Origin of the sequence: Paenibacillus sp. FSL K6-0108 (genome assembly GCF_045040695.1) — a bacterium.
GTDB lineage: Bacteria > Bacillota > Bacilli > Paenibacillales > Paenibacillaceae > Paenibacillus > Paenibacillus pabuli_B.
In genome coordinates this window covers 5,305,588-5,420,930 of record NZ_CP150288.1, presented here as the reverse complement: position 1 = coordinate 5,420,930, position 115,343 = coordinate 5,305,588, and the positions used below count along the sequence as shown (strand labels likewise).

The window sequence follows — 115,343 nt, the reverse complement described above, 5'->3', positions numbered from 1 at the left end:
TATACGCCTTATTCTCATTTTGGTGTAGGTGCAGCTTTGCTTGACAGTGAGGGACATGTGCATCATGGTTGTAATATTGAGAATGCTGCTTATACACCCGGCAACTGTGCCGAGCGTACAGCCATGTTCAGTGCAATTGCAGGAGGGAAGCAACCACGCAGCTTTAAGGCGATGGCGATTGTGGGAGATACGGAAGGTCCAATTGCTCCATGCGGTGTATGTCGTCAAGTGATGTACGAACTGTGTGATCCGGATATGAAGGTCATTCTGGGTAACATGAAAGGTGATCTACAGGAGACTACAGTTGCCGAACTGTTGCCATGGGCTTTTGGTCCGTCTGATCTGAACTCTGCTAAAAAGTAAAAACTAATACATTCCAGGCCTAGGCGCCTGAGGAGGAACATATGAAAAAACAAGCATTTAAATCCGGTTTTGTAGCTATTATTGGACGTCCCAATGTAGGTAAATCCACGCTGATGAACCAAGTCATTGGACAGAAAATTGCGATCATGTCAGACAAGCCACAAACGACGCGTAATAAGATCCATGGTGTATACACATCAGAACAACAACAAATCGTTTTCCTGGATACACCGGGGATTCACAAACGTCAATCCAAGCTCGGCGATTACATGAACCAGACCGCTTTGAACACGCTTGGAGAAGTCGAAGCTGCTCTGTTTCTGATCGATGCTTCGGAAGGCATGGGCGGTGGTGACCGCTACATTGCAGAACAATTGAAAAATGTGCGGACGCCGGTCATTCTTGTCATGAACAAAATTGACAAAATTGAGCCGGAAGCGCTGCTTCCATTAATCGAGGAATATCGCAAGCTGCATAATTTCGCTGAGATTGTTCCTGTTTCAGCCATGCTTGGCAGCAATGTAAGCACCTTGCTCGAGCAGCTCGGCAAATATTTGCCGGAAGGGCCACAGTATTATCCGGATGACCAGGTTACAGACCATCCCGAGCAGTTCGTTTGTGCGGAGTTGATTCGTGAGAAAATTTTGCAAATGACGCGTGAAGAAGTGCCTCACTCCATTGCGGTAACGATTGAGGATATGAAAGTACAGGATAACGGCGTTGTTTATATTTCAGCCGTCATCTTTGTGGAGCGTGATTCGCAAAAAGGGATCATTATCGGTAAACAGGGTGCTTTGCTCAAGGAAGTGGGGAAACGTGCTCGCCAGGATATTCAAAATCTGCTGGGTTCCAAAATCTTCATGGACCTGTGGGTTAAAGTGAAAAAAGACTGGAGAAACCAGGAACGCGTACTGCGTGACCTTGGCTTCGGTCGTGAATAAATCAATTCAGTAAGTATCCAGTAATTGCAACACATAGTTTACCTTGCAAGACTCCATCCTATCTGGTAGAAGCAGACGTCGTTTTCGAAGAGAGGATGAAATTCCGATGCGAGATTTTTCGTGGAAGGTTTTTACGATGACGGGAGATGTGGAGTCTTATTTGTTGTATACCGAGGCATGTGGCTCATTGGGACAGGAATCGGAACCTGCAAGGGAAGTGATCGAAGATGAAGAAGCCGAAGGATAATTGGCTAATTCGGGAATGGTTAGGTGACGAGGCATGCTATACAGGGTGGAAGGGATTGTCATCCGCAGCATGGATTACGGCGAAGGAAACAAAATCATTACGCTTTGCACCGAAAGCGGCGGGAAAGTAGGAGTGCTCGTCCGAGGTGCCAAAAAGCCCAAAAGCCGACATGCTGCATTGGTGCAGCCATTTACGTACGGCCAGTATGTATATTTTCGCAACACGGGTCTGGGAACACTAAACGCAGGTGAGATCATCGAGTCTCATCATGAGCTGCGTGAAGATCTGGTTAAGGCTTCCTATGCATCTTATGCTTGTGAACTGCTGGATCGTGTGCTGCAGGATGAGGAGACAGGTACATTCTGGTTCAAACAGTTAAAAGCCTGTCTCCAAGCGCTAAAGGAAGAGAAGGATCCGGTCGTCATTACAAGCCTGTATGAAATGAAAATATTACAGGCAGCAGGGTATGGACCTCAGCTTGATGATTGCATTTCTTGTGGCCACGAGCGTCCAGATGAGCAATTATTTGTTAGTCCAAGGCTTGGAGGCGTTCTGTGCCGTGCTTGTAAACACTTTGATCCTCCGGCGATGTCCGTCAGTCCGAGGGCGTTAAAACTATTACGTTTGTTTGCCCAGCTGGATCTGCAAAGGCTTGGTAATATATCGGTGAGCGAAGGTACCCGTGATGAGATCAAAAAGATCATGCGGGGCTTTATGGATCATCAACTTGGCTTGAATCTAAAATCCCGTTCTTTTCTTGATCAAATGGAAAAGTATGGGATTTGAGTTTGCCTTGATATGGAATAAGGAATATATCTTGACTTCGTACTTATTTTTATATATTATGGACTATAATTTCTCTTTTTGGAGACATGCATTGAACGAGAAAGTAGGAGACTTGATTTAGTACATGCAGGAGCAGATAAGGTCGGTTGACCTTACTAGTTCTGTGTGAGCGAGCCGGGGATGGTGGGAGCCCGGTTGAATCGGTCTTTGAAATGGCACTCGGGAGCATGAAAGGACACGGAAAAGTGGGCTTGATTGAACGGGGACTCCTGTTTATATCCAAGCCAAGTAGGGTGGAACCGCGGGAGTAGCTCTCGTCCCTATGTCTGTATAACAGGCGTAGGACGGGGGCTTTTTATTGTCTGCACCGTTCTAGGCTTGTTCATCACAAACCATCGAAAAGGAGCATGATTATGAATTTTCAGCAGATGATTCTCACGCTGCAGCAATTCTGGGCCGAGCACAACTGTATTATTGTCCAGCCATATGATACGGAAAAAGGGGCAGGTACGATGAACCCAATGACCTTTTTGCGTTCGCTTGGACCCGAGCCTTGGAAAGTAGCTTATGTAGAGCCTTCCCGCCGTCCTTCGGATGGTCGTTATGGAGAAAATCCAAACCGTCTCTATCAGCACCATCAATTCCAGGTTATTATCAAGCCTTCTCCGGACAATATTCAGGAGATTTACCTGGAAAGCCTGAAACAGTTGGGCATTGATCCGCTCAAACACGATATTCGGTTTGTTGAAGACAACTGGGAGAACCCTTCCCTCGGCTGTGCTGGTCTTGGTTGGGAAGTATGGCTTGACGGTATGGAAATTACCCAATTTACGTATTTCCAACAAGTTGGCGGGATCGAGACGAATCCGGTAGCGGTTGAAATTACGTATGGAATGGAGCGTCTTGCTTCATACATTCAGGAAAAAGAAAATGTGTTTGAACTGGAATGGGTAGACGGTATTACATATGGTGATGTGTTCCGTCAGCCTGAATTCGAACACTCCAAATATACGTTTGAAGTATCGGACGTTAAAATGCTGTTTACTCTCTTCAATATGCATGAAGAAGAAGCGAACAAGGCTATGGCACAGCATTTGGTTTTTCCGGCTTACGACTATGTGTTGAAATGTTCACATACGTTCAACCTGCTGGATGCGCGCGGGGCAATCAGTGTAACGGAGCGTACTGGGTACATTACTCGTGTCCGTAACCTGGCTCGTCAAGTGGCTGCAACATATGTGGAAGAGCGTGAGAAGCTCGGCTTCCCGCTGATCAAGAAAGGGGGAGCTGAGCATGTCTAAGGATCTGCTGTTTGAAATTGGTCTGGAAGAAGTCCCTGCACGCTTCATGCGAGCAGCTATTGAACAGCTGCAGGATCGTGTCGTGAAGTGGCTGGATGCATCCCGCATTGCTTATGGTGAAGTGAATGCCTATGCCACACCACGTCGGCTGGCTGTTTTAATCAAGGATGTTGCCGATAAACAAGAGGACGTGGAAGAGGAAGTTAAAGGCCCTTCCCGTAAAATAGCATTGGACGACAGTGGTAACTGGAGTAAAGCTGCACTCGGATTTGCTCGCAGTCAGGGTGTTGAACCAGATCAGTTCACATTCAAGGAATTGAGCGGAGTTGAATATATCTACGCAACCAAGAGCAGCAAAGGTGTGGAAACAGCCTCTGTAATTGGGGAAGGTTTGCTGGCTGTATTGCATGCCATGACGTTCCCAAAATTCATGCGTTGGGCTTCCTATGATTTCAAATTTGTACGTCCAATTCGCTGGATTGTGGCTCTGCTGGGCAGCGATGTTATTGAGTTGGAAGTTGCAGGCGTAAAGTCTGGCAATGTAACACGTGGGCATCGTTTCCTTGGGAAAGAGGCAGTCATTTCGGACCCCGCTACGTATGTGGAAGTGCTTCGTTCCGAGCACGTTATTGCGGATATCAAAGAACGTGAGCAGATGATTGTATCCCAGATCCAGGCACTGGCTGCCGAGAAAAAATGGGATATTGCGATTAAGGAAGATTTGCTGGAAGAAGTCCTGTTCCTGGTGGAGACACCAACGGTGCTGTTCGGAACGTTCGAATCTTCATTTTTGAATATTCCACAAGAGGTATTGATTACTTCGATGCGCGAGCATCAACGTTATTTTCCGGTGCTTGATCATGCTGGCCAATTGTTACCATACTTTGTTACGGTTCGTAATGGTGGCAGTGATTCACTGGATGTTATTGCAAAAGGAAACGAAAAGGTACTTCGTGCACGTCTGTCTGATGCCAAGTTCTTCTACGAAGAAGACCAGAAGCTGGAGATTAAGGATGCATTATCGAAACTGGAAAGTATCGTCTTCCAGGAAGAGCTGGGCACGGTTGGTGATAAAGTTCGCCGTATTCGCAAAATTGCGGATGGTCTGGCTAGCAAGCTGCAAGTACCAGCTGATGTAGCCGAAGCGGTGAATCGTTCTGCGGATATCTGCAAATTCGACCTTGTTACACTTATGGTGGGAGAATTCCCTGAACTGCAAGGTGTGATGGGTGAAGATTATGCCCGTAAAGCTGGTGAAAAAGAAGATGTAGCCAAAGCGGTATTTGAGCACTATCAGCCACGCTTCGCCGGAGATCAATCTCCTGCTTCGCTTGTTGGTGCCATTGTGAGTGTTGCGGATAAAATGGATACGATTGTAGGTTGTTTCTCGATCAATATCATTCCTACAGGATCTCAAGATCCATACGCACTGCGCCGTCAGGCAGCAGGCATCGTTCAAATTCTGCTGGATCACAATCTTCCGCTGACATTGTCCGACGTATTCGGCGTTGCACTTCAAGTGCATGCTCAGATGAACCTGTTGAAACGTGCGGATGAAGAAGTTCGTAAAGATTTGCAGGACTTCTTCGGCCTTCGTGTGAAGAAATTATTGTCGGAATCGGTTCGTTATGATGTTGTGGATGCAGTCATTTCTTCCGGATTTGATGACATCAGCGCGGTAGTTCCAAAAGGTGAGGCACTTATGGCAGCTGTCCAAACGGGAGATGCCTTCAAAACAACTGTCGAATCCTTCAACCGTGTCGGTAATCTGGCTGCCAAAGCTTCCAATGCTTCGGTTCATGCAGAACTCTTTACAGAAGAAGGAGAGCGTCAGCTGCATGAAGCATGGAGCAAGACCAATGAAGAATATCGTCAGGTATTGTCTCAGCATGCTGCAGCTGAAGCGCTCGCGATTGCATCGGCTTGGAAGGAAGCTATCACCGTATTCTTCGATTCGGTTATGGTTATGGCTGAAGATGAAGCTGTGCGGGCAAATCGTCTAGCACTGCTTGCAGCCATTGATCGGGATCTGAAATCTTTCGCTGATTTCTCCAAACTGGTCTGGTAGTCGGGTGCCGTTTATGCTCCAGAGGACAGATCTGAGGCAAAGCATAAATTCAGTATTAAAGAAGGATATATGAGGGTATAAATATACGGAACGGATTGTGAGAAATTTATATTTACAGCCGTTCCGTATTTTAGCCTTTGATTTCCATAGACAGGTCAGAAGGATTTTGACTGGCTGGGGTCGTATATTACAGTATGCAGCTATTTTATGAAACCGGGTGGTCTGGTTTGAGTGAGTTGAATGTACGCCATATTGTTGTTGATGGTGATGCTTGCCCGGTTAAGTCGGAGATCGCAGAAACAGCTCTCCGATTCAAAGTTCCTGTATTAATGGTCTCTTCATTTGATCATTTTCTTCAGGGCGGAGAAGGAGTTCGCACTGTTCAAGTAGATCGAAGTGATCAGAGTGCAGACCTGTACATTGCCAATCACATCAAGCCATACGATGTGGTCATTACACAGGATTATGGACTGGCGGCGCTCGCACTTGGCAAACGTTGTTATGTTTTATCATTTCGTGGTCGTGAGTTTAATGATCGTGACATTGATTTCATGCTGGATTCCCGTCATACTGCGGCCAAAGCACGAAAAAGAGGCCAGTATGGAAAAGGGCCAAAAGCTTTCACAGAGCAGGATCGGGAAATTTTTCAACATAAACTGACAAAACTTTTGAAAGATTTGCAGGAGAATGTGTAAGTTTATCGAATAATATTTACGTGTTAAAGAGATGAAGGTGGACCAAGATGAGTACCGGACAAGGCGGTATACCCGAAAGCATTATTGAATCGGTGTTACAGCAGCATGATATCGTCGATACGGTGAGCCGATTTGTACATCTGACCAAACAGGGGAAATATATGAAAGGCCTCTGTCCTTTTCATTCTGAGAAGACGCCTTCGTTTACAGTTACGCCTGAGAAACAAATTTTCTATTGCTACGGTTGCGGCACGGGTGGAAATGCCATCAAATTCAGGATGGAAATCGAAGGGTTATCCTTTCCCGAGGCTGTCAAAACGATGGCAGAAGAAAGCCACATTTCAATGGGGGACTGGCAAGGGCGTGAATCGGCTCATGTTAATCCAGAGACCGAACGTTTATTGGAGGCATATGAGCTTACCGCGAAACTGTATCATTTCTTATTGAAAAATACAGAGCACGGCAAAGTGGCTATGGAATATTTACGGTCACGTGGGTTTAGCGATAAACTCATTGATCAATTCCAGATTGGCTATGCACCTAATCGCTGGGACACCTTGGTACAATTTCTGGAGAAACGCGAATTTCCGCTTGAAGAGATGGAGAAGGGTGGTTTACTGTCACCGCGAAACGAAGGTCAGGGTTATGTGGACCGTTTCCGAGACAGGGTCATGTTTCCGATTAATGGCAGGAGCGGAAAGCCGATTGCATTTGCAGGCCGCATTTTGGGAGACGGGCAACCAAAGTATCTAAATTCACCGGAAACCCGGTTGTTTAACAAAAGCCGTGTTCTCTACAATCTGCATCATGCCAAAAATGCAATTCGCAAACAAAGACAGGCCATATTGTTCGAAGGATATGGTGATGTTATCTCCGCCTGGGATCAGGATATCCAGAATGGTGTCGCAGCAATGGGTACTGCGCTTACTGAGAATCAGGCACTGATGCTTAAAGGCATGTGTGACGAAGTCATTGTATGTTATGACGGTGATCGAGCTGGACAGGCTGCAGCACTCAAAAACTTCCCTATACTTGAGGAAGCCGGATTGCGAGTCAAAATTGCTCTAATACCGGATGGGTTAGACCCGGATGATTTCATCCGCAAGCATGGTGGCGAGCGGTTCCGTAACCAGATTGTGGACGGGGCCGTAACGACTACAAAATTTAAGCTTATAAACCTGAAAAAAAACCATATACTGCTAGAAGGCGGCGGACAAATTGCTTATTCCAAGGAAGCGGTGAAGCTTATTGCTCCTTTGTCTTCTCCTACAGAACGGGAAGTATATCTTCGGGAACTGGCTGCGGAAGTGGACGTATCATTTGAAACACTGAAGCAGGAGTGTAACGAAGAACGGGAAGCCATGAAAAATAACCTCCAGTTTGGGGATAATAACCCGAAAAGGTGGAATAATGGTAGGCAACAAAATAGGCAGGTGCCTACACCCAATCTGTTGCCGGCTTATCACGCTGCTGAACGCAAACTGCTCGCCTGGATGCTTCAGGATGATGAGGCTGCCCAGTACGTAAATGAGCATCTCGGTGAAGCTTTTAACTTGGATGATCATGCAGCTATTGCTGCTTATCTATATGCCTATTATGCGCAAGGCAAACCGTCGGATACAAGCCGTTTTATGTCTTCACTGCATGACGATCGACTGGAAAAGACAGTCAGTTCAATCTCGATGATGGATGGTCCAGGTGAATGGAGTGTTCAGGTGCTCGACGATTGCATCAGGGAAGTGCTGAAATATCCGCGTAAGAAAGAGTACGATCTGAAAAAAGAAGAAATGATTGCTGCAGAGCGGGCAGGTGATTCTGTACGCGCGGCACAAATTGCAATTGAAATGATTGCCCTAGAGAGACAGTGAACGTCTGAATGTTGGATGTTTCTAGGGAGGAGGGAGTCTAGTTATGGCGAATGATCAGCATACTGAACTAGAAACAGAATTGACGCTGGATCAGGTTAAGGACCAATTGATTGAATCAGGTAAGAAAAGAGCTTCGTTGAACTACAAGGAAATTATAGAAAAACTTTCTCCATTTGAGCAAGACGCAGAACAGATGGATGAGTTCTACGAACAACTAAGCGACCTGGGTATTGATGTCGTGAACGAAAATGATGAAGAGGTAACCCTTCGCCCTAGTGAAGATTCCGAGAACAACAACAGAGAGGGAGACGATGAATTCCACTTTGATGATGATCTGAGCCTTCCACCAGGAATCAAAATCAACGACCCTGTACGGATGTATCTCAAAGAAATTGGTCGTGTACCTTTGTTGTCTGCAGATGACGAAGTAGAACTGGCTAAACGGATTGAGAACGGGGATGAAGAAGCGAAACGTCGTTTGGCTGAAGCAAACCTTCGTCTCGTAGTCAGTATCGCCAAGCGTTATGTCGGACGCGGAATGTTGTTCCTGGATTTGATTCAGGAAGGTAACATGGGTCTGATCAAAGCCGTTGAGAAGTTCGACCACAAAAAGGGCTATAAATTCAGTACTTATGCAACATGGTGGATTCGCCAAGCGATCACTCGTGCGATTGCGGACCAAGCGCGTACCATTCGTATCCCTGTGCATATGGTGGAGACGATTAATAAGCTGATCCGGGTATCCCGTCAGCTGTTGCAGGAACTTGGGCGTGAACCGACACCAGAAGAAATCGCTGCCGAGATGGATCTGAGTGTGGAAAAAGTTCGTGAGATTACGAAGATTGCTCAGGAACCGGTTTCCCTGGAAACACCAATTGGCGAGGAAGATGATTCCCATTTGGGCGATTTCATCGAGGATCAGGAAGCATTGGCTCCGGCGGATGCTGCTGCCTATGAGTTGCTGAAAGAACAGCTCGAGGATGTCCTGGATACATTGACTGAGCGTGAAGAGAACGTGCTTCGTTTGCGTTTTGGTCTGGACGATGGACGTACAAGAACGCTGGAAGAAGTGGGCAAGGTATTTGGTGTTACGCGTGAGCGTATTCGTCAAATTGAAGCCAAGGCTCTTCGTAAATTGCGTCACCCTAGCCGCAGTAAACGGCTTAAGGATTTCCTCGAATAACATCACTACTGGGAGACTTTCCGCAAGACGCTTAAGCGGCGGCGGGGTCTCCTTTATTTTTAAATTGAACAACTAAATTTCTTGGTTTTGGTAATTCATCCTTGAAATGTTTTATTGGATTTCATTTTATCGCTTTTTGTTGTTCAATGCAAATCAATAAATTAAATGAATAGTGCGGGTGCTTCATGAAACTTTCGAATCGATTACAGCAAATACATGATCAAATTCCCGAAGGCAGCCGATTGGGTGACATTGGTTCAGACCACGCTTTGCTTCCGGTAGCGGCAGTACGCAGCGGGAAAGCAGCAAGTGCAGTAGCCGGAGAAGTCAACCCCGGCCCTTATGAAGCTGCACGCAAACAAGTCAGCGATGCGGGTCTGAAGGAACAAATTACAGTACGTCGTGGAGATGGTTTGGATGTCATCTCTGCTGGAGAAGTGGATGTTATCACCATTGCCGGTATGGGAGGGGCACTCATTGCCTCCATTCTGGATCGAGGCCTCTCCAAATTGGATGAGGTTAAGCTTCTTATTTTGCAGCCGAATGTTGGTGAAGATATTCTCAGACGCTGGTTGCTCAAGCATCACTGGGTGGTGGTTGCAGAACAGCTGCTTGAGGAAGACGGCAAAGTGTACGAGATTATTACAGCTATGCCGCAAAACCTCAGTCCAATCGCCAATGAGGAAGTATATCGCGCACGTCCGCTGGAAGGCGGAGTGGAATTGACATCGGATTTGCTGCTACGCATGGGACCTTATTTGACAGACCGTCCTACGGATGTGTTTTTTGCCAAATGGGAGAGTGAAATCGTCAAGCTGCAAAGTGTTCAGCAGTCGATCTCCAAATCCGATCAGGAGTCTTCGCGGGACAAGGCAGCTGAGGTGGAGCGTCTTATCGTAAACTTGAAGGAGGTACTCTCATGTTTGCCAAAGGTCAAACGGTAATTCAATGGATGGAGCAGCTTGCTCCCAAACATCTGGCTGTGCCGGACGATCGGATTGGTCTTCAGCTGGGCAGTCTGCAAAAGGAAATTACACACGTTCTTATCGCACTTGATGTGACAAACGAAGTTGTAGATGAGGCCATTCGAATTGGAGCCAATCTGATTATTGCCCATCATGCCATCATTTTCCGTCCGGTCAAATCATTGAATACGGACACACCAATGGGGAAACTGTACGAGAAGCTGATCAAGCATGATATTGCGGTGTACATTAGTCATACCAATCTGGATGTGGCTGAAGGTGGAATGAATGACTGGATGGCCGAGGCCATCGGAATGGAGAGCAAAGAGTCACTTGAGGATGTACATACAGATCATTTGTTCAAACTGGCTGTATTTGTACCCCGCACCCATCATGAGCAGGTGCTCCAGGCGATCCTCGAAGCGGGCGCTGGCAGTATCGGTCAATACAACAAGTGCAGCTTCAATACGGAAGGCACAGGTACTTTTGTACCGGGAGAAGGGACGCAGCCTTTTATCGGTACACAGGGACAGATGGAGCGTGTAGAGGAAATACGCATTGAGACCATCGTACCGCAAAGTCTGCGCAGCAAGGTTGTACAAGCGATGCTGAAGGCTCATCCGTATGAGGAAGTGGCCTATGACCTGTATGCAATGGATTTAAAAGGCCGTACGCTCGGTCTGGGGCGCTTGGGACCGCTCAAACAACCAAAGACTCTTGGTGAGCTGGTGGACGTCGTGAAGGCCCAACTGGATGTGCCATACGTTCGAGTGGTAGGCGATCTCAATCGTCAAATCAAAAAAGCAGCAGTGCTTGGCGGCTCAGGCAGCCGTTATACCCTTCCTGCACGATTCAAAGGTGCAGATGTCATTGTAACAGGAGACATTGATTATCATACGGCTCATGATGCGCTGATGGCGGGTATGTGCATCATCGACTGCGGGCATAATGCCGAAAAAATCATGAAACCGAAAACTGCGGACTGGCTGCGTTCACGTTTGGAAGAAAAACGTTATGAGACGCAAGTAACCGCATCCGAGGTAAACACGGAAGTATTCCAGTTTATCTAAAAGCATTCGGATACATCATTTCCAGTAAGATTAAGCTTGTTTGTATACTCAAATGCCTGTATACTATTAATGTTGTTCGGAAAGCTTGACAGACAATCGCTGGTGGCCTTTGTTGCCACGAGAGGAAAGTCCGGGCTCCACAGGGCAGGATGCTGGATAACGTCCAGTCAGCGCGAGTTGAAGGATAGTGCCACAGAAATGGACCGCCGATGGCCGGATTTTCCGGCACAGGCAAGGATGGAACCGAGGTGTAAGAGACCCCGAGGAACGCTGGTGACTTCGTTCCTGGTAAACCCCATCTGGAGCAAGACCTAATGGGACACAGTCGACTCTTCGGAGAAGGCAGCCTTAGCCCGAGGTGTGTCTAGGTTGGTCGCTTGAGCTGTGCAGCAATGTATGGCCTAGATAGATGATTGTCGCTTGTGGTGGGAGGGTAGTTCCCGTCTGAACCACGAAGAGCACAGAACCCGGCTTACGGTAAGCTTTCCTAACTACAACACAACAGTAGCAAGTATGGTCCACGATCAGTCAAGGGCAAACAGAACGATTGTACCTGATGTGCCTGACTGATTAGAAGGACGCAATTAAACTTCAAAAGAATTCCTGGACTTTCAGGTAAATATAAATAAGGCGTCAGACTTGAAGCTTTCTCGGGTCTGACGCCTTATTTTTGTTGTTATTCGTTGTAGATGTAGAAAGAGAAATTTGTTCCTAATAATACAGTGGATGACAGTTCCTTATAACGTAACTACACTATCCGACTGTAATGATGCGTGCCAGCGTTGAATGGCACGGTCCATACGCTCTACAGCCTCGGGAAGCAGATCTGGATCGGTGTGGGTAAAGTTGATCCGCATACGGTTTAGTTCCGGCGTGCCCGCGTAGAAGGAATCCCCTGGTACAATGCATACTTTCTCCTGTATTCCATAAGTAAACAGATTGCTGGCCAGCATGCCTTCAGGCAGCTGCAACCATAAGAACATCCCGCCTTGTGGAGAATTCCAGGAGATACCTTCCCATGATTTTGCAGCCATAAGAGAGGTCATTTTAATCATCCGTTGTTCATAGTCCTGTGAAATATTACGAATATGCCCGTCCAGATCGAATGACTCCAATAGCGCATGAAGTGCTCTTTGGTCGATGCTGCTGGAATGCAAGTCCGCACCCTGTTTGGCGCGGGCAGCTATTTTGACCACATCCGGAGCAGCCAATATCCAGCCAGTGCGGAGGCCGGGAGCTACTGTTTTGGAGAATGTGCTGGTGTAGATGACATTGGAAGGACCCTCATAGGATGCTGCATCCAGTTGCGCCAGTGAAGGGGCGTCCAGTTGTTCAGGTTTAAATCGGATTTCACCATAGGGATCGTCTTCCAGGATTAATACTCCATATTTTCGACACAGATCCACGGCTTGTTGCCGTCTGGAACGACTCCATACTTTGCCCGACGGGTTGGAGAAAGTAGGGTTAATATAGACGAGCTTTGGACGATGCTGTTGGAGCTGTTCCTCCAGTGATTCAGGCAACATTCCGTCATCGTCACAGGTAACACCCTGTGCCTCAGCCTGATAGGAGTGTATTACCTGAAGGGCAGCCAGATAGGTTGGTGATTCAACCAGAACGCTGTCGCCTGGATCGAGCAAAATTCGGCACACCAGGTCAATGGATTGCTGTGATCCGGTGGTCAGAAGCATGTGATCAGGTGAAGCGGGAATGCCCTTGGATTCAAGACGTTCGGCAATTTTGGCGCGTAGTGGTCGGAAACCTTCTGTCTCTGCATATTGAAGAGCCGCTGAGCCGCCCATAAATACCTTTTCGTAAGCTTCACGGATAGCTTCAAGCGGGAAGGATGACTGAGCAGGCAGACCTCCGGCAAGAGAAATCATTCCAGGTGCCTGGGCAGCCTGTAACATGTCGCGAACGACAGAGGACGGGGTGTTTTGTGCCATTTTGGACCAAGGGATATTCATATTATTCTCATCTCCTGTTATTCACTGTTATACTGATATTATAAACTATAATAGACGGAATGCAGTATAACAGTAAAATGCTAATCATAACAGTTGGGAGGGCATACGTATGCACATTGAATTGAAGCGAGGAAGCAGCACCAAGTTGTATGTTCAGATTGCCCTTACACTTGCAGACCGAATAAGGTCTGGACTAATAGAGCCTGGGACTCGTCTGCCGTCTGTACGTAAAATGACCACAGATCTGGGCGTCAGCCTGGTTACCGTGTCCAAAGCCTATGCCGAGCTCGAAGCGATACAACTGATTACCTGTTCTCAGGGGAAGGGATGTTATGTAAGGGGGGCACAAGAGCTGGAGATAACGGAGGATATGGAGAGGACTGACCGTACCCAAGCAAAGAATGAATCCAGCACGCCATGGAATTGGCAGATGGCTCTTGTGGATTATTTACCCCGAGCTCAGCTCTGGCGACATTTTGATGCATCTCCTCAAGTCAAATTTGAACTGCATATGTCAGCCATTCAGCCGGAATTGTTGCCAACACGAGAGATAATTGACAGTGCATATCGGCTTTCCTCGGATCATCCAGAGCGCATGGCGGCCTATGGCTCTTTTCAAGGTGATCGTGAGCTGCGTCAGACATTTTCCGCGCATTTTGCCGAAAGAGGGCTGCGGGTAATGCCTGAACGGATGCTGATTACGAGCGGTACCCAACAGGGAATTGATCTTGTAGCGCGTACATTTGTTGGGCCTGGAGACGTTGTTTACATGGAAGCACCAAGCTATACCGGAGCAATTGATGTGTTTACAAGCCGAGGAGCGAAGATCATTACAGTTCCAATGGATGACGATGGTATGCGAATTGATCTGTTAACCCGGTTATGTGATACATACCCGCCCAAGTTGATTTATACCATTCCTACGTTTCACAATCCTACAGGCATTACGATGAGTGCCAAACGGCGTGCGCAGCTGCTTAATCTTGCTCAGAGTTACCATTGTCTCATTTTGGAGGATGATCCGTTCGCCGATCTGTATTTTCGTGATCCGCCCCCTGCCTCCATTAAATCCATGGATGGGACGGGGCATGTGATATATATCAAAAGCTTCAGCAAGGTACTGTCTCCCGGCTGTCGTGTGGCGTGTGCGGTTGCAGATGGGAGTGTGCTTACCCGACTTGTTGCTGCTAAATCTACTGCGGATCTTGGGAGTCCGCTTCTTACACAAAAAGCATTGCAATCATTCATACAGCATCAATACAGTTCGTATGCGGCGCGATTGAGGGATGAATTGTATTCCCGTCTGCTTGCTGCATCGACGGTATTAGAGGAACATGGTTCTCCGGGGATGTACTGGACTTTGCCTGATGGGGGACTAAACTTGTGGCTGCAATTGCCCGATGGCGTGGATATGCGTGAACTGCATCGCCAGTCGCTTATCGCAGGGGTTTCCTTTTTGCCTGGATCAGCCTGTTATGTGGGGGAAACGGATACAGCGAGTTTACGGATCTGCTTTACTGTTACGGATCAGGAACGATTATGTGAAGGGCTGCGGGTTTTATGCAGGGTGATAGAGGCCGTTAGACCTCAACAGGGAGGGACAACGGCGGACAGGCTCCCGCTTATATAATTTTCACCAATATGGACATACATCCAATCCTCAACGGACCATGTGCAATACGTTATAGTATCACTTGAAAGGGAGTTGGTTTGTAATGAGTCATTTCTGTCCACCACTTTGTCCGATTGTATGTGATCCAGTCCAGGTTGTTGAAGATTACTATATCCCGCAAATCGTACCTGTAATCCACCCGATCGAAGTCATTAAAAAGCATCATTGTGTGCCAATTCATCATCATATGTACCCTGTCGTGGTCAAAGAAGAAGATCCTTGTTATGTTTCAAGCCACAACGTTAAGAAAAAATCCGTGAAAAAATCAGGTAAATCCCGCACAACTTCTCGCAAACGCTAGTCGCAGCGGATGCCCCGGGGGAATAGGTTAACCATACCAAAGAGCAGCGTACGCCCCGGGGCGCAGCTGCTTTTGTTTTTTTATGCCAGTGTACGGTTATTGTTTGATATATTTTTTCATTGTATTGTCCAATTGCTGCCTCACATGCTGTGGCCAAAATTGAAGTGGGGCACTGCTGCCGGAAGCTGCCTCCAATGCTTTAAATACATCGATTTGACCATAACCAAAATACTTGTCATGACCTGGATCACCGAGATCTATGACGCTTTGACGCATAAGATCCATTACCTCTGTGTTGGTCAGATCAGGATTTAACGAGCGAATCAATCCTGCAAGAGCGGCTACATGGGGGCTTGCCATGGACGTTCCGGACAAGGCTGCATATTGGTTGTTCGGATACGTACTTGCAATGCTGGAACCTGGTGCCGTCACATCGACATAATCCCCGTAGTTGGAATAGGAAGCTTTGTTCATGTCTGCATCCGTAGCAGAAACCGCAAATACTTCAGGATAGGCAGCAGGGTATCCCGGACGCTCGGTATTGTCGTTGCCCGTCGCTGCAATTAACACGATGTCACGATCAAAGGCATATTTGATAGCATCATGAAGGAATTGGGCGTCGGCGTAATTGCCCAGACTCATATTAATGACCTTGGCTCCATGATCGGCCGCCCAGATGATCCCCTCAGCCACAGCATAGGTTGTGCCAGAACCTGAATTGTCCAGCACTTTAACAGGAAGTACCTTGTTATACCAGCTCATGCCTGCCACACCTTCTTTGTTATTCACTACTGCACCGATGATACCTGCTACATGTGTTCCATGGCCTACGTCGTCAAGCGGTTTGCTCGCTGGATCGACAACGTTATAACCGTTCAACAGTTTGCCCTTCAAATCGGGATGTGTCAAATCAACACCGGTATCCACCACGGCAACGATAACATCCTTGTTTCCCTTCGTAATATTCCATCCCCGGTTAGTCTCAATGGCGGGCAGGTTCCACTGATAGTCGGTGAACAAAATATCATTGGGTACCGTAACATTTTTTTGTTCAGGAACGGTTTCATTGGTTAAATACATGTAGTGGGGTTCCATATACAGCGGATTCCATTTACGTTCGAAATAAGCATGTAATTGCTCATAATTCATATGTTCTGACCGAAAGACATACGTGTATCCCAACTTTCGTACTGACTGAGTCTGCAGGTCGGATTTAATGATGCGCATATCCCGTTCCCCTGGATCTTGTCGGAATCGGATGACAATTTCATTTTCGAAAAAATGACTGGCATTGGCGTTATCATGCCCTGTTTTTACCGTGATTTCTTTAAGGGTATCCGGGTGCACAGACTCGATTTTAAATTTGCCTTCACGCGGATACGGGATCATCCGCAAATTTTTGCGCTGATGCTGTTCCACAGCATTCAGAATATTCTGGCTAAACAGAGCGATAACAGCTCGTTCTCCATCCTTGGAGGGCTGCGCCATGACAAAAAACTTTTCCTTGCCCAGAGGAAAGGACGAAGATTCAAAGCTTTGACGTTTGCTTACGGCTTTCTTCGCCAAGGCAAGAGAATGTTCCAGCTTTTGCTGTTCCATTTTGCTTCCTTTTACTGCTGTTTTGTCATAGTGCCGACTGTGTGATCCATTGGTATTCATTACGTCAATAGACCGGATATGATCATGGGTTCGTTGTAATTCTTTAACGTATTGGCTTATCTGCACATCATTCATTTTGGAGGTCTTCTCAAGCATGATGCTAAGGTGCTGTTTGGCATCCGCGCGGGTAAGCAGATCGGTTGATTTTACATCTTGGATTTTGAGACGTTGTTTGCTGGCATGTTCCTCATGTGGAGAGTCGGGCATGGCACTTGGAGCAGGAACAGGGCGATTGGACGTTGGGAGCAAAAGAGTCAAGGCAAGTGCGCCCGCACCCGCTGCAATGGCCCAGTTAACCCATTTCGGTCTGGACATAGGGGATGGAACCTCCTCGTTTATTTTGACAATCATTTAACAGTGCTCTGATTTCATCGTTGTCACTGGATGTATCTATCGTTAGGAAAAGTGGTTATTTTTATGCAGGTGGACATCGGGTGAAGTGTATGTAATGGGCATGCTCAGGGACCAGAAAGGAAAGCCTGATTAAGGGATACCGCTCGTCATCTTTTTATGGTAGGATAGTAGCTGAGAATTCAAGGTCAGGGGAGAACCTCCGTTGACCAACCTATATGTAAGGACTTATTTAAGGGGGAGCTACCTTTATGTCAGCAGCCAATGTACAGAAAACATGTGAGTCAACTAGGGAAAAGTTAAAACCGGCTATCGATCGGATCGAACAATTTTTGAATGAAAATGCCTTGCCTGAACTGGATCAGAATCAGACGGAGGAGTCATCTGCCTTCTACAAAGGATTTCTTTCGGATCTCCGGCATCTACTTGTTTTTTCTGAAGTTTCTTACGAAAAACTTGGCGTTGTGCTGCGTCGTGCCAATTTTGATGTCGATTTTGCCGAAAAGGCTCTCTATAACACTTACCATCAAAGCATCAACAGCTTTTTTTATCCTAAAAATGAATGTTACTCCGAAGATGGAAGATATGCTTACACTGGTCAGGATGCAATCCGTTTCCGTGATAAACCCATTCGTGCAGTACGGGATGTCATTCTGGAGATATCAAAAACGTACGAGGAATTGCGCGATGATCTGGCCTTTTATGAAAGTGACTACCTAACACAGCGTCGGATGCAAAACCAACGCAATCACGCGTAATCTTTTTCAACTCATATGTGAATTGGACAAAACCGCCCTTGTGGCGGTTTTTTTGCGTTTTTTTAATGGAATTGGTATGAAGGAGCATGTCATCATCTGGAATTTCGTTGGAGAATAGCCGATTTACGGTGCGGAGACAATAGATGTCGAGGTGATAAAAAATGAGCCAAGAGAAGCCGATCGTCAAATGCAGTGTCTCGAACTGCAACTTTTGGGGAGAAAACAATTTCTGTCAGGCTGATGCCATTATGATTGACATTGACCAACATGCCACCCGTCGCTTACATGAGGAATTTGCCGGAGAGACCTTTGATTCAGATCATCAAGACTATGCACGTACATCTTCTGCGACATGCTGTCACACATTCAAACCGAAATGAGCAGTCATTCCCATTTATATGGAGGTGCTTTGAATTGAATAATGACCATAGAGATGATTACCCGTTCCATCGTCCAAAAACAACTCCTTTAGATGAAAAACAACGTAAGCGTGTAGATTATCCAAGACGAAGCCACAAGGAAGAGTATGGCGCAGAGGTAGCGCCACCAACAGGTTCTATTCGGACAGAACATACCGAAAGAACAGATCATACACCTGTGAAACATGAAGATAACGATGTTATGAATTCTACTGGCCGAATCTCCGGATATATGGGCTTGGCCTTTGGGATCGCCTCTTTATTTATGTGGTCGATTGTTCTTGGTCCAGCAGCAGCGGTACTTGGCTATTATGCCTATGTTAATGGCCGGAAAACGGCGGGTGCATGGTCCATTGGCCTTGGGGCAGTGGCAACACTCAGCTATTTCTTCATGATTCCATTCGCGCGTTAACAAGCAAAACATGATGTGACAAGCAAGACACGAGAGCATGACCGATTGGAATATGACTTGGTTATTATGCAGCCTTCTGCTTCACCCTATGTAAGGGTGACTGCAGAAGGTTTCTTCGCATTTGCGAATAATGTTGTATAATTGGGCTATTTTTTTGAAAACAATGGAACGTTCCTGTAAAATAATGTAGAATAAAGTCATAATCTACGTTTACATTATACGGGAGTGAATATAACTCATGCAGATTGATCCGCGCGCGTCGCGGCAGTTGCTGGAACTGCAATTGTCCAATAGTCTCAATGAAACAAATGCATCGGATGGAAATTCCGGTTCAACGGTTGATTTTGCCAGTATGATGGACGGGTTACTTGGGACGAATCCAACTTCTTCGAACAATAACGCAGGAGAAAACGAGAACTCTGCTGCGATCTCCAAACGATCCAGTGACGGTCTGTTGTGGCTGCAACTGGGCAGCATGTATAATCCGGATGCAAGTTCTGTTTCCTCCTCAAACAGTAATACGGTTTCTTTATCTTCTTTGTTAAATACTGGAGCAGTGGATTCTGGTGCATCTGTACCTACGGATTTTGAATCGTTGATTGCTTCCGCGAGCGCCAAATATGGAGTTCCTGAATCTTTAATCAAAGCAGTCATTGATACAGAATCGGGCTTTAATCCGAATGTGGTGTCTTCCGCAGGTGCCAAAGGACTTATGCAGTTGATGGATGGCACGGCAGCTGGGCTGGGGGTAAGCAATGCTTATGATCCCGCTCAAAATATAGATGGTGGAACCAAATATCTGTCTCTCCAGCTCCAGCGTTTTGGTGGCGAGGTGAAGATGGCACTTGCAGCATATAATGCTGGCCCGGGACGGGTTTCGAGTCTGGGTGTATCAAGTGATGCTGAACTGATGAGTGTACTTAACCGCCTCCCTTCAGAAACACAGGCTTATATATCCAAAGTGGAGAAAGCGCAGACGAAATATATAGTCTAAGTTCTATAGATCAGAGAAATGGCAACACTCAGAAGAGATCAACGCGGGAACAGCAGCCTTAAATGTGCTTGGTTCCCGTTTGGTCTTTTTGTGTTGAGCGGGGATCGTGATACAATGCTCACTGTAGATCCCACAACGAAGAGACAAGGAGGGGAACCTCATTTGAAATATTTTGATTATGCGGCAACGACGCCTCCTCATCCGGATGTCGTTCGTACAATGGCCGAGATTATGGATGCCCAATATGGGAATCCGTCTTCAATACATGGATATGGTGAGCGAGCCCATCAACTATTACGCCGAGCGCGATCTGGTTGTGCCGCCGCTATTGATGTGAAACCGGAAGAAATCGTATTTACCTCAGGCGCAACCGAGAGCAACAATCTTGCTATTAAAGGGGCGGCTTTACAGTATCAGTCTCGGGGCAAACATATTATTACAACGGCAACAGAACATGCTTCGGTATACGAGAGTTTTGTGCAGCTACAGCAGTGGGGATGGGAGGTCACCTGGCTTCCTGTGGATTCCGACGGTCTGGTTAGCGCTCAGCAGGTAATGGATGCCATAAGAGCAGATACGGTGCTTGTGAGCCTGATGCATGTGAACAATGAAACAGGAGCAATACATCCCGTTGCCGAAATCGGAGCCCGGCTGAAAAAAGAAGCGCCAAAGGTCCTTTTCCATGTGGATGGTGTGCAAGGTTTTGGGAAAATGGAGGCTAAACCTGCGGCATGGGGCGCGGATCTGTACAGCTTGTCTGCTCACAAAATTCGTGGTCCCAAAGGAACTGGACTTCTCTATGTAAGAAGTGGAGTAGAACTTACGCCTCTACTGTCAGGAGGTTCTCAAGAGCAGGGACGGAGAGCGGGAACTGAAAACGTACCTTTAATTGTTGGTATGGCGAAGGCGATGCGCATAGCGGCAGAACGTCAGGCGGAATTTGCACGGCGTACAACGATTTTGCGAGATCGTATTATGGAAGTCATAGAGACGATTCCCGGACTTGTATTAAATAGTCGTAAAGAGGGTGCGCCGCACATTGTTCATTTTTCCTATCCTGGAATGAAGGCAGAAGTGGCGCTGCATACCCTGGAACAATTTGGGGTCACCGTATCTACACAATCTGCCTGCTCCTCCAGGTCAGCTGAACCGAGCAGGGTATTGCTTGCCATGGGCAGGGATAATGCTTGTGCAAATGGTGGATTGCGTATTAGTCTTGGAGATGAACATACAGAAGAAGATGTAGATCTGCTGGAGCAGGCTTTACATCAGATGGTGGCGCAGCTGCGCCCGTTGGAAAGGCGGATGTGATTTTAGATGAAATATGATATGCTGCTTCTCCGTTTCGGAGAATTTATGTTAAAAGGAAAAAACCGTGCCCGGTTCGAAAAAACAATCATCACCCAGGTACGTTCCTTGCTCAAACCTTATCCAGGCGCAAGTCTGCGCAAAGAATTTGGACGATTATATGTCGATCTGGGTGGGGAATCTCATACAGAGCTGATTGCAGTGCTGAAACGAGTGTTCGGTGTGATGTCCATCAGTCCAGTTAAAGTGACCCCATCCGAATCAGCCCAAATCGTGGAGACAGCCATAGCTTTTATGGATGAGCGAGAGACTGAATTCAACGAAGGTACGACATTCAAAGTTAATGTGCGGCGTGTATGGAAAGAGTTCCCGCATTCCTCGCATGAAATGAACCATCTGGTGGGATCTCCGATTCTTCGGAAATTTCAGCAGTTAAGCGTAGACGTGCGTCAACCTGATATTGAACTGCGTGTGGAAATCAGGGATCAGGGCACTTACATCTTCAATGAGGTGATTCCGGCCGTAGGTGGGTTTCCTCTGGGTACAAATGGAAAAGCCTTGCTGTTATTATCGGGTGGCATAGACAGCCCAGTGGCTGCGTGGTCCTCGATGCGTAGAGGATTGGAAGTGGAATGCGTCCACTTTTACAGTTATCCGTTCACAAGCCAGCGTGCCAAAGAAAAGGTCATTGATTTGGCACGTGCTCTCGCAGACCATGCAGGGTCAATTAAGCTGCATCTGGTTCCTTTTACGGAGATTCAAACTGCGTTTACCCAACTGGGACAGGATAATTTGATTATTACACTAATGCGGCGCTCCATGTTACGTATTGCAACCAAGCTGGCCGAACGTGAACGTGCGCTTGCACTGATTACCGGAGATAGTCTGGGACAGGTAGCAAGCCAGACCCTACCAAGCATGAATGTCATTGGCCGTGCGACGGATCTGCCCTTGCTGCGACCTCTTGTCATGATGGATAAACAGGAAATTATAACGCTATCCAAACAGATCGGAACTTACGATATATCGATTCTGCCATATGAGGATTGTTGTACTCTTTTTGTGCCGAAATCCCCAACAACGAACCCGAATCTTCGCATTGTGGACAAGATTGAAGCGACCATGAGTAAACTACCGGAATGGGTGGAGCAGGCGGTGGAGAAGACAGAAACTATTACACTGCATGCAGGTGAAAACTTTATGATAACCAATCAACAGGATGAAGTTAATGAAATGAAAGAAGAGTGGTTCTGAAGAACCGTATTCTGGATTGAATAACATAATAAGGACTATGTTATCTTCATGAGGAAAAAGGACTGACCGATGTATTGTCGGTCAGTCCTTTATTACGATTGTTGATGGAAGTATCATTTATTAAAGGCTTAGGAGTAGGAGTGCTGTCTCTCTTCACCTGATTTATTGCCGCCTGCACGTTTGCGATATCCGGCAAACACGACACCAGCGGTAACAAGAGCGATAAACAGTATTCTCAGTGCAGGATGCTCCGTGAAGAAAGGCATGAGACGTTGTTCCTCTGTAATCATGTTAGAGGCCGTATAACCCAGCACAATGGCTCCGAGATAAATGATCCAAGGGAAGCGGTTAATTAATTTGATAAACAACGTACTGCCCCAAACGATTATAGGTACACTGATCAGCAGTCCGAGTATCACAAGTACCAAGTGCTGCTGTGCTGCACCAGCAACAGCGATCACGTTATCCAGTCCCATGGCAGCGTCTGCAATGATAATTGTGCGCACTGCTGCCCAGAGAGAACTGCCAGCCTTGATATCCGAATGATCTTCCCCTTGATCTGCCAATAGCTTGTACGCAATCCAGATCAGAAGTAATCCCCCAACAAGGAGCAGCCAAGGCACTTTGAGCAGCCAGAGCACAATCACGGTGGCTACAATGCGAATCAAAAGTGCGCCACCTGTTCCGTAAAGAATCGCCCTTTTCTGCACTGAAGGGTGCAAATTTCGAGCCGCGAGACCAATCACGATGGCATTGTCGCCAGCCAGAATTAGATCAATAAATACAACGTTCAACAACGCTAGCCAAAAAGCGGGGCTAAACAACTCCATACGATGTCACTCCTTCTATATATCCATACCTCAGAAAGCTTGTTCAACGTTTAAGAATAGCATGGACAACTTTGACATACAAGTTATAGTGGGGGGATGAGAAGCATGGATACTCTGTGGCTGTTGACCGAGATATTAATGATCAATCTGGTTCTGAGTGGAGATAATGCGGTTGTTATTGCACTCGCAAGCAAGGATCTACCGGCGAAACAGCGAAAGCAGGCGGTTTGGTGGGGGGCTTTCGGTGCTGTCGTTTTGCGTTGTTTGTTAACCTTTGCAGCCGTGCTGCTGTTAGGAATTCCTTTTATTCAGACTGCTGGTGGTCTGCTGTTGCTCTGGATTGCTGTAAAGCTGCTGTTACAGAATGAAGATGAAGTACATATTCGTAATGCGTCCACGACGTGGAAAGCGATCCAAACGATTTTGATTGCTGACTTTGTCATGAGTCTGGATAACGTTCTTGCGATTGCTGCCCTGGCGGATGGAGACCTCGCGCTTACTGTCATCGGGATTGCTATAAGTATTCCGATTGTGGTGTGGGGAAGCGGATTAATTGTCGGCTTGTTGAAACGATTTCCGATTCTGGTATTTGCCGGCTCAGGAATTCTGGCCTTCACCGCAGGTGAGATGGTGATGAATGATCCGAAGCTGGGGCAGTGGCTTAAGCTTGATGGCTTGGCAGCTGAGGCTCATACACTACTACCTGTAGCTATGGCTTGTCTTGTAATCGCGATTGGAGGAGCTCACAAGTTCGTTCGTCGAAACGTGTAAGTTGATTTTGAACTAAGGAAATGAAAATCCTTCTGAAAAACTGCTCTTTTTAGGGCGGTTTTTTGCTGCAAAGGACGACATAAAGTGTAGTTTTTTGCATAAACATCGGCTACACTAGAAGAAGACTGGAACAGTCAGTCATCATGGAATGCTTATAGTTTAGCTTACGCGTACATAGCCAAATGTTATAAGAGGTGATTGTAGATGAGGATGAGAAATGAAAAAGCAATCGGAATATTTATTGTAGTCGCTGGTTTAATTATTTTACTTGGCAAAATTGGTGTGTTTGGCTTTATTGGACGGCACTTCTGGCCCTTGCTTATCTTGTTGCCTGGTATTGCTCTTCATGCACTATATTATGCAAGGCTCACGCCATCATGGTCTCTCGTTCCAGCAGGTACGTTAACCGTCTATGGACTGCTGTTCGGAATTACCAATACATGGGGCAGCGGATTGATGAGCAACCTGTGGCCTGCTTTTTTGCTTGGAATTGCCGTTGGTTTGCTTGAATATGCACTAGCTGATCATCGAAGACCTGCAATGGTACTTCCGGTTGCATTGGGCGTGGGAATCCTTTCAATTATTTTGTTCGGATTTACATTGCTTCACACCGGTATTATCTATGTTCTGGCGGTAATTTTGATTGTAGGCGGGATATGGTTGCTGTTTGGCCGAAGACGTCAAGGGAGAGGCTGGTAACATTCCCATTGGTCTTTCAAGCAAAATATCTTGATTTTTACCTATGATCAACTATAATATAAGGGATATAGGATGCGTCGGGATATCACCGACGCTTATTTTGGGTGAGTAACCTGCGAATTTGCGGGAAGTTTAGTAGATAAGAATTGAAATTGGAAAGGATATGGATACAAACCATGCATTCAAGAGAACACATTCGCAATATTGCGATTATTGCCCACGTCGACCACGGGAAAACAACGCTCGTCGACAAGTTGCTCCAGCAATCCGGTACTTTCCGTGATCACGAAACGGTACAGGAGCGCGCAATGGACTCCAACGATTTGGAGCGTGAACGCGGTATTACGATTCTGGCCAAAAACACAGCTATTACCTATAAAGATTACCTGATTAACATTGTGGATACACCAGGACACGCCGACTTCGGTGGTGAAGTGGAACGTATCATGAAAATGGTTGACGGCGTATTGCTCGTTGTTGATGCTTATGAAGGCTGTATGCCACAAACGAAATTCGTACTTCGTAAAGCACTGGAGCACAACCTGACACCAATCGTTGTGGTAAACAAAATTGACCGTCCAGCGGCTCGTCCGACTGAGGTTATTGATGAAGTACTGGACCTGTTCATTGAACTGGGTGCCAACGATGAACAACTTGAATTCCCTGTTGTATATGCTTCCGCATTGAACGGAACATCCAGCATGGAAAGTGATCCTTCTAAACAGGATGACAACATGATGGCGATCTACGATACGATCGTTAGTCATATCCCTCACCCAACAGAGAATGTTGAAGAGCCACTTCAATTCCTCGTTACTTTGATGGACTACAATGAATACCTTGGCCGTATTGCCATTGGTCGTGTTAACCGCGGTGTGATCCGTCAAGGACAATCGGTAACGGTTATTATGCGTGATGGTAAGAGCAAAACTGCACGTATCGAGAAACTGTTCGGTTTCCAGGGGCTCAAACGTATTGAGACAGAAGAAGCAGGAGCAGGCGACATCGTTGCCATTGCAGGGATCAAGGACATCAACATTGGTGAAACCATTGCCGACCCTAACAATCCAGAAGCACTTCCAGTTTTGAAAATTGACGAGCCTACCCTGCAAATGACGTTCCTCGTGAACAACAGTCCATTCGCAGGTCGTGAAGGTAAATGGGTAACTTCCCGTAAACTTCGTGAGCGTTTGTTAAAAGAATTGGAAACAGACGTTTCCCTTCGTGTTGACGAAACGGAAAGCCCGGATGCATTTGTCGTTTCCGGACGTGGTGAGCTTCACTTGGGTATCCTGATTGAGAATATGCGTCGTGAAGGATATGAGCTTCAAGTATCCAAACCGGAAGTTATCGTTAAAGAAGTTGACGGTAAGAAAATGGAACCTCTTGAGCGCTTGTTGATTGATATCCCTGAAGAAAGCATGGGTTCCGTAATGGAGAGCCTGGGCGCACGTAAAGCAGAGATGGTTAACATGGTCAACACAGGTAGTGGTCAAGTTCGTCTGGAGTTCCTGATTCCAGCACGTGGTTTGATCGGATATAGCACAAACTTCCTGACATTGACTCGTGGTTACGGCGTAATGAACCATGCATTTGACAGCTACGCTCCAGTAGTATCCGGTCAAGTGGGTGGACGTCACCAAGGTGTACTGATCTCAACTGAAACAGGTACATCTACGTTCTATGGAATGATGGGCGTTGAGGATCGTGGTACTCTCTTCTTGGAGCCGGGTACTGAAATCTACGAAGGTATGATTGTTGGTGAACATACACGTGACAATGATATCGTTGTTAACATCTGCAAAGAAAAACAACTGACTAACGTTCGTTCTTCTGGTAAAGATGATACGGTTAAAATTAAAACTCCGATTATCTTCTCGTTGGAACAAGCCCTTGAATATCTGAATGATGATGAATATTGTGAGATTACACCAAAATCTATTCGTCTTCGTAAGAAGATCCTGAACAAATCCGAGCGTGAGCGTGCAGAAAAACAACGCAAAATGGCTCAAAATAACGCCTAACTACAACTAAAATAAATGATATAAGTTAATGTTTGAGGGTACACATATACACCATCGACGTCGATTACCACCGCTAAAGTAGTGGAGGATACGGAATCGATTCTGTAGGAGCGAAGCGTTCGCCTTTATCCCCGGATTTTAACATTGAGAAATCGATCAAAAAAATCTGGGGATAACAGCGACCGAAAGAACGATCCGAATCCGAAACGGTCACATTGCAGCATATTGTAATTAATGATGTTGGTGGTGTTCCATCAACAATTAACTTATATCTAGCATGAACACGAAAGGAGCTGGCTGTGCATGCAAGCATGGTTCGCATCAAACCCGATCGTAGCCTACATCGTCATCTTTGTATTGATTACTTACGTTTATAATAAGGTGTTTCGGGTACGTCAGAAATTGCCGCTTGGTAAGGAAATCGTTCTCTATATATTGATGGCGATGGGCACATTCATGCTTCTTGTTTTTCAAATCGACAAGCTGCCCATTATTCAATGTTTGCTGGTGGCAGTCGGTTTGATGCTGTTAGTGAGAGTGCGCTATTTTATCGAAGGTCGTCAAAAGAAAAAAGCGGAAGCTGCCGCTCGAAACTCATAAATTCTGTATAGTATAGACCATCCGTTTTCCTTAGGGAAAGCGGTTGTCTTATATATGGGCCAAAACAGATGTGATAAAGGTGTTGAAGATATGAACTCGAATTCGAATGGACTGCCTCCACGGAGACAGGCACCGACTCAATCCGGCGCTTCTGGATCAAAGAACGGCAAAGGTAAGAAACCAAAAAAGAAGAGACGGATGCGAACCTTTGGCAGACTGGTTTTAAGTTTATTGGTTATTGCAATTGTTGTAGGTGGCGGATATCTCTATTGGGTCTACAATCAGGTAGCTGATACGGGCATTGATAAACCGGTTCCTCCTGGAATGTCAGCCAAAACCAAACCCATTACGATGTTGCTGCTAGGTACAGATAATCGTCCCGAAACAGGTACGTATCTCTCGGATGTGGTTATGGTAGCTTCTCTGAATCCGGAGACCAAAACGGCAACCATTGTATCTTTACCACGGGACACACGTGTTCAGCTGGATGGATATAAGGCGAATAAATTGAATTCTTATTATCCTAAATTTAAAGCGCAAGAAAAAACCTCCGGCAAAAATGCAGAGGATCAAATGAAAGAAATGATGAGCAAATATCTGAATGTGGATATTAATTATACGACGGTACTGAATTTTCAAGCGTTCCGAGATGCGGTTAATGCCGTAGGTGGCGTGGATGTGACAGTGGATAAAAACATGTGTTACAAAGATACGGCCGATGGCACGGATATTAATCTGGTGGCTGGTGCACAGCATTTGGATGGCAAAGAAGCACTTGATTTTGTTCGTTACCGTAAATCGAACTGTAAGCCGAAGACAGATGAATCCAACGACTTTGACCGAAATAAACGTCAGAATCAAGTGTTGAATTCTATGTTGGATCAGTTGAAATCACTGGGAGGCGTCACGAAGATTGGTAAAGTGATTGGTGCTGTTGACAAGAACATGACAACAGACGTGGAATCGGAGCAAATGAAGAACTTCATTTCAACCTACTGGAATATTTCCAAATCGGATGTGCACTACACACCTGTAACCGGAGAGTGGAGAAGTCCATATGTATATATCAACGAAACGGAATTGGCTAATGCCAAACAGGCGTTGAAGGATACACTATCAGGTAAAGTAACAGCATCTCCGACAGCTGAATAACATTCATTCTTTTGGATTGGAAGCGAGTTTGATGGTATGCTATAATAACATCAACAACGAATCAAGAATTGCATAAAGAAGATTAGGGGGCTGGTTGGATGTCCGAAGCCGTCACACAATTGACTGAATCTCTTTTACAGCAATTCAAGAATGAAACTTTTGTGCTCTTAAGCACCGTGGACATTGAATCTGGAGGTCCGACATCCACAGCAATCTCCTGGATTTATGCGGAGAATGCTTCTACTCTTCGTGTGGCGATTGATCATCGTTCGCGTCTCGTGAACAATATGATTGAGAATCCGGTCATTACCGTCACCATTTTTGGAGAAGAGATGGTGTATGCGGTAAACGGACGTGCTTCCGTACGACAAAATCCGTTACAGGATGTTCCGTTCAACATGTGCTGTTTCGACATTTCCATTGAAGCGGTGAGAAACGCCCTTTTTTATGGAGCCCAACTGTCCTCTGTGCCTCAATTTGTCAAAATATATGATCAGCGTGCTGCTGAGAAATTAGATGAGCAGGTTTTTACTGCAATGAAAAAAGCCTAGTGAGAGATCACTGGGCTTTTTGTTGTCTTTTGTCCGAAGAATGCAGCTGCTGCATTTGTTGTTCACGTTGTACATGTTCATCCGGATTTTGACGAACTTTGACATCTTTGGGCAGTTGGGGAATGATTCGTCCCACCATGTCAGCGAGTTCCGAAGCAAAACCGGATATTGGATGACCTTGACGAATATGCTCGCCAATTTCCTTAATACGTTCAGTGACATCGGCATCTGCCGTAACAATGGAATCCACACCTTCCGGATCTTTGCGGAGGGCTTCGGCTACAGAGTATTTAATGGTACCTACTCGTGCGCGTTCCAGTTCACCGTCAACATCAATGCCAACTACGGCTGTATTGCCAAGAATGACGCAGTTGGCATCTTTGACACCTTCCACTTGCTTGGCAAGTGTTTTGAGGTGGGTGACCCTTTTTTCGTTTGGCATGCGAGCTGCCTTGGTGTTGTCCGTGACGTTTTTCTCATGAACCTCACCCGTATTTTCGGTCAGATGGTCCACAGCAGAAGGGTGTAACCGATCTTTCTGGGTATTGAGCATGTGAGATCCTTTCCGTTGATCTTGCTGAGTTGTAACATTTCCTCCGTAACCTTTGGCATGCTGACCTTGCTGCTGTGAGGCATTACGTGTAGAACTGTTGCAGCCTGTAAGTATAAAGATCAGAAGCAGTGTGCAAACCCAATATTTCATAAATGTTCATCCTTTCCTGGAGTTTTTCAGAATGGTTGACAATTATTTTGTCCTAGTCGAATACATTTATGTATGGGAGCATGATTGTCCATGCCGCTGCTGAAAGATCACACTTATCCATGCCTTTAACGACGCCGCTTTGGAGGGGATTGAATGAAAAAGATTTTTGTATTGGATACGAACGTGCTTCTGCATGACCCCAATGCCATATTTGCCTTTGAGGAACATGAGGTAATCATTCCCGCGGTTGTACTGGAGGAGATCGACTCCAAAAAAAGAAATGCCGATGAAATTGGTCGTAATGCCCGTAACGTATCCAGACTTCTTGATGGGTTGCGTGAACTGGGACATCTGCACAGTGGCGTCCCCTTGGCTAACGGAGGCAATCTGAAAGTGGAACTGAATCACCGCAGTTTTGTGAAAGTACAGGAAATGTTTGGAGAAGTGTCTAACGATAATCGGATTTTGGCCGTCGCCCTGAATTATCAGATTGAGGAAAATGAGAAAGAGGTTGTTGAGCGCCAGGTGGTTCTGGTCAGCAAGGATGTGCTTGTTCGTATCAAAGCGGATGTACTTGGTCTTTTCACACAGGATTACTTGTCAGATCGCACGGCAGGTCTTAGTGAATTATATCCAGGCTATACTGCCCTTAAGGTTCATCCTTCGGTCATTGATGAGTTTTACACATATCGCTTTTTACCGATCAAACCGTTACAGTTGTCTTATTCGCTTTACCCGAATGAATTTGTAATTCTCAAGGATGAGATGGGAACCAATAAATCGGCTTTGCTCAAAGTAAATACAGAGGGAACGAAGCTGGAACCCCTTTTCCTGAGTAATGATAATGTATGGGGCATCAGTGCACGTAACGCGCAACAGCGGATGGCCCTGGAACTACTTCTGAATGATGATATTCCACTTGTCACGATTACAGGAAAGGCTGGTACGGGAAAAACCTTGCTGGCGCTTGCGGCGGGTTTGCTTAAAGTAGAAGATGATCATAAGTATAAAAAATTATTGATCGCCCGTCCGGTCGTTCCGATGGGGAAAGATATCGGCTATCTTCCTGGTGAGAAAGAAGAAAAACTAAGACCATGGATGCAGCCGATTTATGATAACTTGGAATTTTTGTTTGATACCAAAAAAGCAGGCGACATTGATAAAATTTTGATGGGTCTTGGCAGTATTCAGGTTGAGGCACTCACCTACATTCGTGGGCGGTCCATACCAGGACAGTTTATCATTATCGATGAAGCGCAGAACCTGTCTCGACATGAAGTGAAGACTATTGTATCAAGGGTGGGCGAAGGCAGTAAAATTATTTTGATGGGTGACCCTGAGCAAATAGACCATCCTTATCTGGATTCGGCAAGTAACGGTTTGACGTATATTGTGGAGCGGTTCAAGCAGGAGGGAATCAGCGGGCATATCATGCTGGAAAAAGGAGAACGTTCCAAGCTGGCTCAGCTTGCAGCGGATTTATTGTAAGATAACGGGAGTTTATTTCCCGGAAAATGTTCTTCATGAACCGGCTCTAAGAGCCGGTTTTTTGCTGAAAAAATAAAAATCAGTTATTGCACAGAACTCGATATGCTCGAAGTATGCAAAATAGCGGAAAACTGTTTTTTGGCAGGATAGGACAAGAGTACTACTTATTTGTTACAATGAGTGGTGCAGGAAAAAATTAGGGAAGTCGGGAGGGGAAGTTAATGAAGCGTGGACACCAGGTTGTTTTGTTCGCAGTGCTGCTGCTTTCGTTGACGATTCTGTCTCCCAGCTTTGATTTTAGAGGTTCACAGATTAATCAGGAACGGGATCAGGAAAAGGATGCATTTCCCAACACGTCATCACGCAGCGAAGACCAACATGCCCCGCTAGAGATTGTAGTCTCGATGTCTGAGAAAGACTTTACATTGTTTAAAAGAATAGCCAATGAAGTGGCAACTTCTCAACATGTGGAGATCAGCCTTCGGAATTTGGAGCCGGATACATATAAGCAAGTGCTTGACAATAAATTTTCGGTAGGGGAAAGCGGAGATATCATACTTCTGGATAGTGAGGAAGTTCAATATCATGCCAAAAAAGGGCATCTGTATCCGTTAAACGGTACAACGCTGTCCAAGTCTTTGGGAGAAACTATGGTTGGCTTACGGGAAATGACAGAGTGGAATGGCTACCAATGGGGCATGCCGTTTGATTTTGATGCCTATGTACTCGCAGCTCGCTCTTCATTCCTGGACGAAGCTGGTTTGACCGATTTACCCGAAAATAAGGAACAATGGGTTAAACTTGTACAACAGGCCAAGCAAGACCGAACGGATCTATTGAGTATAAATTCAAATGACCTTCACGCGGTAAGTGCATGGCTGAATCAATTTGAGCCAGGCATGACCCCCGACAAAATTAAGAAAGCGCAAACCTCTGGGCAAACAGAGTCATATCAACAGGTCATACAGCTGCTGGATCAGATCCAATCATATCTTACAGTCAAATCAAAAAATCCGACGATCTCTTCTTCTGGTGAGCAAACGGAGGCTCCTATGGTAGTCACGTTGCTTTCTCGTTTGTTGAGTGTAAATCAAGGCGTGGCAAGCAAACAGGGTTCATCGGAGAAAATAGCTTTCAGTGCGTTGGAATCACTAAGATCTAGAAGTCTTGTTATCGCAGCTGGCTCACTTGAGGCGGAAGAGGCCAGCCGCTGGATTGAAGGGATGACTTCTTCTCCTGTACAAACGGAGTGGTACGAACAGGCTAACTATTTACCAGCAAAGCAACAGGAACTAGATCTTGAGTCACAGAAACTAATAACAAAATACGATGCGACAGATGTAAAATCCTGGTTTCCAACTGAATCATCCCAGTCTGTACTTTCGGGAAGCCTTATCCCAACTTCTGCCTTCCAAAAGAAGATCCAACAACTTCTTGTGGGAGAGATTACGGCTAATCAATACGTCAAAAGCATTATTGCCATGCAGAGCTCGTCAAAATGAAATAATGAGCTTTACTTCCAGTGTGCCTTCGCTTGTGGATACCTCAGTAGCTTTGACAAATGACAGAATTTTCTGTGGGTAAAATCCGAGATCGAACTCTCGTTCCAGCATCCGTCGCGTGGTATCAGGCAGTTCCAACTGATTAAACACAAGTTTATCAACATGAAATCGAATTGAATTTTGAGGTTCATTCTCGACCGTATAATGGCCTTCAATGCTTAATTGCAATTGATCACGCTGCCCTGAGGCGGTAATTCGATCTTTGTCGAACTGGAAGGCGAAGTCTTCAAAGATCGGATTCTGCGAACGCAGGAATGTATTCAGTTCATCTTGTCCAATTCGAATGGTATACGTTGTACCGGTTGTGGAGATGCCTCCGTTTTGTTCCTGAATAAATTGCGGCAGGTTCTGCATGGCTGCTGCCAATGCTTTGAAATATCGTTTGACCTCGTATATGCCGATATTCTCCCAATAAATGGTTAACTCATCCATCAATTTCTGCATGGCTGCAGCATCTCCGCTGGCAGCTACTTTTCCGTCTACTTCTTTCTGTAATGCAAGTACTCGTTCGCGTTGATTTTGAAGATTGTTTTTGAGCTCAGACAGTTCTGCAGAGGTCTGGTTAATCTGAGCAGACGTTTGCTGCATGGTGCGATATCGATCCTGATACTTGTCCAGTACAGCCTGATCCCTGCCAATAATAATCTGATAGTAATCGTATAGAATGAACAGGTCTTTAAAGGATCTTGCCCCCAGTACCGTCATCAAAAGACTATCACGCTCGCCGGTATAGTAGGATCTCACAACTGCACCCGCACGGTCTTGCTGAGTATGTATCTGTTTTTCCTGTTCCTGAAGCTGATTGGATAATGTCTGACGCTGTTCATCCAGCTGTTTTTGTCTGGCTGTAATACGTTCAATTTCATGATCGATTTCGACGATGGATAGACTTTGTTGCAGTATTTCGCGCGTTTCCTCAGATGAAGGCTCTCCGTAGGCATAAGTCCAAGGTAGCTGGATCAAAAATATAATACATACGATGAAGCCAGAAATGCCATATCGACGTTTCACCCATCATTCTCCTTTCCATACCTATATATGCGAATAGGCTTATCTCTTCCAGACAATATATGAAATAGATACGTGAAATATCCGTAGTGGTTACATAACACCAAGAATAGTCATTTAATCTGAAAACGACAAAAAAGCAATCCGACATGAGCCGGATCGCTTTGATGCTGCTGGCGGATTAAAGCGGCAAATCCATTTGGAATACGGTCCAGTAGCTGAACCCTGTGAATGTCACGATCATATAACCCCAGAAGAGCAATATGTACGTACGTTCCGTAAATTTCAGATATCCCAAAATGACAAAAAACGCAGTCTGCAGGAAAAAAAGCAAAGCCATTTCGACCAGGTCTCCTGCAAAAGCCATCAGGCCAATCGCTAGCGTGAAGAACCCGAGTACCCGAAACATGCGCGCCACGGTAAGTCCTCCTCTCCTATGTACGATCATAGATTGTCTACACAACATTATACCGGGAAAGGAAAAAGGTGTAAACAAAATTGGATATGAAAGCGAATTCTTTTTTTGGCTTAAAAGAGTTAAAGTATGGTTTGTTTTGCATATGTAACGTATGAGTACTCATAAATGTGGAAATACATTTTAGTATGAAATCAATTCTATGAACTCTATGAGAGGCATAAGAATGAATAAAGCAGCTTTTATACCTAATTCACATGCCGAGAAATCGGTTATGGGGACGGTTATTTTAGGATGGTGTTAGGAGGGTATTATAGCATGACTGCAGTGAGACAGGATGCTTGGAGTACAGAGGACGATTTGATTTTGGCTGAGGTTACTTTGCGTCATATTCGGGAAGGAAGTACACAACTGGCTGCTTTTGAAGAGGTTGGCGAAAAAATAGGCAGAACTTCTGCCGCTTGCGGTTTTCGCTGGAACAGCTGTGTTCGTAAGAAGTATGAGTCTGCTATTAGCAATGCTAAGGCTCAACGACAAAAACGGAGTTATCTCCGCAAACAACCGGCTTTGCTTGGACCACAGGTAGCAGCTTTGTCCACACTCGATACAGAAGAAAATCTGTACAAAGCGGATGGGATTTCGGAAGACTCTTTATCCATTGATGCAGTGATACGATTTTTGCGGCAATGGAAGGGAACTGTGCAGGAAAACGGCCGCCAGCTCAAAATGCTTGAGAAAGAGCTTCGTGAAAAAGAAGATGAACTTCATGAACTGCGTTGTGAAAATGATCGCCTTTCTAAGGAAGTAAATGAAGTACAGACCGATTATCGTGTGGTAAACGACGACTATAAAGCGCTGATTCAGATTATGGATCGTGCTCGCAGACTCGCATTTCTGACAGAAGAAGAAGAGGAACTCAAAACGAGATTCAAAATGGACGCCAACGGAAATCTGGAACGAATTGAATAGAAACAAAATGTGTTTAGTGTTCAGCATTAGATTAGGGGCCCATCACACCTCCGTTATATAACGGTAGGTATGATGGGTTTTTTGTTTGCTGTTTTTGTTCTATTATAGATAAAAGCAACTATTGGAGCAGAGGTAGGGATGCAGCATGATCATTGACGTTGTAGGATCAGGGTCACTGGGTCTTTTGTATGGAGGAAAGCTTCAGGACGCAGGCAACAAGGTTCGATTCTGGACCAGAACGGCTGAACAGGCGAATAATCTGAGCAAGGAAGGCTTTAAAGTCATCGAACGGGAGAAAACCATCCTGATTAAGCCTGAACATATCCAGGTCAAGCCAATTATGGAGTTAACCCGTGTATGGGAACACTCTCCTGGAGATTGGCTACTGTTCATGGTGAAACAGACCGCGATACATGATGTTATACGTGAAATGGGTTCATTGAAGACGCAAGTGCTCAACATCGCATGTTTCCAAAATGGGGTTGGACATTTGGATGATATACAAACCAGTATGCCGCATTCCAATATATACAGCGTCATAACCACAGAAGGGTCTAAGCGTCAGCCAGATGGGGTTATTCGTGCGGGTAAGGGAGAGACTTGGTTAGGCAAAAGTGCAGATATAGGGCTCTCATCTCTAATGCCAATGGATCAAAATAAACTCATTCGTTTACAGGGACTTTTGCAGCAGGCAGGATTTGGCTGTACAGTGTCGAATGAAATCGATAAGCTGATTTATAGGAAGTTGTTAATTAATGCTGTTATTAATCCTCTTACCGCGATATGGCGTATTCCTAACGGTGAGTTAACTACAAAGGAAGAGCGAATCGTGTTGATGCAACAGCTGTATAATGAGGCATTGGCAGTATATGAAGCAAGCGGAATTTTTCTTGATGTGGATGCATGGGAACAAATTCTTTCTGTCTGTCGTTCTACAGCCTCTAATACATCTTCCATGCTGTCGGATGTTCTGCATGGACAACAAACGGAGGTGCGATCTATTAACGGGCAAATCGTTAGCATGGCGTGTCGGTGTGGCCTGTCTGCACCAACGCATGAAGTATTGCTTCATCTGATTGAAGGTATGCAACCGGAAGGAGTGAGTTAATGGGATTTTTTATTGTGCTGAGCATACTGCCGTTCTTTCCGTTTTTTCTTGTTTATTGGATCATGTATGGATGGAAAAAAGATAAGCGTGTGGCGTTGCGCTCGGCAATGGATGTAACAACCTTATTCCTTATTTTCTCTGTATCGGCGTTATTCAACTTAACATTTGATTCGAATTTTGGATTTTATTTAACACTTATACTCATACTAATAGCCCTTGGATTCATCGGAGGGGCGCAAAATCGACTCAAAGGTAAGGTCGATGGGGGTAGAATGTTCCGGGCCGTTTGGCGCATGGCTTTTGTCATAATGAGTTTTGGGTATATTTTGTTTACTATATTTGGATTATTTAGATACTTTATGAAGCAGATGTGAGGATACATAACGCAAAAGAGCTAAAAAATGTGTCGATTTTGTCGAAAACTGAAAAAAACATTACTTTCTGAAAAAGTAATGTAGATTTTTTTGACCGGTGGTTGTATAATCTATAAACATATACCACATCAATTTAGGGGGAAAGTGTTAGATGAAAAGGAAAAGTCTATTAGTCCTTTTGACGCTGATTCTGGCGTTCGGTACCGTACTTGCAGCGTGCGGATCGAAAAACGAAGGCACAGGTAACACCGATACTGGTTCTGCAGGCGAGAGCAATGGTCTCGCAAAAGATCAAGTGCTGAAAATTAACCTGACAGCTGAACCTCCTACGTTGGACCCGGCTCAAGCAAAAGACAGCCAAACCAACACTGTTCTGAAATTCTTGTATGAAGGTCTTGTTCGTATCGACGCTGATGGCAAAGAAGCTCCAGGCGTTGCTAAAGACTGGACAATCTCCGAAGATGGTTTGAAATATGTTTTCAACCTGAACCCGGACGCTAAATGGAGCAACGGTGATGCAATCACTGCCGAAGATTTTGTACGTTCTTGGGAACGCGCTTTGAAACCGGAAACAGCTTCTCCATACGCTTACCAATTGTACTATATCAAAGGTGCTGAGGGTTACAACCTGAGCAAAGACGAAACATATAAAGGTACTAAAATTACAGACTTCTCTCAAGTAGGTGTTAAAGCTACTGATGAGCATACGCTGGAAGTAACGTTGGAAAACCCAACACCTTACTTCTTGGGTCTGACAGCATTCTACACGTACTACCCAGTACACAAGTCTGCTGACACGAATGACAAATTCTTCACAGATTACAAAAACATGATCGTTAACGGACCATTCACAATGGATCAATACGCTAAAGGTCAAAAAATCGTTGTGAAGAAAAACGAAGGCTATCATGCAGCTTCTGACATCAAATTGTCTGAAATCAACATGTCCCTGACAAGCAGCAGTGCTTCCGAACTGCAAGCTTACAAGTCCGGACAATTGGACTACACAGGCGCACCTAACGGTGAAATTCCTTCCGACCAAATTCCTTCTGTAAAAGCGGAATTGCCGGACGAGTTTAAAGCTACTGGTATTGCAAGTACGTACTACTACCAGTTCAACGTTAATGAAGCTCCATTTAACAACGTTAAAATCCGTAAGGCTTTTGCAATGTCAATCGAGCGTCAATTGATTGTTGACAAAGTAACACAAGGTGGACAAATTCCAGCTTTCGGCTTTGTACCTCCAGGTATCCGCGGTGAAAACGGCGAATTCCGTGATGAGCATAAAGATGACTACTTCACTGAAAACGTAGAAGAAGCTAAGAAATTGCTTGCTGAAGGTATGAAAGAAGAAGGCTACACAACATTGCCAGCTGTAACTTTGATCTACAACACTAGTGACGGTCACGCGAAAATCGCGCTTGCTGTTGCTGACATGTGGAAGAAAAACCTTGGTGTTGACGTGAAAACGGAAAACCAAGAGTGGGGCGTATTCCTTGAGAACCGTCAAAATCAAAACTTCCAAGTGGCTCGTGCGGGCTGGTCTGCGGACTACAACGATCCGTACAACTTCTTGGAAATGTGGACAACAGGTAACACAAACAATGATGCTAAATTCAGCAACGAACAGTTTGACAAAGATGTTAAAGAAACTGTGAAATCTGCTGATCCAGCTACACGTATGGCTGCTTTTGCTGATGCAGAGAAAATCCTGATTCAAGATGAAATGGCAGTAATGCCGATCTATTACTACACTAATGTATCTTTGACTAAGCCTTACCTGAAAGGCGTACAACTTGATTTCAGTGGAGCAATTGACTTCACTCGTGCATATCTGGAAGAGAAATAAGTTGTTCTGAAGTCTATATGATTACTTCGGGATATATATGTGGAATTCCATATATATCCCGATTTTTTTGTATGTGCACCGATTTTCCTTATAATTCTTGAAATTTCCGATAAATGGATTGGACATTATTCATGTCTAATTCTACAATCGATTTGTATACAAAATATTGTTTGTGGAGGTGTGCAAGGGTTGGTTAAGTACGTGCTGAAAAAACTGCTATTTATGCTGCTATCGCTTTTCATACTCGCATCAGCAACCTTCTTCCTGATGAAGGCCATTCCGGGTGACCCTTTTACATCCGAGAAAAAGGTATCACCTGAAATTCGGGCACTTTTAGAAGTGAAGTATGGTTTGGACAAACCGATGTATGAACAATACCTGAAGTATATGGGTGGAATCATCAAAGGTGATTTTGGGGTTTCTATGAAATACCTGAATCAAGATGTATCTGGTATGATCACTCAAACGTTTACAGCATCTCTGAAGCTAGGGATCTTTGCGATTATTATCTCAATTGTTGTGGGTGTCTTGTTGGGGCTTCTTGCCGCAGTTTACCATCGGAAGTTGATTGATGATATCACGATGATTCTCGCTGTTATAGGGATTGCCGTTCCAAGCTTTTTGCTCGCATCTCTGATACAGTATATTTTTGCGTCAAAACTCGGCTGGTTTAACGTTATGGGCTTCGACGGCCCACTCGACTATGTGCTTCCGGTTGCAGCCTTGTCTGCATCACCAATTGCCTTTATCGCACGTTTGACGCGTTCGAGCATGTTGGAAGTACTGCATGCAGATTACATCAAGACTGCTAAAGCCAAAGGTTTGAAATGGCCTGCTATCATGTTTAGACACGTTTTACGGAACGGTATTCTGCCAGTCGTTACTTATGTTGGTCCGATGACAGCAAATATTATCACAGGTTCCGTTGTTATTGAGCAAATCTTTAACATTGGTGGAATTGGTAAAGTATTTGTAGAAAGTATTACGAATCGTGATTATACGATGATTATGGGGATCACAATCTTCTATGGAATTCTCTTGATGCTTGCACGTTTCCTGACGGATATTGCTTACGTGCTGATCGATCCTAGAATTAAGCTAGAAAGCCGGAAGGGGGCATAACGTTGTCTGGCACGAATAACAACAATAATGAAACGGTGAACACAGGCCTGGATAGTCAGGCAGCGTTGAAATCGCAAGAGAGTGTATCGCTATTCAAAGACGCTATGTATAGACTTGCAACGAACAAGGCCGCTATGATTAGTTTGGCTGTTCTAGTCCTTGTTGTCATTTTCTCTATGATTGGTCCAACTTCTTTGTTCACAAGCTATAATTATTATTCCAATGATTTGTTGAATGCCAATGCTGCACCGAGTGCTGAACATTGGTTCGGAACAGATGAACTGGGTCGTGATGTATGGGTAAGAACCTGGGTAGGGGCACGTGTGTCTCTTACTGTAGGTTTGGCTGCTGCTTTGATTGACCTTGTCATCGGGGTAATTTATGGAGCGATTATGGGCTTCTACGGTGGACGTGTTGACGGCATCATGAACAAGTTCTCCGAGATCCTGTACTCCCTGCCTTACATGCTCGTTGTTATCCTTTTGCTGGTTGTATTGGAGCCAAGTCTGACAACGATTATCATTGCACTTACCATCACAGGCTGGATCAGTATGTCATGGATTGTGCGTGGTGAGATTATGCAGCTCAAAAACAGAGACTTTATCCTTGCTGCTCGTTCCATGGGCGCAAGCACTGGACGTCAACTCTTCCGTCATTTGCTGCCAAATGCTGTCGGACCCATTCTCGTTACATTGACGTTGTCCATCCCAAATGCCATCTTCGCAGAAGCATTTTTGAGCTTCCTCGGATTGGGTGTATCTGCACCTAAATCTTCTCTTGGATCTATGATCAATGATGCACTTACTGGCTGGACACTGTATCCTTGGCGGATGTGGTTCCCAGCAGGTTTGATGGTTATGACAATGCTCGCATTTAACTTGCTTGGTGACGGCTTGCGCGACGCGCTTGATCCGAAATTACGTAAATAGAAACAGGAGGTGGGATTATGGAGCCGATTTTAACAGTCAAAGACCTGAGTGTGTCATTTACGACGCGTTCTGGTGAGTTTGATGCCGTTAAAAATGTGAGTTTTGAACTTGGCAAAGGAGAGACGCTGGGGATCGTAGGTGAATCCGGTAGTGGTAAGAGTGTTACTGCCCAAACCATCATGAAATTGATTCCCTCCCCGCCTTCGAAGGTCAAAAGCGGAGAAATTACTTTTCACGGGAAGGACCTGCTGAATAAGACAGATAAACAGATGGAAGCCATCCGTGGTAAAGATATCGGCATGATCTTCCAGGATCCAATGACTTCTTTGAATCCTACCATCAAAGTGGGTAAGCAAATTACCGAGGTACTTCGCAAGCATCAGAACATGTCCAAAAAAGAAGCTGAAAAAAGAGCTTTGGAAATGCTTGAGCTTGTTGGCATCAAAAATGCGGAAGTTCGCATGAATCATTACCCGCACCAATTTTCCGGTGGTATGCGCCAGCGTGCTATGATTGCGATTGCCCTAGCATGCCGTCCTTCTCTTCTGATTGCGGATGAACCAACAACTGCACTCGACGTAACGATTCAGGCACAAATCCTGGATGTTATGAAAGATATGCAGCAAAAACTTGGAACTTCCATCATGCTTATTACGCATGACCTTGGAGTAGTAGCTGGAATGTGTGATCGTGTTGTTGTTATGAAGGAAGGCGAAGTTGTTGAAACAGGAACAACTGCTGAAATCTTCAGTAATCCCCAACATCCATACACAATTAAATTGCTGAATGCTCTTCCTCGTCTGGACGAGCCCAAAAAAGAAAAGCCTACTCCAGTTGGTATTATCAAAGGTGCCAACAAGCCGCTGGTTCAAGTGAAGAACCTGAAACAATACTTCAATTTGGGCAAAGGAAACATTCTCAAAGCGGTTAATGATGTCAGCTTTGATATTTTTGAAGGCGAAACGCTTGGAGTTGTAGGGGAGTCTGGTTGTGGTAAATCCACAACAGGCCGTACAATTCTGCGCCTTTATGAGCCAACAGGCGGAAATGTTAACTTTAATGGAACAGATATCTACAAGCTGTCGCCACGCAAAATGAAAGAAATGCGTAAAGACATGCAGATGATTTTCCAGGATCCTTATGCGTCTTTGAATCCACGTTTCAACGTTATGGATATCATCGGTGAATCTCTTGATATTCATGGTCTGGCATCAAGTAAGGCTGAGCGTAAGAGACGCGTTGAAGAACTGCTTGATCTTGTCGGTCTGAATCCCAGCCATGCACTCCGTTATCCACATGAATTCTCAGGTGGTCAAAGACAACGGATCGGGATTGCCCGTGCATTGGCTGTAGATCCTAAATTCATTATCTGTGATGAGCCATTGTCTGCATTGGACGTGTCCATTCAGGCTCAGGTCGTTAATTTGCTTGAAGAACTTCAGCAGCGCCTCGGCTTGACATACCTGTTTATTGCGCATGACTTGTCCATGGTTAAACATATCAGTGACCGTGTAGCTGTAATGTATATGGGTAAAGTGGTGGAGTTGGCAGAAAGTGAAGAACTGTACGCGAATCCGATTCACCCATACACCAAAACATTGCTGTCTGCGATCCCTGTACCTGATCCGGAGGTAGAAGCAAGCAAGCGTCGCATTCTGCTGCCAGAAGAACAGGCACTTAAAAATGGATCTGGTGGACCTGCAAATGATCCATACAACCTGCAGAACGCTCAATTGATTGAGGTATCCAAAGGTCACTGGGTTGCAGAACCTTACGTATAAAAAGTACAAATTTCATTTGGACTTATCCATGAATATCAAACCGCCGCCGTTGTTCGGCGGTTTTTTATTTTTTGATGCACTTTCTTTTGACGAAGAGGGCACTCATTCGGTACAATCAAGAAAGGCTCTTTGAAGCAGAATAGGAGGCAGACCTCATGAAAGGTATTACCGAGGCACTCCGCAGCGGAACGCGACTTGCAGAAGACTATGTCTGTTCAAGGGATGCTGCGCGTGGCCTTTACGAGTATGACATTCGCTGGGAATCGGGGCTTCATACGCGTGCCGAGTGGCTGGACCAATCGGAGAACACACGTATTCCTCGTCAACGTCTGGCAGAGTATCTACGCATATATAATAAACGTGTGAACGATCATGGCGCAGTTCATGAATCCATCACACGTCTCGCGGAACAAGATGCGTTGGTTGTTACGGGAGGGCAGCAAAGCGGCCTGCTTACAGGTCCGTTGTTTGTTATTTACAAAGCAGCAAGTGTTGTTGCAGCTGCGCGAGAAGCGGAGAACAGGCTACAGCGGCCTGTCGTTCCCGTTTTTTGGATTGCAGGAGAAGACCATGACTGGGATGAAGTTAACCACACATACTTGCCTGACGCCAGCGGTGACATGACGAAGATCAAGTTACAAGGACGGTTTGCAGGCAGGGATTCCGTGAGTAATGTCCATGTGGAAACGGAACAATGGATGTCCGTGTTGGAGCAGGTGGAGCATCTGTTACCAGATACGGTTCACAAACCAGGTTTAATGAAGCTGGTTATGGAGATCCATCAGTCGAGTTCGAACCTGAGTGATGCGTTTGCACGGTTAATCTCAGCGTTGTTTGGCAAAAGTGGACTTATTCTGCTGGATGCTGCAGATCCAGATTTGCGCAGGCTTGAACAGCCTATATTTGAACGCCTAATTCGTGAAAATGGGACACTACGCCAAGCATATGTACAAGGTGCTTCCGCATTGGAACAAGCCGGATATGCCATGCCTGCTGAAGTCGCGGAAGATGGGGCCAATCTGTTTTACATACATGAAGGGGCGCGGCTGCTTCTGATGTTGAAAGACGGCTTGTACAGCGATCGTAAAGGTCTGGTTTCATTTACAGAAGAGAGATTGCTTCAGGAATTAGCTGAACATCCCGAGCGGTTTAGCAACAATGTATTGACCCGGCCATTAATGCAAGATTCTATATTACCTGTAGCTGCTGTTATCTTGGGTCAAGGCGAGATTGCGTATTGGGGATTAACGCGTGAAGCGTTTAACCGGTTCGGGCTGCAGATGCCGATCTTGCTTCCACGTCTTTCCTTTACCATAATGGAGGATGTTCATCACAAACATATGAAGCAGTATGGCCTTTCTTTCCAGGATGTTCAGTATCATATGGAAGAGAAGAAGGAACAATGGCTGGCACAGCAGGAGACTTTCCAGGTTGATGAACAGTTTGAGCGAGTTCAGCAAGCGTTTGCCGATTTATATCGTCCATTGCTTGAACAGATCACAGAGATCCATCCTGGCCTGGACCGAATTGGAAATACCAATCTGGGCAAGATCAGTGAACAGATGCAGTATCTACAACAACAGACCCACAAAGCCATCAAAGATAAACACAATGTGAGCCTAAGGCACTGGAACGGGATGCAAAACTCACTCTTTCCCATGAACAAACCGCAGGAACGAGTACATAATGCACTCTTTTACCTGAATCGTTATGGAACCGAGTGGATTGGGCAACTGATTGAAAGTCAGAGCGAATTCCGTGGACAACACCAAGTGATTACATTGTAGTGACCTCTTATATAATAGAAGAAATAGATAAATCGAGGAGGATGAGGGATGACTACCCCTGCATTGCAAAATAGTATCGTTAAGGATATGAAACTTGCTTCGGAAGGACACCTGAAAATTGATTGGGTAGAAGCGCATATGCCGGTATTGAACCGCATTCGTCGCCAATTTGAAAAGGATCTGCCGTTTAAAGGTTTGAAAGTAGCCATCTGCCTTCATCTTGAGGCTAAAACGGCTTATCTGGCAAAAGTCATTCAAGCTGGTGGTGCAGAAGTGACGATTACACACAGCAACCCATTGTCAACACAGGATGATGTTTGTGCTGCTTTGGTGGAAGACGGCGTTACGGTGTATGCCAAACATAATCCTGACCCTGTAGAGTTCAAAGAACTGCAACTCCGTGCACTTGAAGTAAAACCTGATCTGATTATTGATGATGGTGGAGACTTTGCGACCATTATCGCATCTGAACGTCCAGATCTTGCTGCCACAATTCGTGGGGGAGCAGAGGAAACGACAACGGGTATCATTCGTCTGAAAGCTTTGGCGAAAGAAGGCCAATTGAGATTCCCAATGGTTGCAGTCAATGACGCTTATTGCAAATATCTGTTTGATAACCGTTACGGTACAGGTCAGTCTGCATTTGATGGTATCATCCGTACCACGAATCTGGTCGTAGCAGGAAAAAACGTAGTTGTAGCAGGTTATGGATGGTGTGGTAAAGGTGTAGCGATGCGTGCCAAAGGGCTCGGAGCAAACGTTATCGTAACTGAAATTGATCCTATTAAAGCCGTAGAAGCACATATGGACGGGTTCCGTGTCATGACGATGGTGGAAGCGGCAAAATTGGGAGATTTCTTCATTGCAGTTACCGGCAATAAAGACGTGATCACTGGAGAACATTATGACGTGATGAAGGATGGAGCAATTCTGAGTAATGCAGGTCACTTTGACGTGGAAGTGAACAAACCGGAACTTGCTAAACGTTCCGATTCGATTCGCACCGTACGTCGCAACATTGAAGAATATCGTTTCAAAGATGGCCGTAAGATGTATTTGTTGGCTGAAGGACGTCTGGTAAACCTGGGTGCGGCCGATGGACATCCTGCCGAGATTATGGATACGACGTTTGCATTGCAAGCGCTGGGTCTGCGTTATGTGAGCGAGAACTATGCAGAACTGGGTAAAACCGTTGTTAATGTACCTTATGACATTGATCAGCAGGTTGCCAGTTACAAACTGGAAAGTCTGAATATTGCGATCGATTCCCTGTCAGCAGAACAGGAAAAATATCTGGACAGCTGGAAATTCTAAAAGGCATCCATTAATTACAAGCTGATTAAGTGCTTCAAAGGGTTTAAAATGGTTTATTAATGATATGGCTCATACGCGGGTGCACGTACGATTGCCCGTAAACGGGAAACGTCTTTGATCCTGAGTGACAGGATCAGAGGCGTTTTTTTGCGGTTGCGAAATGAAAAAAAGTAAAGCCAGCAAGAAGGGTTTTGATTTTTTTGTGCGAATCTATTATGCTTAGGTGGTGGAAAGTGGGGCAAAGTGGGAGAAACGGGTGAGGAGTGAGTGGGCCAATGTTTATGGGGGAGTTCCAACATAGCATTGATGATAAGGGTCGGGTTATTATTCCGGCTAAATTCCGCGAATCTCTGGGACCGTCTTTCGTTGTCACACGGGGTTTGGACCAGTGTCTTTTCGTGTACCCCATGGAGGAGTGGGGGGTCATGGAACAGAAGCTCAAAGCACTGCCATTGATGAAATCTGATGCACGTGCGTTTACCCGTTTTTTTTTCTCGGGTGCCACCGAATGTGAATTGGACAAACAGGGTAGGGTAAATTTGCCGGGCAATCTTAGAGAGTATGCCAAGCTGGACAAGGATTGTGTTGTTCTTGGCGTGTCGAACCGGGTGGAGATTTGGAGCAAAGGCATATGGGAGAGTTATTTCAATCAATCCGAAGAAGCATTCAACGACATTGCCGAAAAGCTGGTCGATTTTAATTTTGATCTATAAAGTCAGGAGGGGTGCAGGTTGTTTCACCACATAACCGTACTCAAAGAAGAGGCAACAGAGGGTTTAAACATCAAGCAGGACGGTATATACGTGGACTGCACTTTAGGCGGTGGCGGACATAGCTCCGTGATTGCATCCAAGCTCGGTCCAGGGGGACGTCTGATCGCACTGGATCAGGATGATTGGGCATTGGATAACGCGCGTGAAAAATTGGCTCCGTATGGAGAGCGGATTACATTGGTCAAAACCAATTTCCGTGATCTGGAACAGGTACTGAAAGAACTGAATGTACCAACGAAAGATGGCGTGCCGCAGGTAGATGGTATCTTGTATGACTTGGGCGTATCATCACCGCAATTCGACGAAGGGGAACGTGGATTTAGTTACAATCACGATGCTCCGTTGGATATGCGTATGGATCAGGATGCATCCCTTACCGCCAAAGAAATCGTTAATGAATGGCCGGAAGAGGAGATTGCCAACATTTTGTATCGCTATGGTGAAGAGAAATTCTCCAGAAGAATTGCTCGTGTCATTGTTGAAAAGCGGAAGCAATCCACGATTGAGACTACTGGTGAATTGGTAGAATTAATCAAAGAAGGTATTCCGGCAGCAGCTCGTCGAACCGGAGGACATCCTGCGAAGCGCAGCTTCCAGGCATTGCGAATTGCGGTTAATGATGAGCTCGGCGCGTTCGAAGAAGCGTTACATCAGGCCGTTCGGTGCTTGGCACCTGGCGGACGTGTATCTGTTATTACTTTTCACTCACTTGAGGACCGGATATGCAAACAGATTTTTAGCAGTTATCTGGAGAAATGTACATGCCCTCCCGATTTCCCGTTGTGTGTTTGCGGCGGTAAGGGTGTCATGCGTTTAGTGAACAGAAAGCCGCTGATTCCAACGGAAACGGAACTGGCCGAGAACTCCCGTGCTCGTTCAGCGAAGCTGCGCGTAGCGGAGAAACTGTAAATCAAGAACAGAGGAGAGAGTCGGAGTATGGCATATACACGTGGTAATCTGGCAGTGAAAGAAAAAGCGTCCCAAGAACGTGTGACCCAGCAGCGGTACAAGGAAACTACCAAAGTGGTGACCCGTCGTACCGGTCTTCCGGCACGCGAGAAATTTTTGTATTTGATGACTCTGGTTGCAGTTATTGTTGTGGGTGGTGTAATGATGTCGCGTTACGCTCACATCTATGATCTGAATAAGCAGGCACAGACAACATTGTCTGACGTGAGAAAAGCTGAGAAAACTATTGCAGATCTGCAAGTGGAAAAAGAAAAATTGAACAATCTGGTCATCGAGAATGCTCGCAAACTTGGTTACGTTGAGGCTTCCGGCAAGGATGTCATTTTTGTACCTCGCTCAACAAGTACAACAAACTCGACAGGTACTGAATCATCCTCGGATACAGCAAATAAGTAGAACATTTTGTATCAATCCTTACAAAGTGCTGAAGCAAAAGAGGTGTACCGATGGTAAAAAGAATAAAGATGCGCACGCTGCTTATAGGGGGATGTATTACCCTCTTTTTTCTTGTATTAATAACCCGCATCTTTTTTATTCAGGTTGTTAATGGGGGCATTTGGCAGGAAAGAGCAGCTGGGTTGGTTGAACGCGAACAAACCATCAAGGCGAGTCGTGGGACAATCACAGACCGTAATGGTAACATTTTGGCGACGGATGCGCCTGCTTACACGGTATCTGTAAATCCGGAGATGATTAATCAACTTGGGATTGAAGATGTGGTTATTGACAAATTATCCGGATTGTTGGGTAAAAATGAGAGCGAAATGCGCGCACTTGTAACAGCCAAAAAGAAAGATGGGACATTCTATCAACAACGTGAAATACGAAGTGAAGGGTATAAAATTAATCCTGATTTGGCTGATAAAGTAGAAGAGTTTCGCAAAGAACTGAAAGATGACTATAAGGGTCAAAACGCAATTGTCCTGACACAGGAGTCGAAGCGATATTATCCGGAAGAAACACTCGCCTCTCATCTGCTTGGATACATGAGCCGTGATGGCAAGGCGGTTAACGGACTTGAAGTCTCCTATGACGAACAGCTTACAGGAACGGATGGTTATCTGAACTATCAGAAGGATGCCAAAGGGTACAAGCTGCCTGATTCCCAGGACAACTACCTTCCACCACAGAATGGAAGTAACTTAAAGCTGACGATTGATGATACCATTCAGTACTACATCGAAGATGCAATGAAAGAAGCGGTAGCCCAGTACAATCCATTGAGCATGACTGTCATTGCAGCAGATCCCAACACAATGGAAATCTTAGGAATGGCCAATTGGCCGACCTTTAATCCTAATACGTATGCGGAAACGCCGGATCAGAAAAATTTTGTCAACCATGCGATACAATCCATCTATGAACCAGGTTCTACTTTTAAAATTGTAACTTTGGCGGGTGCGGTTGAAGAGAAGCTGTTTGATCCGAATGCTACGTTTGAATCCAAGAGGATCTATATTGGTGGCTATCCGATCAGCGATAACGGTCATGCCTATGGCCGGATTTCCTATTTGGAAGGTGTCAAACGTTCAAGTAACATTGCGTTTGTTAATCTGGGCTATAATATGCTTGGCGGTGAACGTTTGCGTCATTACATAGACCTGTTCGGTTTTGGTAAAAAGACAGGCATTGATCTGCCGAGTGAATCGGCTTCACCAATCAAGCCGCTGGTTTATAAATCGGAAATTGCCACAGCAGCCTATGGTCATGGTCTTGTACAGGTAACGCCAATCCAGCAGGTAGCAGCCATTTCAGCCATTGCCAACGGCGGAAAACTTATGGAACCGCATCTGGTAAAGGAAATTATTAACCCGAATGACGGTACATCAGAAGTAATCAAGTCGAAGGTCGTTCGTCAAGTTATTTCCAAGGAATCTTCTAAACTGGTGAGCGGGTATCTGGAACAGGTCGTAGCGGATCAGACGATTGGTACCGGACGCAATGCCTATATCGAAGGATATCGAGTAGCTGGTAAAACAGGTACAGCGAGAAAATGGGACGGTAAGGAATATAGTAAATCCAAGGACGTCGTTTCCTTTATTGGATTCGCTCCTGTAAACAATCCCAAAATTGCGATGTTGGTTCTTATTGACCAACCGAGCGGTGCTAACATCGGAGGCGGAACTGCAGCTGCTCCGGTATTCAAGAAGATTGTGAGCCAAGCTCTCCAGTATATGGGAGTCCCGAAAGATACAGTGAAGACCACTGACAAAAAGTCAAAAACAACCCCGGTCGTTCAAGCTAAAGCTCCTGATCTGTCAGGTAAAACAGCCAAGCAGGCTAGAAGCCAACTTTTGAACGCAGGGATTGCCTATGAGACGCTTGGTCAGGGTGAAAATGTCATTCGCCAATATCCTGTGGCGGGTGCTGCCATGAATCCGGGTCAACGAATCTACCTGTTGACCGAAGAGAGCAGCAAAATGAAGATTCCTGATCTAACTGGCGAATCTCTTCGGGATGCACTTGAAGTGCTCTCCCTTATGAAGGTGGGCGTGACCGTTAAAGGTGAAGGATATGTCGTGAAGCAGACGGAGCAGGTGTCAGGCGAACAGAGAACGGTTGAGCTTGTTCTACAGACGGCCAAAGCGGCAGTTACCGGTATCGCAGATGAAGCTCCCGAGTCTTCTGATTCAGCATTAGGAGACGAGACTAACAATCAGGGAACAGCTGATGGATCGAGGAACATCGAAGAAACGGATAAAACGGATACTACAAATCCACCTTCAAATGAAACAAAATCGTCTGATAACTCATCGGACGAGGCCTCGCTTCCATAGAGATCACAGACAGCTTGTTCTAACCCCCGGTTGTCCTGAATATTCATGAATGGAACACAATCATGATTTTGGGACGAGTGGGGGGATCTTTTCGTGAAGGGATCAAGCGTTAATCTGCGGCGCAGGCTGTTATGGAGTTTAGTGATTTTAGTTCTGTTATTCTCAGCCTTGGTGATCAGGCTTGCTTATGTACAGTTAGGAAAAGGACCGGAACTATCCGCAAAAGCGGAAGAGTCGTGGCGGCGGAATATTCCTTATTCAGCCAAACGGGGAGAGATCCTGGATCGAAATGGAACCTCTCTCGCCTACAATATTACTACACCAACCATTATGGCGATTCCTGCCCAGGTGAAGGAAGCGGAGACAACGGCAAAAGCGCTGGCCCCTTTGCTGGGAATGACCGAAGAAAAAGTGCTGGCAACCATCAAAAAGAGAGAATTAATCGTCCGACTACAACCCGGTGGCCGCAAAATTACGATGGAGAAGGCTCAGCACATCCGTGATTTGAAGCTTCCGGGTATCGTTGTTGCCGAGGATAATAAACGTTTCTATCCTTATGACGATCTAGCAGCTCATATTCTTGGATTTACAGGCATTGATAATCAGGGTCTAACAGGTGTAGAGAAAAAATATGATGACAAGCTGAACGGTATGAACGGGAGTGTGTCCTACTTGTCCGATGCGGCCGGAAGGCTTATGCCGGGCTCATCTGAGAAGTATGTGGAACCAAAGGATGGGCTGAACCTGAAGCTGACTATTGATAAATCGATTCAGTCCATAATGGAAAGAGAGCTTGATCAGGCCATGGTCAAGTTCCAGGCTAATTCGGCGCTTGCCATTGCAATGAACCCTAAGACGGGTGAAATCCTTGGCATGGCCAGTAGACCGGGGTATGAACCAGCGGATTATCAGCAATATCCGGCCGAAGTATACAACCGGAACTTACCGATCTGGATGACGTACGAACCAGGTTCAACGTTTAAAATTATTACGCTTGCAGCAGCACTTGAAGAGAAAAAAGTGAATCTAACGCAGGATCAGTTCTATGATCCCGGATTTGTTGAAGTTGGAGGCGCTCGCCTGCGCTGCTGGAAAAAGGGTGGCCATGGAAGCCAGACCTTCCTCCAGGTCGTGGAGAACTCCTGCAACCCTGGATTTGTTGCACTTGGTCAGAGACTGGGCAAAGAATCGTTATTCTCCTATATTAAAGACTTTGGATTCGGCACCAAAACAGGCATTGATCTGAGTGGTGAGGCCAGCGGGATTCTGTTTAAACTGTCACGGGTCGGACCGGTGGAGCTTGCGACCACTGCTTTTGGTCAAGGGGTCTCCGTTACACCAATTCAGCAGGTAGCGGCTGTGTCAGCAGCCATTAATGGTGGTAAACTATACAAGCCTTATGTGACGAAGGCGTGGGTTCATCCGGAAACGGGTGAAGTGATGGAAGAGGCCAAGCCGGAACTGGTTCGTCAAGTCATCTCGGAAGATACGTCCAAGCAAGTTCGTGAAGCATTGGAGAGTGTCGTTGCCAAGGGGACGGGACGTCCAGCGTTTATTGATGGATACCGGGTTGGCGGCAAAACGGGTACAGCCCAGAAGGTAATCAATGGACGTTATTCCTCTACCGAGCATATTGTATCCTTTATCGGTTTTGCTCCAGCAGATGATCCGCAGATTGTTGTGTATACTGCGGTGGATAACCCGAAAGGGATTCAGTTCGGCGGCGTAGTTGCGGCTCCGATTGTACAGAATATTCTTGAGGATGCGTTGCATTATATGAATGTTCCGGTTCGTAAGGATCAAGTAGCCAAAGAATACAAGTATGGAGAAACCAAAATTGTGACGGTCCCCGATCTGACAGGAGCTACAGTCGAAGACTTGTATGAGGACCTGAATATGAATTTTATGCTCGCCAAATCCGGCAGTGGAAAATATGTTATTAACCAGGCTCCAAAGCCAGGAGCAAGGGTTGAACAGGGATCTACCATTCGCATTTATATGAGCGATGTTCTGAATGATGTTCATGATCATAGCAAGGAGGAAGGACAAGAGCCCTGATGGGGCTCTTGAACCCTACCGCAACAAAATGCACTGAGTTGCGTTTCATTAATTGGCTGTGTTGACGATATTAACGAAGAAAAAGTGAGGTTATTCATGTGCTTTTAAAACAACTTTTATCAATGCTGACTACCGCCCGTGTCATTGGCGAACCAAATACAGAATGTCAAAACCTACAGACAGATTCTCGCCAGGTACAACCGGGAGATCTGTTTATCTGTCTTCCAGGACATACGGTTGACGGGCATGATTATGCTGAGAAGGCCGTAAATGCTGGAGCTGTCGCACTGGTTGTGGAACGAGAACTGGATCTGCCTGTTCCGCAGCTGCTGGTAAAAGACAGCCGTTTCGCCATGGCTGTACTGGCGGATACCTTTTTTGACTCACCAAGCCGCAAGATGAATATGATTGGTGTAACGGGAACCAACGGGAAAACAACGACTACCTATTTAATTGAAAAAATCATGAGTGACTTCGGTCAAAAAACAGGATTAATCGGAACCATTCAAATGCGTTATGACGGGAGAACGTACCCAATGTCAGGTACTACACCGGAAGCACTTGACCTGCAGCGCAGTCTAAATGATATGGTCCAAGCGGGCACAGACTGTTGTGTTATGGAAGTTTCCTCCCACGCATTGGAGCAAGGTCGGGTGAAAGGGACGGAATTCCGTACGGCTGTATTTACCAATTTGACGCAGGATCATCTGGACTATCATCATTCCATGGAGGAATATCGCGGAGCCAAAGGCCTGTTCTTTGCACGGTTGGGTAACGGATATACCGCAGATGCTTCCAAGCGCAAATATGCAGTGATCAACGCAGATGATCCCGCTGCAGCTTATTTTATATCTGTAACTGCAGCTGAAGTAATTACATACGGCATGGAGGAAAATGCGGATGTACGTGCATCCCAAATTTCAATTACCTCACAAGGTACTTCTTTTCATGTAGATACATTCAGAGGCAGCACCGATATTCGTTTACGCATGGTAGGCAAATTCAATGTGTACAACGCAATGGCTGCCATAGCTGCTGCTCTGGTTGAAGACATTCCGCTGGAGGAGATCAAACGCAGCTTGGAGACGGTACCCGGCGTAGATGGACGTGTTGAGGCTGTTGATGAAGGGCAGTCGTTTGCTGTCATTGTTGACTATGCTCATACCCCAGATGGCCTGGAGAACGTATTGCGGACGGTGAAAGAATTTGCTGAAGGACGTGTGATCTGCGTATTTGGATGTGGTGGCGACCGAGATCGCACCAAGCGGCCTCTAATGGGCAAAATTGCAGCGAAGTATAGCGATATCGTATTTGTTACTTCCGATAATCCGCGGACAGAAGATCCCGATCTGATTTTGAAGGATATTGAACAAGGCTTGATTGAAGATGCCATTCAACCTGACCGTTATACGATGATTGTGGATCGGCGCCAGGCGATTCATGAAGCTATTGAAATGGCAAGCCCTGCCGATGTAGTATTGATTGCGGGTAAGGGCCATGAGACCTATCAAATTATCGGTACAACCAAGACGGACTTTGACGATCGGATCATAGCGAAAGAAGCGATAAGGGGCAAATCCAATTGATAAAAAGAACATTGGCACAATTGGCCGAGATGTGTGGAGGAACACTAACTGACGTTGCTGCTTATGGTGATGTTGGTGTAGAAGGTGTATTTACAGATTCGCGTAAGCCTGTTCAAGGCAGTCTCTTTATCCCGCTTGTGGGCGAAAGGTTTGACGGACATGAATTTGTGCAAACCTGTGTAGAGAAGGGCGCTGCCGGGGCATTATGGCAAAAGGATCATGGAGATGCACCTCAAGGTGCTATGATTATTGTGGAGGATACCCTGGTTGCATTGCAGGAGCTTGCATCCTCCTATTTAAGAGAAAGTAAGGCCTCCGTTGTAGGCATTACAGGCAGCAATGGAAAAACAACAACAAAGGACATTGTGGATGCCATTCTGTCTACCACGTTCAAAGTGCATAAGACCCAAGGCAACTTCAATAACCATATCGGTTTGCCGCTTACCGTACTTAGTATGGAACATGATACTGAGATCGTAATTCTGGAGATGGGTATGAGCGGCCGAGGGGAGATTGAGGAATTGTCTTTAATCGCCCAACCTGATGTCGCGATCATCACAAATATAGGTGAATCTCATCTCCTTCAATTGGGATCCCGATTGGAGATTGCTCGGGCAAAAGTTGAAATTGCTGCTGGCATGAAACCAGGTGGATTGCTGATCTACAACGGCGACGAACCGTTGATTGAGCAGGTTCTGGCAGAGCCAGCGACTAAGCTGCCTGAAGAACTTCAGCGGTATACCTTTGGCTTGCAGACGGATAATGATGATTATCCTACTGGAATTATGAATGCCCAGAGCGGGGTCGCGTTTACAACCAAGCAGTCTGGTGAGGGTGCTCTTACACTGCCATTATTGGGAACACATAATGTGGTCAACTGTCTTGCTGCATTAGCGGTTGCCCATCATTTTGGAGTAGCTGCTGAACAGATTGTGGCAGGTCTGTCCCATCTGAAATTAACCGGCATGCGCATCGAGATTATTAACGGTGTCAGCGGTTTGACGATGCTCAATGATGCTTACAACGCCAGCCCAACCTCCATGAAAGCCGCTGTGGATGTGCTGGAAGGCCTCAAGGGGTATCGGATTAAAGTAGCTGTACTCGGTGATATGCTTGAACTGGGGCCTCAGGAGCATGAGCTCCATCGGGCAATCGGCGAATACATTACCCCCGACAAAATGAATATGGTGCTGGCTTATGGCCCATTATCTGCGAGTATCGCAGAAGGGGCAAGACAGAACATGCCGGCTGAAGCCGTACACACTTTTGAGAGCAAGGAAGAATTGACTCGTTATCTATTGGAGAATCTCCATTCCAGAGACGTTGTCTTGTTTAAGGCCTCACGTGGCATGAAGCTGGAGGATGTGGTCGAAGCGCTAAAAACAGCTCCATTACAGAATAGAGTAGACTAGAGGGGTGAACCCATGGATTTTCAGGTATTACTGTTAACAATCGGTGTTTCATTTATTTTGGCGGTGATTGCCGCACCGCTTTTGATCCCATTGCTGCGTCGAATGAAGTTCGGGCAGCAGGTTCGGGAAGATGGGCCTCAGAGCCATCTAAAGAAAAGCGGAACACCTACAATGGGCGGAGTGGTTATTTTACTCGCGTTTACATTGGCCTTTTTGAAATTTTCAGCGGTCAAAAATACGGACTTTTATGTTCTGCTTGTGGCTACACTCGGCTTTGGACTGATCGGTTTCCTGGATGACTACATCAAGATTGTGTTCAAACGTTCACTGGGGCTGACGGCTAGACAGAAGATGCTTGGTCAATTGTTCTTCAGTGCAGTGATGTGTTACTTGCTGATCCAAAATGGACACAGCACAGCCATATCGATTCCAGGTACCTCGGTCTCCTTCGACTGGACAGGATGGTTCTACTATCCGTTTGTGGTATTCATGATGCTTGCCATTACGAATGCAGTCAACTTTACCGATGGTCTGGATGGCTTGCTGTCCGGGGTGAGCGCCATCGCATTTGGGGCATTTGCCATTGTGGCGATGCAGGCAACATCTATGCCAGCAGCGGTATGTGCGGCGGCAATGATTGGTGCGGTACTTGGCTTCCTGGTATATAACGCACACCCGGCCAAAGTGTTTATGGGAGATACAGGCTCACTCGGGATTGGTGGTGCGATTGGTGCTGTCGCCATTGTGACGAAGACAGAACTTCTTTTTGTCATCATTGGCGGTATTTTCGTCATCGAAATCCTGTCCGTCATTATTCAAGTGGTATCATTCAAAACTCGTGGCAAACGTGTATTCAAAATGAGCCCGATTCATCATCACTTTGAACTGAGTGGCTGGTCGGAATGGCGAGTTGTCATTACTTTTTGGGCGGTAGGTGCCATTTTGGCCGCTCTTGGACTTTATCTCAACAAGGGGTTGTAAACAATGAATCATCCTGAAACATATCGTGGGCAACAAGTGGTCGTGCTTGGACTGGCCAAAAGCGGCGTGCAGGTCGCTAAAGTGCTGGATCGTGCAGGCGCAATCGTTACAGTTAATGATAAAAAAGAGAGAGAACAGTGTCCCGAAGCATCCGAATTGGAGGCTTTGGGAATTTCTGTTGTATGCGGAGGACATCCGGACGATCTGATTCATAGTGATGTGAAGCTTGTGGTCAAAAACCCGGGCATTCCATATCAGGCACCTCCTGTGCAGCAGGCACTCGCCTTAGGCATAGAAGTGGTGACTGAGGTAGAAGTAGCATATCATCTATGTGCTGCGCCTATGATCGGAATCACTGGCTCTAATGGGAAAACGACCACTACAACGTGGGTAGGCAACATGTTGGAGCTTGCTGGTTTGAAACCTATCGTTGCCGGTAATATTGGAACACCATTGTGTGAGGCAGCTGAGCAGGCTTCTGCGGATAACTGGATGGTGGTGGAGCTTAGCAGTTTCCAGCTGAAAGGAACATCCGATTTCCGTCCGCGCATTGCCAGTTTGCTAAACGTGGCAGAGACTCATTTGGATTACCATGGGGATATGGATGATTATGTAGCTTCCAAAGCCAAATTGTTCTCCAACCAGCAACCGGAGGATATAGCTATCCTGAACTGGGATGATCCGGTATGCCGTGGACTGGTTCCTTATATCAAAGCAAAACTGCTTCCATTCTCGCTGACAGAGAAGCTTGAAGCAGGAGTGTATGCTGATCCACCATACGTGGATGGGGAAGAGGATGATGTGAAGCGCCAGGTGATTTATGCAGACGGTCATGGCAACCATCACGTCGTTATTGATGTGGAAGACATCGGAATCCCGGGACGATTCAATGTGGGAAATGCATTGGCAGCAGTAGCTATTGCTGTGTCCGCTGGAGCCGATCCTTCTGTACTTGCTGCGCCTCTGGCTGACTTCAAGGGGGTTGAACACCGCCTTGAGTATGTACTTGAACATAATGGAGCTAACTATTACAACAATTCCAAAGCGACCAACTCCAAAGCAACCGTAATGGCGCTGAACTCCTTCAAGGAGCCAGTCGTGCTCATTGCTGGAGGGTTGGATCGTGGTTCAGACATGATGGAATTGCTGCCATTGTTTCAGGAGCGGGTGAAGGCTGTGGTTGCTCTTGGAGAGACACGAGAGAAAATTGCCAAGGTCGCGGAACTGGCGGGATTAAAGCAAATTAAGGTCGTCGATAATGAGGAGGACGCTGCCCGGACGTTAACCGCTGCCGTGCAGGAAGCTTCACAGTTTGCAGCTCCGGGGGATGTGGTCTTGTTATCACCTGCATGTGCAAGCTGGGACATGTTTGCTTCCTATGAAGAGCGGGGATGCATTTTTAAAGAGGCGGCGCATAACTTGTAAGTAGGGGGGTGGAAAAGCCCCTACTTCCATGCAAGGGGTGGCCTCCTGATGAAACAGACGCGACCGGCGCCGGATATCTGGCTCCTAATTTGTATTCTGGCATTGCTTGCCATCGGCATTATTATGGTTTACAGTGCGGGCTCGGTGCTTGCTTTTCATGACTACGGTGATTCATTTTATTTTGTCAAAAGACAAATGCTGTTCGCTGGACTTGGACTTGCTGCCATGTTCGTTACTGCAAATGTGGACTACCGGGTCTGGAGAAAGTATGCAAAGCCCATACTGATTGCCTGTTTTATAATGCTGATTGCGGTGCTAATTCCTGGCATTGGAGTGGTTCGCGGAGGGGCACGAAGCTGGTTGGGCATTGGCTCGTTCGGCATACAGCCTTCAGAATTCATGAAATTGGGCATGATCCTGTTTCTTGCTCATTGGTTAAGCAAGGAACCTGGCAAAATTAAAACGTTCATGACGGGGCTTCTGCCACCGCTCGGTTTGATTGGTTTGGCCTTCGGTATTATTATGCTTCAGCCTGATTTGGGGACAGGCACCGTCATGCTGGGTGCATCAATGCTCATTATTTTTACAGCAGGAGCACGGATGAAGCATCTCTTGCTGCTTGCTCTAGGCGGAGTCGCGGGATTTGCCGCGTTGATTGCGGCAGCTCCTTACAGATTGCAGCGAATAACGGCTTTTTTGGATCCGTGGTCTGATCCACTTGGTGCCGGATACCAGATTATTCAATCTTTATATGCGATCGGCCCCGGAGGACTTGCGGGCTTGGGGCTGGGTATGAGCCGACAAAAATACAGCTATGTGCCTGAGCCGCAAACGGATTTTATTTTTTCCATTTTGGCAGAAGAGCTTGGCTTCATTGGTGGAATGATTGTATTATTGCTGTTCCTGGTGCTGGTGTGGAGAGGGATGCGCGTAGCGATGACGGTACCAGATGCTTTTGGCAGCCTTCTGGGCGTAGGTATTGTGGGTATGGTGGCTGTGCAGGTCATTATCAACATTGGCGTTGTGATCGGGCTTATGCCCGTTACAGGAATTACGCTACCACTCATCAGTTATGGCGGTTCATCTCTGACCTTGATGTTGACAGCGCTAGGCATATTATTAAACTTATCCCGTTATGCGAGGTGAATGTACGATGCGAGTCGTTCTAAGTGGCGGCGGTACCGGTGGGCATATCTATCCGGCCGTTGCTATAGCAAGGCAATGTGAGGCGGAGAATCCCGACTCGACATTTTTATATATCGGTGGTACCCGTGGGCTGGAAAGCAAACTGGTGCCCCAGGAGAATATTCCGTTTCAATCAATCGATATTACTGGTTTTCGCCGGAAATTATCTTTTGACAACGTGAAAACTGTGATGAGATTTCTGCAAGGTGTACGCAAAGCCAAGAAAATGCTCAAGGAATTCAAACCCGATGTTGTTATCGGTACGGGGGGCTACGTGTGTGGACCTGTTGTATATGCAGCAGCCAAACTTGGCATTCCGAGTGTGATTCATGAGCAGAATGCCATTCCGGGGTTAACTAACAAGTTTCTTACCCGGTATGTGGACACGGTCGCTGTTAGTTTTGAGGGGTCTGAGAAAGCATTCTCTGGAGCGAAAAAGGTTGTGTATACCGGCAATCCAAGGGCTACAACGGTAGCCCAAGCCAGCCGCGATCGTGGTTTTGCGACACTGGGTGTACCCATGGACAGCCGAGTTGTTCTTGTGGTTGGCGGCAGCCGTGGCGCGAAAGCAATTAATAAAGCCATGGTGGATATGGCACCAATGTTGGCCAAGCTTGAAGATGTGCACGTGGTTTACGTGACTGGTGATTCTTATTTTGATGAAACACGTGAAGCGATTCGCAGTTCCCTTGGAACGATGCCAAATCATCTGCATGTGCTGCCTTACGTACACAACATGCCTGAGGTTCTTGCATGCACATCGCTGATTGTAAATCGTGCAGGGGCATCATTCCTTGCCGAGATTACTTCTCTCGGTATTCCATCCATCCTGATTCCGTCACCTAACGTGACGAATAATCATCAGGAGGCAAATGCTCGTACGCTTGAGGGGGGCGGTGCATCGCTTACGATGTTGGAAAAGGATCTGACAGGCCAGGCGTTATATCAAGCGATTGCAGGCATTATGAATGACGAAGCGGCGCGCAGAAGGATGGCGGAAGCCTCCCGGAAACTGGGGAAACCCGATGCAGCCGAGGTACTTGTGAGCGAGATTCGGCATCTTGCTGCAGGGCGTTAAAGTGCATTTTGGGCGATTGTCACACACACGGCGGGACTGACATAAGATACCGTATAAATCGTGACAATCGTTCCATGGTGCCGCAACACGGCTTGCAGCAACGAAAACTGCCGTGCTCATCGGTTTTGAAGTAAAGGAGGATGTTAATATGCAGCAGTGGATATCGTTACTATCCCAGAACAATGTCGGCAACGTTCTTGAAAACGAGCCGCTAGCCAAATACACTACATGGAAGATCGGCGGTCCTGCAGATGCGCTGGTCATACCGGAAAACAAGGAGCAGATGGTCAATCTCATTCAATTGCTGCACGAGCATCAGATCCCATGGATGCAGCTTGGGCGGGGTTCAAACATGCTGGTGTCTGACAAGGGAATACGCGGAGTTGTCGTGAAACCGGGAGAAGGCTTTGATTATGCCGAGTTTCACGAGGGCGGGGTAACTGCCGGAGCAGCACATTCCTTTGTTAAACTCAGTGTTGTTGCTGCAAAGAAAGAGTGGACCGGTTTGGAATTTGGCAGCGGCATCCCCGGAACGGTCGGCGGAGCCGTATATATGAACGCAGGAGCCCATGGATCGGATGTGTCACGGATATTTCAATCCGCTGAGATTGTACTGGAGACAGGGGAATTGGTACGTTACAGCAAGGAGGACATGGAATTTGCCTATCGCCACTCTGTTCTGCATGAACGGAGAGGCATCGTGCTGGAGGCAACGTTTGCACTCCAGCAGGGAGAACGCAAAGTCATTTCGGAATCGATGGCGGCTTATAAAGACCGCAGACGCCGTACACAGCCATTGCAGATGGCTTGTGCTGGCAGCGTGTTCCGAAACCCGCCCGGTGATCATGCTGCCCGACTGATTGAAGCAGCGGGGCTAAAGGGTATGACTCAGGGAGGGGCACAGGTATCCACCATGCATGCCAATTTCATTGTCAATACAGGCCAAGCAACAGCAGAGGACGTCATCACCCTAATGCAGCAGATTCAGAACACTATATCATCTCAAAACGGTATTAACCTGGTACCGGAAGTCTTCGTAGTGGGTGAACGGTAAACCCCGGAGGTGATACATTGGACAAATTGGTGATTGAAGGCGGGAAACCCCTCTCAGGATCCATACGCATCCATGGAGCAAAAAATGCCGCTTTACCGATTATGGCCGCAAGTTTGTTGGCAGACGGAGAAGTTACGTTGCACAACGTTCCACACTTGCTGGACATTGAAGTGATGCTGTATATCCTGGAACGACTTGGATGCACGTGTCGGCATGAACAGGGAACAGTGACGATAGATACGTCGTCTATCCGGTCTTATGATGTGCCTGAGGATCTCATGAAGCAGATGCGTTCTTCCATTTTTTTGATGGGACCATTGCTGGCTAAGTTTGGGCAAGTATCCGTGTACCAGCCAGGTGGCTGTGCCATTGGGGAACGTAAAATTGATCTTCACCTTCGGGGCCTTGAAGCGCTCGGAGCTTCGATTGAAGAGCTGGATCAGCAAATTATCTGCCGCGGGCGCAAGCTGGTGGGTACAGACATTCATCTGGACTTCCCCAGCGTAGGAGCCACAGAAAATATTATGATGGCTGCCGTTACAGCTGAGGGTACTACAACGATATTTAATGCAGCCCGAGAACCTGAAATACAGGATTTGCAACATTTTTTGAATGCGATGGGTGCAAGAATTATTGGTGCTGGAACGGATACGATTACCATTAATGGTGTTGAGAAACTCAGGCCCTGCTCTTACGAAATTATACCTGATCGAATTGTTGCAGGAACGGTGATGATTGCAGCCGCAGCAACGAGAGGAAACGTAACGCTTACACACTGTAATCCGGCTCATCTTACTTCCCTTATACATGTGTTGAAGCGTACTGGTGTTCAAATCACAGTCTGCAATGATATAATGACGGTGAGCTGTATGAGCCGTCCCAAATCAGTAGACCGTATTGTGACTTCTCCGTATCCTTCATTTCCAACAGACCTGCAGTCGCAAATTATGGTGCTGCTCAGTCTGGCTGACGGTTTCAGTGTGATGAAGGAAACGGTATTCGAAGGTCGGTTCAAACATGTGGATGAGCTAAATGTCATGGGAGCCGATATTTCGGTAGACATGAATGCAGCATTTATCCGCGGTGTTCCTCGGTTGTACGGGGCTACAGTGGAAGCAACCGATCTGCGTGCAGGTGCAGCACTGGTCATTGCTGGCCTTGCTGCCCAAGGAAAAACGGTTGTGGAGCAAGTGCACCATATTGATAGAGGGTACGATCGTATCGAGAAGCTCTTTCAGAGTCTTGGAGCTTCGGTTGAGCGACAGTCCCCCGTTTCCAAGCAGCTGGATTTTGCCAATTAACGTCCTTTGAGTCCCCTTCTTGAGGGAAGGGGGCCGGAGGCTTTGTGGAGCGCGACCTATGCCTAAAAGTCAAATTCCGGTTCTGAAGAAGAATCGGCCCAAACGAAACACAAGCCGTAAAATTGTTTTTATTCTCTTACTTCTTTTTATTGTATTACTTGCTGTACTTTTTTTTCGTTCTTCGATGAGTCGGATTTCGGCAATTGAGATTACGGGTAATGTATACACAACAACTTCGGAACTGCTGGAGAAAAGCGGTCTGAAGGAGGGCGAACAGTTTTTTGGGACAACCTCTGCTGATGTGATTGAGCGACTGAAAACGATCAAGGCTATATCAACCGTAACTGTGGATAAACAATTCCCCGGTACTATTCATATCAAGGTGCAGGAATTTCCAACGGTTGCGTATGAACTTGGTTCGGACGGTACGCTAAAAGCCATACTGGCTAGCGGGACAAGCTTAACGGTTCCAGCCACCATTGGAGTTGCAGTTGAGAAACCGATTTTGACCCAGTGGAAGGCGGATGACCCGCTCAAGGCCAAGCTGAGTGAAACATTGGCCAAGATCCCGAATGAACTTACAACGGATATTTCAGAGATTATTCCGAATCCCACACCTTCATTCCCGGATCAGATTCGGATGTATACCAAGTCACAATTTGAAGTGATCACAACCGTTTCTCTATTGTCCGACAAGGTAGAGTATCTCAACCAGGTCATTGAGACCGAACGTCCAGGGAAAATCACGATGCTGGAAGCTGATACGTACGTTCCTTTCATTCCGGATAACCCGGAAGAAGATGTTGAGCCAGGAGCAACTCCCTGATTTCCACCTTTATTCGGTTGAGCAGTATTCAAAACCAGGCGGGATCGGGGTTTAGCCCCTTTTATCCAGTGAAAGTTGTTCTTTCTGAGACGAAGAAAAAATGATACACTTGAACTTATGGCACTTGAGTTGCCTCCTTCTTTTTTCTTCAAGGTTTTATGTCTCGCAACCAGATCTTGGCACCCAAAAAAATTGTAGAAAAAAGAGGGAAAGCCTAAAGTGTGTTGAATATGTTTTAAGAGTGTTTAAACCCGAACGTATTTTACTATTTGGAGTCAGGAGGTGCCACAGACTTGAGCAACAATGACATCATTGTTAGTTTGGACATCGGTACATCCAAAATTCGCGCTATTATTGGGGAAATGAATAATGGAACCTTTAATATTATTGGAGTTGGATCTGCCGACTCGGAGGGAATTCGCAAAGGTGTAATCGTAGATATCGATCAGACGGTCCAATCGATCCGCAATGCAGTGGATCATGCAGAACGTATGGTGGGTATTCAAATATCCGAAGTATATGTTGGAATCTCGGGAAATCATATCGGACTAATGAGCAGTCACGGCGTCGTGGCGGTGTCTAACGAGGATCGTGAAATCGGAGAAGAAGACATGGAGCGGGTGTTGAAAGCAGCCGAAGTAATTGCGGTTCCGCCGGAACGGGAAATTATTGATGTTGTAGCCAAGCAGTATGTTGTAGATGGCTTGGAAGGCATACAGGACCCACGTGGCATGATTGGTGTTCGTCTTGAAGTAGAAGCGACCATCATTACAGGTGCAAAAACTGCGATACATAATCTTTTGCGCTGCGTGGAAAAAGCGGGTCTGAAAGTAAGTGATCTGGTACTCATGTCACTTGGAGCAGGTCAGCTGGCATTGTCCAAGGATGAAAAAACGATGGGATCTGTGCTTGTTGATATCGGGGCAGGGGCTACAACCATTGCCATCTTTGAAGAAGACAGTCTTGTCGCGACTTCAACGCTGCCTATCGGCGGGGAATTCGTAACGAATGATATCGCCTATGGTCTGCGCACATTAACAGATCAAGCCGAAAAGGTGAAACTGAAATATGGCTGCGCATGGCTGGATGATGCTGCTGCGGATGTCATGTTCAAAGTAACAAGGATCGGCAGCAATGTAGACAAGGAATTCTCTCAAGAGGATCTGGCGGCTATTATCGAACCGAGGGTTCAGGAAATATTCCAGATGATTTCTCAAGAAGTGAAACGTCTTGGTTACAATGATCTTCCTGGAGGTTATATACTAACGGGAGGTACGGTCTCTATGCCGGGTGTTCTGCAGGTAGCTCAGCATGAGCTTGCTGCTTCGGTACGAGTTGCGGTGCCGGATTATATCGGTGTGCGTGACCCTGGCTTTACGAGCGGAGTCGGCATTTTGCACAGTGTAATCCGCAGTTTGCGTATTCGTCCCTCGACCAACAGCGGCGGTGGAAACAACAATAATATCAACAAAAAACCGACCAACCGTCCTAAGCCGAATGCGGCTCAGGAATCGGAGCAAAAACCAGGTCTGTTTGAACGGCTGAAAAATATGTTCAGCGAATTTATATAACAGGTTGAATCCATTTCATACAATTGTTGAAGCCGTTTGAATGCGCTGGTAAACTAACATAAACGCTTTCGTTCGTCGATATATGAAATTGATTCGGTTCAATACCAATTGGACGGGCTATCCATGCACATTGAGGGGGAGATGGAATAATATGTTGGAATTTGATTTCGAGATGGAGAGCTTTGCTCAAATAAAGGTCATCGGTGTGGGCGGCGGTGGAAGCAATGCTGTCAATCGAATGATTGAAAATGGAGTGCAAGGTGTAGAGTTCATTACCGCGAATACGGATGCCCAGGCATTACACTTGGCGAAATCCGAACATAAATTGCAGATTGGCGATAAGTTGACACGAGGTCTTGGTGCTGGTGCCAACCCTGAAGTGGGTAAAAAAGCAGCAGAAGAATCCCGTGATCTGATGATGAACACCTTGAAGGGTGCCGACATGGTTTTTGTAACTGCCGGAATGGGCGGGGGGACAGGAACAGGGGCGGCTCCCGTTATTGCTGAGATCGCCAAAGAGTGCGGCGCACTTACCGTGGGTGTAGTGACCCGACCATTCACGTTTGAAGGACCAAAACGTTCCAGACATGCCGTACAAGGCATTGAAGCTCTCAAGGAAAAAGTAGATACATTGATTGTGATTCCAAACGATCGTTTGCTTGAAATTGTTGACAAAAAAACACCGATGCTTGAAGCGTTCCGTCAAGTGGACAACGTTCTCCGTCAAGCCGTTCAGGGTATTTCTGACCTGATTGCTGTTCCTGGTCTAATTAACCTTGACTTCGCAGACGTCAAAACGATTATGACTGAACGTGGATCTGCCCTGATGGGAATCGGTGAAGCAACTGGGGAAACCCGTGCCGCTGAAGCTGCACGCAAGGCTATCATGAGCCCATTGCTTGAAACTTCGATTGAAGGTGCACGCGGTGTAATCATGAACATTACGGGTGGAACCAATTTGTCCCTGTATGAAGTCAATGAAGCGGCAGAGATTGTCACTGCGGCTTCAGATCCGGAAGTGAACATGATCTTTGGTGCGATTATTGACGAAAACCTGAAAGAGGAGATCAAAGTTACGGTGATTGCAACTGGATTTGAGGACAAGCCAGCATCGCAGCCTCCTAGCCATAAACCAACGCCAACGAGCGAACCGGCAGAAAACCGTTCGCCGAACCTTCGTCCGTTTGGAAACCAGCCGAGCAATGATCAGCTGGATATTCCGACATTTTTGCGCAATCGTTCACGTAATAATAACAACGATTAATACGATAATAGATTTCATTGAAGACCCGGTGCTCCTGATGGAGCAACCGGGTCTTTTTTTGTTTTTTTATTATCCTATCACATCGTTATGAACAAATTCTGAACAACTACTCTGAGTAATTCCGACAAAAAAAGTTGGAACGATCCCCCCATGATTAGACAGACTTTGAAAAGTGAGCTCCTTATACTTGTGAATATGCTCATGAATATCGGGATAACGTTATTTCGATATGCTGCGCGCAGGCAGGTGAAGAATGTGGTTGTTTATGTGGATCTTATTTTTTTGACGAACCTGTGTATTGATGGTGCACTCATCGGACTGACAGCCTGGATGCGCAAAACGAAGCTGGTCTGGTGGCGATGGTTGCTGTCCGCGATCGTGGGTGCGCTGTACGTCGTTATGATGTTTGTGCCGGAGTTTGATTTTATGTTCACCTTTTTGATCAAGTTTGGATTGTCTCTGGTGATGCTGAGTATTGCATTCGGGTTTAAGGGTCTTCAGGCATTTATGAGAACCTTAGGCACCTTCTATGTAATCAATTTTGTCGCCGCAGGGGGAATTCTGGGTGTGCATTACATGCTGCAAAGCTCTGGGGAATTGTTCAACGGCATTTGGTTTACGGCATCAGGTGGAATGTCTTTTGATCTGAAAATTGCCTTCTGGTTCACGTTTGTCGTTTTTTTTGCCGTGCTTTTTCTATTCAAAGCCGTGCAGAGCTCGAAACGAAAAACAGACCGAATGACAACGTACTTGGGTAAAGTGGAGGTCTTTATTGATGATGTGACTATTTCTTGTACAGGCCTTCTGGATACAGGAAATCAACTCACAGATCCCCTTTCACGTATGCCCGTCATGGTCATGGAGGTATCGTTATGGCAAGAAATGCTGCCTGCTGCATGGAAGGGCAGGTTGAAGGATGAGGCGCCGGACAACCTTATCATGGAGCTCGATCAGGAGGATTTCCACTGGCAGGATCGTTTAAGGCTAGTGCCCTATCGAGGCATTAACAAAGGAACTGCGTTTATGCTGGCAATGAAGCCAGACCGGGTGAAGGTAACGATGGATGAGATGTGTTATGAGACGACTAAGGTACTAATAGGGTTGGACGGGGGCGTACTGTCATCCGATGGAAAATACCAGGCCGTGATTCACCCTGAGCTTGTGCAAGACGCTGCTTCTGCGCAGTCTACGGCTATCTCTGCGGGAGCAACAGAAAAGCCGCTGAATGTGGTATAGGAGGAACGTACATGCTTGTAAAATGGAAACTGGTGGCGCAGTTGCAGTACTATCGTTTATTATTTCTGCTTGGGTTGAAAAGTGAAGAGATTTATTATATCGGAGGCAGTGAGGCGCTACCGCCCCCATTAACACGTGAAGAAGAAGAATTTTTGTTGCAAAAGTTGTCTTCAGGGGATTCAGCGATTCGTGCCATGCTGATTGAACGGAACCTGCGACTGGTGGTCTACATCGCACGCAAATTCGAAAATACAGGTATCAATATCGAAGATTTGGTCTCCATCGGTGCGATCGGTTTAATTAAAGCCGTTAATACATTTGATCCGGAAAAGAAAATTAAGCTGGCCACCTATGCTTCCCGTTGTATCGAGAATGAAATATTGATGTACCTGAGACGTAACAGTAAAATTCGTACAGAAGTTTCTTTTGATGAACCACTCAATATTGATTGGGATGGAAATGAACTATTATTATCCGATGTACTCGGTACGGAGAACGATACAATCTATCGGAATATCGAAGAACAGGTAGACCGGAAGCTTTTGCATAAAGCATTGGAAAAATTAACCGAGCGGGAGCGAATGATTATGGAGCTTCGCTTTGGCTTGACGGATGGGGAAGAAAAGACACAAAAAGATGTCGCCGATCTGCTTGGAATCTCCCAATCCTATATCTCTCGTCTCGAAAAAAGAATCATTAAAAGACTTCGCAAGGAGTTCAACAAGATGGTCTGAACAGGAGCATTTTTCATAATGGGTATTAATGGCAAGGATTCCAAGTGCGAATAAAAAAGCCTGCCCCGGAGATAATGTACATTAATGTTTCTCCTTGGGAGGTAAATCACGATGACCCGAAACAAAGTCGAGATTTGTGGCGTGGACACCGCAAAATTGCCTGTCCTCACCAACACAGAAATGCGGGAATTGTTTCATTCCCTTCAGCAGCACCATGATCGCTCAGCAAGAGAGAAATTAGTGAATGGCAACCTGCGTCTTGTACTCAGTGTCATTCAGCGCTTTAACAATCGGGGAGAGTTTGTCGATGATCTGTTCCAGGTTGGCTGTATTGGCCTGATGAAAGCCATTGATAATTTTGATTTATCCCAGAATGTCAAATTTTCAACCTACGCGGTGCCGATGATTATCGGTGAAATCCGTCGATACCTGCGCGATAATAACCCAATTCGGGTATCTCGCTCATTGCGGGACATTGCTTATAAAGCACTTCAGGTGCGTGACAGCCTGACGAATAAAAATTCCCGTGAACCGACGATATTCGAAATTTCTGAGGTGCTGAATGTGCCGAAGGAAGATGTGGTTTTTGCATTGGATGCCATTCAGGACCCGGTTTCGCTCTTCGAACCGATCTATCATGATGGTGGAGATCCGATCTATGTAATGGATCAGATCAGTGATGACAAAAACAAGGATGTATCCTGGATTGAGGAAATTGCACTGCGTGAAGCGATGCATCGTCTCGGTCAACGGGAGAAAATGATTCTGTCGATGCGGTTTTTCGAAGGGAAAACCCAGATGGAAGTGGCTGATGAAATTGGCATTTCCCAGGCGCAGGTATCCCGTCTGGAGAAATCAGCGATACAACAAATGCAGAAACATGTGAAGTCGTAACAAGGGTTAGCCAGAAGGCGATCAAAGGGAAGAGATATTCCTTTGATCGTCTTTTTGCTTTTTGAATTTCGATATCAGAGATATTTGGATTTGTTCGGTAGCCTTTCCTTCGAAAAAGAGGACATTTTTCGCGTATGAAACATATATTGTATAGAAGCGGAGAACGGGCAGAAGCGGATGAATCAGGGGGCGGGACCAAATGAAAGTGAATACAGGTGAACTGGTGGGTAGCGGGATGAAAATTTCGGATTTTCAAACCAAAGATGTGATTAACATTACGGATGGCAAACGTTTGGGCCAAATCAGCGATTTGGAGCTGGATCTGAAACAGGGACGAATTGAAGCGATTGTTGTACCGGGTTACAGCCGTTTTATGGGGCTTTTCGGCGGGGGGACAGATCTGGTTATCCCCTGGAGAAACATTGTGAAGATTGGATCGGATGTAATTTTGGTTAAAATGGATGAAATGAAGGAAAATAACTACGATGAGCGTGACCGTGAAGCCCGCTTGTATGACGAACAGAACAGCCGAATGGATCGGGTGGAGCGTATTGAACGGTTGAATCGGAACCAGCGCCGAACGATATAACCGAGACAGAATAGGGTTCATTTGGTACACTGGAAGTTGTGAGGTGAGAAAATGGAACCGTTTATTTTGGATAAGGAATTGCGGTCGGGAAGCCAAAACTCAAGTTGGGGTCCTGACCCGTTGTTATTATATGTGGAGCCGTGGAAAATGCAGTTTAAGCATATGAAAGCCGGTTTTACGACAAGGCAGGGTGGTGTTGGTAGCACACCTTACGCCAGTCTCAACTGTGCCTATCATGTGGGTGATGATCCGGCTGACGTGCTGAATAATCGCAAACTTGTGGCTGAAAAATTGGGTTTCCCTTTGGAATCCTGGACTTGTGGTGAACAGGTGCATGGTAAACATGTCGCTGTAATCACGGCTGAAGAGCGGGGCAAAGGTTTGCTGGATCGACAGTCTGCATTACAGGATACGGATGGGCTGGTCACGAATGTGCCTGGTGTGCTGCTGACTTCCTTCTATGCTGATTGTGTACCCCTTTATTTCTATGACCCCGTACAACAAGCGGTGGGGCTTGCTCATGCCGGATGGAAAGGTACAGTTGCCGGTATAGCCGAATCGATGGTCAAAAAGATGGAGCAGGAATATGGAAGTCGCAGACAGGATATTCATGCTGCAATAGGGCCCTCCATAGGAGATTGCTGTTATGAAGTGGATGAAGCGGTTATGCAGCATGTACGGGTTTGGCTGGAGGATTCCTCGGGTAATGATGAATACAAGAACTCTGCATCCAATCAAGTATATCGACCTGCAGGAAATGGCAAAACGATGTTAAACTTGAAAGAATGCAATCGACACATTATGATGAAAGCAGGAATATTGCCGGATCATATCGAATGTACAACTTGGTGTACAAGCTGCAATCCCGAGCTATTTTTCTCGTATCGTAAAGAAAATGGCATTACCGGGAGAATGGCGAGCTGGATTGGGCTGGAAGAGAGGTGACCCTCTGTGTCATTGGAGGAACGTATACAACTGGTAAATCAGAAGATCGAAGCCGCGTGTCAGCGCAGTGGCCGTCAACGTGAAGATGTGAATGTGATTGCTGTCACGAAATACGTCTCACTTGAAACAACGGGAGCTGTGCTGGACCACGGTCTTGAGCATATTGGAGAAAACCGCTGGCAGGATGCGCAAGCGAAATGGGAAGCATTTGGCCAGAAGGGAACCTGGCATTTTATCGGTCATTTACAGACGAATAAGGTGAAGGACGTCATTGGTAAATTCCGTTACATACATTCACTGGATCGTTTGTCCCTGGCCAAGGAGTTGGATAAAAAGGCGGCGTCTCTTGGCATCCAGGTAGAAACATTATTGCAGGTGAATATTTCGGGTGAAGAAAGTAAGTTTGGCTTGCAGCCTGAACAGGCGAGTTCCTTTTTGCGTGAAATCAGTTCGTTCAACAACCTGAAGGTCATCGGTCTGATGACCATGGCACCCCATGAGGAAGATCCGGAGCTTACACGTCCCGTATTCCGTGGACTGCGTGAGCTTAGAGACCATTTGAATGGACAAGCTTTGACAGCGGAGCCATTGACCGAGTTGTCGATGGGCATGTCCAATGATTTTGAAGTGGCGATTGAAGAAGGGGCAACCTGGGTTCGGCTTGGATCGATTCTCGTAGGAAAAGAGGAGGGTTCGCAATGGGCGTAATGAATAAGTTTATGAATTTCCTTGGGCTTCAGGAAGAGGAAGAGATTGTGGAACGTGAGCGTATGGCGGCACAAGAGGAACATGATCCTGATCAGCAGGAAGCTGAAACCTCAAGTCTCGATAAACGTAGAAACCAAAGGGGTAATAATGTGGTGAGCATTCATTCCCAGAAAAATGTTAAAGTCGTCCTTTATGAACCGCGTTCTTATGACGAAGCACAGGAGATTGCTGATCATCTGCGCTCCCATCGCACAGTTGTCGTTAACCTTCAGCGGGTTCGTCAGGATCAGGCTCTGCGGGTCATTGATTTTTTGAGTGGCACAGTGTATGCACTGGGCGGCGGTATTTCAAAAATTGGCGGCAACATTTTTCTCTGTACGCCAGATACGGTTGAAATTCAGGGTTCCATTACGGAAATACTGGCTGACAGCGAGCAAGATTATAACAGAATGAGGTGAGCCACTTTTGTATCAGATTGAAAGCGTGTTGTACACGTTATACCAGATTTACTTTTACATGGTCATTGTCTACATATTGATGTCATGGCTTCCCAACGCACGGGAGAGCTTCATCGGTGAATGGCTAGGTAAGTTTGTGGAACCATATTTAAGACCTTTCCGCCGATTTATTCCGCCTTTGTTCGGTGTGTTGGATATTTCACCGATTGTGGCGTTGATTGTTCTTCAACTCGCGCTTAATGGGCTGATCTCCATCCTCCGATACTTTGTATATTAAGGTTGGGTGAACATAGATGAGCGGTGAAATTTACGAGCATTTTAGTCATGATGAGCGGGATTTTGTGGATAAAGCCTCTGACTGGGTTGAACGGGCAGGTAAGTATCATGACATGAAGCTAACTGACTTTCTTGACCCTAGACAGGTCTTTATTTTACAAACACTTGTTAACCGTCGAGATGATGTACAGATTCGTCTGGATGGTGGTTATGAAACCGCTGAACGTAAACGTGCGCTGATTGCACCAGATTATCGGTATCTGGACGATGAAGATATGGGCATGCAGGTGATGAGCATTACGTCTGACGATCAGAAAATCAAAGAGCTGGAGCATGGGGACTATATGGGTGCCCTGCTCGGACTTGGCATGAAACGTGGCAAGATCGGTGATATTCAAGTGCTGGAGGACGGGTGCCACACGGTGGTGGCGTCGGAAACCGGCGCTTTTTTATCGCTTCAACTGAATCAGGTGCACCGGGTTCATGTGTTTACGGAGTTGTTGGCACTGGATCAGCTGAAATGGTCCGAGAGCAAACTGGAGACGATGGACATTACCGTGGCTTCCCTGCGTTTGGATGGCATCTGTGCAGATGTGTACCGGCTTAGCCGCAGTAAAGTTCTCGTTCCGATTAAGGCTGGCCGCTGTCGTGTGAATTGGAAGGTGGAGGAAGATCCGTCCAAAGCGCTGAAGGCGGGAGATGTGGTATCCATTCAAGGATTTGGTCGATTCAAGGTGATGGAACAGGATGGGGTGACCAAAAAGGGACGCTGCCGCGTAAAAATCGGCAAATTTGCCTAAGTGTGTTGCAGGAAAACCCGCTTTCTTGTCGAAATGTTTAAGGTAAAGGTGCAAAAAACATTCGGTGTTTCCGATATACATTAAGTGCAAAGGTTGATATGACCGCCAAAGGATCAGAGTCTGATCCTGCATTCCGTATTCCGTATTCGTTGCCAGGATTGGGCATCACATATACGGCCCCTTGGGTGGAACCCATATGCTGCAAACCTTCTCAGTCCGGGAAGGAACTTTTACAGGAGGTGGACAGCATGCCATTAACGCCGCTGGACATACACAACAAGGAATTTTCCCGACGCTTGCGCGGGTATGACGAGGATGAGGTCAATGAATTCCTGGATCAAGTCATCAAAGATTACGAAGGCGTCATTCGCGAAAACAAAGAGCTGAGCAATCAGTTGCTGTCCGTTCAGGAGAAGCTTGATCATTTTGCAACGATTGAAGAGACACTGAGCAAAACGATCATCATTGCGCAGGAAGCTGCGGATGATGTGAAGAACAATGCGAAAAAAGAAGCACAGTTGATCGTGAAGGAAGCCGAGAAAAATGCGGACCGGATCGTAAACGAATCGTTGTCTAAATCACGCAAAATTGCTTTGGAAGTCGAAGAGTTGAAAAAGCAGGCCTCCATTTATCGTGCCCGTTTCCGTACACTTGTGGAAGCACAGCTTGAATTGTTGACTCAGGATGGTTGGGAAGCGCTGGAGAGCCGGGAGCAGGAAGTCCGTGACCGTGAGCGGGAAATGAAGGAAATTTATTAGTCTATCCGCCTGGTTGACTTTTGCCTGTAAAGAGGCTATAACTATATTCATAATGAATAGTGATTCCATGACGGGTTCAGTACGTTATGATCTCATCCCTCAGAGAGTTGGCGTTTGGTGCAAGCCAATGGATGAGTTATAGCCGAATATCTCCCCGGAGAAGTGACGCTGAAGCGGTGAAGGATTGGCCGTGTGTAAGCGAAACCGTGAGCCGAACGTTATATCGGCACCCTGCTGTAGTTAAGCGGGGCATAAGCGCTGTTGATGACAGAGCATACCCAATTTGTATTGGATGTGGTTTGTGATGAACAGAATTAGGGTGGTAACGCGAGCATAACCTCGTCCCTTTCCAGGGATGAGGTTTTTTGTGTCCAAAAAAAGCAGCGAACGTCCATGAGGCCCGAAGGCGCCTCAAGGAGAGAGCCACTTGCCGGAGCAGCGAAAGCGTCCGGCAAACAGGTTTCGCCAAGGCGAGCGTGCATGAGGCCCGAAGGCGCCTCAAGGAGTAAGCCACTCGCCGGGCGAGCGCAGCGTCCGGCAAACGGGTTTCGCCAAGGCGAACATCCATGAGGCCCGAAGGCGCCTCAAGGAGAGAGCCACTCGCCGGAGGAGCGAAGCGTCCGGCACCGGGGTTTCGCCAAGGCGAGCGTCCATGAGGCCCGAAGGTGCCTCAAGGAGTAAGCCACTCGCCGGGCGAGCGAAGCGTCCGGCAAACGGGTTTCGCCAAGGCGAGCGTCCATGAGGCCCGAAGGTGCCTCAAGGAGTAAGCTACTCGCCGGAGGAGCGAAGCGTCCGGCACCGGGGTTCGCTAAGGCGAACGTCCATGAGGCCCGAAGGCGCCTCAAGGAGAGAGCCACTCGCCGGGCGAGCGAAGCGTCCGGCAAACGGGTTTCGCCAAGGCGAACATCCATGAGGCCCGAAGGCGCCTCAAGGAGAGAGCCGCTCGCCGGAGGAGCGAAGCGTCCGGCAACTCCCATCTCGCGGTAAGGCCCTGCGGCGTTCCCGAAAGGAACAGCCGTAAGAGGGCCGACTCCACCATCCCCCCCCCCTAGCGCAACGCCACCGCAGTTCCTGCCAAACACACCTCATTCCGGGTGTCCAGAGGGCGGAGCGCCTATGGGGTCCCCCTTGGCAGGGGGGATTTAGGGGGATTGAAACGCTTTTTGTGGACGGTCCACAATTTAACACACTCGAAAGGAAGATGATCATGCAACGAGTTGACGTCAAAGAAAAAGCACGTGCCAGAGAACTACGCGTGTTAAACAAATGGAAAACCGAAAATACATTCAAAAGATCCATCGAAAACCGGGAGGGCAAGCCGAACTTTGTATTTTACGAGGGACCTCCTACGGCCAATGGTAAACCGCATATCGGTCACGTTTTGGGACGGGTCATCAAGGATTTCGTGGGACGTTATAACACGATGAAGGGTTACCGCGTCGTTCGTAAAGCAGGCTGGGATACTCACGGTCTGCCTGTAGAACTGGGTGTTCAGAAAAAGCTGGGCATCTCCCACAAGTGGGAAATCGAAGATTATGGCGTGGAGAAATTCATTAACGAATGTAAAGCGAGCGTGTCTGAATACGAACAACAATGGCGCGATCTGACGGAAGGGATCGGCTACTGGACGGATATGGATAATCCATATATCACACTCGACAACAATTACATCGAAAGTGTTTGGAATATTCTGGCGACGATTCATGAAAAAGGCCTGCTGTACCGCGGTCATCGCGTGAGTCCGTACTGTCCGTCTTGTCAGACTACACTTAGCTCCCATGAGGTAGCCCAAGGGTACAAGGATGTCAAGGACCTCAGTGCCACTGCCAAATTCAAGCTGGACGACAGCGGTGAGTTTGTACTTGCCTGGACAACAACGCCTTGGACATTGCCTTCACACGTTGCACTTGCCGTGAATCCGGATATGGACTACTCCCGTGTTCGTCAGGACAACGAAGTGTACATCATGGCGACTAATCTTGTTGAGAAGGTCATGAAGGATGCCAAAGGTGAATATGAAGTCATCGGTTCCCTGAAAGGTTCTGACCTGGTTGGCAAAACGTATGATCCTCCGTTTAACTACGTGCAGGCTGAGAAAGCAAACATCATCCTGGGTGCCGGTTTTGTAACCGATGCAAGTGGTACAGGGATTGTACACATGGCACCAGCACATGGTGAAGATGACTATCGTGTATGTCGCGAGAATGGCATCAGTTTTGTGAACATGGTGGACCTGGAAGGCAAGTTTGTGCCACAGGTAACTGATTTTGCCGGACGTTTTGTCAAGGATTGCGATATTGATATCGTGAGATACCTGTCGGAAAAAGGACGCTTGTTCAGCAAAGAAAAATATGAGCACAGCTATCCGTTTTGCTGGCGTTGTGATACACCACTTCTGTACTATGCAATGGACAGCTGGTTTATCCAAACAACGGCAATCAAGGATCAGCTGATCGCGAATAACAGTGAAGTAGACTGGTACCCAGGCCACGTTCGTGACGGACGATTCGGGAAGTTCCTGGAAGATCTCGTAGATTGGAATATCAGCCGTGACCGTTATTGGGGAACGCCGCTGAACATCTGGGTATGTGAAGAGACGGGTGAACAATTCGCTCCTCATAGCATCGCTGAACTGCGTGCTCGTGCCATTGGCGACGTGCCTGAGAATCTGGAACTGCATAAGCCGTATGTAGATGACGTCAAAGTCATGAGCTCTTGTGGCAAATATGAAATGAAACGTACACCGGAAGTGATCGATGTCTGGTTCGACAGCGGCTCCATGCCGTTTGCCCAGCAGCACTATCCATTTGAAAATAAAGAAACATTCGAACAGCAATATCCGGCAGACATGATCTGTGAAGGGATTGACCAGACGCGCGGCTGGTTCTACAGCTTGCTGGCCGTATCTACACTTTTGACAGGCAAAGCGCCTTACAAAGCGGTTATGGCAACAGGCCACGTGCTCGATGAGAACGGACAGAAGATGTCCAAATCCAAAGGCAATGTTATCGATCCTTGGGAAGTGATCGAAGAATACGGTACAGATGCATTCCGCTGGGCTTTGTTGTCTGATAGCGCACCGTGGAACAGCAAGCGTTTCTCCAAAGGCATCGTGGGCGAAGCGAAATCCAAAATGGTGGATACGCTGGTCAACACCCATGCATTCCTGACGTTGTATGCTACGATTGATGGATTTGATCCACAGGAGCATCCGTTCAAGTTGTCTTCACATAACCTGGACCGCTGGATTTTGTCCAGACTGAACAGCCTGATTCTCGTTGTAGAAAAAGCGCTGGCGGTTAACGACTATCTGAACTCTTCCAAAGCCATTGAGGCGTTTGTCGATGAACTCAGTAACTGGTATATCCGTCGTTCACGTGACCGTTTCTGGGGCAGCGGATTGACAGAAGACAAACTGGACGCTTACCGTACACTTACCGAAGTGCTGGTGACTACATCGAAGCTCGTAGCTCCGTTCACTCCTATGCTTGCAGAAGATATCTATTTGAACCTGACTACAGGTGAGAGTGTACACATGGATGATTATCCGGTGGCCAACGAATCCCTGATTAATCTGGATCTGGAGCAGGATATGGAGACAGCGCGCCGAGTTGTTGAACTTGCCCGTAATGTACGTAACGAAACAGGCATCAAGACACGTCAACCGTTGTCTGAACTGATTGTTTCCTTGGATAAAGGCTTCAATCTGGCGAGTTATGAAGAGATCATCAAGGATGAGATCAATGTCAAGAGTATTCGTACCGAACATGATGATGCGGATTTCGTTGATTTCACGTTGAAGCTGAATCTGAAAGTAGCAGGCAAAAAATACGGTAAAAACGTAGGTTTCCTGCAAAACTTCTTCAAGGGAATGTCAGCAGATGAGACACGTAAAGTGGTGACAGAAGATGTTCTGAACGTCGTTTCACCCGAAGGCGAAGAGCTGCAAGTGACGGGTGAGGAACTGCTGGTGGAAAAACAAGCCAAATCCGGTTTTGCCTCGGCATCTGGCTATGGTCTGACGGTGGCTCTCAATACGGAGATCACAGCAGAACTCGAACAGGAAGGTTGGGTCCGTGAAGTCATTCGTGCAGTTCAAGACACACGGAAAAAGCTGGATCTACCAATTGAGAAAAGAGTTCGTTTGACGCTGGATGTGGACGCTGTTCTGCAAGAAGCGATTCAGGCTTTTGATCATGTGCTGCGTGAGAATGTTCTCGTTACCGAAGTGACCTTCGGAACGAATGATTCGATGCAACGCATTGAAGCCGGAGGTAAAGCCATCGGTGTATATATCGAGGGGTAATACAGTAATTTTCACGTAAGGCGTTCCTGGAAAAAGGATTGCTTTGTCAGACTTTAACGGGGACAGAGTAACTCTATTTCAAATAGGACAGTATATAGAGACAGACATGCCAACGAGCCTCAGATGCAGGAGATCAATCCTGTGTCCTGGCTCGTTTGGTTTTTCAGCAAATGGGCAATGATTTCTATTGTGCAGACATTCTATATACATCAAAGGAACTGAGTAAATTATGAACGAACAGGATACCCAATCGCCATCTAATTCAGAATCTACGATGCATTCCAAGAATGCGGAGGACAAGATTGAAGAACTTCACAAGCTCACCAACCGTCTCGCGAATGAACTCGAACGTTCACGCATCGCCCAGTACACAGAATTGTTAAATCGGCCGTGGAAGCTGATAGGGCTTAATCTGTTATCTGGCACTGCAAGAGGTGTGGGGATCGCCATCGGTTTTACTTTTTTTGCAGCAACGATCATTTATGTGTTACAAGTGCTAGGCGCGCTAAATCTTCCCATCGTGGGTGATTACATCGCAGATATTGTACGGATTGTGCAGCGACAGTTGGAATTAAACACTTATTAGGTTACCCGTAGGTTAATACGAGTCATCGGACTCGACATCCGGTTCTAAAAGTCCGTCGCCTTCACGGTTCTCCAGATACTGTCGATATTGCCGATTGCGCACGATGGACACATCATGACCGTAGATATCAGTAGCGACAAAGCTCTCATATGCCTCAACGCAGCCCTCCACTTCGTCAGTGGCTTCAATCGCCATTACGTCATAACTGTCGATGTCGCGTCCCTCAGCCATAGCCGGAGTATTGGAGGTGCCCCAACTTTCAACAATCTGCCATGCGTCTTCGCCGTCAAATCCGTTCTGGTCATCACGTTCATCCAGGCTTGTGCGGCCAAAGGCAGGAGCGAGGAACTCTTCTTCGACAGGGCGATTTTCGGAAACAATGGTTTCTGGTTGATGCTTTTTGCAATATTTGGTGTAAGGAACAGCTTCCATGCGCTCATAGGGGATAGGCTGCTGACACACGGCGCAAGTTCCATAATGGCCTTCTTCGATGGAATGAAGAGCAGAAACGATGCGTTCCAGTTGAAATTCATCATGCTCCAGCAGGGAAATATCCTTTTCGCGATCATACATCTCGGTAGCTACATCACCCGGGTGGTTGTCAATCGGTGATAATTCACCTGTTTGAAGCTTCATGGAGTCACCAAGACCATAATGTTCGTTCTGCTCCAGTCTATGTTCAATATCGCGCTTTTCAGTTATCAATTGGGAACGTAAGGATTGCAGTTGTTTGGCAGTAAAATGTGACATCATTTTCCCCTTTCTGTTCCGTATGAACTCCGGATTTTAACTCTGTTGTAGGATGTACCATTTGGTGCACAATTACAGAAGGGAAATGTTATCGTTTTTGCCATCCAGGCTGCGGCCAACCGCGTCGTGGACGATTTCCAAACAGCTGTGCTACAATGAACAAGTCTGGCGTAAAGCCTGGTATCGTTTGGAAAAGACAAGAACGGAGTGACAAACAAACGTGGTGTATTATATCCTCGCTTTTATCGTATTTTTAGTTGATCAGGGAACGAAGTTCCTAATTGCAACCCGGATGGAACTTAGAGATGAAATTCCGGTGATTGGCAATTTCTTTGTCATCACATCACATCGTAACTCAGGTGCAGCTTTTGGTATTCTACAGGATCAACGCTGGTTCTTTATTGTGGTTACACTAGTTGTCGTGGTGGCTTTGGTTTGGTATTTGCAAAAGGTAAAAGATACTCCGCACAAATTGCTGCCTGTGGCGCTTAGTTTGGTGCTTGGGGGAGCTATTGGTAACTTCCTGGATCGGGCTTTGACCGGAGAAGTTGTCGATTTTATCCAGCTTAATTTTGGCAGCTATACGTTTCCCATTTTCAACATAGCCGACTCGGCGATCTGTATCGGTGTGGTACTGATTATTTTAGAAACATTGTTTGAAGGACGGCGCGAGAAATCAGCCGCAAAGGTCGAAGGGAATGAACATCATGAGTAAATCGCAAAATGAAGAACAAACTAACGGAGACACGTCTACGCATGACGATGAACTCTTGAATGGCAATGACCGTATGGAATGGACGGTTGCCGCTGAACATCATAAAGAACGAATTGACAAATATATTACAGAATCCATGGATAACGTATCGCGCTCGCAAGTTCAATTGTGGATTGGAGACGGATTCGTTACGGTGAACGGGGCTAAAGTTAAAGCTAACGCCAAATTATCTGAAGGCGATCTGGTAGAGCTTCTAATCCCTGAGCCCACGACTGTGGAGATTATTGCTGAAAATATTCCGCTTGAAGTCGTATATGAAGATAGCGATGTAATCGTTATTAACAAACAGCGTGGCCTTGTTGTACACCCAGCACCAGGACATACGTCAGGAACACTTGTTAATGCACTGATGTATCACTGTAAAGATCTCTCAGGCATTAATGGCGAGTTACGTCCGGGTATTGTACATCGGATTGATAAGGACACCTCAGGTTTGATTATGGCTGCCAAAAATGATCGTGCTCATGCCTCGCTGGCTGCTCAGCTTAAAGAGCATAGTGTGAATAGACGATATATTGCACTCGTTCATGGGCATCTTAGCCATGATCAGGGTACAATTGATGCACCGATCGGTCGAGATACCAATGATCGTAAAATGTACACCGTTACGGAGCGTAACAGTAAACATGCGGTCACGCATTTTACCGTCACCGAGCGTATCAATGACTACACGTTGTTGGAACTGAAACTGGAGACAGGACGCACCCACCAGATTCGTGTTCACATGAAGTTCATTGGTCATCCGCTTGTTGGAGATCCGACGTATGGTCGTAACAAAGGGATCAAAATGCAGGGACAGGCCCTGCATGCCGCGGTTCTCGGGTTTGTACATCCAACGACCGGAGAATACCTTGAATTTACTGCCCCGCTTCCGCAGGATATGGAAGATGTTCTGGCCTCCTTGCGTAGCCGCTGACAGCTCTAGAAAGTACAAATGTTCGGATAATTTGTCCATGGTTTTGAACGCGCAAATGCTTCATATTAAAGTGTAGAAATTTGCGTCAAATGAGGAGATGAACAAAATCATGAGTATCGATAAATATCAGGAAACGTACATTCAGACTAATTTTGCCGACCGTATTGGCGGCTCCAACTATGGTAAAGACACCAACATCTATAAATTCGAGAAAATCAAACGTGCCAAAGCTTCGGCTAAAAAAGATTTTCCTAATGTAGAACTGATTGACCTCGGCGTAGGTGAACCGGACGAAATGGCAGATGCCGGCATCGTAGCTGCATTGGCGGAGCAAGCTTCCAAACCCGAGAACCGTGGTTATGCGGATAACGGTATTCCGGAATTCAAGGAAGCTGCTGCTGCTTACCTGAAAAATGTATTTAATGTTGAAGGTATCGATCCATCAACTGAAATCGTGCATTCCATCGGCTCCAAGCCAGCTTTGGCGATGATGCCTTCCTGCTTCATTAATCCAGGTGATGTAACGATTATGACGGTTCCTGGGTACCCGGTTATGGGTACACACACCAAATACCTGGGTGGCGAAGTATTCAACATCCAATTAACCAAGGAGAACAACTTCCTGCCTGATCTGACGGCCATTCCGGAAGATATTGCGAAACGTGCGAAGTTGCTCTATTTGAACTATCCAAATAACCCAACGGGCGCGAGTGCTACGGTTGAGTTCTTTACGGAAGTGGTTGAATGGGCGAAAAAATACAGCGTAGTTGTTGTACACGATGCTCCATACGCTGCACTGACATATGACGGCAAAAAACCATTCAGCTTCCTGTCTGTACCTGGTGCGAAGGATGTAGGCGTTGAATTGCACTCCCTGTCCAAGTCCTACAACATGACAGGCTGGAGAATCGGTTTTGTAGCAGGTAACCCGCTCGTTGTCAAAGCATTCAGCGACGTGAAAGACAACAATGACTCCGGTCAGTTCATCGCGATCCAAAAGGCTGCTGCTTATGGATTGAACCACCCGGAAATCACGGAAAAAATTGCCGAGAAATATTCCCGTCGTCATGACCTGCTGGTAGCTGCACTGAACGAGCTGGGCTTCCAGGCTGAGAAACCGAAAGGTTCCTTCTTCCTGTATGTTGAAGCTCCAAAAGGTATTGAAGGTGGACGCCGCTTTGAATCCGGCGAAGACTTCTCCCAGTTCCTGATCCGTGAGAAACTGATCTCTTCGGTGCCTTGGGATGATGCCGGTAACTTTGTTCGTTTCTCCGTTACCTTTGAAGCTAAAGGGGAAGAGGAAGAGAAACGTGTTATCGCCGAAATTAAACGCCGCCTGAGCGACGTGCAATTCGAATTTTAATTTAAATTCACATAATCATAATGATGTAATGTAAAGGAAGAAGAGGCCGGAAACGGTCTCTTTTTTTATGCAAAAAAATATAAATTCTTCCTGTAATCCCTTTACAAAATTATACAAGCAACATATGATTAAATCTTTACGTTATGTATTTAGTCAGAAGTTGCTTTTGAAGGGAGTTATGGAAATTGTTATCATCACGTACCAATACCGTGTCCACACCTGCTGCAGGGACAGGCAATACCATTTCAGGATTGCTTAAATTATTGAGACCCAAACAATGGACCAAAAATTTGCTGTTGTTTGCCGCGCTGCTTTTTTCTTTTGAGGAGATTCGGACGGAGACCATTCTATCGACTTTGCTAGGTTTTATTTTATTTAGCCTGGTTGCAGGCTGCGTTTATATTTTAAACGATTACGTAGATCGCGACAGAGATCGTCAGCATCCGGTGAAAATGTTCCGTCCTCTTGCTTCTGGACAGGTCAATCCGGCTCATGCCTTGCTGTTTGGAATTCTGTTGTTGATTCTTTCCGTCGGGATAGCCTTCATGATGAACCCGTTATTCGGAGTGTTATGTATTGTTTATTTTCTTTTGAATGTGTCGTACTCATTTGTACTGAAACATCTCGTTATTTTGGATATGATGACCATTGCGGCTGGATTTGTGCTTCGTGCGATTGCCGGTGGTGTGCTGATCCATGTACCATTTACGCCGTGGTTCCTCATTTGTACGATGCTGCTTTCCCTGTTCCTGGCCATCGGCAAACGGAGGAATGAACTTACTCTCCTTGAGGGAAATACCGGTTCGCACCGTAAAGTACTTGATAACTATTCGATTACGTTATTGGATCAGTTTAATACCATTGTCACAACGGCGACCATTATCAGCTATTCACTCTTTACGTTCACATCCGATCGCACCATTCATTTAATGTGGACGATTCCATTAGTCATATACGGCATGTTCCGTTATCTGTATCTGATTCATATGAAGAACCAAGGTGGTTCACCTGATCGAGTTTTGTTTGAGGACAAGCCCATCTTGATCACGGTCATTTTGTATGTCATAAGTGTTATTTTGATTTTTGCTATTTTTGAATAAACGTTAGAGTCTGGAAGGTAGAGGGGGATCAGGGTGAAAAGCACGAAAGTCGCCATCTTTGATATTGATAAAACGATTATACGCAGAGATTCCATGTTTCAGTTTGTACATTACGGCGTTCGGCGTTATCCATGGCAGGTATGGAGATTGCCTGTAATTGCATTTCATACCGCGCTGTTCAAGGCAGGTCTGATGACCGTCGAGCGTGTCAAACGTTCCTACTTCAAAAGCATCGAGCGCATGTCTGAAAAAGATCTGGAGCATTTTTTTGATACACGATTGCGTACGGCCATTTTTGCAGAGGCAAGTGTAGAGATGCAGCACCGTAAGGAAGCAGGCTATCATGTATTGCTGGTGACCGCATCTCCGCATGCTTATATGAAATATTTTAAAAACTTTCCCTGGGTGGATCATGTCATCGGTACCGATCTGGTTCGTCACTCGAATGGCTATACCTGTAGGATTGAAGGCAGCAATTGCAAAGGGGATGAAAAGGTACGCCGAATTCAGGCCTATCTGGATGAGAAAAAAATGGTGATTGATTATGATCAGTCCTGTTCCTATTCCGACTCCTTATCCGATCTTCCTGTGATGCAGTTGGTGAGTCAACGATACCTTATTAACAAACGTGTGCCAGAGATGGAGGCATTGTCGTGGGGGAAATAAAAGGGCGCCATACCGGCAAGCTGTTGATGCTGCTCTCCGCTTTTCTTACTGCGACGGGCCAATTGTTCTGGAAGTGGGGTCTGACCGAGTGGATCTATCTGGGCATCGGCTTTCTCTGTTATGGACTGGGTGCGATTTTGATGATTAAGGCGTTTGCTTTGGAAAAGCTGTCTGTAGCCTATCCTTTGATGTGTGCCAGCTACGTGTTTGCGCTGATCTATGGATACTTTTTGCTAGGTGAAGAAATTTCGGTGCAGAAGCTGGCCGCTGTTGTGCTGCTTGGAATCGGGGTGACGTTGACCAGTGTTGATCGATAGCTGGATGATTGCTGTACTGATCGCAATGACCCTGTGTGGAGCGATGGGAGGAGCGGGGTTGAAAGCCTACGCCAACAGCCGCAAAAAGCTCCATGTTCTTATGGGGCTTGGATTCTATGGTACAGGTGCGCTGCTGAATATTGTATTGTTGAAATTTCTTCCCTTAACGGTTGTGCTGCCTGCCAATGCGTTAACGTATGTGTGGACGCTCATAATAGCGAGGTTTGCCTTTAAGGAAGCAGTGGGTCCTTTGCGCTGGATCGGTGTCGCTTGTATTATGGGCGGACTGTGTTTATTGGTTTTATAGAATAATTGAAACTGGATGTGAACGCATGAAATTTTTGGACTACATATTTTATAATCGCAGAACCAATTGGATCGCATTCGGTCTATTTGCGAGTTTTGCTCTTTTTTACGCTCTCATGAATGGGCCTTACGTGATGTACATAGCGAATAACGCAGAGCTTCTAGGGTCATACACGCCATTTAGTACAACGCATTTTCCACTTAATTTATTCAACTTCGATCCTTCCATGTATTATGGAGATAACAGTTCTTCGGTGATTCATCCGTTAATTTCATTCCTGGCCGTTACGCTTGAAGCAGGGGCTCAACTGTTGGGCGGGAATTGGTTTTTTCTTGTCCTGCAGTCACTTGTGAATGCGGGCTCGGTTGTTCTTGTATTTTTGTTTTTGAATCGAAAAGATAAACAAATCACCACACCGTTACTTTTCGCTTTATTGTTCGGTTTCAGCTCCTATCTGATGTTTACTGCATTGATTCCGGATTCCTATCCGTATGTGCAGTTTGTTATTCTGCTCTCTGTGCTGTATATGCAATATATCCGTGAACGCAAAGATGTCCGATACATTCCGAATGCGCTATTGGCATCCATCAACTTTGGACTGACATCGACCAACATCGTGCCATTTGCGGCCGCCATGTTTTTCAATTTGCGTACGTGGCGTAACAAGTCTGGTTGGAAAAAGTACATCGGAATTATGGCTCTGGCCGTTGCTTTCATTGTGGTATTGACAGGGATCCAGTATATTGCGTTTGGCGGTCGAAGCTGGGTCAGCAATTGGCTTCTTGGCATTCAAAATGGGGGAACAAGCTATGCCACTCCATTCCAGTTCGCAGCTCATTGGAAAGCTCTAAGCCTGCTAACGATTAATCCGATGCTGTCACCGAAAGTGCATTTGCTGGACCCGGGCATGGTCGCGTTTGTAACGGATCTGTCCCGTTCCAATCCGATCTATGTTCAGCTTACGGGTATATTTATTCTGCTGCTGGCGCTCATGGGGGTTATCAAGGGCATCCGTGAACGGGAAGTATGGACTCTTGTGCCATACATTCTGTTTGCATTTTTACTTCATATCGTCGTTGGTTTCGGGCTGGCTGTATTTCAATACGATATGTACCTGTATGCAGGACACTATCTGTTTGCGTTTTTCCTTCTCGGTGGGGGCTTCGTCATCAGTCTGCGTCCGGGGATGGGTAAAAAAGTGCTAATAGGCTTGATCATGCTATGTATTCTCGTTACCGCAGGGAACAACATCTATCGGCATGTAGAAACATTAACAACCATCAAGCAGTCCTATGATCAGCTGGAACAGGAACGTACAGTGAAATAATCAGACATTTTAAATATCTATATAAATGAGACAAGGCTATCGGACTGTAAATCCAATGGCCTTGTCTTGTTTGGCATGATTCATTTGATATGTGCATGTTGGCTTCAAACAAAAGACCCACTGTATTCATTACGCAGAGGGTCTCACGGACGATTTTAAGCAATAATTTTGGTCTTCTTGGCATTCTCGGCTGAACGCTTGGTGAGACTGCTGAGAGGACGTTTCAAAGCGAGAGCAACGATGAGACTCAGCGCGATGAACATGCACAACCACAGAATATCCTTGATGGCAGTAGACCACAGGATGCCCCCGACCGACTCACGCAGCAGGCTGATCGCATACGTGAAGGGCATGAACGGATTCAATGCCTGGAAAAAGGGCGATGTCATGCTGATCGGGAACGTACCGCCGGAGCTGGAGAACTGGAACACCATGAAGATGATCGCGATCCCTTTTCCGATATTCCCAAAAACGGACAGCAGAGTGTACGTTATGGTTACAAATACGGCACTTACCAGCATGGCAAACAGGACAAACCACAGTTTATCTGCGACATAGGTGCCGAGAATCAAAATATCTCCCAGGCTGACACAGATCGCTTGAAGCAATCCAATCGTCAGAAAAGTGGCAAGACGTCCAAGATACAACTCGTATCCCCTGAACTTGCCGTCTGGATTCTCAGCTTCGGCACGAAGCAGGGAAATCAGCAACGTTGAGCCGACCCACAAGGACAGCACACCATAAAATGGTGACATGGCTGATCCGTAATTCGGAATCGGGTAAAGCTGCTGTTCCTTGATTTGCACCGGACTTGCTAGGAAAGCACTCTCTTCTTCAATGTCGCCCCGCAAAAGCTTGGCGAGCTCGGCAAACTGGTTATTGCCTTCGACTTCCCTAAGCTTGTCTGCAGCCTTGCTGATGGCATTTTCCAGCGCTGGCAGATCATCACGTACAAGCGAGGCAACACGATGTACTCCTTGTTCGACCTCAGGTAGCTGGTTCTGTACAAAATCGGATGCCTTGCCGATCTGTTTCTCTGCATTGGGCAGATCGTTCCGAACAAAATCAGCTGCTTCATTCAGCTTGTTCCCCAGCTTGGGCAGATCGTTTCGAATTAATGAAGATACGGTGTTTAAAGCTTGGATGAAGCCTTCACTTTTGTTCGCGAGTGTCTCTGATATCTCATGAATCTTAGATTGTATTTGAGGCAATTCACTCTGGATTTTCTTTAACTCGGTCTGTCCAAAGGTAATCCCTTCTTTGGCTGATGCAAGAATGTCCGCAATATCCGGAATTCGGTCCCTTGCTGCCTGTAGTGTATCTGCTGAAGTGGAGAGGATGGTCCTCAGTTTATCCGCACCAGATGCAAGCGCAGGCGATATTTCACTCTCGTAGGTGTTCAGGATATTGCCAATGCCGCTGCTAATGTCCTTGGAGAGAGCATTTAGCTGAGCGATGACGTCTGCAGGCGGAGTTGTATTGCGACGCAGAGCATCACTGATGATCCCAGCCAGGCGGACTTGCAGCTGCAGTTTATCTGAAATGGTGTTCAGCTTCGTAATTTTATCGGCAAGTGGATGGCTTGGAAGCAAGTTGTCGATTTTGCCCAGTAGTTCTGCCATACTGTCGACGAGTTTTACTGCAATCCCCAAGCGGGCAGCGATCCGGTCCAGATCCTCAGCTGTTGGCAGTTTACTAAGATCTGTATTTTGCAATTGCCCAAATACGTCTGACGCAGCGTTTGCGATTTGCTGTACCAGCAGCAAGTTTTGCCGGATCGCCGGGCCTATTGCCTGGAACGCTTCTTCACTGGAGTCCACAAACTGATTCAAGCCTTCAGCCAGCTCAATCCCGTTACCAGCTATTTGTGATACTTTGTCAAGGTCTTGCTCTGCGGCTGTAACGATTGACAGAGCTTTGTCGGTTTTATCCAGGGCTGTTTGGATCACGCCTGATACCTGACCAAAGTTTGCATCCACTTCTTGTATACGTTTTACGGCTTTTTGGATATCGGGAATCCGATCCTGAGTAGCCAACACCTCGGATGCCGCATCATTAATTTGTGGCCAATATTCCTGTACCTTGAGCACATACTGTGCGGCTTCGTTGATTTCGGGCAGTTTTTTTTCAATTCCGACGATCTTTTGTGCGTCTTTTACAATACCAGGCATGGCCTTTTCCACTTCTAATACCTTTTGTCCTGCGGCTTGTATCTCCGGAAGATTTTTCTCCAGCGTGAAAATGCCATTCTCCATTTTGCGCAGAGTTGGAAGCTGGGCATTGATTTCAACCCCGGCTTCCTTCAACTTGGTTAGAACAGCCTCACTGACCGCTTCGGTGAAATTTTCATTGATTTGTGTTGTTATCGCAGATACACCGGAGCCTGTAATTTTTGGAGCAATGGCATTAACCTTCTCGTTAACGGTATAGATTACTTCTGGGCGCTCCAGCTTCCCGTCAACGATGCCTGTTATTTTGGATGAAAAGTCCCCGGGAATGAGCAGGCTTGCATAATACTCTCCTGTTTGCACACCCCGATCAGCCTCAGCCTGGTCCACAAAAGTCCACCCCAGCTTTTCGTTCTGTTTCAGGCTGGATACCAGCTCGTCTCCAATATTAACGTTCGTTCCTGCAACGGTTGCACCCTTGTCCTCGGTTGTCACTGCAATTTTGATCCCCTGGGTGTTGCTGTATGGGTCCCAAACGGATTTCACATTAACCCAGTCATACACCCCGGGCAGTAAAATAATAGCCACAATTAGAAATATACCTGTAGGAACCTTCAAAATATGTAACCAGTCTGTTTTGTAAACTTGCCAAATGTGACGCATAACTTCCTCCTAAATGTAAATAAATGTAGGTCCTATCTTATTTCTATGTTGCATATTTGTAAATCCTTATGTATATCGGTTTTATGGCAGCTTCAATGAATTATTTCATGTTTATAAACTTTACCCATTTCACTGGGGACTAATGCAGAGCCTTCAGCTATTCAGTGTTTCTGGATGTTGAAATCTAAAATTAGAAGAAATGTATCCTATTAAAATGCCTTCAGAAATTAAAGCAGTTATGACAAAACTCACTGCAGAATACAAAAGGGATGGGTTCAGTCTCAGCGTTGAATATTGTTAGAGGGTTATTTTGGCTATAAGGTATTCAATAATTGCCTATGGATAAATATACAGAATTATTGTATAATTATGAATGACGAATGAGATGTGATGTGTTTGGATGTTTTTCAGCCCAACTGCTGATTCTAAGAGAATACAGTAGAGGAATTTCGCCTATGATGTTGAGGTGTTGACAGAGGGTTGTCTTTCTGTCATAATTCATGAAGACAAACGGACATATTGAGTATAGAACCCTGTGAGGTCCTTCAATATGAACGACATGAATAGCACCTTTAAATCAGTCCCGTGAGACTGGCAAGGTAACGTGAACGATACATCGTTTTTTTGCTGCGGCAAATCAAGCGATGCATCCCGAGAGTAAACTTTCTTCAGAGCGGTCTGAAGTTCGGAGACTCCTTGCCAATAAACACGGCAAGGAGTCTTTTTTTGTTCTCCTCGTCACGGGGCCATGATCTGAAAGGTAAATCCTGAGGAGGCTGAACGCATGAGCACAGAGACACATGTCATTATGGATGAAACCGCGATCCGCCGCGCATTAACACGGATTGCCCATGAGATTTTGGAAAAAAACAAAGGCATTGAGGGCTGTGTACTGATCGGTATTCGAACACGGGGTGTATACCTCGCAGAACGGATCGCCGCCAAGATTGAAGAAATCGAAGGTACACCGATCCCTTGGGGAGAACTTGATGTAACCCCTTATCGCGATGATCGCTTGGATGAGAATAAAGCGAATCGCAAGGAACTGTTGACGATGACACCTGAATCACTTTCGATTCATAACAAAAAAGTGATTTTGTTCGATGATGTGCTCTATACCGGAAGGACAATTCGTGCAGCAATGGATGCCCTGATGGACTGTGGAAGACCACAGAACATTCAGCTGGCGGTTCTCGCAGATCGCGGACACCGGGAACTTCCGATTCGACCTGATTTTATCGGCAAGAATGTGCCGACTTCCAAATCAGAGGAGATCGAGGTTGCACTGATGGAAACGGACGGACAGGATGAAGTCAAGATCATTCAGAACCGGGGGGAGCAAGCATGATGATTACACAACCAGTATTGAAGGACCGGAGCTTGCTTGGCCTTAAGGAACTTAGTCGCGATGAGATCGAATCCATTCTGAACAGAGCAGCACACTGGGAAGCGCAGAAGGAGAAACTGGTTCCTGTACTGGAATCCCACTTCGTAGCCAACATGTTCTTTGAGAATAGCACGCGTACTCGCTTCTCATTTGAAATGGCGGAAAAACGTCTGGGTGCACAAGTACTGAACTTCACGGCGGCTGCATCCAGCGTGGAGAAAGGCGAATCCATCTATGATACGGTACGCACACTGGAGTCCATGGGAATCGATGCGGGAGTAATCCGGTTGAAACCTTCGGGTGTTCTGCAACAACTGGCTCAGAAAGTGAATGTTCCACTAGTGAACGCCGGAGACGGTAATAACGAGCATCCTACTCAGGCGCTGCTGGATCTCTACACGATGCGGAAGGGTTTCGGTGAGCTGAAAGGTTTGCGTGTGTCGATCATCGGAGACATCATGCACAGCCGGGTAGCTCGCTCCAATCTGTGGGCACTTCAAAAGTTTGGTGCAGATGTGCGCTTCTGTGCACCACAAACGATGCAGGCACCGGAGCTTGCAGAACACGCGCCTTATGTAGGTCTGGAAGAAGCACTCGATGCGGATGTAGTCATGATGCTCCGAGTTCAATTGGAACGTCATAAACACGGCTTGATTACTTCGGCTGAGGATTATCGCGAACACTACGGATTGACGGAAGAACGGGCGTCACGCCTGAAACCAAGCACAATCATTATGCACCCTGCTCCTGTGAACCGAAATGTCGAGGTAGATGACGCGGTAGTGGAGAGCGCAGCATCGCGGATCTTCCCGCAGATGGCAAACGGTGTTCCAATCCGCATGGCGGTCATGGAACGCGCGATGAAGCTGTAACAGGGTCTGGCTGTGGGTCATAGGCTGACGGGACGGAAGTTCTTATAGAGCAATGTGAGGGTACACGATAAAGAAAATTATCCGGCTTGCCTGGCAAGTCGGACAGAACCGAAGCGGAGGGTAATTATGCTACAGATTATAAAGAACGCGAACATCTTGAATCAACAAGGGGAACTTGAACGGAAAACGATCATTATAGATGAAGGAAAAATTCAAAAGATCGCTGGAGTGGAAGACGAAGCGGTACTGAAAGCAGAGCAATCAGCGCAAAGCGTAACCGATGCATCAGGCAAACTGGTCATTCCCGGCCTGATTGATATGCACGTGCATCTGCGTGAACCTGGATTCGAGCATAAAGAGACGATCGAAACAGGTGCCCGTTCGGCAGCGCAAGGCGGTTTTACAACGATTGCCTGCATGCCGAACACAAGACCGGTAACCGATAATGCGGATGTCGTGAAGTTGGTTTTGGATAAAGCCAAAGAAGCCGACCTGGTTAAAGTGCTGCCTTATGCAGCTATTACGAAGAACGAGCTTGGACGTGAGCTTACGGATTTTGCTGCTTTGAAAGAAGCAGGCGCGATTGGATTCACCGATGATGGTGTAGGTGTACAAAACGCTCAGATGATGAAAGACGCCATGAGCCTGGCTGCAAGCATGGATATGCCGGTCATCGCTCACTGTGAGGACGACTCATTGGTAGTCGGCGGATATGTGACCGAAGGAGAGTTTTCGAAGCGTCACGGTATCAAAGGTATTCCGAATGAATCCGAGGCAATCCACGTAGGCCGTGATATCCTGCTTGCAGAAGCAACGGGAGTTCACTACCATGTCTGCCACGTAAGTACAGAGCAGTCGGTTCGCTTGATTCGCCTGGCGAAGTCCATCGGCATTAAAGTCACTGCTGAGGTATGTCCGCATCATCTGATACTGTCGGATGAGGATATCCCGGGCATGGATGCCAACTGGAAGATGAACCCGCCTCTTCGCTCACCACGTGACGTGCAGGCTTGTATCGAAGGTTTGCTGGACGGAACGCTGGACATGATCGTTACCGATCACGCGCCGCACAGCGAAGAAGAGAAAGCAAAAGGCATGGAGCTGGCACCATTCGGCATCGTCGGATTCGAAACAGCCTTCCCGCTGCTGTACACCAAGTTTGTGGAAACAGGGCTTTGGAGCCTGGACTTCCTCGTTAAACGTATGACAGCTGATCCGGCACGAGTATTCCGACTGGATACTGGCAAGCTGGAAGAGGGAGCACCTGCGGACATCACCATGATTGACCTGAACCAGGAACAAGCGGTTGATCCTGCAACGTTCGCAACTAAAGGAAGAAACACGCCATTCACAGGCTGGAAGCTTAAAGGTTGGCCAGTACAGACATGGGTGGACGGCAAAAGCGTGTGGAACAACACGGTACAACAGTAAAACGGTACCTTATTAGATCAATAAATTAATAAATTTTACCTCTTTAATTCTTTTAAAATAACGAGGCTTTATTATCTAAATCTTCAACTTATACACCAGTAACATCTTTACAACTAACTCGAGGCAAACCATGCCGAGAGTCAAACATACGAAACAAAGAAAAGTTGAATAATGCTTTTGAACATGGACACCAGCGTAACTGCGGAGTGGGCAGAAAGAACCCGAAGAAGCAAAGCGTTCGCCTTTATCACCGGATTACTCCATTTGAATAATGGGATCAAAGTAATCCGGGGATAACAGCGATCAAAGGGTTTTCTGCCCACGAAGCCGCACCAATCGTAACGTCCCCCATGTTCAACTCAAAGTATTCAACTTTGATAAACACAGAGGAGTGAAATGGGATGCAGGCACAGGCAAGATTATTGTTGGAAGACGGCACACTGTTCACCGGGAAAGCATTCGGTGCTGAAGGTGAAACAACAGGTGAGGTCGTTTTTAATACGGGAATTACAGGCTATCAAGAGGTGCTTTCGGATCCTTCTTACTGCGGTCAAATCGTAACCATGACGTACCCACTGATTGGTAACTACGGCATTACGCGTGACGACTTCGAGTCGATTCGTCCGTTCGTACACGGTTTTGTGGTACGCCGTCATGAGCCAACGCCAAGCAACTGGCGTGCGGAATACAGCGTAGACGATTTGCTTAAAGAGTACGGCATCGTAGGAATCAGTGAGATTGATACACGGATGCTGACTCGCCGGATTCGTCACCATGGCACAATGAAAGGAATTCTCACAACAGGATCGAAACCTGTGGAAGAGTTGCTGGAGATGATGGGAGATACCAGCATCGCTGAGCTGCGTAACCAGGTTCCTATGACTTCTACTCAACATGTTTACAACAGCCCGGGAACGGCTGAACGCATTGTATTGGTTGACTACGGTGCAAAAACAGGGATTTTGCGTGAACTTAGCAAACGTAACTGTGACGTTGTCGTAGTTCCGCATGATGTGACAGCAGACGAAATCCGCCGTATGAACCCGGATGGCATTCAGCTGTCCAACGGCCCTGGGGACCCGAAAGACGTGCCTCATGCGGTTAAAATGATCAGTGAACTGCTTGGCGAATATCCGATCTTCGGAATCTGTCTGGGTCACCAACTGTTCGCACTTGCGGCAGGAGCCGATACAGAGAAACTCAAGTTTGGACACCGCGGCGGAAACCACCCTGTCAAAGAACTGGAGAGCGGACGTTGCTTCATCACATCTCAGAACCACGGTTACACCGTTAACGAAGAATCCGTGAAACATACGGATCTTGAAGTGACACATATCAACAATAACGACAAGACCATTGAAGGTCTGAAACATAAAACATACCCGGCGTTTTCCGTTCAGTATCACCCGGAAGCAGCGCCAGGACCGTACGATAACAGCTACCTGTTTGACCGCTTCATTGAAATGATTCGTGAGCACAAAATCACTAACCCGCAAAAGCCGCGTCAAGCCGTATTGGCAGCCGCAGTGAAAGGAGCACAATAACATGCCGATTAACAAAGATCTTAAGAAAATCCTGGTGATTGGTTCCGGTCCAATCGTCATCGGTCAAGCGGCCGAGTTTGACTATGCCGGTACACAGGCCTGCCAGGCACTGAAAGAAGAAGGCGTGGAAGTTGTACTCATTAACAGCAACCCGGCTACAATTATGACGGATACGAACATGGCTGACAAAGTCTATATCGAGCCCATTACACTGGATTTTGTAACGCAAATCATTCGTCAGGAACGTCCTGACGGCTTGCTGCCAACCCTTGGCGGTCAAACGGGTCTGAACATGGCTGTGGAACTTGCACGTGCCGGTGTTCTGGAGCGCGAGAACGTCAAACTGCTCGGTACCCAGCTCACATCCATTGAGAAAGCGGAAGACCGTGACTTGTTCCGTGATCTGATGCGCGAATTGGAACAGCCTGTACCTGAGAGTGTCATCGTAACAACACTTGAGGAATCACTTGATTTTGCGAATGAGATTGGTTATCCAATCATCGTCCGTCCAGCTTACACGCTTGGCGGAACAGGCGGCGGGATCTGTGCAAACGAAGAAGAGCTGCGTGAAACCGTGGCAGCAGGCCTTCGTTACAGCCCGATTGGGCAATGTCTGGTCGAGAAGAGCATTGCAGGCATGAAAGAAGTCGAGTATGAGGTTATGCGTGACAAAAACGATAACTGTATCGTTGTCTGCAACATGGAAAACTTTGACCCGGTGGGTGTTCATACAGGTGACAGTATCGTTGTGGCGCCAAGCCAGACACTGTCTGACCGTGAATATCAGATGCTGCGCTCCGCTTCTCTGAAAATCATTCGTGCCCTCAACATTGAAGGTGGATGTAACGTACAGTTTGCGCTTGATCCACACAGCTTCCAGTATTATGTGATCGAAGTTAACCCGCGGGTAAGTCGTTCTTCCGCGCTGGCTTCGAAAGCAACAGGGTATCCAATCGCGAAGATGGCTGCCAAAATCGCATTGGGGTACACATTGGACGAAATTGTGAACCCGGTAACGGGTCAAACGTATGCTTGTTTTGAGCCAACACTGGACTATATCGTAAGCAAAATTCCACGCTGGCCGTTCGACAAGTTCGTCTCGGCGAACCGCAAACTGGGCACACAGATGAAAGCGACAGGCGAAGTGATGGCCATTGGCCGGACATTTGAAGAGTCAATTCACAAAGCAGTTCGTTCCCTGGAAATCGGCGTGCACCGACTGTATCTGAAAGATGCTGAAACCCTTGATGAAGCAACACTGAATGAGCGTCTGGTCAAAGCCGACGATGAGCGTATCTTCTTGATTGCTGAGGCATTCCGCAGAGGTTATACGTTGCAACAGCTTCAGGATCTGACCAAGATTGACTGGTGGTTCCTGGATAAACTCGAAGGGCTGATCGGCTTCGAAGATCGCATTCGCGAGGAATCCGAACTGACATCCGAGACACTGTATCAAGCCAAGCGCCTTGGCTTCACAGACCGTGCCATTGCTGAGCTGCGAGCTCAAGGTCAGCCTGGTGGCACATTAACGAAAGAAACTGAAGTAAGAGCACGCCGTGTAGAAGAGAACCTTCGCCCGGTATACAAAATGGTAGATACATGTGCAGCTGAATTTGAAGCAACAACGCCATATTACTACTCTACTTACGAAACTGAGAATGAAGTCATTCCTTCAGACAAGAAAAAAGTAGTGGTACTTGGTTCCGGCCCGATCCGGATTGGTCAAGGGATTGAGTTCGACTATTCAACAGTACATGCGGTATGGGCTCTGCAAAAAGCAGGCTATGAAGCGGTAATCATTAATAACAATCCGGAGACGGTGTCAACGGACTTTAATACATCGGATCGGTTGTACTTTGAACCTCTGTTCTTCGAAGATGTAATGAACGTTATCGAACAGGAACAGCCTGTAGGTGTTATCGTACAGTTTGGTGGTCAAACGGCAATCAACCTGGCAGCACCACTGCGTGCCGCTGGCGTAACGATTCTCGGAACCGATCTGGAAAACATCGATGAGGCGGAAGATCGCAAGAAGTTTGAACATCTGCTCTCCCGTCTGGAAATTGCACAACCTAAAGGCAAAACAGTCATTTCGGTAGATGATGCGGTTGAAACGGCTCAAAGTCTGGGTTACCCGGTTCTGGTTCGTCCTTCCTACGTACTTGGTGGTCGTGCCATGGAGATCGTATACTCCGATTCCGAATTGCTGACCTACATGGAGCAGGCGGTTAAAATCAATCCGGAGCATCCGGTCCTGATCGACCGTTACATGATGGGGAAAGAGGTTGAGGTTGACGCGATCTGTGATGGCGAAACGGTATTGATTCCGGGGATCATGGAGCATATCGAGCGTGCGGGGGTTCACTCTGGCGACTCCATCGCGGTTTATCCGCCACAGCACCTGTCTCAGGATCTGAAAGAGAAAATTGTAGAGATTACAATCAAGATTGCCAAAGAACTGAAGACAATCGGTTTGGTTAACATCCAGTTTGTTATCCATGATGGCCAAGTGTACATCATTGAGGTGAACCCGCGTTCATCCCGTACAGTACCTTTCCTGAGCAAAGTAACCAACATTCCGATGGCGAACTTGGCAACACAAGCCATTCTGGGCGTGAAGCTGAAAGACCTCGGTTATGTCGATGGTCTGTGGCCTGAGTCGGATCATGTTTCCGTAAAAGTTCCAGTCTTCTCCTTCGCGAAGCTGCGTCGTGTGGAGCCAACCCTTGGACCTGAGATGAAATCCACAGGTGAGGTTATGGGTCGTGACCCGAATTACGCCAAAGCGTTGTTCAAAGGTCTTATCGGTGCAGGCATGAAGATCCCGGCCACCGGCGCAATTGTGGTAACGGTAGCAGATAAAGACAAAGACGAAGCTGTACCTTTGCTCGAAGGCTTCTACAGATTGGGTTACAAAATCATGGCAACTGGAGGAACGGCAGCTGCGCTTGAAGCAGCGAACATTCCGGTGACCACGGTGAATAAATTAAGTGAAGGTTCGCCGAACATTCTTGATATGATTCGCAGCGGCGAAGCAAACTTTGTATTCAACACCTTGACCAAAGGCAAAACGCCACAGCGTGACGGATTCCGTATTCGCCGTGAAGCGGTGGAGAACGGCATTGTATGTATGACTTCACTGGATACGATCCGTGCATTGTTGATCATGCTGCAAACGATCAACTTCTCCTCTGAGGCTATGCCAGCCTTTGTAGAATAAATAAGACGATTTGTCACTGATCAAGGACATCAGTCAGCCTTCGGGCTGGCGGGATGTCCTTTATATCGGGCAAAAACGGAAAAATCAAGCTTTTGGAAGGAGCGCTGGATTATGAATCACCCGAATTTCAACGAAATGGCTGGCCGTCTGATGGTGGCTCTCGATTATCCCGGAGCGGAACAGGCGCAGCAATTAGTACAGGCTCTCGAAGGCATTCCCTGTTATCTGAAGGTAGGCATGCAGCTTTTCTACGCTGCTGGCCCAGACTTCATTCGGGAACTGAAGTCGAAGGGATACTCGGTATTTCTTGATGTGAAGATGCATGATATTCCTAACACGGTTCGTGGTGGTGCGGAGAGCATAACTCGTCTGGGTGTGGATATGTTCAATGTGCATGCAGCTGGAGGTACAAGCATGATGCATGCTGCCCGTGAAGGTGCAGAGGCGGCTCTGGCTGCTGATCCTTCTCTTCGCAGACCTGAGATAATTGCGGTTACCCAGCTGACCAGCACCAGTCAGGAAACGATGAATGCCGAGATCGGCATTCAGGGAAGTGTGGAGGCAGCAGTCGTCCGTTATGCAGGACTAGCCCATGAGGCAGGTCTCGATGGCGTCGTTGCTTCCCCGCTGGAAGTACCGGCGATCCGCGCAGCCTGTGGCAGTGATTTTCACACGGTCACACCAGGCATCCGCCCAGCGGGAAGTGGCCTCGGAGACCAGACACGTGTCCTGACGCCAGGTGAAGCCATTGCCAGAGGCAGCCATTACATTGTTGTAGGCAGACCAATTACGGGCGCTCCCAATCCGCGTGAAGCGGCAGAAACCATTTTGAAGGAGATGTTGAACGCATGATCGAACTTACCGAGATTCCTAACCATATTGCTTCCCAACTGTTGAAAATTAAAGCGGTGGCGCTGCGTCCGCAGCAGCCATTTACCTGGACATCCGGCATCAAATCACCAATCTATTGTGATAATCGCTTAACGATGTCTTATCCAGAGATTCGTAACGACATCGCTGAAGCCTTTGCTGCAATCATTCGTGATCAATACCCTGATGCAGAGGTCATTGCAGGTACAGCAACCGCCGGTATCCCGCATGCAGCCTGGGTTGCGCAAAAGCTGAATCTGCCAATGGCTTACATTCGTGATAAAGCCAAAGGTCATGGCAAAGAGAACCTGATTGAAGGACTGATTACCGAGGGACAAAAGGTTGTTGTCATTGAAGACCTGATCTCGACAGGTGGCAGTTCCATCAAAGCTGCTGAAGCGGTACGCGTAGCCGGAGCGACTCCTCTTGCGGTACTGGCCATTTTCAGCTATCAGCTCGACAAGGGCATTAAGGCATTTGAGGAAGCGGGAATTCCCTTGCAAACCCTGTCCAATTACACCGCTTTGATGGATGTGGCTTTGGCTGAGGGGACAATTCAGGAGAGTGATTTTGAACTGCTCAAATCATGGCGTGAAGATCCTTCTTCATTTGGTAAATAATATCATTCACAACCGATTGAACAGTTTGCTTGTGAACGGTATCAAAATTGTAATGATTGCCGTCATAGAGGCAAATTCATTGAATATTCAGGAAGCATCCCACACTTTGGGGTGCTTTTTTGGTTTGTTCATCAAAATATTAACTTTTTCACTGGAACGTTGTAAAAAGCTTGTAACTTTTAGTTGTGATCCGTCGTTTATAATGCAGTGTAGGTTGGAATAGATTTCTATTTTTAGTGTCTTGATGAAGTGAACGGGATAGAAAAAGAAAGGATGAGCGTGATTGCTGGCATGAAAAAGTTATTTTCCAAAATTAGACCCGCCAAGAGCCAGTCAGGCGAGGACAGTGCAGTCGGGCAAACGGAGCAGCAGGAACCAGTTGGGCAGGATGCCACCACATACATAAGTGAACCCCAGAATGCACCCGTCGACCCGCACGACATAGTTAGTGAAGCAAGTCTGGATGAGATTGCAGCTGCAACTGCTGAACCGGAAACGAAGGCTGGCTCCCCCAAAAGGGATCTCTTGCCTCCATATGATGGACCTGTTCTGGAGGTTCGCAATGTTCATCGCAGTTTTCAGACGGGAAGCCGGATTATTCATGTACTCAAAGGCATCGATATGGAAGTGAACCCGCAACAACTGGTGATGTTGAAAGGGCGGTCAGGCTCAGGCAAAACGACGCTGCTCAATATGCTGGGTGGACTGGATCAGCCTTCAAGTGGAGATATTTTGTTCTCCGGCCAGCCTCTTCAGGATTGGGGAGACCGACGGCGGACTGCTTTGCGGCGTAAGGAAATTGGTTTTATTTTTCAGGCGTATGCGCTCATGCCCTTGTTGTCTGCCTGGGAAAATGTAGAGCTGTCGCTGCGGATGGCGGACGTGCCGCGTTCGGAATGGAAAGATCGGGTAGGTCATTGTCTGGATCTGGTTGGACTAACCAAACGGGTCAAGCACCGTCCATTCGAGATGTCCGGGGGAGAGCAGCAGCGGGTGGCCATCGCCAAGGCGATCGCCCACAGACCGAGATTGTTGCTCGCAGATGAGCCGACAGCTGAACTCGATTCCAAAATGGGAGCACAGGTTATGGCTGTATTTCGCAATATTATTGAAGTTGAACAAGTTACGATCTGTATGACTACACACGATCCTACGATTTTGGAGGTTGCGGACCATGTTTATGAAATGGCGGACGGCAGATTTATCAAGTAAAGGAGCCGCTCCGAAGAGGGGGAAGCGCGCAGCGCTTATTGTGCTAAGTGCGATAGTGGCTGCAACGATGTCCGGCTGCTCTTTGCTGCCGGCTGAAACAGAGGAAGAAGTACTTCCGCCGATTACACCGCCAACGATCTCCAAGAAGCCGGAATATGAAGTTCGGACCGAGACGCTGGAGAAGAAAGTAAGCGGAAGCGGCAAGATGATGAGCCAGCGGGAGGAAAAGGTATATTTTACGCTGGACGGTATGCATATCAAAGAGTTGAATGTAAAACCAGGAGATAAAGTGAAAAAAGGTCAACTTCTCGCAGTGCTTGATGTAGAGAGCGTGGAGAAGGAGATCCGGGCGAAAAACCTGCAGATTCGCAAATCGGAAGTCCAGATGAAGGAAACGCTTCGCAAACGGGATGAAATGGACCCGGTGGAGTTCGAAGAGTCCACGATTGCCTTCGAAGAGCTTCGTCAGGAACTCGCCGATCTGGAGGATCAGTTGGGTAAAGCCACTTTGACCGCTCCATTCGGTGGAACAATCATTGCTGTGCAGGTGGAGAAGGGCGCGGCTGTCAAAGCTTATGATCCAATTGCGACCATAGCAGATACATCCAACCTGGTTGTCGCAGCTACGTTTGCCAAGGAAGACCTGGAAAAGTTCTCGGCTGGCATGAAGGCGGATGTGGACATTAATGGCGCAGGCAAAGTGGCTGGCAAAGTTAAAGTGATGCCTGTAGCCCAAGCATCGAGTAGTGGAAATGGGAACGGCGGAAGTTCCGGGGAAGGTGGAACACCTCCAGCGAAAGAAAGCCTGGATCAGTATGTGATCGTCTCGCTGGCGAAAATGCCCAAAGGGGTTGAACGCGGTACACCTCTAACGGTATCGATTGTCACGCAGCGTACAGAGAACGCAATTGTTATTCCTGTATCCGCTCTACGCTCCATCGGTTCAAGAACGTATGTGCAAGTGGTGGAGAGTGATGGAAGCAAGCGTGAAGTGGACGTGGAAGTCGGGCAGCAGACATCCACGGATGTGGAGATTCTGAAAGGTCTGACTGTTGGACAGAAAGTAGTAGGCCGCTAATGGGGCTGCCATTGCTTCGGCTGTTGTTCCGCAAAATGTGGAACACTCGCTGGATGACGTTCAGCACACTGATCGGACTGATTGTGGCGGTCGCGTTCACCGTTAGTATTCCGATGTATGCCGATGGTGCGCTGAAGCGGGTCGTGGCCCAGACACTGCAGGATAACAGTGAGGGACTGCCAGCTGGTTCGTTGCTCATGAGTTACCAGGCACCTGGTGGTGTGAAGACAGACACACGTGGTCTGGAAGAAGTGGATCGATACATTCGTGAGGATGTACCCCGCGATATCAGTTTTCCTTTTCATACGTATGTGAACTCCCGTTCCATCCGCAGCACGGAGGTTAATCCGGAAGACCCGACCAAAGTCGATGCCAGCCGGGTCCGCAGCATGAGTCTGGGCACGATGACAGGCCTGGATGCACAGGTTAATTATTCCGCGGGAGTGAAGCCGGGTAACCAGGTGAAGGACGATACCATTGAAGCAGTTATGCTGGAAGAGGGTATGTATCGTAACGATCTGCATATCGGAGATATTCTGGAATATCCGATCTACAGCGGTCTCGATATTACGTTACGTGTGAAGATTACAGGTTCTTTCAAAGCCGATGATTCTAGCAGCCCGTACTGGGTGCAGGGATTTGACGGAATGATGAATGGACTCTATGTGGATGAAGCGGTATTTAATGATGTTTTGCTAAAGGAAAAAGGAATTCCTCTCCAGAATTCACGCTGGTATTATGCGTTTGATCTGAAAGAAATTCAAACAAGCCAGCTTTCGGGGTTGACCTCTGTGCTGGAAAGGCTCGATATCGATCTATATCAGCGGTTAAAGGATACGAAAGTGGATATCACCTTCGGGGATCTGCTGAAACAATTCCGCAGTCAGAGTCTGCAATTGCAGACCATGCTGTTCACACTGGCAGCACCGATGATTGCGATGGTCTTTTATTTTATTGCCATGAATGCCAGACAGTCGCTACAAAAGCAGGAAAGTGACATCGCGGTGCTGCGCAGTCGCGGAGCTTCTGCCCGGCAGATCTTCTCACTATACCTGCTTGAAGGTATATTCCTGGGAGCGATTGCTCTTTTCATCGGACCGTTTCTTGGATGGTTTATGGCGAAAAGCATTGGTTCAGCCAGCGGATTCCTGTCGTTTGTGGATCGGAAATCCATTCCAATCGGAATATCAAAAGAAGCCATCCTGCTTGGTCTTATTGCCGTGTTGGTGGCAATCATCGCCTCGCTTATTCCGGCAATAACCTATGCGCGGGCGACGATTGTATCGGCCAAGCGTCGGCAGGCACGCACGGATCGTGCGCCGGTATGGCAGCGCTGGTTTCTGGATATTGCGCTCCTGGGGCTTGCGGGATATGGATATTACTTGTTCTATGAACGGCAAATGTTGACGTTCCAGACTGGCATGACGACAGATCAGCTTCAGGTACAGCCGTTTCTGTTCTTTGTACCGGCACTCGCAATATTTGCACTGGGGCTGTTCTTCCTAAGGTTGTTCCCGTGGATTTTGAAGCTCATTCAGCTGATCGGGCGCAAATTTCTGCCGGTTCCATTGTATTTGACACTGACCCAGCTTTCGCGTTCATCGTCTTCTTATTATCCTTTGATGATCCTGCTGGTATTGACACTCGGACTCGGTGTGTATAACTCGGCAGCGGCTCGCACCATTGATCTAAACTCCACCGAGCGCACGTTATACCGATATGGTACGGATGTTATTATGCAGACGGTATGGGAAGGCACACCTGAAGTTAAGCCAACAGGTTCCGGACAAGGCGGCGGTTCGGGTGGCGGGCAGCAAGGTGGAGGTAGCGGTGGTTCTGGCGGTGGCGGTGCAGGCGGAGGAAACGGCGGCGGAGGTGGGGCAGGTGGAGGCGGTGGCACTTCACAACCTACCAAGATGATTTACTCCGAGCCACCTTTTGAAGTGTTCCGCAGCCTGATAGGTGTAGAACACGCAGCGAGAGTACTGCAGACGAAAGGCAATATTATTGTCTCTGGCAAATCGGGTGGACAGGGAATGCTGGTAGGGATCGACAATGTGGACTTTGCTCAAGTGGCCTGGTTCCGCAATGACTTGTTCCCGGCACATCCTTACAGATACCTCGATTTGCTTGGTAAATATGAAGGGGCCGTATTGATCTCTTCCAAATTTGCAGACAAATTCAAGCTCAAAACCGGAGACCTCGTCTCCATTGGTGTACAGGGTCAGGCCATTGAATTTGTAGTTTTTGGCATTATACCTTACTGGCCTGCCCAGTACCCGGATCAGATGCCGTTTTTCATTGCCAATCTGGATTACATCTATGATCAGGTGCCTCTGATTCCGTATGAGGTCTGGCTGAAGATGGAGCCCGATGCCAAAGTGGCTCCTTTGATGGAGAAACTTGCGGCAGAAGGCATTGAGTTGTCGTCAGTACGCGATGTGCGTACAGAGTTGGTGACCCAGGGCAAACATCCGTCAAGGGGCGGGGTGTTTGGCATACTGAGTCTCGGATTCCTTGTGTCGGTAATTATCTCTCTGATTGGATACATTCTGTACTGGTTCTTCAATCTATCCGGGCGTGTAGTACAGTTTGGTGTCCTGCGGGCAATGGGATTATCCAGGGCACAACTAAGCGGCATGTTGCTGCTGGAGCAGGTGTTTACGGCGGGACTTTCGATCATTCTTGGGATTGGCATTGGTCAGGTATCCAGCCGTCTATTCCTGCCCTTCCTGCAAACGACGGATAATGTGTCCGCACAGGTACCACCGTTTCGAATTGTGTTTGAAGAGAAAGATATGCTGCAACTGTACGGCGTGACCGTGGTCATGCTGATCATTGGAGCAACGATGCTGTTGTGGCAAATCCGCAGGCTGCGGGTTCACCAGGCAGTCAAAATGGGAGAGGAGAGGTAAACGTGATCCAATGCGAAGGACTTGTCAAAATTTTTAAATCCAGCGATGTGGAAGTCGTTGCCCTTCAAGGTCTCAATCTGACTGTCAATCAGGGTGAAATGATGGCCATTATCGGTAACAGTGGTAGCGGCAAATCCACATTGCTTAACATTCTGGGTGGACTGGATCGTCCAACAGCCGGTACTGCCGTTGTCGGGGATTGGGATTTGCTGAAAATGACGGATGCCCAATTGGTCGAGTACAAACGTCATACTGTAGGGTTCATTTGGCAAAATAACGGTCGTAACCTGCTGCCATACCTCACAGCACTGGAAAATGTGGAAACGCCCATGATTTTGGGAGGCAAGCGCGATCGTGCTTATGCCATGCAGCTGCTGGAGTGGGTTGGACTGAAGGATCGGATGCACAACAAGCTGCATCAATTGTCCGGTGGGGAGCAGCAGCGGGTGGCGATTGCCATCTCGTTATCGAATCGCCCCAAGCTGCTGCTTGCCGATGAGCCGACAGGTTCGGTGGACTCGGAGACCTGTGATACCATCATGGGCATTTTCCGCAAAATGAACAAGGAGCTCGGGGTTACGATTGTAATTGTTACTCATGATCTAACCCTCGCTGGCAAGGTGGACCGGATCGTCGCGATCCGGGACGGCTTGACCAGCACCGAGTTTGTGAAGCGCAATCCGAATCTGGATGACGAACATGGCTTGTCGGAGGCAGGAGCCCCGGATATTCATGAAGCTTTTGTCATTATAGACCGGGCGGGACGGCTTCAGGTGCCCAAGGAGTATCTCGAGGCATTGTCCATCGATAATCGTGCCACATTGGAATTTGACGGTGAGCGTATTGTCATTACACCGCCAAGATAATTTTAGAGGGGGAATTGGGAGATGAAGAACAGGTTTTGGGGAAAACGGGTGCTGGCCGTACTGGCTACAGCCAGTCTGGCATTACCGCTGCTTGCGGGGTGCACAGCGAGTGAGTCCAAGGATAACGAGCAGCGTGTACTGCGTGTAGCGACGTTATGGGGGGGCCAGGATGACAGCTATTTCCGTCAGCAGTTTACCGATGCATTTGAATTGACTCATCCGAATATTACAATTGAAGTTGTACCTGCTGTCGATCAGGGCAGCATGTACGGGTATGGTAACCAGGAAGAACAGCAGGACGTTCCGGATACGATGGAAAGTTTGAAGAAGATTATGACAGGGGATAACCCGGTAGACGTCATCGTGGCGGATACGGCGACAGTTAAGTCGTTAATTCAGGAAAACATGGTGAAACAACTGGACCCACTGATGCAGGAAGATAAGTTTGATACTTCGGATATTGTGCCAAGTGTTCTCGAAGGCATCAAGGATTTGGGAGATCAGAGCATCTACGCTTTGACACCAACGTTCTCCTCTTCGGCGTTGTTCTACAACAAGGGCATGTTTGAGAAGGCAGGCGTGGAGCCTCCAACGGATAATATGACTTGGGATGATATTTTCAACCTGGGTACCCGTCTTACCAAGGGTGAAGGAAAAGATCACGTGTTTGGTTTCTCCTTCAGTACTTATCAAGGCGGTTCCCCATACTATACGATGTCACAGTATTCTAACTCTCTGCAGCTGAAAATTTTTGATGACAAAGCAGAGAAAATGACCGTCGATTCCCCTCAATGGGAGAAAGTATGGAGTACCATTAGCAAGCTTGCCCTCGATAAAGTCATCCCTAAAGGGGATGAGCCGCAGGATCAGGATGAGAGCGGACGCTACAATCCAATTACGGGCGATCTGTTCCTGAGTGGCAAAACAGCCATGGTAATCGGAGATTACAGCTACATTAATCAATTGATTGATGCTAATAAAAATGCAGATAAAATGAAAGACTTTACAAAGGTAGAGTGGGATGTTGTCACACCTCCAGTTCATCCGGAGGCACCAGAAATCGGCGGCAATATTTATCTGAGCAACCTCATGGCCATTAACAGTTCAGCTCAAAACCCTGAAGATGCATGGGAATTGATCAAGTATATGAACAGTGAAGACTGGGCGAAGATCAAAGCGCGAAGCAGCTATGAGATGGTATCCCGGAAGAGCTTCATTAAACCCAAGGATGGATTGGATTACAATATCCAGGCGTTCTACTCACTGAAACCTGTGCCTCCAACCAATACCAACTTGGATAAAATGTATCAAAAAATGCCGAACTTGTGGCAAGTAAATGACAAGGGCATGGAATACTTCAATCAAGTGCTTGAGAATAAAAAGACACCAAAAGAAGCGCTTGGTGAATGGGCAGCCAAAGGAAATGAAATGCTGGAGAAGTTGAAAAAGAACCCTAAAGCCACATTTCAATAAGGTGAAATGATCTTGTAATAAATTGATAAGTCCAGCCGCTGGAGATTTATATCTTCGGCGGCTAATTTTATGAAATTGGGGTATTCTACAAAAGCAGGGATCAATGATGACTTCAAGAAAGGACGAGTGGAATGCACTGGGTTTATTTCAGCAAATTGTATGCAACCAAATTTCAGGCAGGGTGTCTTGCGAAACGGATGGAGCAGGATGGATGGATTTACGGTCATAACGAGCCAACAGAAGTGGAAGTATATCGTTCAAAAAAGGGGCGATATGGCGTACGTTTTATTCCCTAACATTACCCCTTGACTTATATGGATGGGATGGTGTATATTAATTAAGTCGCTGTTTTAATATTTCTTACTGACGCGGGGTGGAGCAGCCCGGTAGCTCGTCGGGCTCATAACCCGAAGGCCGCAGGTTCAAATCCTGCCCCCGCAATTTAGTTTTACTGGATGATTTACAGCCATCATCTGAACGTTATACATTTTTGTTCAGGGCCCTTAGCTCAGTTGGTTAGAGCGGTCGGCTCATAACCGATTGGTCACAGGTTCGAGTCCTGTAGGGCCCATATTCTCAAAACCCTTGCATAGCAAGGTTTTTTTTCTGTCTTTATTCGAAAAGTGAACGAAGAGGAGTGAAGAAAGGAAATTTGATATCTAATGAGAAAGACGCTGCTGCAACAATGCGGGCAGTGTCTTTTTGGTATGCCCTTTTTTCCAAATATAAGTTTCTGTCCATGCCATATATCAAATCTCACATATACTATCATATCTCGGATAGAAGGAGGTAGATTCCATGAGTCAATTTATTGATGCAAGAACGTCGCAGAATGCCAGTTTGGCTGGCTCCATTGCAATACCGATCCTTGTTGTTAACACACCTCAATTATTTGGTCAGATTGGGCTTGTCACTACTGCAGGCATTGGTGCAAATCCACGGGTGCAATTCAAAGGAACTGTTTCTGTACAACTTCCATTGGCACTCGTGGGAATAACGATAACGATTGTAAGGGGGACTGTAGCTACGGATCCGGTCATTTATTCTGCAACCTCTACATTCAACTTGAGCATTCTGGCTCCTCAGGTCATTACGTTCTCTGCGGATGATTTCAATCCACCAATTACACCTCAATTGACTTACACGGCATTCGTTAGTTCTAACTTGCTGGGTACGATTCGTGTAGGTCCTGAAAACTTTGACGGAGTTTTATATTCGGACTAACGTTGAGCGCCCTTGCAAAACGTTCGGTTACAGATAAGCCATCTATCATAAAAGACTACAAAAAGACTAATGCTGCCTTGAGAAAGGCAGCTTTTTCTTTCTACGGAAGCGCACTGTATATTTCATTTGATCTGCTTTGTTTATGATATAATGCGTTAGAGATTAAGGGAACATCTGTGAGAGCATGGAATTGAAAGCTCGAAATGTTGATGAAATTATGAATGGAAAGCAGGTTTTCAACCAATGATGCAAAACGAAGGACAACGATTCCGCTTCAGTGAGGCTCCGGTATGGGAGTGGCAGCGGGCATATTATGAACAGAAAGGGCTGCACGCTTGGACAGAGAATCAGGTTCCGCAATACATAACAAGTAACCCCATGATTGCAACGGCGTATGCAGAAATGATTTTTGGTTTACTTCAAGATCTTGCCGGCAAAGGAAAGACGGCCGAGACAGTGACCATTCTGGAACTTGGAGCGGGCGTAGGGCGCCTGGCACACCAAATTCTTTTCAAATTGAGTGAGTTGAAAGATTTTGCAGGCGTGGAGCTGCCTGCTTTTCGATATGTAATGACTGATCTGGTCGAAGATAATGTGTTGGGTTGGAGAGATCATCCGTCCATGCAACCTTTTATTGACCAAGGGATACTGGATTTTGCACGTTTTGACGCTGTGCAGGATACCGAGTTGAATCTGGTCGTGTCGGGTACAATGATTCGACCGGGCGATCTGAAACAGCCAATGCTGCTGATTGCCAACTATTTTTTTGACAGCATTCCACAGGAGTTAATTTATGTCGGTGAGGGTGAGATCTACGAGTGTGATGTGAACATTCAATCTCCTGAACCTTCTCTTCAATCTGAACCTGCCGTTTTGCTGGAAAACATGACACTGAGTTATCAATACCGCCGTGCACCTGAGTACAGTGCAGAGAACTATCCGTATCAGGATCTTATCGCGCTGTACCGGAAAGAGTTGGAGGATTCGCACATTTTGTTCCCGGCAATGGGTCTGTCCTGTCTCGAACGGTTGAACAACTTATCCGAGTGTGGATATGTTTTGATTACTGCGGACAAAGGGGACCATCGACTGGACAACTGGAAGTTTGCCGAACCGCCTGAATTTGTACTCCATGGGAGCTTTTCTTTAACGGCGAATTATCATGCCATTCAATACGTATTGGAACAGCAAGGAGCCCATACTCGTTTTACAACACATCATTATAAAGATCTAAACGTTGGATGTATGTTGATGGTAGACGAACCTTTGGGTTACGTGAATACCCGGCTGGCGTATCATCGATTTGTTGAACGTTTTGGACCTGATGATTTTTTCAGTATGAAAGAATGGATGGATCATCAGGTAGAGCGGATGGATCTGAAGCAGATTTTACCGTTCTGGCGTCTGGGCGGGTATGATGCTGAATTTTTGATCCATTGTGCCAACCGGATTTCGAGTCTTTTGCCGGATGCTAGCGATGAGGAAATGCTTGATATTCAGTCTGGAATCCACATCATGTGGTCTTCATATTATGTAATGGAGCAGCGAGGGGATGTGGCGTTTCTTGCAGGTCAGCTGTTATACGGAATGTATATGTATGAGGATGCCAAACGGTTTCTGGAAATGTCGTTAGATGCTGATTCGAAAAAACAGAATTCAGCTGTGCTTTACGACTTGGCTGTGTGCTGTTATGAACTTGAACTGGAAGAAGAAACGTTGGCTTACACAAGGAAAGTGTTGGCTCTGGAGCCTGATCATGAGGAAGCAATGGATCTGCTGAAAGGCTTCGAATGTATATAAAAATTGAAACTTACTTCTCTTTTCATCGTATTATTAGGATGATCACACCATAATTACCGATAATCGGAAGAGGAGGTGAGGATATGAGGAAAGCTCTGACCATTTTGCTATACCCGCTTGCGGCGGTTGTGGGGGCGCTGGGCGCAAATTCAGCTGCGACTGGTGATATGGTGCTTTTTGCGAAAGATATAGCTTCAGATCAGGGTTATGATGGGCAGGAGATCTATGATAGAATTGAACACAGAAATTCCTAACTACATATCATTTTAAACTGTAAAAGTAATTGTTAGACGGAGCGATAAGTTAAAGACAATTACTCTTGAAGTGAGTGGATGAGCAGGAGGCCTGCTTGTCCAGCCTTTAAGCCGGTTTCGTACCTGATTCAGGTATGAACCGGCTTTTATTATGAATGGGGGAGATACGTTGAAGATTATTATTGGACAGCCCAGGTTAGAACAACAATTGCTGCAGTTGGAAGCGGAATTGAAACAATATCCGGAAGCGGATATACTGCTCTATCCAGAAGGCTATCTGAATCAGAACGTGGAGGAGGCCAGTCGTCTGGCAGCTGCATATGGAACGATGATTGTATCAGGTCATCGCAGGTTGGATGAACGTCCCAAGGACCGTTCAATCATCATTAACAAGGCTGGGGAGACTGTATTGGAGAAAGCGAAATATACCACAGCTGCGGTAGTTAAGGAACAGGAATGGACTATAGGGGCCTTGTTATGCGACGAGTTGGTGCTGCAAGGTTTTCGCAACGAGAATATTGGCAGGGTGGATATAATTATGCATTCCATTGGTGTAGGGATGTTCAGTGAAGAGCAGTATACAGAGTGGCTTGAAAAAGCGCGGCAGATGGCGATACAAAATCAATGTTTTGTTATGGGGACCAGCCATGCGGACGGTTCATATCGTGACAGTGAAATTTCAATTCCAATCGCCTATTGTATTGCCCCGGATGGTCAAGTGGTCTTGGCGTCCAGAAACGATACGCGTACTCGTTTGATTGTATTGGATAAGCGAAATACAGCAGACCTTTACCGTGGAGTACCGGAACATGATGTGAATATCCAAGTCATTCCTTTGACATAATTTAAAGAAGAACTCACAAGGATTGGGCCTTTGAGCTTGCCGGATAGCCCGGTCATTACTGGTATAATCGACATATGTTATGGCATACCTTGAAATTCAAAGGAGGCCAATCAAATGAGTGAAGTTGGATACGGTTGTAATAATGTTGGAGGAGTAGGAACCGGTATTTGTACTTCCACTGCCGCAATTCTGGTACTCTTCATCCTGCTCGTCATCATCACTAAATCTTTCTGGCTGTAAGCCACTGCAGAACAAGGTGAGACCCTGGTTACGTGTATGCTCCGCTGAGACTTCAGCGGGGCTTGTCTCCGTTTCTATGAAAAAAATGATATGATGAAAGAGATTTGACAACCGAAAACAATGTGCTTAAAATCACATAAGAGACTAATAATAGAGATTGAAGGGATAGCAATGCCGTTTATTCGTTTTAAAGGATTCACAGGGCCCCAACTGGAGGAAGTTGTACCCCGTATAACGGAGCAATTTGCACTCATTACCAATATTCCGCGGGAGAGAATGAAGGCAGAACGTCATGACGTACAAGCCCTTACTCCTTCTCCGGCTTCAGTAGAGATTCTGATGTTCCAACGTGATCAGGAGATTCATAATCGGATTGCTTCCTCAATGCAGGCTATTTTGGAAGAAGCGGATTTGCCTGATGTGCATATTTTCTTCAATATACTGTCACCAGCGCTGTATTATAAACAAGGCAAGCCGTTGACAGATTACCGATTGGATTGAGAATAAAAGGGCTGCTCCGATAATGGTCGGAAGCAGCGGAGACGAGCAGATGTGTGCTCGTCTTTTTTTTTGATTCAATCATTTTACTCTTTGATTCGATTTAACAGGAAAGAGCACAAGGAAGATACGATGAATAAGGCACCTCCAATCAAATACACCAGTTGAACCCCCATGTGGTCGGCAATCAGACCGAAGACTACCGTAGATATGCTCATGGCAGCTGAGAGAATAATTCCATGTGCTGCGTATACCTTAGACAGGGATTCGATGGGCACATGGCTCTGTAAAGCCGTTTGCTGAGCAACATCGCGGATCTGATAAGCGGGACCCATAAGCACACACAATACCAGAGCAAGCCAAGGAAGGCTGTTTAAACCATAAGCGATGGTCAGTAAGCTGAAAAGCAGAGAGCCTATCGCCATACTGGAGATCAAGTGCTTCTGTATGCGAGCGGCCAGGGCGATGGCCAGAATTCCCCCAAGAATGGTGCCGGCAGAATAGCTGGAGTTGATAAGTCCCCACCAGCCCTCCTCTTGGCCCAAAGCTTCTTTCACAAAAGCAAGTGTGATAGCGCCGATCCAGATGGAGCCAGCAAGACCTTCAACCAGATCCATGAACGTTATCAGGCGCAACGACCGATTTTTCCAAAGGATAAGCCAACCTTCCCTTAGCACATCCCATCTGGAAGTGTTTTTCTCGACTTTTTCCTCAATATCGCGGGTAAGTGAGCTGATCGTAATCATTAGAAGCAGGACAGCCCAGGATAAGCTTGTAGCCGCCCAAAATGTTTGTGAAGCACCACAATGCATAACGATGAACCCTGTCATCGCGTATCCAATGATCGTCACGGTCTGAGTTGAGAAGGAGAGAAAACTATTCGCCTTCACCAGATCTTCCCCTTGAACCAATCGTGGGGTTAATGTATTTATTAATGGAGATTCCCATCCGTCCAGGAACGAGAGGATTGCTATTCCTACAAGCAGAAGAGGGATGTGAGCAGTGAGATCGGTAAATGCGATGGCGATCCCGGTAATCATCAATGTTTTGGCTAAAGGAATGCTGATAATCAGCTTAGAGAATGCGAAACGGTTCACAAGCAGTGGTGCAGTAAAGCCTGCTACGATACGCGCTGACATTTGAATGAATGGAAACAATGCAGCGTAAAGGACAGACCCGGTCTGACCGTAAATAAATGTCGTGATAACCATGATATATACAACATTAATGAGAGAAAGCAGCGTTTTGGCAGCCCAATATGGATAAAATGCGATGTTCATGCTAAGGTGTCCTTTCCACAACGATAATTATATTTTACGTGGATCGTTGCAAACGCACCACAAACAAAGTTGTCATTTTCCCGTCATTAAAGCAGCAAAAAAACAGCTGTCCCAGCGGACAACTGTCTTTTTGGTTTCTATAATTCAAGCCACAACGAGCGAAAAAGCAATAAGAAGCATCAACAGACTGGTCATTCTGGTCATAGCCATATACGGTCTGCTGGGCTCAGCCTCTCCCCGGGAAATCCAGCCATAACGCAGGTACCAGCCAAATTTCGGGAAGCACAAATTAATGATACAAAGTGTCATGAATATAAAAAAGAGGGTTCTCATACCCGATCTTCCTTCCTCATTGTACATGACGGACTCAAAATTAACGTTTACGTCTCGTGAAGAAGAAAACAATCAAAATAATAATAATGACGATTAATAAAAATTTCATGAGTGACCTCCAGATGAGATGATAAGTTTGTGAATGTATTTATCAGATATTACCCAAGGAACACATGACTTGAATAACTATGTTACAATTAATTATATTGTTTTTATATATACACATACCATCAGGTTATCGCTAGCTTCATTAAAAAGCGTGAATACAATAAAGTTTTGGTGAGATGAAGGAGGAAGCATGACTAAATATAATCAGCTCGCTATACAATGGGAATTTATCATCTCCAAAATTAAATCTTCCGTTACCGTAGTCGATGCCACCTTGCCTGATTTTCCGCTAATATATGTAAATGAATATTTTACTCAATTAACCGGATATAGTGCGGAAGAGTCGAATGGACAGAATTGTCGGTTTCTGCAGGGGCCGGATACGGACCCGGAAACTGTACAGCATATTCGGGAAGCATTGAAAAAGAAGCAGTCGATCAAGGCAGAGATTTTGAATTATACGAAGCATGGACAGAAGTTCTGGAATGAACTGAATATTGATCCTATTTTCGATGAATCCGGAGAATGTCTATTTTTTGTAGGAATTCAATATGATATTTCGGAGCGGAAATATGCCGAGCAGCAGTTGCGTATGGCAGCTTCGATGACAGAATTGAATAGAAGAGGACAGCTGGAGTTTATTGGGAAGCTTAACCATGAACTTCGCACGCCCCTGAACGGGATTATGGGGATGATTGAACTTGTTAGCATGGGTGAAAACAGTGAGGAGCAGGAAGAATATCTGGAGCTTGCGCGCCAGTCGGGTGAAGCCCTTCTGAACATTATCAACAATAGTCTTGATATGGCCAAGCTGGGCAGAGGGAAAATGAAAGTGGAGCAAATTGAGTTTCAGCCTTTGAAGCTTATTCAACAGATTATTAAAACGCATGAACCCGCGGCTGTAAATAAACAAATTCGCTTGCTCTGTCATGCGGATCTCGCCATTCCTGATGTACTCACGGGTGATCCTCTTCGTCTTCGGCAAGTGTTGGATAACCTGCTTAGCAACGCGATTAAATTCACGGAACAAGGTGAAGTGCAATTGCTAATGGATGTTCATGAAAAGCGGGGGGACACAGTTACGTTAGTATTTACGGTAAGCGACACTGGAATTGGAATTCCTGAGAGTAAGATTACTGAATTGTTCGAAGCATTCACTCAGACGGATGTATCTCATGCACGCAAGTTTGGCGGCAGCGGATTGGGGCTCACGATCTGCAAAGAGTTGCTCGAATTGATGGATGGTCATATTTCGGTGGAGAGTATCGAGGGAAAAGGCACGAGGTTTGAGGTTACTTTACCTTTACTTCGACAACAGGCGATTCCGAACGTGGGATAGTCTTATGCGGAACAGTCGGGAAAATACCGGCTGTTTTTTTATGCTTTTATATTGTTTAGCGAACTGGCGTTCTGATATAATGCAAGTGTTGAATGGGGGAGAAACAGCATGAGTAAAAGACGCAGAAGCAGAAAGAGCAAGAGTAAACAACGATTTAAAAAGCAGATATTGACGCTGGTGGCCATGGTAATGGTAGCTCTCTATGCTTGGGTTGGGGGAGAATGGTCCTTGGATATACCATCCCCATTCGGGGGAAGCAACCGCAGTGTGGATCATACCATCACATTCCCGGCAGAACGATATCCTGAAACGGCCAATCATATCAAGACGGCGATCAAGGCAGGACATTCGGATGTATGTACCATTGATCGCAGTGGAGCTGAGAGTAATCGGGATTTGTCGCTCAAAGGGGTGCCGGTCAAAAAGGGGAAAGATCGGGATGAATGGCCGATGGCGATGTGTGCGGAAGGCGGAGCGGGTGCGGACATTCAATATATTAGTCCCAAAGACAATCGTGGTGCAGGCTCATGGGTGGGAAACCAACTTAGTACATATCCGGATGGGACACGTGTAAAGTTTGTGGTGAAATAGCGACGGGATATGGATAAAAAATTTCTTTGATACGGAAATGCGATTGGGCTTAAAAGGGCGTGGCATCGAGTAATGGCAAAAGAAAAACCAGACGTCTATGCGTCTGGTTTTGTTGTATGGAGGGTGAAATAAACACGTCTAGTTCACGTATAAAATACATAAAGAGTCCTGTTTCCTGTCTACAGATCAGCGGTACACAACTGCATTCCACTTAAATGGTGAGAGCGAATGCTTAACAAACGTGTGACTTGTTCCACTTCATCAAATGGAATCCACAGGCTTCCATGGACTGTCCGTAAGGAAAGAATGGAAGCGTCAGCTGTACGTTCCGGAAATCCGGTTACCGTTTGCCCGCTTGTATTACGAACGATGATTTGTTGATTGCGCCGAATGGCAATTTCTACCTCTTTTTTCATATGTCATTGCTCCTGGTTATGGATTATTAATTCGATATGTCAATAATTTCAATGGTTAATTTGTCTTCTTTATCTAGTCTATCAGAACTAGGTATAGATTTCCAGATCAGAAATAATATTTTACATAGGTGAAAGGACTTATGATGTACTATACGTTTTTGAAGAAGCAACCAGGGTTATATATAGGGTAAAAGGGAGGAAACGTTAATGACACAATTGCTGATCGGGCTTGTACGCACGGTGAATGAAGCCATTATCATGCTGAATAAATTGCAAGAGGAAGGCATAGCTGATAAATATTTAGGAGCGGTAGCCAAAGAACAGGTCAATCTCGAAATGGTAAGTGAGAAGACGGGTTTGCCTATGCCTCTGAAGGGGGCAGGAACAGATGGCGCACTTGGGGTACTA

General features: G+C 46.6%; 106 protein-coding genes, 2 tRNA genes, 1 other RNA gene and 1 other annotated feature (2 of these 110 only partly in view). Of the genes, 98 read left to right on the top strand and 11 right to left on the bottom strand.

What is annotated here, in order from left to right:
- The 13 genes from MHB49_RS24705 to rnpB all read left to right on the top strand — a co-directional run.
- Nucleotides 1-363 carry the 3' portion of a cytidine deaminase gene (locus tag MHB49_RS24705; RefSeq protein ID WP_405153346.1) on the top strand. The gene continues 51 nt to the left of window position 1, outside the view, so 363 of the gene's 414 nt are visible here — the last part of the coding sequence; its start codon lies beyond the left edge, outside the window; its stop codon occupies nucleotides 361-363.
- Between the two features lie 41 nt (nucleotides 364-404).
- Complete coding sequence (gene era, locus MHB49_RS24700) at nucleotides 405-1,304, top strand: GTPase Era (RefSeq protein WP_090901607.1); 900 nt, start codon at nucleotides 405-407, stop codon at nucleotides 1,302-1,304.
- Between the two features lie 106 nt (nucleotides 1,305-1,410).
- Nucleotides 1,411-1,551 carry a YqzL family protein gene (locus tag MHB49_RS24695; RefSeq protein WP_247898559.1) on the top strand — a complete coding sequence of 47 codons (141 nt, stop codon included), beginning with the start codon at nucleotides 1,411-1,413 and terminating at the stop codon, nucleotides 1,549-1,551.
- 33 nt (nucleotides 1,552-1,584) lie between these two features.
- A complete protein-coding gene (gene recO, locus MHB49_RS24690; RefSeq protein ID WP_405153345.1) occupies nucleotides 1,585-2,337 on the top strand; it encodes a DNA repair protein RecO in 753 nt (250 codons plus the stop codon).
- A 146-nt stretch (nucleotides 2,338-2,483) separates the two neighbouring features.
- On the top strand, nucleotides 2,484-2,648 hold the full coding sequence (locus MHB49_RS24685) for a hypothetical protein (protein ID WP_405153344.1): 165 nt from the start codon (nucleotides 2,484-2,486) through the stop codon (nucleotides 2,646-2,648).
- 102 nt (nucleotides 2,649-2,750) lie between these two features.
- Complete coding sequence (gene glyQ / locus MHB49_RS24680; protein WP_192269025.1) at nucleotides 2,751-3,638, top strand: glycine--tRNA ligase subunit alpha; 888 nt, start codon at nucleotides 2,751-2,753, stop codon at nucleotides 3,636-3,638.
- On the top strand, nucleotides 3,631-5,706 hold the full coding sequence (glyS, locus tag MHB49_RS24675; protein ID WP_405153343.1) for a glycine--tRNA ligase subunit beta: 2,076 nt from the start codon (nucleotides 3,631-3,633) through the stop codon (nucleotides 5,704-5,706). Before glyQ ends, glyS begins: the two co-directional genes overlap by 8 nt.
- A 194-nt stretch (nucleotides 5,707-5,900) precedes the next feature.
- A complete protein-coding gene (locus MHB49_RS24670) occupies nucleotides 5,901-6,401 on the top strand; it encodes a YaiI/YqxD family protein (protein WP_405153342.1) in 501 nt (166 codons plus the stop codon).
- Nucleotides 6,402-6,448: 47 nt separating this feature from the next.
- The gene (gene dnaG / locus MHB49_RS24665) at nucleotides 6,449-8,269 is read left to right on the top strand and encodes a DNA primase (protein WP_247898555.1); all 1,821 of its coding nucleotides are present in this window, start codon (nucleotides 6,449-6,451) and stop codon (nucleotides 8,267-8,269) included.
- A gap of 43 nt (nucleotides 8,270-8,312) precedes the next feature.
- On the top strand, nucleotides 8,313-9,452 hold the full coding sequence (rpoD, locus tag MHB49_RS24660) for an RNA polymerase sigma factor RpoD (RefSeq protein WP_247898554.1): 1,140 nt from the start codon (nucleotides 8,313-8,315) through the stop codon (nucleotides 9,450-9,452).
- A 185-nt stretch (nucleotides 9,453-9,637) separates the two neighbouring features.
- Nucleotides 9,638-10,396, top strand: coding sequence for a tRNA (adenine(22)-N(1))-methyltransferase (locus tag MHB49_RS24655; RefSeq protein ID WP_405153341.1), 759 nt, complete (start codon nucleotides 9,638-9,640; stop codon nucleotides 10,394-10,396).
- Nucleotides 10,372-11,487, top strand: a complete 1,116-nt coding sequence (locus tag MHB49_RS24650; RefSeq protein ID WP_405153340.1) for a Nif3-like dinuclear metal center hexameric protein — start codon at nucleotides 10,372-10,374, stop codon at nucleotides 11,485-11,487. The genes MHB49_RS24655 and MHB49_RS24650 overlap by 25 nt, the downstream gene beginning before the upstream one ends.
- An 80-nt stretch (nucleotides 11,488-11,567) precedes the next feature.
- Nucleotides 11,568-11,977: RNase P RNA component class A (gene rnpB, locus MHB49_RS24645), an RNA gene on the top strand.
- Nucleotides 11,978-12,224: 247 nt separating this feature from the next.
- Here rnpB and MHB49_RS24640 read toward each other — a convergent pair.
- The gene (locus MHB49_RS24640; RefSeq protein WP_405153339.1) at nucleotides 12,225-13,454 is read right to left on the bottom strand and encodes a PLP-dependent aminotransferase family protein; all 1,230 of its coding nucleotides are present in this window, start codon (nucleotides 13,452-13,454) and stop codon (nucleotides 12,225-12,227) included.
- 109 nt (nucleotides 13,455-13,563) lie between these two features.
- Between MHB49_RS24640 and MHB49_RS24635 the strand changes: the two genes are divergently transcribed.
- Both MHB49_RS24635 and MHB49_RS24630 read left to right on the top strand, forming a co-directional pair.
- Nucleotides 13,564-15,084, top strand: coding sequence for a PLP-dependent aminotransferase family protein (locus MHB49_RS24635; protein WP_405153338.1), 1,521 nt, complete (start codon nucleotides 13,564-13,566; stop codon nucleotides 15,082-15,084).
- A gap of 85 nt (nucleotides 15,085-15,169) precedes the next feature.
- Nucleotides 15,170-15,427, top strand: a complete 258-nt coding sequence (locus MHB49_RS24630; protein ID WP_405153337.1) for a hypothetical protein — start codon at nucleotides 15,170-15,172, stop codon at nucleotides 15,425-15,427.
- 96 nt (nucleotides 15,428-15,523) lie between these two features.
- Here MHB49_RS24630 and MHB49_RS24625 read toward each other — a convergent pair whose 3' ends face one another.
- Nucleotides 15,524-17,401, bottom strand: coding sequence for a S8 family peptidase (locus MHB49_RS24625; RefSeq protein ID WP_405153336.1), 1,878 nt, complete (start codon nucleotides 17,399-17,401; stop codon nucleotides 15,524-15,526).
- Nucleotides 17,402-17,688: 287 nt separating this feature from the next.
- Here MHB49_RS24625 and MHB49_RS24620 point away from each other — a divergent pair, with 287 nt between their 5' ends.
- From MHB49_RS24620 to thiI, 6 genes are all read left to right on the top strand, one after another.
- Complete coding sequence (locus tag MHB49_RS24620; protein ID WP_024628452.1) at nucleotides 17,689-18,195, top strand: YpuI family protein; 507 nt, start codon at nucleotides 17,689-17,691, stop codon at nucleotides 18,193-18,195.
- 161 nt (nucleotides 18,196-18,356) lie between these two features.
- Nucleotides 18,357-18,575 carry a DUF1540 domain-containing protein gene (locus MHB49_RS24615; protein ID WP_090901574.1) on the top strand — a complete coding sequence of 73 codons (219 nt, stop codon included), beginning with the start codon at nucleotides 18,357-18,359 and terminating at the stop codon, nucleotides 18,573-18,575.
- Between the two features lie 34 nt (nucleotides 18,576-18,609).
- Nucleotides 18,610-19,026 (top strand): hypothetical protein, encoded by a 417-nt coding sequence (locus MHB49_RS24610; RefSeq protein WP_405153335.1) that lies wholly within the window; start codon nucleotides 18,610-18,612, stop codon nucleotides 19,024-19,026.
- Nucleotides 19,027-19,264: 238 nt separating this feature from the next.
- The gene (locus tag MHB49_RS24605) at nucleotides 19,265-20,020 is read left to right on the top strand and encodes a lytic transglycosylase domain-containing protein (RefSeq protein WP_405153334.1); all 756 of its coding nucleotides are present in this window, start codon (nucleotides 19,265-19,267) and stop codon (nucleotides 20,018-20,020) included.
- Between the two features lie 162 nt (nucleotides 20,021-20,182).
- Nucleotides 20,183-21,331 carry a cysteine desulfurase family protein gene (locus tag MHB49_RS24600; protein WP_405153333.1) on the top strand — a complete coding sequence of 383 codons (1,149 nt, stop codon included), beginning with the start codon at nucleotides 20,183-20,185 and terminating at the stop codon, nucleotides 21,329-21,331.
- A 6-nt stretch (nucleotides 21,332-21,337) separates the two neighbouring features.
- The gene (thiI, locus tag MHB49_RS24595; protein ID WP_405153332.1) at nucleotides 21,338-22,582 is read left to right on the top strand and encodes a tRNA uracil 4-sulfurtransferase ThiI; all 1,245 of its coding nucleotides are present in this window, start codon (nucleotides 21,338-21,340) and stop codon (nucleotides 22,580-22,582) included.
- A 128-nt stretch (nucleotides 22,583-22,710) separates the two neighbouring features.
- Here the strand turns inward: thiI and MHB49_RS24590 are convergent, their stop codons facing one another.
- Nucleotides 22,711-23,412 (bottom strand): TerC family protein, encoded by a 702-nt coding sequence (locus tag MHB49_RS24590; protein ID WP_405153331.1) that lies wholly within the window; start codon nucleotides 23,410-23,412, stop codon nucleotides 22,711-22,713.
- A 105-nt stretch (nucleotides 23,413-23,517) separates the two neighbouring features.
- Between MHB49_RS24590 and MHB49_RS24585 the strand changes: the two genes are divergently transcribed.
- The 6 genes from MHB49_RS24585 to MHB49_RS24560 all read left to right on the top strand — a co-directional run bounded on the left by MHB49_RS24585 (nucleotide 23,518) and on the right by MHB49_RS24560 (nucleotide 29,209).
- A complete protein-coding gene (locus MHB49_RS24585) occupies nucleotides 23,518-24,183 on the top strand; it encodes a TerC family protein (protein WP_405153330.1) in 666 nt (221 codons plus the stop codon).
- Between the two features lie 204 nt (nucleotides 24,184-24,387).
- A complete protein-coding gene (locus MHB49_RS24580; RefSeq protein WP_405153329.1) occupies nucleotides 24,388-24,882 on the top strand; it encodes a hypothetical protein in 495 nt (164 codons plus the stop codon).
- Between the two features lie 176 nt (nucleotides 24,883-25,058).
- Nucleotides 25,059-26,906: a translational GTPase TypA gene (gene typA, locus MHB49_RS24575; RefSeq protein WP_405153328.1), complete on the top strand. Its 1,848-nt coding sequence runs from the start codon at nucleotides 25,059-25,061 to the stop codon at nucleotides 26,904-26,906.
- Between the two features lie 303 nt (nucleotides 26,907-27,209).
- Nucleotides 27,210-27,506, top strand: a complete 297-nt coding sequence (locus tag MHB49_RS24570) for a YlaH-like family protein (protein WP_053781242.1) — start codon at nucleotides 27,210-27,212, stop codon at nucleotides 27,504-27,506.
- Nucleotides 27,507-27,596: 90 nt separating this feature from the next.
- Nucleotides 27,597-28,658: an LCP family protein gene (locus MHB49_RS24565; RefSeq protein ID WP_405153327.1), complete on the top strand. Its 1,062-nt coding sequence runs from the start codon at nucleotides 27,597-27,599 to the stop codon at nucleotides 28,656-28,658.
- Between the two features lie 98 nt (nucleotides 28,659-28,756).
- Nucleotides 28,757-29,209 (top strand): pyridoxamine 5'-phosphate oxidase family protein, encoded by a 453-nt coding sequence (locus MHB49_RS24560; protein WP_090901548.1) that lies wholly within the window; start codon nucleotides 28,757-28,759, stop codon nucleotides 29,207-29,209.
- 7 nt (nucleotides 29,210-29,216) lie between these two features.
- On the opposite strand, the gene MHB49_RS24555 is transcribed toward MHB49_RS24560, so the two are convergent.
- Nucleotides 29,217-29,912, bottom strand: coding sequence for a YhcN/YlaJ family sporulation lipoprotein (locus MHB49_RS24555; RefSeq protein WP_405153326.1), 696 nt, complete (start codon nucleotides 29,910-29,912; stop codon nucleotides 29,217-29,219).
- 153 nt (nucleotides 29,913-30,065) lie between these two features.
- Between MHB49_RS24555 and MHB49_RS24550 the strand changes: the two genes are divergently transcribed.
- Entirely contained in the window at nucleotides 30,066-31,400 is a 1,335-nt protein-coding gene (locus MHB49_RS24550; RefSeq protein ID WP_024628438.1) for a PhoH family protein, read from the top strand.
- Between the two features lie 221 nt (nucleotides 31,401-31,621).
- Nucleotides 31,622-32,902 (top strand): extracellular solute-binding protein, encoded by a 1,281-nt coding sequence (locus MHB49_RS24545; RefSeq protein WP_405153325.1) that lies wholly within the window; start codon nucleotides 31,622-31,624, stop codon nucleotides 32,900-32,902.
- On the opposite strand, the gene MHB49_RS24540 is transcribed toward MHB49_RS24545, so the two are convergent.
- Both MHB49_RS24540 and MHB49_RS24535 read right to left on the bottom strand, forming a co-directional pair.
- Entirely contained in the window at nucleotides 32,894-33,973 is a 1,080-nt protein-coding gene (locus MHB49_RS24540; RefSeq protein ID WP_405153324.1) for a coiled-coil domain-containing protein, read from the bottom strand. The two genes, MHB49_RS24545 and MHB49_RS24540, sit on opposite strands and share 9 nt — an antisense overlap.
- 178 nt (nucleotides 33,974-34,151) lie before the next feature.
- A complete protein-coding gene (locus tag MHB49_RS24535; RefSeq protein ID WP_053781237.1) occupies nucleotides 34,152-34,388 on the bottom strand; it encodes a DUF2626 domain-containing protein in 237 nt (78 codons plus the stop codon).
- 315 nt (nucleotides 34,389-34,703) lie between these two features.
- Here MHB49_RS24535 and MHB49_RS24530 point away from each other — a divergent pair, with 315 nt between their 5' ends.
- From MHB49_RS24530 to MHB49_RS24350, 37 genes are all read left to right on the top strand, one after another.
- The gene (locus MHB49_RS24530) at nucleotides 34,704-35,354 is read left to right on the top strand and encodes an RsfA family transcriptional regulator (protein WP_063567002.1); all 651 of its coding nucleotides are present in this window, start codon (nucleotides 34,704-34,706) and stop codon (nucleotides 35,352-35,354) included.
- Between the two features lie 145 nt (nucleotides 35,355-35,499).
- Nucleotides 35,500-36,462, top strand: a complete 963-nt coding sequence (locus MHB49_RS24525) for a ketopantoate reductase family protein (RefSeq protein ID WP_405153323.1) — start codon at nucleotides 35,500-35,502, stop codon at nucleotides 36,460-36,462.
- Nucleotides 36,462-36,836 (top strand): DUF3397 domain-containing protein, encoded by a 375-nt coding sequence (locus MHB49_RS24520; protein ID WP_405153322.1) that lies wholly within the window; start codon nucleotides 36,462-36,464, stop codon nucleotides 36,834-36,836. Before MHB49_RS24525 ends, MHB49_RS24520 begins: the two co-directional genes overlap by 1 nt.
- Nucleotides 36,837-36,987: 151 nt before the next feature.
- The gene (locus MHB49_RS24515; protein ID WP_247898530.1) at nucleotides 36,988-38,685 is read left to right on the top strand and encodes a peptide ABC transporter substrate-binding protein; all 1,698 of its coding nucleotides are present in this window, start codon (nucleotides 36,988-36,990) and stop codon (nucleotides 38,683-38,685) included.
- Nucleotides 38,686-38,874: 189 nt separating this feature from the next.
- Complete coding sequence (locus MHB49_RS24510) at nucleotides 38,875-39,807, top strand: ABC transporter permease (RefSeq protein ID WP_247898529.1); 933 nt, start codon at nucleotides 38,875-38,877, stop codon at nucleotides 39,805-39,807.
- 35 nt (nucleotides 39,808-39,842) lie between these two features.
- Entirely contained in the window at nucleotides 39,843-40,736 is an 894-nt protein-coding gene (locus MHB49_RS24505; RefSeq protein WP_376038011.1) for an ABC transporter permease, read from the top strand.
- Between the two features lie 17 nt (nucleotides 40,737-40,753).
- Nucleotides 40,754-42,517 (top strand): dipeptide ABC transporter ATP-binding protein, encoded by a 1,764-nt coding sequence (locus tag MHB49_RS24500; RefSeq protein ID WP_405153321.1) that lies wholly within the window; start codon nucleotides 40,754-40,756, stop codon nucleotides 42,515-42,517.
- Between the two features lie 155 nt (nucleotides 42,518-42,672).
- The gene (gene bshC, locus MHB49_RS24495; RefSeq protein WP_405153320.1) at nucleotides 42,673-44,304 is read left to right on the top strand and encodes a bacillithiol biosynthesis cysteine-adding enzyme BshC; all 1,632 of its coding nucleotides are present in this window, start codon (nucleotides 42,673-42,675) and stop codon (nucleotides 44,302-44,304) included.
- Nucleotides 44,305-44,352: 48 nt separating this feature from the next.
- Nucleotides 44,353-45,618 (top strand): adenosylhomocysteinase, encoded by a 1,266-nt coding sequence (locus MHB49_RS24490; protein WP_405153319.1) that lies wholly within the window; start codon nucleotides 44,353-44,355, stop codon nucleotides 45,616-45,618.
- A 275-nt stretch (nucleotides 45,619-45,893) separates the two neighbouring features.
- Nucleotides 45,894-46,331: a division/cell wall cluster transcriptional repressor MraZ gene (mraZ, locus tag MHB49_RS24485; protein ID WP_017687291.1), complete on the top strand. Its 438-nt coding sequence runs from the start codon at nucleotides 45,894-45,896 to the stop codon at nucleotides 46,329-46,331.
- 18 nt (nucleotides 46,332-46,349) lie between these two features.
- Complete coding sequence (rsmH, locus tag MHB49_RS24480) at nucleotides 46,350-47,300, top strand: 16S rRNA (cytosine(1402)-N(4))-methyltransferase RsmH (protein WP_405153318.1); 951 nt, start codon at nucleotides 46,350-46,352, stop codon at nucleotides 47,298-47,300.
- Nucleotides 47,301-47,327: 27 nt separating this feature from the next.
- Complete coding sequence (locus tag MHB49_RS24475; RefSeq protein WP_405153317.1) at nucleotides 47,328-47,756, top strand: hypothetical protein; 429 nt, start codon at nucleotides 47,328-47,330, stop codon at nucleotides 47,754-47,756.
- A gap of 50 nt (nucleotides 47,757-47,806) precedes the next feature.
- Nucleotides 47,807-50,137, top strand: coding sequence for a penicillin-binding transpeptidase domain-containing protein (locus MHB49_RS24470; protein ID WP_405153316.1), 2,331 nt, complete (start codon nucleotides 47,807-47,809; stop codon nucleotides 50,135-50,137).
- A gap of 93 nt (nucleotides 50,138-50,230) precedes the next feature.
- The gene (locus MHB49_RS24465) at nucleotides 50,231-52,195 is read left to right on the top strand and encodes a stage V sporulation protein D (RefSeq protein WP_405153315.1); all 1,965 of its coding nucleotides are present in this window, start codon (nucleotides 50,231-50,233) and stop codon (nucleotides 52,193-52,195) included.
- Between the two features lie 98 nt (nucleotides 52,196-52,293).
- Entirely contained in the window at nucleotides 52,294-53,781 is a 1,488-nt protein-coding gene (locus MHB49_RS24460; protein ID WP_405153314.1) for a UDP-N-acetylmuramoyl-L-alanyl-D-glutamate--2,6-diaminopimelate ligase, read from the top strand.
- Entirely contained in the window at nucleotides 53,781-55,193 is a 1,413-nt protein-coding gene (gene murF, locus MHB49_RS24455) for a UDP-N-acetylmuramoyl-tripeptide--D-alanyl-D-alanine ligase (protein ID WP_405157233.1), read from the top strand. Before MHB49_RS24460 ends, murF begins: the two co-directional genes overlap by 1 nt.
- A gap of 12 nt (nucleotides 55,194-55,205) precedes the next feature.
- Nucleotides 55,206-56,174: a phospho-N-acetylmuramoyl-pentapeptide-transferase gene (mraY, locus tag MHB49_RS24450; RefSeq protein ID WP_247898519.1), complete on the top strand. Its 969-nt coding sequence runs from the start codon at nucleotides 55,206-55,208 to the stop codon at nucleotides 56,172-56,174.
- A 3-nt stretch (nucleotides 56,175-56,177) separates the two neighbouring features.
- Nucleotides 56,178-57,599 (top strand): UDP-N-acetylmuramoyl-L-alanine--D-glutamate ligase, encoded by a 1,422-nt coding sequence (gene murD, locus MHB49_RS24445; protein WP_405153313.1) that lies wholly within the window; start codon nucleotides 56,178-56,180, stop codon nucleotides 57,597-57,599.
- A gap of 48 nt (nucleotides 57,600-57,647) precedes the next feature.
- Nucleotides 57,648-58,745, top strand: a complete 1,098-nt coding sequence (spoVE, locus tag MHB49_RS24440) for a stage V sporulation protein E (RefSeq protein WP_247898517.1) — start codon at nucleotides 57,648-57,650, stop codon at nucleotides 58,743-58,745.
- Nucleotides 58,746-58,752: 7 nt separating this feature from the next.
- Entirely contained in the window at nucleotides 58,753-59,862 is a 1,110-nt protein-coding gene (murG, locus tag MHB49_RS24435; protein ID WP_247898516.1) for an undecaprenyldiphospho-muramoylpentapeptide beta-N-acetylglucosaminyltransferase, read from the top strand.
- A 148-nt stretch (nucleotides 59,863-60,010) separates the two neighbouring features.
- The gene (murB, locus tag MHB49_RS24430) at nucleotides 60,011-60,916 is read left to right on the top strand and encodes a UDP-N-acetylmuramate dehydrogenase (RefSeq protein WP_405153312.1); all 906 of its coding nucleotides are present in this window, start codon (nucleotides 60,011-60,013) and stop codon (nucleotides 60,914-60,916) included.
- A 17-nt stretch (nucleotides 60,917-60,933) separates the two neighbouring features.
- A complete protein-coding gene (gene murA, locus MHB49_RS24425) occupies nucleotides 60,934-62,217 on the top strand; it encodes a UDP-N-acetylglucosamine 1-carboxyvinyltransferase (protein ID WP_247898514.1) in 1,284 nt (427 codons plus the stop codon).
- Nucleotides 62,218-62,275: 58 nt separating this feature from the next.
- Nucleotides 62,276-63,043, top strand: a complete 768-nt coding sequence (locus MHB49_RS24420) for a cell division protein FtsQ/DivIB (protein WP_405153311.1) — start codon at nucleotides 62,276-62,278, stop codon at nucleotides 63,041-63,043.
- Nucleotides 63,044-63,336: 293 nt separating this feature from the next.
- Nucleotides 63,337-64,614: a cell division protein FtsA gene (gene ftsA, locus MHB49_RS24415; RefSeq protein WP_247898512.1), complete on the top strand. Its 1,278-nt coding sequence runs from the start codon at nucleotides 63,337-63,339 to the stop codon at nucleotides 64,612-64,614.
- A gap of 151 nt (nucleotides 64,615-64,765) precedes the next feature.
- The gene (ftsZ, locus tag MHB49_RS24410) at nucleotides 64,766-65,878 is read left to right on the top strand and encodes a cell division protein FtsZ (RefSeq protein ID WP_405153310.1); all 1,113 of its coding nucleotides are present in this window, start codon (nucleotides 64,766-64,768) and stop codon (nucleotides 65,876-65,878) included.
- A 255-nt stretch (nucleotides 65,879-66,133) separates the two neighbouring features.
- Complete coding sequence (gene spoIIGA / locus MHB49_RS24405; protein WP_405157232.1) at nucleotides 66,134-67,114, top strand: sigma-E processing peptidase SpoIIGA; 981 nt, start codon at nucleotides 66,134-66,136, stop codon at nucleotides 67,112-67,114.
- Between the two features lie 11 nt (nucleotides 67,115-67,125).
- The gene (sigE, locus tag MHB49_RS24400; protein ID WP_017687308.1) at nucleotides 67,126-67,848 is read left to right on the top strand and encodes an RNA polymerase sporulation sigma factor SigE; all 723 of its coding nucleotides are present in this window, start codon (nucleotides 67,126-67,128) and stop codon (nucleotides 67,846-67,848) included.
- 111 nt (nucleotides 67,849-67,959) lie between these two features.
- Nucleotides 67,960-68,742: an RNA polymerase sporulation sigma factor SigG gene (gene sigG, locus MHB49_RS24395; RefSeq protein WP_024628410.1), complete on the top strand. Its 783-nt coding sequence runs from the start codon at nucleotides 67,960-67,962 to the stop codon at nucleotides 68,740-68,742.
- Nucleotides 68,743-68,941: 199 nt separating this feature from the next.
- The gene (locus tag MHB49_RS24390) at nucleotides 68,942-69,331 is read left to right on the top strand and encodes a YlmC/YmxH family sporulation protein (protein WP_405153309.1); all 390 of its coding nucleotides are present in this window, start codon (nucleotides 68,942-68,944) and stop codon (nucleotides 69,329-69,331) included.
- 51 nt (nucleotides 69,332-69,382) lie between these two features.
- Entirely contained in the window at nucleotides 69,383-70,276 is an 894-nt protein-coding gene (gene pgeF, locus MHB49_RS24385) for a peptidoglycan editing factor PgeF (protein WP_405153308.1), read from the top strand.
- Between the two features lie 6 nt (nucleotides 70,277-70,282).
- Nucleotides 70,283-70,984 (top strand): YggS family pyridoxal phosphate-dependent enzyme, encoded by a 702-nt coding sequence (locus MHB49_RS24380; protein WP_405153307.1) that lies wholly within the window; start codon nucleotides 70,283-70,285, stop codon nucleotides 70,982-70,984.
- Nucleotides 70,975-71,442 carry a cell division protein SepF gene (locus MHB49_RS24375; protein ID WP_063566976.1) on the top strand — a complete coding sequence of 156 codons (468 nt, stop codon included), beginning with the start codon at nucleotides 70,975-70,977 and terminating at the stop codon, nucleotides 71,440-71,442. Before MHB49_RS24380 ends, MHB49_RS24375 begins: the two co-directional genes overlap by 10 nt.
- Before the next feature lie 7 nt (nucleotides 71,443-71,449).
- The gene (locus MHB49_RS24370; RefSeq protein ID WP_301290087.1) at nucleotides 71,450-71,719 is read left to right on the top strand and encodes a YggT family protein; all 270 of its coding nucleotides are present in this window, start codon (nucleotides 71,450-71,452) and stop codon (nucleotides 71,717-71,719) included.
- 16 nt (nucleotides 71,720-71,735) lie between these two features.
- Nucleotides 71,736-72,518: an RNA-binding protein gene (locus MHB49_RS24365; protein ID WP_405153306.1), complete on the top strand. Its 783-nt coding sequence runs from the start codon at nucleotides 71,736-71,738 to the stop codon at nucleotides 72,516-72,518.
- 248 nt (nucleotides 72,519-72,766) lie between these two features.
- Complete coding sequence (locus tag MHB49_RS24360) at nucleotides 72,767-73,276, top strand: DivIVA domain-containing protein (protein ID WP_063566974.1); 510 nt, start codon at nucleotides 72,767-72,769, stop codon at nucleotides 73,274-73,276.
- A gap of 58 nt (nucleotides 73,277-73,334) precedes the next feature.
- Nucleotides 73,335-73,626: a binding site (T-box leader), on the top strand.
- Between the two features lie 857 nt (nucleotides 73,627-74,483).
- The gene (gene ileS / locus MHB49_RS24355) at nucleotides 74,484-77,582 is read left to right on the top strand and encodes an isoleucine--tRNA ligase (RefSeq protein WP_405153305.1); all 3,099 of its coding nucleotides are present in this window, start codon (nucleotides 74,484-74,486) and stop codon (nucleotides 77,580-77,582) included.
- A gap of 274 nt (nucleotides 77,583-77,856) precedes the next feature.
- Nucleotides 77,857-78,168: a DUF5665 domain-containing protein gene (locus MHB49_RS24350; protein ID WP_405157231.1), complete on the top strand. Its 312-nt coding sequence runs from the start codon at nucleotides 77,857-77,859 to the stop codon at nucleotides 78,166-78,168.
- 12 nt (nucleotides 78,169-78,180) lie between these two features.
- Here the strand turns inward: MHB49_RS24350 and MHB49_RS24345 are convergent, their stop codons facing one another.
- Entirely contained in the window at nucleotides 78,181-78,918 is a 738-nt protein-coding gene (locus MHB49_RS24345; RefSeq protein ID WP_405157230.1) for a TraR/DksA C4-type zinc finger protein, read from the bottom strand.
- Between the two features lie 220 nt (nucleotides 78,919-79,138).
- Here MHB49_RS24345 and lspA point away from each other — a divergent pair, with 220 nt between their 5' ends.
- The 8 genes from lspA (at nucleotide 79,139) to MHB49_RS24305 (ending at nucleotide 85,689) form a co-directional block, all read left to right on the top strand.
- Nucleotides 79,139-79,633 (top strand): signal peptidase II, encoded by a 495-nt coding sequence (gene lspA / locus MHB49_RS24340; protein WP_405153304.1) that lies wholly within the window; start codon nucleotides 79,139-79,141, stop codon nucleotides 79,631-79,633.
- The gene (locus tag MHB49_RS24335; protein WP_405153303.1) at nucleotides 79,626-80,609 is read left to right on the top strand and encodes an RluA family pseudouridine synthase; all 984 of its coding nucleotides are present in this window, start codon (nucleotides 79,626-79,628) and stop codon (nucleotides 80,607-80,609) included. Before lspA ends, MHB49_RS24335 begins: the two co-directional genes overlap by 8 nt.
- Before the next feature lie 109 nt (nucleotides 80,610-80,718).
- On the top strand, nucleotides 80,719-81,972 hold the full coding sequence (locus tag MHB49_RS24330; RefSeq protein WP_247898503.1) for an LL-diaminopimelate aminotransferase: 1,254 nt from the start codon (nucleotides 80,719-80,721) through the stop codon (nucleotides 81,970-81,972).
- Nucleotides 81,973-82,157: 185 nt separating this feature from the next.
- Nucleotides 82,158-83,072, top strand: a complete 915-nt coding sequence (locus MHB49_RS24325; RefSeq protein ID WP_405153302.1) for a decaprenyl-phosphate phosphoribosyltransferase — start codon at nucleotides 82,158-82,160, stop codon at nucleotides 83,070-83,072.
- Nucleotides 83,073-83,105: 33 nt separating this feature from the next.
- Nucleotides 83,106-83,738 (top strand): HAD-IB family hydrolase, encoded by a 633-nt coding sequence (locus tag MHB49_RS24320; RefSeq protein ID WP_405153301.1) that lies wholly within the window; start codon nucleotides 83,106-83,108, stop codon nucleotides 83,736-83,738.
- Nucleotides 83,739-83,764: 26 nt separating this feature from the next.
- Nucleotides 83,765-84,055 (top strand): EamA family transporter, encoded by a 291-nt coding sequence (locus MHB49_RS24315; RefSeq protein WP_247903246.1) that lies wholly within the window; start codon nucleotides 83,765-83,767, stop codon nucleotides 84,053-84,055.
- Nucleotides 84,045-84,362 (top strand): permease, encoded by a 318-nt coding sequence (locus tag MHB49_RS24310; protein ID WP_405153300.1) that lies wholly within the window; start codon nucleotides 84,045-84,047, stop codon nucleotides 84,360-84,362. Before MHB49_RS24315 ends, MHB49_RS24310 begins: the two co-directional genes overlap by 11 nt.
- A gap of 25 nt (nucleotides 84,363-84,387) precedes the next feature.
- Nucleotides 84,388-85,689: a DUF6080 domain-containing protein gene (locus tag MHB49_RS24305; RefSeq protein WP_405153299.1), complete on the top strand. Its 1,302-nt coding sequence runs from the start codon at nucleotides 84,388-84,390 to the stop codon at nucleotides 85,687-85,689.
- Between the two features lie 155 nt (nucleotides 85,690-85,844).
- Here the strand turns inward: MHB49_RS24305 and MHB49_RS24300 are convergent, their stop codons facing one another.
- Complete coding sequence (locus MHB49_RS24300; protein WP_405153298.1) at nucleotides 85,845-88,520, bottom strand: YhgE/Pip family protein; 2,676 nt, start codon at nucleotides 88,518-88,520, stop codon at nucleotides 85,845-85,847.
- Nucleotides 88,521-89,304: 784 nt separating this feature from the next.
- Here MHB49_RS24300 and pyrR point away from each other — a divergent pair.
- From pyrR to MHB49_RS24195, 21 genes are all read left to right on the top strand, one after another.
- The gene (gene pyrR / locus MHB49_RS24295) at nucleotides 89,305-89,868 is read left to right on the top strand and encodes a bifunctional pyr operon transcriptional regulator/uracil phosphoribosyltransferase PyrR (protein ID WP_090901445.1); all 564 of its coding nucleotides are present in this window, start codon (nucleotides 89,305-89,307) and stop codon (nucleotides 89,866-89,868) included.
- Nucleotides 89,868-90,779: an aspartate carbamoyltransferase catalytic subunit gene (locus tag MHB49_RS24290; protein WP_405157229.1), complete on the top strand. Its 912-nt coding sequence runs from the start codon at nucleotides 89,868-89,870 to the stop codon at nucleotides 90,777-90,779. Before pyrR ends, MHB49_RS24290 begins: the two co-directional genes overlap by 1 nt.
- Nucleotides 90,780-90,905: 126 nt before the next feature.
- Entirely contained in the window at nucleotides 90,906-92,210 is a 1,305-nt protein-coding gene (locus tag MHB49_RS24285; protein ID WP_405153297.1) for a dihydroorotase, read from the top strand.
- 401 nt (nucleotides 92,211-92,611) lie between these two features.
- A complete protein-coding gene (gene carA / locus MHB49_RS24280; RefSeq protein ID WP_247898497.1) occupies nucleotides 92,612-93,754 on the top strand; it encodes a glutamine-hydrolyzing carbamoyl-phosphate synthase small subunit in 1,143 nt (380 codons plus the stop codon).
- Between the two features lies 1 nt (nucleotide 93,755).
- Nucleotides 93,756-96,974 carry a carbamoyl-phosphate synthase large subunit gene (gene carB / locus MHB49_RS24275; protein WP_247898496.1) on the top strand — a complete coding sequence of 1,073 codons (3,219 nt, stop codon included), beginning with the start codon at nucleotides 93,756-93,758 and terminating at the stop codon, nucleotides 96,972-96,974.
- A gap of 111 nt (nucleotides 96,975-97,085) precedes the next feature.
- A complete protein-coding gene (gene pyrF, locus MHB49_RS24270; RefSeq protein WP_405153296.1) occupies nucleotides 97,086-97,826 on the top strand; it encodes an orotidine-5'-phosphate decarboxylase in 741 nt (246 codons plus the stop codon).
- On the top strand, nucleotides 97,823-98,464 hold the full coding sequence (pyrE, locus tag MHB49_RS24265) for an orotate phosphoribosyltransferase (protein WP_062326374.1): 642 nt from the start codon (nucleotides 97,823-97,825) through the stop codon (nucleotides 98,462-98,464). The genes pyrF and pyrE overlap by 4 nt, the downstream gene beginning before the upstream one ends.
- 273 nt (nucleotides 98,465-98,737) lie before the next feature.
- A complete protein-coding gene (locus MHB49_RS24260) occupies nucleotides 98,738-99,676 on the top strand; it encodes an ABC transporter ATP-binding protein (protein ID WP_405153295.1) in 939 nt (312 codons plus the stop codon).
- Nucleotides 99,639-100,754, top strand: coding sequence for an efflux RND transporter periplasmic adaptor subunit (locus tag MHB49_RS24255; RefSeq protein ID WP_405153294.1), 1,116 nt, complete (start codon nucleotides 99,639-99,641; stop codon nucleotides 100,752-100,754). The genes MHB49_RS24260 and MHB49_RS24255 overlap by 38 nt, the downstream gene beginning before the upstream one ends.
- The gene (locus MHB49_RS24250) at nucleotides 100,754-103,669 is read left to right on the top strand and encodes an ABC transporter permease (protein ID WP_405153293.1); all 2,916 of its coding nucleotides are present in this window, start codon (nucleotides 100,754-100,756) and stop codon (nucleotides 103,667-103,669) included. The genes MHB49_RS24255 and MHB49_RS24250 overlap by 1 nt, the downstream gene beginning before the upstream one ends.
- Nucleotides 103,670-103,671: 2 nt before the next feature.
- Entirely contained in the window at nucleotides 103,672-104,535 is an 864-nt protein-coding gene (locus MHB49_RS24245) for an ABC transporter ATP-binding protein (RefSeq protein ID WP_063567873.1), read from the top strand.
- Between the two features lie 21 nt (nucleotides 104,536-104,556).
- Nucleotides 104,557-106,008 (top strand): ABC transporter substrate-binding protein, encoded by a 1,452-nt coding sequence (locus MHB49_RS24240; RefSeq protein ID WP_405153292.1) that lies wholly within the window; start codon nucleotides 104,557-104,559, stop codon nucleotides 106,006-106,008.
- A 131-nt stretch (nucleotides 106,009-106,139) separates the two neighbouring features.
- On the top strand, nucleotides 106,140-106,304 hold the full coding sequence (locus tag MHB49_RS24235; protein WP_247898491.1) for a hypothetical protein: 165 nt from the start codon (nucleotides 106,140-106,142) through the stop codon (nucleotides 106,302-106,304).
- Between the two features lie 71 nt (nucleotides 106,305-106,375).
- Nucleotides 106,376-106,449: transfer RNA gene (locus tag MHB49_RS24230), tRNA-Met, on the top strand.
- A 56-nt stretch (nucleotides 106,450-106,505) separates the two neighbouring features.
- Nucleotides 106,506-106,579, top strand: a tRNA-Ile gene (locus MHB49_RS24225).
- Between the two features lie 227 nt (nucleotides 106,580-106,806).
- A complete protein-coding gene (locus MHB49_RS24220) occupies nucleotides 106,807-107,232 on the top strand; it encodes a hypothetical protein (RefSeq protein ID WP_247898490.1) in 426 nt (141 codons plus the stop codon).
- A gap of 243 nt (nucleotides 107,233-107,475) precedes the next feature.
- A complete protein-coding gene (locus tag MHB49_RS24215) occupies nucleotides 107,476-109,032 on the top strand; it encodes a tetratricopeptide repeat protein (protein ID WP_405153291.1) in 1,557 nt (518 codons plus the stop codon).
- 83 nt (nucleotides 109,033-109,115) lie between these two features.
- Nucleotides 109,116-109,286 (top strand): hypothetical protein, encoded by a 171-nt coding sequence (locus MHB49_RS24210; RefSeq protein WP_405153290.1) that lies wholly within the window; start codon nucleotides 109,116-109,118, stop codon nucleotides 109,284-109,286.
- Between the two features lie 169 nt (nucleotides 109,287-109,455).
- Entirely contained in the window at nucleotides 109,456-110,130 is a 675-nt protein-coding gene (locus MHB49_RS24205) for a hypothetical protein (protein ID WP_405153289.1), read from the top strand.
- A 114-nt stretch (nucleotides 110,131-110,244) separates the two neighbouring features.
- Nucleotides 110,245-110,370, top strand: a complete 126-nt coding sequence (locus MHB49_RS24200) for a YjcZ family sporulation protein (protein ID WP_247898486.1) — start codon at nucleotides 110,245-110,247, stop codon at nucleotides 110,368-110,370.
- A gap of 171 nt (nucleotides 110,371-110,541) precedes the next feature.
- Nucleotides 110,542-110,871, top strand: a complete 330-nt coding sequence (locus tag MHB49_RS24195) for a DUF1904 family protein (protein WP_053784203.1) — start codon at nucleotides 110,542-110,544, stop codon at nucleotides 110,869-110,871.
- An 83-nt stretch (nucleotides 110,872-110,954) separates the two neighbouring features.
- Here the strand turns inward: MHB49_RS24195 and MHB49_RS24190 are convergent, their stop codons facing one another.
- On the bottom strand, nucleotides 110,955-112,148 hold the full coding sequence (locus MHB49_RS24190; RefSeq protein ID WP_405153288.1) for an MFS transporter: 1,194 nt from the start codon (nucleotides 112,146-112,148) through the stop codon (nucleotides 110,955-110,957).
- 144 nt (nucleotides 112,149-112,292) lie between these two features.
- Nucleotides 112,293-112,481 (bottom strand): DUF6199 family natural product biosynthesis protein, encoded by a 189-nt coding sequence (locus MHB49_RS24185; RefSeq protein ID WP_090901397.1) that lies wholly within the window; start codon nucleotides 112,479-112,481, stop codon nucleotides 112,293-112,295.
- Between the two features lie 298 nt (nucleotides 112,482-112,779).
- Here MHB49_RS24185 and MHB49_RS24180 point away from each other — a divergent pair, with 298 nt between their 5' ends.
- Both MHB49_RS24180 and MHB49_RS24175 read left to right on the top strand, forming a co-directional pair.
- Entirely contained in the window at nucleotides 112,780-113,928 is a 1,149-nt protein-coding gene (locus MHB49_RS24180) for a HAMP domain-containing sensor histidine kinase (protein WP_247898484.1), read from the top strand.
- 108 nt (nucleotides 113,929-114,036) lie between these two features.
- A complete protein-coding gene (locus MHB49_RS24175; protein WP_405153287.1) occupies nucleotides 114,037-114,519 on the top strand; it encodes a DNA-entry nuclease in 483 nt (160 codons plus the stop codon).
- A gap of 179 nt (nucleotides 114,520-114,698) precedes the next feature.
- On the opposite strand, the gene MHB49_RS24170 is transcribed toward MHB49_RS24175, so the two are convergent.
- Nucleotides 114,699-114,935, bottom strand: coding sequence for a hypothetical protein (locus MHB49_RS24170; RefSeq protein ID WP_247898482.1), 237 nt, complete (start codon nucleotides 114,933-114,935; stop codon nucleotides 114,699-114,701).
- A gap of 207 nt (nucleotides 114,936-115,142) precedes the next feature.
- Here MHB49_RS24170 and MHB49_RS24165 point away from each other — a divergent pair, with 207 nt between their 5' ends.
- Nucleotides 115,143-115,343, top strand: partial view of a hypothetical protein gene (locus tag MHB49_RS24165; protein WP_405153286.1) — the 5' portion only. Its footprint extends 249 nt past the window's final position; 201 of the gene's 450 nt are visible here — the first part of the coding sequence; its start codon is at nucleotides 115,143-115,145; its stop codon lies off the right edge, out of view.

Bases quoted from the DNA above. Each gene is read 5' to 3' on its own strand.
- MHB49_RS24220 (WP_247898490.1), top strand. From the start codon at position 106,807: ATGAGTCAATTTATTGATGCAAGAACGTCGCAGAATGCCAGTTTGGCT.
- MHB49_RS24470 (WP_405153316.1), top strand. From the start codon at position 47,807: ATGGTAAAAAGAATAAAGATGCGCACGCTGCTTATAGGGGGATGTATT.
- MHB49_RS24375 (WP_063566976.1), top strand. From the start codon at position 70,975: ATGGGCGTAATGAATAAGTTTATGAATTTCCTTGGGCTTCAGGAAGAG.
- MHB49_RS24390 (WP_405153309.1), top strand. From the start codon at position 68,942: ATGAAAGTGAATACAGGTGAACTGGTGGGTAGCGGGATGAAAATTTCG.
- MHB49_RS24260 (WP_405153295.1), top strand. From the start codon at position 98,738: ATGAGCGTGATTGCTGGCATGAAAAAGTTATTTTCCAAAATTAGACCC.
- MHB49_RS24345 (WP_405157230.1), bottom strand. From the start codon at position 78,918: ATGTCACATTTTACTGCCAAACAACTGCAATCCTTACGTTCCCAATTG.
- MHB49_RS24300 (WP_405153298.1), bottom strand. From the start codon at position 88,520: ATGCGTCACATTTGGCAAGTTTACAAAACAGACTGGTTACATATTTTG.
- dnaG (WP_247898555.1), top strand. From the start codon at position 6,449: ATGAGTACCGGACAAGGCGGTATACCCGAAAGCATTATTGAATCGGTG.
- MHB49_RS24190 (WP_405153288.1), bottom strand. From the start codon at position 112,148: ATGAACATCGCATTTTATCCATATTGGGCTGCCAAAACGCTGCTTTCT.
- MHB49_RS24420 (WP_405153311.1), top strand. From the start codon at position 62,276: ATGCCTAAAAGTCAAATTCCGGTTCTGAAGAAGAATCGGCCCAAACGA.
- MHB49_RS24360 (WP_063566974.1), top strand. From the start codon at position 72,767: ATGCCATTAACGCCGCTGGACATACACAACAAGGAATTTTCCCGACGC.
- thiI (WP_405153332.1), top strand. From the start codon at position 21,338: ATGAAATATGATATGCTGCTTCTCCGTTTCGGAGAATTTATGTTAAAA.
- ftsZ (WP_405153310.1), top strand. From the start codon at position 64,766: ATGTTGGAATTTGATTTCGAGATGGAGAGCTTTGCTCAAATAAAGGTC.
- MHB49_RS24545 (WP_405153325.1), top strand. From the start codon at position 31,622: ATGAAGCGTGGACACCAGGTTGTTTTGTTCGCAGTGCTGCTGCTTTCG.
- MHB49_RS24350 (WP_405157231.1), top strand. From the start codon at position 77,857: ATGCATTCCAAGAATGCGGAGGACAAGATTGAAGAACTTCACAAGCTC.
- MHB49_RS24210 (WP_405153290.1), top strand. From the start codon at position 109,116: ATGAGGAAAGCTCTGACCATTTTGCTATACCCGCTTGCGGCGGTTGTG.
- MHB49_RS24170 (WP_247898482.1), bottom strand. From the start codon at position 114,935: ATGAAAAAAGAGGTAGAAATTGCCATTCGGCGCAATCAACAAATCATC.
- MHB49_RS24515 (WP_247898530.1), top strand. From the start codon at position 36,988: ATGAAAAGGAAAAGTCTATTAGTCCTTTTGACGCTGATTCTGGCGTTC.
- typA (WP_405153328.1), top strand. From the start codon at position 25,059: ATGCATTCAAGAGAACACATTCGCAATATTGCGATTATTGCCCACGTC.
- MHB49_RS24305 (WP_405153299.1), top strand. From the start codon at position 84,388: ATGAAATTTTTGGACTACATATTTTATAATCGCAGAACCAATTGGATC.
- ileS (WP_405153305.1), top strand. From the start codon at position 74,484: ATGCAACGAGTTGACGTCAAAGAAAAAGCACGTGCCAGAGAACTACGC.
- MHB49_RS24475 (WP_405153317.1), top strand. From the start codon at position 47,328: ATGGCATATACACGTGGTAATCTGGCAGTGAAAGAAAAAGCGTCCCAA.
- MHB49_RS24490 (WP_405153319.1), top strand. From the start codon at position 44,353: ATGACTACCCCTGCATTGCAAAATAGTATCGTTAAGGATATGAAACTT.
- MHB49_RS24635 (WP_405153338.1), top strand. From the start codon at position 13,564: ATGCACATTGAATTGAAGCGAGGAAGCAGCACCAAGTTGTATGTTCAG.
- MHB49_RS24560 (WP_090901548.1), top strand. From the start codon at position 28,757: ATGTCCGAAGCCGTCACACAATTGACTGAATCTCTTTTACAGCAATTC.
- MHB49_RS24235 (WP_247898491.1), top strand. From the start codon at position 106,140: ATGCACTGGGTTTATTTCAGCAAATTGTATGCAACCAAATTTCAGGCA.
- MHB49_RS24200 (WP_247898486.1), top strand. From the start codon at position 110,245: ATGAGTGAAGTTGGATACGGTTGTAATAATGTTGGAGGAGTAGGAACC.
- MHB49_RS24620 (WP_024628452.1), top strand. From the start codon at position 17,689: ATGTCAGCAGCCAATGTACAGAAAACATGTGAGTCAACTAGGGAAAAG.
- MHB49_RS24250 (WP_405153293.1), top strand. From the start codon at position 100,754: ATGGGGCTGCCATTGCTTCGGCTGTTGTTCCGCAAAATGTGGAACACT.
- recO (WP_405153345.1), top strand. From the start codon at position 1,585: ATGCTATACAGGGTGGAAGGGATTGTCATCCGCAGCATGGATTACGGC.
- glyS (WP_405153343.1), top strand. From the start codon at position 3,631: ATGTCTAAGGATCTGCTGTTTGAAATTGGTCTGGAAGAAGTCCCTGCA.
- sigE (WP_017687308.1), top strand. From the start codon at position 67,126: ATGCTTGTAAAATGGAAACTGGTGGCGCAGTTGCAGTACTATCGTTTA.
- carB (WP_247898496.1), top strand. From the start codon at position 93,756: ATGCCGATTAACAAAGATCTTAAGAAAATCCTGGTGATTGGTTCCGGT.
- glyQ (WP_192269025.1), top strand. From the start codon at position 2,751: ATGAATTTTCAGCAGATGATTCTCACGCTGCAGCAATTCTGGGCCGAG.
- rpoD (WP_247898554.1), top strand. From the start codon at position 8,313: ATGGCGAATGATCAGCATACTGAACTAGAAACAGAATTGACGCTGGAT.
- MHB49_RS24605 (WP_405153334.1), top strand. From the start codon at position 19,265: ATGCAGATTGATCCGCGCGCGTCGCGGCAGTTGCTGGAACTGCAATTG.
- pyrR (WP_090901445.1), top strand. From the start codon at position 89,305: ATGAGCACAGAGACACATGTCATTATGGATGAAACCGCGATCCGCCGC.
- murD (WP_405153313.1), top strand. From the start codon at position 56,178: ATGAATCATCCTGAAACATATCGTGGGCAACAAGTGGTCGTGCTTGGA.
- MHB49_RS24185 (WP_090901397.1), bottom strand. From the start codon at position 112,481: ATGAGAACCCTCTTTTTTATATTCATGACACTTTGTATCATTAATTTG.
- mraZ (WP_017687291.1), top strand. From the start codon at position 45,894: ATGTTTATGGGGGAGTTCCAACATAGCATTGATGATAAGGGTCGGGTT.
- MHB49_RS24655 (WP_405153341.1), top strand. From the start codon at position 9,638: ATGAAACTTTCGAATCGATTACAGCAAATACATGATCAAATTCCCGAA.
- sigG (WP_024628410.1), top strand. From the start codon at position 67,960: ATGACCCGAAACAAAGTCGAGATTTGTGGCGTGGACACCGCAAAATTG.
- MHB49_RS24670 (WP_405153342.1), top strand. From the start codon at position 5,901: ATGCAGCTATTTTATGAAACCGGGTGGTCTGGTTTGAGTGAGTTGAAT.
- MHB49_RS24290 (WP_405157229.1), top strand. From the start codon at position 89,868: ATGATTACACAACCAGTATTGAAGGACCGGAGCTTGCTTGGCCTTAAG.
- MHB49_RS24695 (WP_247898559.1), top strand. From the start codon at position 1,411: ATGCGAGATTTTTCGTGGAAGGTTTTTACGATGACGGGAGATGTGGAG.
- MHB49_RS24285 (WP_405153297.1), top strand. From the start codon at position 90,906: ATGCTACAGATTATAAAGAACGCGAACATCTTGAATCAACAAGGGGAA.
- murG (WP_247898516.1), top strand. From the start codon at position 58,753: ATGCGAGTCGTTCTAAGTGGCGGCGGTACCGGTGGGCATATCTATCCG.
- MHB49_RS24175 (WP_405153287.1), top strand. From the start codon at position 114,037: ATGAGTAAAAGACGCAGAAGCAGAAAGAGCAAGAGTAAACAACGATTT.
- MHB49_RS24195 (WP_053784203.1), top strand. From the start codon at position 110,542: ATGCCGTTTATTCGTTTTAAAGGATTCACAGGGCCCCAACTGGAGGAA.
- MHB49_RS24570 (WP_053781242.1), top strand. From the start codon at position 27,210: ATGCAAGCATGGTTCGCATCAAACCCGATCGTAGCCTACATCGTCATC.
- MHB49_RS24580 (WP_405153329.1), top strand. From the start codon at position 24,388: ATGAGGATGAGAAATGAAAAAGCAATCGGAATATTTATTGTAGTCGCT.
- MHB49_RS24625 (WP_405153336.1), bottom strand. From the start codon at position 17,401: ATGTCCAGACCGAAATGGGTTAACTGGGCCATTGCAGCGGGTGCGGGC.
- MHB49_RS24180 (WP_247898484.1), top strand. From the start codon at position 112,780: ATGACTAAATATAATCAGCTCGCTATACAATGGGAATTTATCATCTCC.
- MHB49_RS24330 (WP_247898503.1), top strand. From the start codon at position 80,719: ATGAGTATCGATAAATATCAGGAAACGTACATTCAGACTAATTTTGCC.
- MHB49_RS24650 (WP_405153340.1), top strand. From the start codon at position 10,372: ATGTTTGCCAAAGGTCAAACGGTAATTCAATGGATGGAGCAGCTTGCT.
- MHB49_RS24335 (WP_405153303.1), top strand. From the start codon at position 79,626: ATGAGTAAATCGCAAAATGAAGAACAAACTAACGGAGACACGTCTACG.
- MHB49_RS24615 (WP_090901574.1), top strand. From the start codon at position 18,357: ATGAGCCAAGAGAAGCCGATCGTCAAATGCAGTGTCTCGAACTGCAAC.
- MHB49_RS24240 (WP_405153292.1), top strand. From the start codon at position 104,557: ATGAAGAACAGGTTTTGGGGAAAACGGGTGCTGGCCGTACTGGCTACA.
- MHB49_RS24550 (WP_024628438.1), top strand. From the start codon at position 30,066: ATGAAAAAGATTTTTGTATTGGATACGAACGTGCTTCTGCATGACCCC.
- mraY (WP_247898519.1), top strand. From the start codon at position 55,206: ATGGATTTTCAGGTATTACTGTTAACAATCGGTGTTTCATTTATTTTG.
- MHB49_RS24215 (WP_405153291.1), top strand. From the start codon at position 107,476: ATGATGCAAAACGAAGGACAACGATTCCGCTTCAGTGAGGCTCCGGTA.
- MHB49_RS24565 (WP_405153327.1), top strand. From the start codon at position 27,597: ATGAACTCGAATTCGAATGGACTGCCTCCACGGAGACAGGCACCGACT.
- MHB49_RS24525 (WP_405153323.1), top strand. From the start codon at position 35,500: ATGATCATTGACGTTGTAGGATCAGGGTCACTGGGTCTTTTGTATGGA.
- MHB49_RS24640 (WP_405153339.1), bottom strand. From the start codon at position 13,454: ATGAATATCCCTTGGTCCAAAATGGCACAAAACACCCCGTCCTCTGTC.
- era (WP_090901607.1), top strand. From the start codon at position 405: ATGAAAAAACAAGCATTTAAATCCGGTTTTGTAGCTATTATTGGACGT.
- pgeF (WP_405153308.1), top strand. From the start codon at position 69,383: ATGGAACCGTTTATTTTGGATAAGGAATTGCGGTCGGGAAGCCAAAAC.
- MHB49_RS24630 (WP_405153337.1), top strand. From the start codon at position 15,170: ATGAGTCATTTCTGTCCACCACTTTGTCCGATTGTATGTGATCCAGTC.
- MHB49_RS24315 (WP_247903246.1), top strand. From the start codon at position 83,765: ATGCTGCTCTCCGCTTTTCTTACTGCGACGGGCCAATTGTTCTGGAAG.
- MHB49_RS24530 (WP_063567002.1), top strand. From the start codon at position 34,704: ATGACTGCAGTGAGACAGGATGCTTGGAGTACAGAGGACGATTTGATT.
- MHB49_RS24590 (WP_405153331.1), bottom strand. From the start codon at position 23,412: ATGGAGTTGTTTAGCCCCGCTTTTTGGCTAGCGTTGTTGAACGTTGTA.
- spoVE (WP_247898517.1), top strand. From the start codon at position 57,648: ATGAAACAGACGCGACCGGCGCCGGATATCTGGCTCCTAATTTGTATT.
- MHB49_RS24255 (WP_405153294.1), top strand. From the start codon at position 99,639: ATGTTTATGAAATGGCGGACGGCAGATTTATCAAGTAAAGGAGCCGCT.
- MHB49_RS24520 (WP_405153322.1), top strand. From the start codon at position 36,462: ATGGGATTTTTTATTGTGCTGAGCATACTGCCGTTCTTTCCGTTTTTT.
- MHB49_RS24585 (WP_405153330.1), top strand. From the start codon at position 23,518: ATGGATACTCTGTGGCTGTTGACCGAGATATTAATGATCAATCTGGTT.
- bshC (WP_405153320.1), top strand. From the start codon at position 42,673: ATGAAAGGTATTACCGAGGCACTCCGCAGCGGAACGCGACTTGCAGAA.
- murB (WP_405153312.1), top strand. From the start codon at position 60,011: ATGCAGCAGTGGATATCGTTACTATCCCAGAACAATGTCGGCAACGTT.
- carA (WP_247898497.1), top strand. From the start codon at position 92,612: ATGCAGGCACAGGCAAGATTATTGTTGGAAGACGGCACACTGTTCACC.
- pyrE (WP_062326374.1), top strand. From the start codon at position 97,823: ATGATCGAACTTACCGAGATTCCTAACCATATTGCTTCCCAACTGTTG.
- MHB49_RS24555 (WP_405153326.1), bottom strand. From the start codon at position 29,912: ATGAAATATTGGGTTTGCACACTGCTTCTGATCTTTATACTTACAGGC.
- pyrF (WP_405153296.1), top strand. From the start codon at position 97,086: ATGAATCACCCGAATTTCAACGAAATGGCTGGCCGTCTGATGGTGGCT.
- MHB49_RS24365 (WP_405153306.1), top strand. From the start codon at position 71,736: ATGAGCGGTGAAATTTACGAGCATTTTAGTCATGATGAGCGGGATTTT.
- MHB49_RS24500 (WP_405153321.1), top strand. From the start codon at position 40,754: ATGGAGCCGATTTTAACAGTCAAAGACCTGAGTGTGTCATTTACGACG.